The following is a 115,343-nucleotide window of genomic DNA, read 5'->3' on the forward strand; positions in this document are numbered from 1 at the left end:
CGATGAAGGCGAAGTCGTAGTCGTCGCCCGCGCGGGTGCCCAGGGAGAGGTAGCGGTCGTCGAGGTAGACGTGGCCCGGCTTGACGGGGAAGACCCCGAACGGCTTCGGGTTGCTGCCGTTGTTGTACTGCGGCACGAACACGAAGTTCTTGAAACGGTCCTCGTCGTTGAGGCAGTGCCCGGCGCTCAGGACGAGGCTCTTGCCGGGACTCTGCACGACCGACGCCGAGCAGAAGCCGTCGACACCCTGGCCGTCGGTCATCGCCAGGACACCGACGGAGGGATAGCCGCCGAAGGGGTGCGAGGCCGCACGCGGCTTGGGACGGCCGGCCGGCGGGACGGTTCTCTTCTTCCCGCCCAACGGCACGGCGTTGCGCAGACGTTCGGGTGTCCAGTAGGCGTCACCGCGTCGTGCGGTCCGGACAGCCGCCTGCCGGGACGCGGCTGCGGCGTGAGAGGGAGAGACGGAAGCGGAGGCAGGGGCCGAAGGACGGTTGTCGGGAACGGACCCGGGCGTCGCGGCAGCGGGTGTCGCCGCCAGCAGCCCCACCGCGAGGGCGGTGAGCACACCGCGCCTCAGGAGAGTGGGCAGGTTCATGGGGGGTGGCAGACCTTTCGTGTCACTGGCCCCAAAGAGGGCTTTCGGAAATCGAGTTGATCTTGCACACCAAAGCCAACGGAACACCAACAACGCCCTAACGCCCCCAACAGGGACATCCGTCCCCACCACGGCGGGGGCCGTGCGGGTTGAGGGGCGGACACGGGTGGCGGCGGTGCGCGGGCTCGTCGCGGATCTGCCGGTGAGCGGCTGCGAGATGATCAGCACATGAGCTTCCGCGTGTATGCCAGGCACGTCCGTGACCGTGATCTCCCTTTCGGCAGGCGCTACCGCGCTCTGACGCACGCAGTGAGCCGCTACCGCCCGCTCGGGTTCCAGGGGACGTGGTCGTATCTGAACACGGCAGGCGATCTCAGGAACGACGAGACGGCACTGCTTCACGCACTGGAGAAGCTGGAGGCCAGCCGCACGGTATGGCTCAGGGAGATCGAATCGTTCGCGGACCGACGCCGCACCGAGAAGGCCCTGCACCGGCGGACTCCGCGCCAGGCGGAGGTTCGCCACGTGCTCGGGCACAGATGGCCCGGGCCCGAAGGGAAGCAGGCGGTGCTCAACGAGGTCGGGCGGCTCTGGGCCGTCCACTGCCCGGCCCTCTTTCCCGACGTCCCGGCCGGCAGCAAGGGAGCCCTGGCCGAGCTGGACACACGGCTGGCCGGCTGCGTCTCCGCCTACCTCGCACATGACGGGCATCTCGACATCGGTCGGCAGGACGCCCTCGCCAAGTGCCTGCCGGAGCTACGTCGGCACGTCGCCGAACTGGGCCGTTCGTGGCCCCTCCCCCAGGCGTTCGCATACTTCCGCCTCCTGCTGAGGACGGCCGAGCTGATCCACAACGGCAAGGCCCAGGAGACCGGAGGGTGAGCCGGGCTCCTCATCAGGATCAGCCCGCATCGGCGTACACGGCCGGGTCCTTCGGTGGTGTCATCGGGCCGCCGGTGTCGGGCCGAAAGCGTCGGCGAGGCAGGTCAGGACGGAGCCGGACCAGTCGCTCTCCCCGAACACGCCGACCGGCAGGGCGAGCACGCCGTACTCGCGCCGGAGCGTCTCCGCCGGGATCTCGACCGGGAAGAAGTAGTTGCCGGGACAAGTCCGGCTCGCCGCGGGAATCGCCCCGAGCACGTCGCCCGGCAACCGCTCGAACAACCGCTCGGCCCGTGCGGCCAGTTCGTCGACCACCTGCCGGGGCGCGTCGCTGTGCTCGGTCAGCAGACGGTCGGCGAGCCTCAGCTGTGCCGGCGTCGGCGGATCCGCCCGGAACACCTCGGCCCATTCGGCTTGCGCCGGACCCAGCAGGACCACGCCGAACGTGCGTGGCCACAGCCATCCCTTGGTGACCGAGTGCAGCAGGACCGCACGACCGGTGTCCAGCAATCTCCGTGTGCCGGCGGCGAACGGGGCTCCCAGGTCGTAGACGCTGTCGATCAGCACGTGGCGGCGTGGGGACTCCCCCAGCCACGAGATCACCGCGGCGCACTCGGCGTCGGACAGGTACCGGCCGAGCGGCTTGCTGGGGTTGGCGAGCAGCAGGTACTCGGGCCGGTGGTCCGCCGGCGACCTCGGCAGGGCCGGCGCCGGCAGCGTCGGGTAGGACGCGGGCGCCAGGCCCGCGGCGCGGGCCAGCTCGAAGTAGACCGGGTACACGTCGCCGGGCAGCCACAGCCGCGCCTGCTCGGCGTGCAGCCGGTGGAACGCCGCACCGAGCCCGTGCCGGACCCCTCGGCAGACCATGGCGTGGCCGGACCACTCCTGCGGCAGCTCGAAGCGCCGCAGCCAGGCACGGGCGAGATCGCACCGGTGCACCGTGCGCATGTCGGTGGGCTGTTCCGGTCGCATCGGGGCAAGCGCGCGGTACACATTGGTCTCGGCGGCGTCCAGGAGCGACGAGGAGTCGCTGAGCTGCCGCTGCCGGAGTTCCTGGAACTCGTCGAACCTCATGCCGCTGCGTCTTCCGGCACGATCTCGCTGGCCCGGTCCTCGAGGGAGGCGTAGCAGCGTCCGTCGGCCATGACGTTCCAGCTGCGTGCGATGCCATGGGTGCGTTCCCAGAGCAGGCTGGGTTCGGTGTAGGCGGCGATCCGCATCGGCCGTCCGTCCCAGCTGCCGTCGTAGACCGGCGCGCCCCAGGGCAGGCGGCTCGCCGGTGCGAAGCCGTGCTGCTCGGCGAACCGGGTGACGACGGACAGCGAAACCTGGTGCTCTCGGCTCCAGACGTTGGCGAAGCGGTCGAAGTAGAGCGACTCGGTGCTGGTGGAGACGTAGAGCTCTTTGAAGCAGACCTCCTCGACACCGAGGGCCGCGGCCCACGAAAGGTAGTCGGCGACCCCGGCCGCGTCGGCGACGCCGCCGTGCTGGAGCACGCAGATCAGCCTCATCCGCAGCCCCGGCCAGCGCTCGCGTTCCTCGCGCCAGGTGTCGATCACGGAGCTCACCGGCGTACGCAGCATCATCAGCCGCTCGCTGACGGCGTCGTCCTGATGGTGCCGGGAGACCGCCAGCACACTCAGACCTGCGGCGCCCAGGGCCGCGAGGCGGTCGGCCCGGTCGGCGTGCCGGCCTTTCGCCAGGGTGTGCGCGTTGGTGATCAGGACGACCTTCGGGAAGGCCGCCGAGCAGGCGGACACCAGACGCAGCTGCTGTTCGAACGGTATGAGCGTGGGCTCCCCGCCACCGGTGATCACTGCACGCTCGGCACCCGCCGCACGGGCTCGCTCCAGCCAGTGGGTGACCGCGTCCCACGGGACCCGCGCCGGCGCCTGGTCGCTGGAGATCGAAGCCGAGGAGAAGCAGAACGAACACCGGGCCTGGCAGGCGGAGGCGACCGGCAGGAGCGAAACCGAGCGCGGTCGCGTGTCGGCGTAGCGACGCTGTGCCGATCCGTGCAGGTGCAGGGAGGCCGCCATCGCGTCCTCGACGGTTGTCGGGCGCAGGGTGAACTCGTCCTCTGCCCGGTCGAGCTCGTGGACCGCCGACAAGCGGATGCGGGCCTCGTGCAGTTCCATGCCGAGGCCGGTCGACACGTTGGGCACCAGCTTGTCGGGGTCCACCGTGGTTTCCAGCACCAGCAGCCGGTCGCCCTCGATGGCCAGGCGGTCCAGCAGGCGTCGCGCCTTGCGGATGCCGATCCCCAGCTCCGCACGGGTCAGCAGGTGGAAGCGGTCGGGATAGGTGCTCTCCGGAATTCCCGCCTTGCCGTAGGCGAAGGCGTACTTGTCGAAGCCCTTCGCGAAGTTCGACAGCACGATGACGTGGAAGCGCTGGTCGCTGTGGTTCATCCCGTCATCATGCTCGACTTCCTCCCCTGCCTGAAGACAGAGGATTCCAGCGGTCGTCCGCCGGGGTTCCTGTTTCCTCGACGACCCCGGCGTTCGGCGGGCCGGCCGTGAACAAGGTCACGCTTCGAACCCTGGAACCGTCTCGGACGTATTGACGTGCAGACATGGGGAGCCCATGGAATGCCGTGCCCCGTCGGGGCATGCCTGCACGAGCCGGCAAACGGATGTGAGTACGGACCACATGGATTCGATCCGCGACGACGCAGCGGAGTTCGCGGCACTGCTGACACGTCTGAAAGAACGCACCGACCGCAGCTACGCGGCACTGGCCCGCCGGCTGGACATGCACGCCTCCACCCTGCACCGCTACTGCTCCGGAGAAGCAGTCCCGCAGGACTTCGCCGGAATCGAGCGGTTCGCCGCACTCTGCGGCGCCTCCCCCGAAGAACGCATGGAGCTGCACCGCCGGTGGCTCGTGGCCGTCGCCGCGCGGCAACGGCCACGCCCCTCCGGCACCCGGCAGGCGCCGGCGCCCCGCACCGCCACGAACGCGGCGGCGCCGGTCTCCTCCGCGGGCGATGCCGCACCGGCCGTCCCCGCGAGCGGCGGCAGCCCGGCCGTGGAGGCGCCCGGGCCGGCCTCACCGGCCGGTCAGCGCCTTGAGCCGGTCTCACCGCCCCGGCCGCGGCTCCGCGGCGGACGCTCCCGGCGACAAACCGTGTGGTCGGCGGTGTCGGCGGTCTCGCTGGTCGCCGCGTTCCTCGGCCTCGCCGCCTCCGCCGACGGCCCCCCTTCCGCGTCGGCCACGCACAACGGCAACCCCGAGCCGAGCCGGGCGAGCGCCGGCACGGCCCCGCTCACCTGGACCGCCGACTCGCACACGTTCGGGCTCACCGGTTGCGGCGAAGCCTATGTCGTCGCCAAGCCACCGCGGCAGGTCCCGCCGCCCCCGCGCCCGGGGGACATCGTGGCGTGGGCCGCCTCGCAGCGGGCGGTGCACGGAGGCACCAGCGGTGTGGGGATCACGGTGCAGGGACGCGGCTCCGCCGCCGTCGTCCTGGAGGCCCTGCACGTGCGCGTGGTCAACCGCGCCACCCCCGCCGCCGGCCGGGGCAGCGTCTACTCCTTGGGCGACGGCTGCGGCGCCCGCATCGTCCCCCGCTTCTTCTCCGTGAACCTCGACGCGCGCCGGCCCCTGGCCCGTTCGATGCCCGGCGACGACGCGGCGGGCACAATGATCCCCGCGATCGGCTTCCCCTACCGGGTGTCCCTGCGGGAGCCCGAAGTCCTGGTGGTCTCCGCGCTCAACGAGTCCTGCACCTGCGACTGGTACCTCGACCTCGACTGGTCCTCGCAGGGCCGCACCGGCACGGTCCGCATCGACGACCACGGCCGCCCCTTCCGCAGCACCAGCACAAAAGGACTGCCCGGCTACCGGTACGACCGCATCTATCACCAGCCCGGCCGCTGGGTCCCCGTCCCCGCCGTCAACATGGCGGCAACCGGCGGCTGACGGAGCAACGGGCCACGCAGCCCGCCCGGCAGGGCCGGGCTTCTGCCGGCTGACCTGCGGCCGGACTTCCGGACGGCTGTCCCGACGGGGTTCCGGACCGACCGGAGGGCCGGCAGGAGCAGGGACGGGGCAACCCGACGACGGTGTTCGGGCCGGCGGGTGCGCCGCCTCGCCTCCGGCTCCGCTCCCGGACGGTCCGCAGGACGCCTGCAGCCGCCCGGGAGCGGAGCCCCCGAATCACAGGGTGCGTGCCAGCCTGTCGGTGACCAGCTTCACGAACCGGGCCGGTTCCTTCGGCCGGCCGCCCTCGGCGAGCACGGCGAGGGCATGCAGCAGCTCGGCGGTCTCGGCGAGTTCGCCGCGGTCCTCGCGTTCCGTGTATGCCTGGTTGAGGGCCTTCACCAGCTGGTGTTCCGGGTTGAGTTCGAGGATCCGCCTGGTGGCCGGCACCTCCTGGCCCATCGCGCGGTACATGTTCTCCAGCGCCGGGGTGAGGTCGTGGGCGTCGGAGACGATGCAGGCCGGTGAGACGGTGAGCCGGGAGGAGAGGCGGACCTCCTTGATGTCGTCGCCGAGTTGCCCGGTCATCCAGCCGAGCAGTCCGGCGTACTCCTCGCTGCTCCTGTCCTTCTCGGCCTCGTCGTCCGTGTCCTGGCCGGTGCCGAGGTCGACCTCGCCCTTGGCGACCGAGTGGAGCTTCTTGCCCTCGAACTCGCCGACGGCGTCCACCCACACCTCGTCGACATGGTCCGTGAGCAGCAGGACCTCGATGCCCTTGGCGTGGAACGCCTCCATCTGGGGAGAGTTCTCGATGTTCTGCCGGGAGTCGCCGGTCAGGTAGTAGATGTCGTTCTGACCGTCCTTCATCCGCTCCACGTACGCCGCGAGCGTGGTCGGTTCCTCCGCGTCGTGTGTGCTGGCGAAGGAGGAGACGGCGAGGACGGCATCGCGGTTGTCGGGGTCGGTGACCAGGCCCTCCTTGAGGACGGTGCCGAACTCGCGCCAGAACGTGCGGTACTTGTCCTGGTCGGAGGCCATCAGGTTCTTGACCGTGGAGAGCAGCTTCTTCGTCAGGCGGCGCTGCATCATGCGGATGTGGCGGTCCTGCTGCAGGATCTCGCGCGAGACGTTGAGGGAGAGGTCCTGCGCGTCGACGACGCCCTTGACGAAGCGGAGGTAGGGCGGAAGCAGTTCCTCGCAGTCGTCCATGATGAAGACGCGCTTGGCGTACAGCTGCAGACCCCGCTGGTGGCCCTGCGTGAACAGGTCGTGCGGGGCGTGGGACGGGACGAACAGCAGGGCCTGGTACTCGAAGGTGCCCTCGGCCTGGAGGCGGACCGTCTCCAGCGGTTCGCGCCAGTCGTGGCTGATGTGCTTGTACAGCTCGTGGTACTCGTCGTCGGAGACCTCGTCGCGGGAGCGGGCCCACAGTGCCTTCATCGAGTTCAGCGTCTCGGGCCCGGGCTGCGCGCCGTCGTCGTCCTTCTCGGGGGCGAGCCGGACGGGCCAGGTGATGAAGTCCGAGTACCGCTTGACGATCTCCCTGATCTTCCACGGGGAGGTGTAGTCGTGCAGCTGGTTCTCCGGGTCGGCGGGCTTGAGGTGCAGGGTGACGGCGGTGCCCTGCGGTGCCTCGTCCACGGTGTCGAGGGTGTAGGTGCCCTCGCCGCGGGACGTCCAGCGGGTGCCCTGCTCCTCGCCGGCGCGGCGGGTCACCAGGGTCACCTCGTCGGCGACCATGAAGCCGGAGTAGAAGCCGACGCCGAACTGGCCGATGAGCCCCTCGGCGCCCGCCGCGTCCTTGGCCTCGCGCAGCTCCTGGAGGAACTGGGCCGTGCCGGAGTTAGCGATCGTGCCGATGAGGCGGGTGACCTCGTCGTACGACATTCCGATGCCGTTGTCCCGGACGGTGAGGGTCCGGGCCTCCTTGTCGGCCTCGACCTCGATGTGCAGGTCGGACACATCGGCGTCGAGACCGTCGTCGCGCAGGGAGGCGAGACGCAGCTTGTCGAGGGCGTCGGAGGCGTTGGAGAGGAGCTCCCGCAGGAACACGTCCTTGTTCGAGTACACCGAGTGGATCATCAGCTGGAGCAGCTGACGGGCCTCGACCTGGAACTCAAACGTTTCGGTCGGCATGGTGGGCAAGTACCTCACTGGGTCAGGGCGCCTGAAATGGTTCACTCACTGTAGAACAGCCGGTCACGCCTTGCAGGGACATGCGGGGCCGCCCCATGCGCCGGGCGGGAGGATCCGCGGGCCTGGACGCTGTCGCGTCCGTCTCGGCAAACTTCCTGGAGGATAAGGAAGTTGACCTCTCTGAGGGGGCATCTGTTCTGGGGGCCGGCAACCGGAGCCCGTGCGTTGTCCAGGTGCGGAAGGTTCCGGTGCCGAGTCGGTGTCGAGGCGGCGGATGGTGGCGGTGAGGCCGTCCTGCAGTGAGGCCCGAGCCGGCAGCCGTAGCCGTGGGGGTCTCCCGAGCGCAGTGCCTCACGGTCCGCCCGCCGTCCCGGTGGTCCGGCTCCTCGGACAACGGGTGGCTCACGGACTCGTGGCCTCCCGGCCCCGAACCCGTGGGTCCCGCCTGCGGCGCAGGACGAACGCGTGCGGGTGCCCCGGCCGGAACCGATGCCCGGTCCGGCGCCGCTGATCACCATGGCGCCGGCCGGCGATCGCCCTCTCACCGGCCCCGTCCGGCGCAGGTCCTCGGCCCGGTTCCCCGGACCGACGTCGTCCGGGCGAGTGTGGCGGGTGTCCCTGGCCTGCTCGATCATCTGGACAGCGACACCCGAGACGTCCTGCCGGCCTTCGCCCGCATCCGGGCCACGCTCGCCACCGGCCGGATCAAGTCCGAAGATGCCGCCGCCGACCGGGCCCTCGACCGGCTGCGCACCTCTGCCCTGCGGAGGTGCGAGCCACCGCTCGACGTCGAGGCGCTCTTCCCGGAACGGGCCGGGGCATCGTTCCGTCAAGGAATGGCCGCCGGTTCCGCGGAAAGGTCGATGACGAACGCCACCCGGTCGAGTCCGGGGCCGTCGTAGTCCGGCTTCACGGCTGAGGCCGTGAAACCGAGTCGGGTGTGAAACGCCCGCGACGCGGTGTTCTCCGGGCTGGTGATGCAGTGCACGTGACGGCGCCCGTGCGACCGGGCGAGCGCGAAGAAGGCCCGGTAGAGGGCACGCCCGACACCCTGCCCGTGCAGCGCCGGATCGACGCCGACGAAGTGCACATAGGCGGTCTCGGGCTCGGCCTGTGACAGGAAACCGACCAGGAAGGCGGCAATTTCTCCGCTGTCGCGTTCGACGCTGTCGCGTTCGACCAGAAAACTGGTGGTGGTGAAGTGCTGGAAGTACAGCCGGGGCAGAAGCAGCGCACGTTCCGTCGCCCCCGCCTCCCCCTTCAGGCCACCCCACCACATGTCCAGTACGGCGAGCACGCGGAGATGGTCTTCGTCGGCAAGGTGTCGGGCCCTCAGGCCGGCAGGAAGATCGTCGATCATCTGTGCAGTCTGCCAGCCGCGCGAGGCGCGTCGCGGACCCGGCCGCTGCCGGGCGCAACGACTCAAGAGTGCGCACGACAAGCCGACAGCGGCCACGTTCAGTCACCTCGGTGACTGGCCGCACTCGGGGGGACCCTCGCTGGTCGCCGTCGTCCCGGTCCCGCGACATACTGCTTTCTTCGTCCCGCCGGTAGGGGCACGGCCGTGGGGAACGGACGACGCGCGGCGGTCGCGCAGGTGGAGGGTGTGGCCGTGGACCAGGAACTCGCCGGGCCCCGCGACCTCCGGGGCACGGCCCGTGGGCGTCGCCCGCAGGAAGGCACCCGTCACGACGTCCGGGCGGTGGAGCACGGCGACGCCGCGCTGCGGTGACCGTCCCGGCGGTGGACCGTCACGCGGTCTCCGGAGAGCGTCAGCGGGGCCGTGCGCCGCATGCGCGTCATACGGCGCCAGTCAGTGGGGCTCGGCCACCGTTCCGTCCCCGGTCTCGCGAGCGCGCCGGGCGGGCGCACACCTTTACTGCCGATGCAGCCTGTGAGCTGCCCGGGACGTCAAGGCCGAGCCGGTGGTGGTCGAGCCGGACCGTGTCCTTTCTCCCGCGCCCCCGAGGAACGGCGCAGCGACTCCCCGGGGAGCACCGGCGGCCTGGCCGGCACACCGGACGTCCCACCGTCTCGCGCAGACGCCCGGACGCCCGGCCCCGGGCCGCCTATTCGTCGATACGCACACCGAGGCGGACGGCGACGGCGGCCAGGGCCGTGCCGAGCGGGAGCCCGACGCGGGTCAGGGCGTGCCGATCGCCCCGGGTCGGGTCCTTGTTGACGATGAGCACCGGCGTGCCGGCCTCGGCTGCCTGCCGGACGAACCGGAGCCCGGACATCACGGTCAGCGAAGAGCCCAGCACCAGGAGCGACGTCGCTTCGCGGACCCGCTGACGGCACTGCTCCACCCGCGACGCGGGCACGGATTCGCCGAAGAACACCACGTCCGGCTTGAGGACGCCGTCGCAGACCACGCACGGCATCACACGGAAGTCCCCGACCTGCTCGTCGCTGAGGTCGGCGTCACCGTCGGGGTTGATCCCGGCGGCCACCGGCTCGAAGCCTGCGTTGCCCTCCTCCAGACGTGCTGCGAGTTCGTGGCGCGAGCTGACAGCGCCGCAGGACAGGCAGACCACCCGGGCCAGGCTTCCATGGAGCTCGACGACGTCCTCGCTGCCGGCCGACTGATGCAGGCCGTCGACGTTCTGGGTGATCACCCCCGAGAGCAGCCCCTCCCGCTCGAACGCGGCCACGGCCCGGTGCCCGGCGTTGGGGCGGGCACGGCCGAAGGTGCGCCAGCCGAGGTGGCTGCGTGCCCAGTACCGGCGCCTGGCCCGGTCACTCGCGGTGAAATCCTGGTACGTCATCGGAGTGTGCCGGCTGAGGCTCCCGCCCTCGCCCCGGTAGTCAGGGATGCCCGACTCCGTGGAGATCCCCGCGCCGCTGAGCACCAGCACACCGCCGGCGCTCAGGGCATCGGCGACCGGGGCCGGATCCGTGGTGCCCGGCGGCAGGTCCTCGGTGGGGGTCCAGCTCAGGGTGGGACGCATGCGCATGCGGCCAGGGTACGGAATCAGGGGGTGCCGCATCCCTCGGAAGATCGCGGGGAAGCGGCGGGCCTGGCAGACTGTGCGCCACCTCGGGGGGAGATCGTCGTGCCGGATGAGTTGACCGTCCGCCGGATACTCGGTGACCAGCCGTTCGCCGAGATCGGCCGTCCCGTGTGGGCGGTGGCCGACGCACGTCACGGCTGTGTCGTCGCGGCCGGTGACCTCGGACACGTCATGTGGCGCGGCACGGGCCACTGGCTCGGCCACCGGATCGGCGTGTACGAGGCCGGTACCCTGCGTCCGCGCCACGTCGTCGCCTCCCGCTTCCCCGTGTGCGCGATCGAGCCTCACCCCGAACTGCCTCTCGCCGCCATCGGTACCGGCCGCTACGACGGCTCGTGGGACTTTCAGGGACAGCTGCTCCTGCTGCACCTGGAGACCGGGCGCGTGACGAGCCTGCTGAGCAGGAGCCGCCAGGTGCGCCACCTGCGCTGGCTGGAGGACGGCAGGCTCGCGATACTGCTCTCCCCCGAGGACAAGGACGGCGGGTTCCGCAAGGGCTTCGAGCTGGCCGTCGCGGTGGACGACTGGCTGTCCGCACCGGCCGGTCTGGTCGACCCCGACGACGCACGCCATCCGATGGCCGAGAGCGGTCTCCTTCACGACCCGCAGGTGGAGGACAAGCTGGCGCGGCTGACCGGGGGCCGGTGGCGGAGGCGGGCGGAGGTGCGCGACCTGGCGGTGCTGGCCGACGGCCGGGTGCTCGCCACCGGGCGGCACACGGACCTCGAATGCTGGGATCCGTCGGGCGTGCCGAGGTGGGCTCTTCCCGCGGACGGGGAGGGGAGCGTCCGGGTCGAGGCGGCCCCGGACGACGAGTCGGCGTGGGTGACGTACCGGGGCCACCGGCGCGACGGGGTGACGGGCCGGCCGGTCGACCGTGCGACCGCTGTCCGGCGGATATCGACGGCGGACGGCGGTGCGGTGGACTGCGTGGACGTGCCGTCGGCCCCCGAACTGTACGCCACGGACGAGGGCTGGCTCGCCCTGCGCCCGCAAGGGCGCGACGCACACGCCGCGCTGCTGCTCGCCCCCACGCACCAGGAGGCGGCACGTCTCGCCCTCGGCACCGGCCGCTCCAACTCCCCGGCGCTGCGCGTCAGACACAGCGCCCGCCTGCTGTACGTGGACGGCCCCGGCCCGGACGGCGACGCGCCGTGGATCCACGCGATCGATCCTCCGGGTGCCCACGGCCCCGCCGCCCTGCGCGCCCTCTTCCCCTTGCGCTGGGATCCGGCGTCCGCGCTCCAGCCCTGGTACGGCCCCGCCCTCGGGCTGAAGCACACCCTCGTCCACGCGGGCCGGGCGTACGAGCGGGGCGCCACCCGCACGGACGCCCGCGAGGGCACGTACGTCGTGAGCCGCCGTCTGCCGGACGGAGAGGCACGCTGGGTGCACCGAACCGACAAGCCGCTCGCCGATCTCGACGGCGACGAACGGAGGGTGTACGTCGTCCATCTCACCGGTGAGGTGGAGACCCTGGACACGGCGACGGGCGAGGTGCGAGCCCGGCACACCCTGCACGCGCACGGCCACCCGGTCACGCCGGTGTCCGCCGCGTACCGGGCGGAGCAACAGCGGCTGGTCGTGGGGACGGTGGACGGGCGGATCCTGGACTGCTCGGTCCCGGACTGACCGGTCCGCCGGAGAGCGCCCACCACGACGACGTGCCGACCGGACACCTCGGCGCACGACCGGAACCAGGAGAAGACATTGAGCGACGGCATCACGTGGCTGACCGACGCCTGGCGCGGAGCCGCCTCCGCCCTGTTCGTCACCTTCGCACGCGGCATCAGCCCACCCGGCCTCGTCGTCCGGCTCGGCGCCCGGTCCGGAGAAGTGCTCGACCCGATCACCTTCGCCGAGGCCGAGCGCATGACGTTCGACGACCGCGCATCAGCCCGCGTGGCCCGCTTCGGCGAATGCGCGGGCTGGTCGTACGCGGTGGAGCAGGGCCGGCCCTCCAAGGCGTGGTGGGCCCACCCCGACGTCTCCGCAGGCGGGATCGAAGTCCTGCATCTGACCCCGAAGCCGGACGACCCGCCCAAGGAGTGCTGGTACTACCGCGACGGCGAGACGGTCGGCCGTCTCGACATCGGCGACACCCCGGACGAGGGCATGGCGTTCCTGCTGCCGACGTTCGAGGAAGCCGGACTCCTCGATGACGACGTGAGCGAGGAGTTCGACTCGTTGCGTGCGACCCTGACCGCCTTGCAGCAGTACTTCGGACTGTCCCTGCCGCGCCGGGAAATCCTGAACGGCCGGCTGCCCGCAGCGGTGACGGCGGCCGCGCCGCCGGAAAACCTGGGGGACTGAGGAGCCTTGATCCACCACCGCCGCCGCCCTGCCCGTCTCCCGGCAGGGCGGCGGCGGTGTCGATGCCGTGTCCTTGCGCGGGGCCCGGGCGCCGGTGGAGCGACGCACCACGACGGCGGGCGCGTCGGCCGCGGTGTCCTCGTACGCCCTCAGCCGCGCAAGGCTGCCTCAGGAGGCGTTGCGGCTCTCGGCCTCGGCCCGGGCTATGGCCTCGGCCTCGCTGTCGGCCAGCGCGAGTGCGACGCCGAACGCCTGGGCGATGTGGCCTGCGGCCGACATGACACGCGCCGTCCCCACGACGGGGGCTATCGCGACGAGAAGGTCCTGGAGCTGCTCGACCGTGAAGTCGGCCTTGATGGCGGGGTTGATGTGGGCCAGGTAGGAGATCGCCGGTGCGTCCATGGCCACGAGTGCGGCAACCCGGGTGAGGATGAGCGTCCGCTCGTCCATGTGACAGCGCTCGACGGAGTCGAGCGTCATAGCGGCGATCGTGTCGAGTACCGGAGTCTCAGATGCAGTAGCCATGATGGGCCGCCTTCTCGTGCTGTGGAAGTGGAAGTCGAACCGCCACCCGCTCGGCGCGGAAGTCCCCCTGCCTGCCCGACGGTTGCGACTCAAGCGTAGGCACCCTCAGGTGGCCGCGCGCGTCGAGCCGGGCAGCCGGGCCGGAAGCGGTGCTGCTGCACCGGCCGCAGCCATGCGTTCTGTGTCCTGCTCCTCGAACGTGCCGGTGCCCCAGGAGCGGAACCGCAGCGTCACGGTGACGTCCGGCGCGGCGGGTTCGCCGTCCGCGTGCCAGGTCAGCAGGCCCGCCTGGGCCAGAGACTGCAGGGCCGAACTCAGCTGAGCCGGCGCCACGCCCAGTGCGTGGGCCGCGAGGTTGAGCGGGAAGCAGACGCTGTTGGCCTGGTGCACCGGGCTCGTGGCGACCAGGAGGTCGACCAGAAACCCCGAGGCGAGGCGGCCCTCGGGCACGCCCTGAGCGCTCGTCGCCCACTGCAGCGCCCAGTGCTCGAACGGAGGGGACGTCTGCATACCGGTCCTCCTTCACGCCGGCCTTGCCGGGCAGCAGGGCGTTGCCCGGCACACGCAGGCCGCCAGGAAGCGCCTGCTTCGGCATGGGTCATTTTCTACCTCTATGGGGGTTTTCTGCGACTGGAGGGCTCCCGGGAGCCTGTCATGAGGTGCAGGGAGCGGCAGGTGACGCTCCCGCCGTCGAGCGGTCCAGGTGATCCACCCGCGGTGTCCTGCGGACAGCTGCCCTCCGTGTTTCCGGCGGCGGGCATCCGGCAGCCGGCCCCCGGGACCCGGCGGCGAAATCACCCGGGCGGTGTGAGGCCGTCGGCCCGTTCCGGGCGCAGCGTGGACCTGGAACACCATCCGGGCGAGGGTCCGGGCGGGCGACGAAGGGAACACGCGCATGCTTCTCGCGTACGACTACCCCCTGCTGGGCGTTTTCTGGACCATGCTGTGGCTCTTCCTCTGGATCATGTGGTTCTTCCTGCTCTTCAGGATCGTCTTCGATGTCTTCCGGGACGACTCGCTGAGCGGCTGGGGGAAGGCCGGCTGGCTGGTGTTCGTGGTCGTGCTGCCCTTCCTCGGCGTCTTCGTCTACCTCGTCGCACGAGGCAAGGACATGGGCCGCCGCGACATCGAACACGCTCGGGCCCAGCGCCGGATGCTCGACTCCTACGTCCGTGAGACGGCCGCCGGCAGTCGGCCCGGCAGCAGCACCGACGAACTCGCCAGGCTCGCCGAGCTGCGCAACCGCGGCGACATCACACAAGAGGAGTTCCAGCGGGCGAAGGCACTCGTTCTGTCCGGCACCCGCCCCGCGAACAGCACCACGTCGGCCACGACGACCGGCACCCGCTGAGCACCGGCGGGCCGAGCGAGGCCGAGAGGCCACCACGGCACACACCGCACCGGGTGCGCGCACGAACAGCGGCAGACCGGCGCCCTGATGCCCGAGAAGGCGCACGCATCAGCGCCGGAGTCACCGGGTCGGTGGTGCGGTTCGGCCCCGGATCCGGTGCCGGGCAGGGGTGTTGAGCCGGTCGGCCGCGAGGGCCGTGGCCCGGGCGGTGTCGTCGGGGTCGGCGATCGGCCGGCCCCGGCGAGGACGGCTTCGCGGAAGATGCGCCACCGGCCTTTCCTCAGGCGGGCGCACGCGCCCTCGGCGAACAGGATGCGGTGCACCTGCGAGCGGCCCGCTCCGATCCCTTCGGCCCGCGCCGCCACGGCCGGCGGATCCAGCGTCCACTCGGCCGGCCCGGACTCGTCGAAGGCCCTCGGTCCCCCGACGGGCTCCCACCGCGGCCGCCCCGGCGGCATGGTCCTGGCCAGGGACTCGATCGTCCGGGCCCGCACCGCCGCGTCCCGTGGTGCCTTCCGTGCCTGCGCCGGGCGAGGGACGACCGCCCGCTCGCCTTCGTCACGCTCCGGTCGTGTGCCGGGCGCGCGGCGTTCCTCACCTCCGCGTACGGCCGTTCCTCAGCTCCGCGTACGGCCGTTCCTCAGCTCCGCGTACGGCCGTTCCTCAGCTCCGCGTACGGCCGTTCCTCAGCTCCGCGCGGCGTTCCTCAGCTCCGCGCGGCGTTCCTCAGCTCCGCGCGGCGTGCATGAACGCCGCGTGCGGCGCCGCCGGTCCGCTCAGGCTTCTCCCCCGCCGGTGCTCGCGCTCGCGTCCACGATCGCCACCGCCTGCCCGCTCACCCGCACGCGCGGGTCCTCGGCGGATGCCTCGACCCGGAGCAGGCTGGGCCGGCCGAGGTCCTCCCCCTGGCGGATGGTGAAGGCGCCGGAGGGCGGGAGCGCGCCGAGGGTGCGCAGGTAGCCGCCGAAGGCGGCGGCCGCGGCGCCGGTGGCCGGATCCTCGACGACACCGCCGACCGGGAAGGGGTCACGGGCGTGGAAGAGCTCGGGGGTCTCACGCCGGACCAGCTGGAGCGTGGTCCAGCCGTGACGGTGCATCACCTCGGCCAGAGCGTCGAAGTCGTAGTCGAGATCCGCGAGACGCTCACGGGTGGCCGCCGCCAGGACCAGGTGCTCGTTCCCGCCGAAGGCGACGTGCGGCGGCAGTGCGGGGTCGAGGTCCTCCGGGGACCAGTGCAGGGCCGCGAGGGAGGCGCTCACCTCCGCGTCGCTCGCCGGCCGGGAGCGGGTGGGGACGCTGGTGAGCGTCGCCGTCATGGAGCCTTCGGGCTCTGCCGAGGTGTCCAGGGCGATCTCACCCGCCGGCGTGTCGAAGACGAGCGGGCCGGGGCCGATCCGCTCGGCCAGGGCCACCGCGGTGGCGACGGTCGCGTGACCGCAGAAGGCGACCTCGGCAAGCGGGCTGAAGTAGCGCAGCCGGAACCGGCGTGCCGCGTGGTCCGCGGCGATGACGAACGCGGTCTCCGAGTAGCCGACCTCGGCGGAGATCGCGAGCATGGCGGCATCGTCCAGTGCGGCCGCGTCGAGCACGACGCCGGCCGGGTTGCCGCCGGCGGGGTCGGTGGTGAAGGCGGTGTAGCGCAGGATCTCGGTGCGTGTCCTCAGGTTCATGCCCCTACCGTGGCATCGCACAGGCATCCGTACAAACGATGGATATCGATCGAACCCATCTCCATGTCCGATGGCACCGGCTATCGTCGGCTCCATGGACACCCGGCTGCTGCGCACCTTCACCACCGTCGCCCGGACCGAGAACCTGACCGCCGCCGCGGAGCGCCTGCACCTCGTCCAGTCCACCGTGACCGCCCAGGTGCAGGCGCTGGAGAAGGAACTCGGCCTGCGCCTGTTCGACCGGCTGCCGCGCGGGGTGGTGCTCACCTCCGCCGGACGCGAGGTGCTGGCGCAGGCCGAGGCGGTGCTGGAGGCCGAGTCCCGTCTGCGGGCGGTCGCCGCCTCGTCCGGCGGCGCGGGCGGCCGGGTGACCGGACGCGTGGTGCTCTCGGCCGGCGAGACGCTGGTGTCCGCGCGGCTTCCGGGAGTCATCGCCGCGCTGCGGCACGCCCACCCCGGGATCGAGGTGGATCTGCGCACGATGGGGACCGCACCCGCCGTCGCCGCACTCCGCACCGGCGAGCTGGACCTGGCCCTGCTGCTGGAGGACGAGGCGGCTTTCCGTGACATCGAGTGCTCGCCGCTGGCCCGCGAGCCGCTGGTGCTGGTCTGCTCCGCCGAGCATCCCGTCGCCGCCCGCAGCGCGACCGACTCGCCCTCCGGCTGGGCGGAGCTGGCCCGCGAGGACTACTTCCTGCACGAGCAGGGCTGCTCGTACAGCGACCGGTTCATCGAGCAGCTGCTCGCCGCCGCCGAGGGCACGCCGCCCCGGATCACGCGCTTCGGCAGTCTGGAGGCCGCCAGGTCGTGCGTGACCGCAGGTCTCGGCCTCAGCCTGCTGGCCCGCGCCAATGTCGCGGACGCGCTCGCGGCGGGCCGCCTGACGCAGGTGCCCGGCGCGCAGTTCCCCGACGTCACCGTCCAGCTGGCCCGCCACCGCCGGCGCTGGCTCTCCCCCGCGGCGGCCGCGCTCATCGCGGAGCTGCCGCACCACTTCCCGCACTGAGCGCTGTCGCGGCGACGGACAGCGGGCCGGGCCCGCCCGGTGTCGTCGTGCTCGGCCCGGTGCGCCGGGGCCGCCCTCGGGTCACCGTCGGCGAACCGCCCGGCGGGCATCGATGCCGTACAGCTCGGCCGGCGCGACCGCGTCGGCCGTCCTCGCCGGCAGCCCCCGTCACGCCGCCCGCGTCCGCTCCCCCGGAGCGCTGCGCCGCCCAGGTCGCAGCGGCACGGTTTGCGGCCTGTCCACGAGTACGGAGGCCCGCACCCCGGTGTCCGGGGTGCGGGCCTCAAGGGGCGCTGCGGGGCAGGTGACCGCTAGCTGCCCGACGGGCTGCCCGAGGTGCGGGACCCGGAGCCGCCCGGTTTCGGCGGGGCCCAGGTGGGCTTCTCCGTCGCCTCGGCCGGGTCCGGCTCGGCGAGGGTCAGTCCCCAGGCGTCGTCCTCCCCTCCCCTGCGGGCCTCGATCGCCTTGGTCTGGCCGGTCTTCGCGAAGTAGAGGACCACGACCTGACGCACGGAACCCTCGTCGTAGAAGTCCGCCGCCACGTCTCCCTTGGCGGCGGCGCCGAATGCCTCGACCCAGTTGCGGGCCGTGGCATCGGCGTCCGTGTCGTCGACGGCGAGCGCGGCCAGCCCGTCGGCGTCACCGTCGGCGAGCCGCCACACGGCCTTCTGCACCGTCTCCAGGCTTCCCGTGGAGGGGTAGCCGACGACCCGCAGCGGCCGGTGATTGCTGTAGTCCGTCTGGTACGTCAGGGACGGATCGCCCTCCGACACGCAGCCCGTCAGAAGTCCGCCCGCGACGGCGGCGGCCAGTGCCAGGCGGGTGAGCCCTGTCTTCCGTGCCATGGTCAGGACCTCGCCCTCGGGCGGAGGATGATGACCCGCTCGATGTAGTTGGGCTTGTTGCGGTAGCGCAGGATGGCGGCCGCGAGGCTGGTCCTGTTGGTGTTGCCGTGCTGGATCAGCTGGAGCCCGTGCCGATTGCGCTCGACGATGGCCACGTGGTTGTAGCCCCGCTCCTTCTTCCACTTGAAGAGCACGAGATCCCCCGGCTGGGCGGTGTGGGCGTGGATGTACTTGGCCCCACGGTAGTTGATCATGTGGCGGCGGAAGTTCTCGGCGCCGGCCCAGGTGTAGCTCTTGTTCTTGATCCTGCCGAAGAGGTAGTACTGCTGCCACCAGGCGCGGTCGTGCTTGCGCCCGCCCGAGCGGGTCTTCATCTTGCCGCCGTAGTACAGCGCCTTCGACACGAAGTTCGTGCAGTCCTGGCCGTACTCCCAGCGCGTGTTGGCGTTCCGGGAGGCCCACTTGACCGTGCCGGAGCCGGACACCTGCGCCGCGGAGCGCTTGACGCGCAGCGCGGGCCTGCGGACGGCCGGCGCGGGTTCCTCGACCGGCAGGCCGTCCGCGTCGAGCGCGATCGGCTCGTCGGGCACCTCGCTGATGGGGCCCAGTGAGTCGTCGGTGGTCTCCAGACCGTCGGCGGCCTCGGCCGACGCCGGGAGCACCGCTTCCGCCGCGGGGGCGTCCGCCTCGACGTGGAGGATCGGGGCACCGCTGTTGGTGCTGAAGGTGAAGCGCTGCTCCCGCCGTCCCTCCTCCGGCTCACCGGCCGGGTCAGCCGGATCGGTCGTGTTCCCGCCCGTCAGGACGGCCGAGTCCACGAGGACCGCGCGCAGGAACACCGTGCCGTTGTCGTCGACGCCGACCAGGACGTCGGACAGCTTCGTCGTCATCTCGGTGTAGCGCTGACCGCGCCGGTCCAGTACGTTCCTGACCTCCGCGAGGTCCGCGGCCTGGGCGCCGAGCAGGTCCTGGAACGCGGCTCCGCGCGAGCTCGCGGCGAGGGCCGCCGCCGTGGTCGGATGCTTGCCGGTGAGGATGGCGCTGCGGGCGTCGGCGTACTGCTGCACGATCTCCCGGTAGGTGGCCGCTCCGCCCGGGACGGCCACGGGGGTGAGCGCTTCCGACGCCGTGCCGGGACCGGTGCCGTACGGGGTACGGGCCGTCACGGTCACCCGGTGGGCGGTGCCGTTCCCCAGTCCGTCCACGACGATGTGCGTGTCGCGGGTGGTGGCCCTGGTGGCCTCGCTGCCGTCGGCCTTCGTGACGACGACGGTGTACTCCGCGCCGTCCGTCGCCGAACCCAGGTCCAGCGGCGGGTTCCAGGTCGCCAGGAGCCCGCCGTCACCGGCGGTCACATGCAGGTCCTGCGGGGCTCCGGGCGCGGTCGGTGCCACATAGGTGATGACGAGCTGCGGCCGCTTCGCCTGGTCCGTGCTGCGGCTCGAGTGGTAGGTGACGGTCTGCGCGGTGTCGGCGGCGGGCAGCCGCACCACGAACCCGTCGCTCGTCCGCTCGTCGATCCAGGACTGCACCAGCGGCGCGAGGTCCTGGGTGTCGGCGGGCGCGGCTTCGGCGAACGGGGCGTCGTCCAGCGCGTCCAGCAGGCCGGTTCCGGTGCGCGGGGTGGCCCAGGGTTCGCGCAGCTGGTACATCTCGACCGGCCGCTGCGCACAGGTGCCGGTGCCGCATTCGGCCGGAGTCAGCACGAGCCGGGCCCGGGTGACCCTGGCACCCGCCGGTACCTTGCCGAGGTCGGGCTTGAGCCAGGCGGTCCGCTCGGTGTCGGTGCCGCCGCCCAGCGTCAGCCGGCCGTCGGTGGCGGCGGGGCAGCCGCCGTCCTTGCAGACCTTGGTGCCGACCGGCACCGTGGCGTCCTCCAGGGAGGCACCCGTGAGGGTCACGGACGTGGTGGCGGGAGCGGTCGGGTCGGCCGCGTCGGTGGCGGTGAACTCCTGCTCGTAGGACCAGGCCGAGCAGCCCCGGTCGGTGCAGGCACGCATCGCCCAGAGGTACGTCGTGCCCGCGCGCAGTGCGCCTTCGGGGACGCGTGCCGCGGCGCGCTGGCCGCTGTCCACCCAGGTCTCCGGGACGCTCACCCCGGGAAGCTGCTTCCCGTCGGCGTCGCGCAGGACGAACTCGGCCCGCACGCGGCCCTGTTCGGGGCTGGACACCAGCCCGGACAGCAGCGGGGTGAGGGACTGCGTGGCCCCGGACTCCAGTGCCTGCGGCATGTCCGGCAGACCGCCGGGACGGCGTCCGGTGCCGACCGTGAAGGTGGCCCAGTCGGACCAGGCGAGGTTGTAGTGCGTGCCGTCGTAGGGGCTGGTGCGGAACCGGTAGGTCGCACCGTCCTTGAGAAGGCCGTCGGGGACGGTCACGGCCGCGGCGCGTCCGGAGTCGACCCGCGGCGAGACGAGGTAGTCGCCCACCCGCTTGCCGGTCGCCGCGTCGACGATCTCGAAGGTGCCGGTGACACGGTCACCGTCCTTGTCGGAGAACGTGTCCCGCAGGGTCGGTGTCGTGGTGTTGACCTGCCAGGTGCCCGAGGCGTCCCGGGTGAAGGGCGGGCCGGCCTGGCGGTTGTTGCCCGAGCGCGGACGGAAGTTGTAGGTGACCGTCAGCTTGGGCGGATTGCTGGTGGCGTTGGCGGAGTTGACCCGCTTCCACTGCCCGACGGCCGACTCGTCGGCGGCCTTCAGGCCCATGCCGGACTGCGGCGCCTTGGCAGAGGCCCACGTCTGCACGAGTGAGGTCACGTCGGCGTTGATCCAGCCGGCGGCGCCGCACTTCGCGTTGCCCTTGGTCTCGGTGGACGTCGCGTGCTGGGTGTACAGGTCGGGCTGGGACGTCCAGCGGCTCGAGACCGACGCCTTGTCGGCCGACCAGACCGTCCAGGGCTGGGGCTTGCAGTCGGTGTTGGCCGAGTGGAAGTTCCACAGGCTGAGCTGGGCGCTCGTCACCAGGGCGTCCGCGAGGGGAGCCGTTCCCCAGGTGATGAAGGAACGCGCGGTGCGCGGGGTGCCGTTGGCGTTCTTCGTGCCCGGGTTGCCGAGGTCCAGCTCGGTGTCGGTGGACCAGTCGCGGGTCTCGCCCTGCTGGACGTAGGTGTCGAAGACGTTGCTGAGGGCGGAGGTCGAGGGGTCGACGGTGACCGGGTACCGCGTCGCGGGGTCGGCCAGGAACGCGGCGTCCGGCGCGACCACGAGGTCGACCGAGGAGCCCCGCTGCTTCACCTGCATGGACACCGGCACGCGGCGGGTGTGCTCGCCGGACCGTTCGTCGACGGTCGCGTCCCACATCACCGGGGCAGGCATGACGGCCCGCTCCTGGCCGGTCCTGCGGTCCGTGAACAGCACGCTGCCGTCGGGCTGTTGCCGGGCACGCAGCCCCTTCGCGCGCAGCGGAAGGGTGTAGCTGTAGTCCTTCGTGGACGGGCGCCGCTTGATCTCGACGTACTGCTCGAATCCCGTACGGGTGGCTTCCACGACGACGTCGGCGCCCGGGACGGCCTCGGGGTAGGTGGCGCGGTTGCCGTCCAGTTCGGGCTGCGGCAGACCGCCCTTCCACTGGAGGGTGACCTGCTGCTCGCCCTCGCCGAGGGTGACGAGGTCGCGCGCGCCTGCCGTGCGGGCGGCGCCGAGAGAGGTGGCGGGCGTCCCGCCTTCGCCGGCGAGGGTGAGCGAGGCGGGGTGGGCCTTGGCCACCACCGTGCCGTCACGGCGTTCGGTGAGATCGGTGTCGACGGTGACCCAGCTGCCGTTGCGGTCGAACCGTACGGGACCGGCGGTGAGTTCGGTCGTCAGGGAGCCGTCCTGGTTGACCCAGGTGGTGGAGGTCTCGGTGCGCTCGGACAGTGCCTCCACCCGCTTGCCGGAACGCTTCGCCGCAGCGCGGGCGGACGGAACGTCGGGAGCGGAGAGCTTTGCGGCCGGCCCGTTCACGGCGGGTGCCGCCGCGACGGCCGACGGGGGCGTCGCCAGGACGGCCCCGCTCAGCAGGGTCAGCGAGAGGGCGAGCAGGGCAGTGGTGCGGGGCAGGCGTCCGGGCGCGCGCGAAGTGTCCCGTTCCCCCGGAACGGGCGGTGCTATGTGCATGGTGTGCATTCGACCCTTGGTCAGATGGTCAGAGAGCAATTGAAGAAGTCGTAAAGCTAGTGCCTGGCTGGTGTGCACACATCACCGAGAGGGCGTTTTGCTCCACAATGATCATGGATGGTGCGCGGTGGGCTTTGTCACGGAGAAGTGAGGGAACCTCAAGCCCCTTTTGTCGTTCGCCCCTTCGCACCTGACCGGGTCCGGTCCGGGTGATCGGCCGGCCGTGTGGGGCCGGGTCCGGTCCGGGTGATCGGCCGGCCGTGCGGGGGCCGGGTCGTCGCCGTCTTGCAGAGAACCCTTCGCCCCGAGGGGCCGCGTCCGCGAACGCCGGTCCGGCCGGACCGAGGGCGACCAGATACAGTGCGCGAGACGGCAGCCCGGCCAGGGAGGGGAAGCGTGACCGCCACCGACAACATCCGACCCGCCGACGGTGAGGCGCGAGCCCCGCGGCAGAGCCGACTGCACCGACTGATGCGCTACATCCCCCTGATCGCCCCCGTCCTGCTGTGGACCGTGCCCTGCTGGGTGCTCCTGCACAGCGGTCAGCACTGGCCGCTGCCCGTCACGTCGGCCGGCACCGCCCTGTTCGCCCTCGGCCTCGCCGGTATGCCGTTCGCGATGATGCGCGGCCACGGCCGGCGCCAGCAGGACCGGGCGGCGATCATCGGTGACACCCTGCTGGGCACCAGCTGGGTCCTGTTCACCTGGTCCGTCCTGCTCGGCGTCCTGCTGCGGCTCGCCCTGACCGTGGCCGGCGTCGGCGAGAGCCAGGACCGGGCCCGTATCGTCACGTGGGCCGTCCTCGGTGTGACCGCCGCGCTGCTCGCCTGGGGGTACGCCGAGGCCCGCCGCGTACCGCGCGTGCGCCGACTCGACGTGCAACTGCCCCGGCTGGGCGCGGGGTTGGACGGCCTCCGTGTCGCCCTCATCACCGACACCCACTACGGCCCGCTCGATCGCGTCCGCTGGTCGGAACGGGTGTGCGAGGCGGTGAACAGCCTGGAGGCCGACCTGGTCTGCCACACCGGCGACATCGCGGACGGCACGGCCGAACGCCGTCGCGCCCAGGCCGTCCCTCTCGGCACCGTGCGGGCCACCCGGGCCCGTGTGTACGTCACCGGCAACCACGAGTACTACAGCGAGGCCCAGGGCTGGGTCGACCTGATGGGCGAGCTGGGCTGGGAGCCGCTGCGCAACCGCCACCTGCTGCTCGAACGCGGAGGCGACACCCTCGTGGTCGCCGGCGTGGACGACGTCACCGCCGAGTCCTCCGGCCTGGAAGGCCACCGCGCCCACCTCGCCGGGGCCTTGGACGGCGCCGACCCCGGCCTGCCCGTCCTGCTGCTGGCGCACCAGCCCAAGTTCGTCGACCGGGCGGCGGCCGCCGGCATCGACCTCCAGCTCTCCGGCCACACCCACGGCGGCCAGATCTGGCCCTTCCACCACCTGGTCCGCATCGACCAGCCCGCCCTCGCCGGCCTCAGCCGGCACGGCACCCGCACCCTCCTCTACACCAGCCGGGGCACCGGCTTCTGGGGTCCGCCGTTCCGCGTCTTCGCACCCAGCGAGATCACCCTGCTCGTGCTCCGCTGCCCGCAGACGCCCACCTCGCCGTAGCACCGGGCCGTGCGCCGAGAACGGATCTCGGTCGACGGACGATCGCGGTTCACGGGGCGGGGAGGTCCCGCGGACGGGCAGGGGGTGGCGCCGGAGCCGTCGTCGCCGAAGGGGACGACGGCGGGAGGGCCGCCCGTCCTGCTCCGGCTGTTCCCCTTCCGGTGCGTGCGAGAGGATCAAGGGCGACCTGGTCCGTCAAGCGCCCGAGAGGTGACCGCCGATTCCCCGGCCGGGGACGCATGAGCGCGTTCACGCCCCGGCTTCCTCGATGATCATCAACGTGCCGTGGCTCCCCGGGCCGACAGCGTGCCGGGCGCCTGCCGGAACCCGGTACATCTCGCCTGTCCGCACGGCGACCTCGCTGCCCTCCACCAGCAGTTCCAGCCGCCCGTCGACCACCAGCAGCACCTCAGCGGCCCCGTGAACCTCTTCCTGGACCGGGCTGCCGTCCATCCGCAGGACCTTCACACAGGCCGCTCCCACCTTTCCCAAGGAGCGGGAGCTCCAGGCCGCCGGCAGCGCGGCCGCCGTCTCCACGACGTTGATCGAAGTCATCGCATGCCTCCTCCCGGGCCGCTTCCACCATGGCGCGAGCAGCCCGTCCCTCACGTTCAACGGATGCCTGAAAGCTATCCGAGCAGGGACGACCGCCGGTCGACCGTTCGGTAAAACCTCTCCCCGGCCGCAGCGACGGCACGCCCGTCCGCCGGCCCGGGTCCGGGCCGGACGTGTGCCAGGGGCCGTGTCCGGAGGGCCGTGTGCCGTCGCTGTCGCCTCAGGACCGGACGGGAGGAGAGCGGCGGCCGCGCCGACCGCGATCACGTAGCGAATTCGCCGTCTCACTGCGCGTCCGCGCCCGTGATCCTATGCTGACATCCAGAACGAAAACGGCCTGGGGGGGCATGCCTGATGAAGGCGGTAAACAGGAGTACGTCCGTATTGAAGTCGGGGGTCAAACGGCTCCTGGGACGTGCCGGATTCGACATCGTACGCAGCACCGACAACCGGGGTGGCGTCGACGACTTCCTTCCGTTCGAAGCGACGATGCGGGCCGCACGGGCGGCCGGTCTGTCGGTCGGTGACCACATCGACGAGGTCATGAACGGAACGCCGGGCGCCACCCAGTCCACCATCGACGAACTCGGCGCCCTGGGCGTCTTCGCCGCCGCCCCGGAGACGGTGCTGGAGATCGGCCCGGGGTCCGGACGGTACCTGGAGAAGACGCTGAAGGAGTGTTCACCGGGCCGTTACGAGATCTACGAGACGGCAGCGCCCTGGGCCGACTACCTGGTCGAAACGTTCGGGGTGGTCGCCCAGCCGACCTCAGGATGCAGTCTCTCCCCCACACCCGACAGCAGCATCGACCTCGTTCAGGCCCACAAGGTCTTCAACACCGTGACCTTCCTGCGCGCCTCCCGCTACTTCTTCGAGATGGCACGGGTCACGCGGCCTGGTGGCCGGATCGTCTTCGACGTGATGACGGAGACCTGCCTGGATCCCGCCGCGGTGCGCGCCTGGACGACGCAGGGCGGCGAGGGGCACGACTCCTACCCGGCTGCCATGCCTCGCCAGACCTGCGTGGACCTCTTCGCGACCCTCGGCTGCAGCCTGGAGGCGAGCTTCCTGGCGCCCATGGGCGTCGCCTCCACGGAGGTGCTCGTCTTCGGAAAGGCGGCTTGACCCTCCGGAGGCTTTTGCGGGATGTCACCGCCGAGCCCGGTCGCCCGGTGACGCGGACCGTGTCGCGGGCGGGCCCGAGTACGTCGACGAAGTGCTTCGGCGCGCTCCCCGGCCCGCTGCTCCGGCCGCGCCGCCGAATCGGGGTTCGGCGTGCAGAGCGACGGACGGTTCATCGTGCTGACGGGCGCCCCGCACACCCTCGCCGTCCCGCACGGCCGCACCCGGGCGACGGGCGTCCCTGACGCGCGCCGACCTGGCCCGTCCGCTGTTCATGGAACCGCCCGCCCGCTCCTCGCGTCCGTCGGTACGATCATCACAGACGAGCGGGGGCTCGTGAGCGAGGGGGCGGGGGATGGACGACGAGAACGCCGTTGTTCGCAGAGGGACTTGGCCGTGGCGGGTCGCCGCGTCGGTTGCCGCGGCGGCCGTGATGCTCGGCGGCTGCGGTTCCGGGGACGACGACAAGGCGGCCGGGCCGAGCCCTTCGGCCCCTTCGGGATCCGCCACCGCGCCCCCGTCCGGCTCTCCCGCCGCCACCCCGTCCGCGTCCTCCTCGGGTGGTGACGCGCCGTCGCTGACGCCGTTCCAGGCGGACCCCGCCAAGGTGCCCGGGACGAAGAGCCGGGCCGAGGCGCTGGCGGAAGCCGTCGCGCTGGAACCGCAGGAGTGGGGCGCGGGCTTCCGGGCGCAGCAGTCGGCCGTGAGCACCCCGGGCACGTTCGCCGTGCTGGACGAACAGTGCCGGTGGGAGCGGGGAGCGCTGCCCGAGGGCGTCCTCGCCTCCCTGACCCGCTACAGCGAGCTTCCTGCCACCGGCGGCAAGGGCGAGCTCAAGGTGAGCGCCGCGGTCACCGTGCACACCACCGTACGCGACGCCGACGAGCGGCTGGCCTCCACCCTGGAGGAGCCGTTGCGCTGCCGGCAGCAGCAGGTCCGTGCCGACGAGTGGATCGCCGAACTCCAGTCGACCGCCACTCCTTACGGCCAGGGCGGCAACGACTATGCCGACGACCAGGTCGTGGAGATAGGCAAGTACCTCACCGGGAACAGCCGGCAGTCCTACTTCTGGTTCGTCACCCGCCTGGGCACGGTGACCGTGACGGTGTCGGTGAAGGGCGCCAAGGGCTACTCGGACAAAGAGTTGAACGTGTACGCGTCGGGCGCCACCGCCACCATGCTCGAGAGCGCGAAGTTCGAACTCGGAGGAGACAACTGATGGAGCCGCTGCGTTCGTCGGACCCCGCGCGTATCGCGGACCACCGCCTGCTCGGGCGGCTCGGCGCCGGAGGCATGGGCGTGGTGTACCTGGCGCGCACGCCGGGCGGCGCGCTGGTGGCGCTGAAGGTGCTGCTCGCCGAGTACGCCGAGGAACCGGGCTTCAAGGAGCGGTTCCGCCGCGAGGTCGAGGTGGCCCGGCGGGTCGACAGCCCCTGGGTGGTGCCGCTGGTGGACGCCGATCCTGACGCCGAGGCGCCGTGGCTGGCGACGGCGTTCGTGCCCGGACCGTCGCTGGCCGAGGCCGTGGGCATGTACGGGCCGCTGCCCGAGCGCGGTGTGCGTCTGCTCGGCGCCCGGCTGGCCGAGGCGCTGGGCGAGGTGCACCGGGCGGGGCTGGTCCACCGGGACCTGAAGCCGGGCAATGTGCTGATCGGCCATGACGGGCCGCGGCTCATCGACTTCGGCATCGCTCGCGCGCCGGAGGACCGGTCCCTCACCGCGACCGGGATGGTGGTCGGCACACCCGGCTATCTGTCGCCCGAGCAGGCCGAGGGGCGGGGCGGGGACGGCATCGGCCCGGCGAGCGACGTGTTCTCGCTCGGCTGTGTCCTGGCGTTCGCGGCGACCGGCCGGGCGCCCTTCGGCAGCGGCGCGCTCGACGCCCTGCTGTACCGGGCCGTCCACGACCCTGCGGACCTGGAGGGTGTGCCGGCAGGGCTGCTCGACGTGCTGGGCCGCTGCCTGGAGAAGGATCCTGACCGGCGGCCGGACGCCGGTGAGCTGACGCGGGAGCTGACGGCCGACGCCGCCCGGGACGACGAGGCGTCCGATGCCGCTCCGCGGGACGAGGAGCCGTCCGAGTGGCTGCCCGAGCCGGTCTCCCGGCTGATCGCCGAACGTTCGGCCGCCGCGCTCGCGCTGCCGGACATCGAGCACACGCTGGCGCCGTCCGAGGCGCCGGCCGCCGCCGACCCGGCGGAGCCCGAAACGCGCGAGATGCCCGGGACGGGCGAGCCGCAGGACTCCCGCCCGGCCGGCCGGCGTCGTTTCCTGCTGCTCGCCGGCGGGGCCGTGGCGCTCGCGGCAGGCGGGGGCGGGGCCTGGTGGGCGGCCGCCCGTGACGGCGGCTCCGGAGGCGACGGCCCTGCCCCCACGGCGTCCTCGCGCGGGCCGGTGTACACGGTCGCGCTGCACGGCGACCTCAGCGGCCCGCAGCAGGCGACGGGCCGGGCCCAGGAGCGTGGACTGCGGCTCGCGGTCGAGGAGTTCAACGCGCGCGGCGACGCCCCGTTCACCGTGAAGGTCAAGGCCGTCGACGACGGGGGCGATCCGGCGGCGTCCGCCCGGCTCGCCAAGGAACTCACCGACGATCCCGCGGTCCTCGCCGTGGTCGGCCCGACCACCGACGACACCGGGCAGGCCGCCCTCGCGACGTACGACGCCGGGCTGCTGCCGGTCGTCGGCGTGTCCCCCGGCACGATGAACCTGTTCCTCCAGGGATTCCGCTCGTACCTGAGCACGCGGCTGCCCGACGCGGTGCTGCCCGTCTTCATGAGCAACTACCTGCTGGGCACCGCGCGATCGCGCAAGGTCGGCATCGTCGTCGACCGCCCGGCCGGCGTCTACGGGACGAATCTGGCCACTTCCCTCAGCAACGCGCTCGGCAACATCCCCCACCCGTCCGTGCCGGAAGTGGTCAGCGCGATGCGCCGTGACTTCGGCACCGCGGTGGACGGTGTGCTCTCGGCCGGCGCCGACTCCGTGTTCTTCGCCGGTCTGCCCGACCGAGCAGCGCTGATCGCGGCGACACTCCGGGAACGCGCCTTCCGGGGTGCGCGGGTCTCCGGTCCGGCGCTGCTGGACGCACAGTTCCTGACGCAGGCCCAGAAAGCTTCCGAGGGCTGGGTGATGGTGGCTCCGGTCATCGACGCGACCCGCAAACCCGAGGCACGGAAGTTCGCCGCCGCCTACCGCGAACGCTTCAAGGACGCGCCGCCCCGGTACGCGGCGGAGTCCTACGACGCGACCGGGATGCTGCTCAAGGGCCTGGCCGGGCTGCCGGCGAAGAGCCGCACCCGCCAGAACCTGCTCGCCGCCGTACGGAAGGGGAAGTACGAGGGCATCGTCAAGAATCTCGCCTTCGAGGAGAACGGCATGCTGGTCATCGACGGCAGCGGCGCCTACCTCTGGCGCGTGGACCAGGGTGACTTCGTGTACGACGGCCCCGCGCCGCTCACCGCCTGATGGAACCCCTGCGGGCCGGCGACCCGTCCCGGATCGGCCGCTACCGTCTGCTGCGGCGGCTGGGCGCCGGCGGCATGGGAGTGGTCTTCCTGGCCCGTGCGCCGGGCGGGGCGATCGCCGCGGTGAAGACGGTCAGGTCCTCGTACGCCGACGAGAGCGGATTCCGCGCCCGTTTCCGCCGTGAGGTCGAGACCGCCCGGCGGGTCGACAGCCGCTGGGTGGTCCCGCTGCTGGACGCCGACGCCGACGCGGAGACACCGTGGCTGGCGACCTCGTACGTGCCGGGGCCCTCGCTCGCCGAGGCGGTGGACACCTTCGGGCCGCTGCCGCTCGCATCCGTACGGGTGCTGGGTGCGCGGCTCGCCGAGGCGGTCGAGGCGGTGCACGGCGCCGGTCTGGTGCACCGCGACGTGAAGCCGGGAAACATCCTGCTGGCCCCTGACGGGCCACGGCTCATCGACTTCGGCATCGCCCGCGCTCCGGAGGGCACCGCGCTCACCTCCAGCGGCGTGATCGTCGGCTCGCCCGGCTTCCTGTCCCCCGAGCAGGCGCGGGCGCGGAGCGGCGAGATCGGCCCGCCCAGCGACGTGTTCTCGCTGGGATGCGTGCTGGCGTACGCCGCGACCGGGGTACGGCCGTTCGGCGGCGGCGCGGCGGCGGGGGTGCTGCTGCGCACGATCTACGAGGAGCCCGACCCGGCGTCGCTGCCGGACGGTCTGGCGCCCCTGATCGGTGCCTGCCTGCACAAGGACCCGGCCGACCGCCCGGGCCTCGCGGAGCTGCGTGCGGGGCTCGGGGAGACGGCGTCGGCCGAATCCGCCGACCCGTCCGGCTGGCTGCCCGCGCCGGTCACCCGGCTGATCAACGACAGATCCGCCGCCGTGCTCACCATCGGCTCGATCGAACCGACCGAGGTGTCCGCGTCCGCGACGTCGAGCACGGCGAGCGCGGTGTCGCCGGAGGCGGTGACGCTGACGGCCGTCACCGCCACCCGCCCCACCCCGCGTACCGTCGGCCGCCGCGGCTTCCTGCGCCTGGGCTCGACGGCGGGACTCCTCGCGGCGGGCGGGGGCGGGGCCTGGTGGTGGAGCAACCGGGCGAAAGCGGGACCGTCCACGCCGTCGGGGAGCGGCCGTACGCGCCCCGAACTGGTCGTGGCGTTCCACGGCGACCTGACCGGCGCCGCCAAGGAGAGCGGGAAGGCTCAGCTCGACGGCGCCCGGCTGGCCGTGGAGCAGCTCAACGCGCAGAGCGAGCGCCCTTTCCGGCTGAAGCTGCGGACGTACGACGACGGCGGCGACACGAAGCGGGCCCGGAACCTGGCCGTCAGGCTGGCGAAGGACTCCGAGGTGCTCGCCGTACTGGGCCCCACCACCGACGCCTGCTTCCGCGCCACCGGGAAGACGTACACCGAGGCGGTCATGCCCGTCGTGTCCGTCTCGGTGGGCGCCGACACACGAGGGTCGCCGCTCGACGACTCGCGCCTCTTCCACTGGCATGCGGCGCTGCGCGTCATCGACGGACTTCTCGCCGTGCCCTGCGTCCGCTACCTCAGCAATCACGTCGACTCCCGTCATGCGCTCCTCGTGGACGACCGGGCGCAGGGCGACTTCGCCTGGGCCGTGTGCGACCAGATCGAGCGGGCACTGAGACGGAACGGGCGGGACGTCACGGTGTCCCGTGTCGCCGCCGGGAGGATCGACCACACGTCGCTCGCCGCCGAGGTGAAGGCCGCGCGCGCGGACGCGGTCGTCTTCACCGGCGACGCGGCCCGGGCCGCCGGACTCGCGTCGGCGCTGACCGCCGCCCGGTTCACCGGCACCCGGATGGCGACGGAACGCGCCCTCGACCCGCGGTTCCTCGCGTCGGCCGGCGCCGCCGCCGAGGGCTGGGTCTTCGCCACCTCCTTCACCGACCCGACGGCCCGCGCCTCCGGACGCGCGTTCACGAGGGCTTATCGTGCCCGCTTCGGCGCCGATCCCGGCTGGTACGCGGCGGAGGCCCACGACGCCGTGATGTTCCTGGCCCAGGCGTGCGACAAGGACGGCACCATGCTGACAGAGCGGGGCGCGATCGCCCGCCGGATGCCCGAGATCACGTTTTCCGGCATCACCCGCACGGTCAAGTACGAGTCGGGGTTCGGCTACAACCACGACGCGATGTTCGAGTTCCAGGTCGTCGACGGCGCGTTCCGGTACCTGGGGCAGTACCTGGAAGCCGCGGTGTCGTGAAGCGGGGCGGTGCACCGGGCCGGGCGGACCGACCGGTCCCGGCCCGGAGGAGCACCCCTGCCCCGGCCTCGCGCGACGCGCCCGGCCCGGCCGGCACCGCCGAGGCGTCCCGCCGCCTCACCGGGAAGGAGGGCTTCAGCAGACGAAGTTGCGGTGGTCGGTGCTCGTGCTCAGCCTGCAGCTGCCGCCGAGGCGGTCGCCGTCGCGGTCACGGAAGACGAGGTTCCAGGTGGTGCCGTCGTGGCGGAGGTCGCCGTAGCCGAAGATGCCCGGACCTCCGGGGGTCAGCAGCTTGGTCACGGCCTGGTGGACCTGCTGCGGCGGTGTGCCGATGGACTGCAGCTCGACGTTGCCGTCGACCGGGCCGTTGTCCAGGGGGCCGCCGGAGTTTCCCAGAGTCAGCTGGGGCGGGCGGGTGCTGTCGAAGTCGAGCTTCTGGGCGAAGTGGAAGTGGCCCGAGAGCACCATGCGCACCTTGTCGTGCAGGTGATGCAGTGAGGTGTCGGCGACGGCGCCGTCGAGGACGTGCGTCGCCCAGGTGACCGCCCCTGGCGTCTGCCCGGCCGCCTTCACCGTCCACAGAGGCTTGTGCGTGACCACGAAGACGTCGCCGGGGGCCTGCGCCGCGGCCTGGTTCACGGTGTTGAACTGTGCGGTGTAGGCAGCCTGGTTCGCCCTGCTGCCGTCGTCGTCGCGGTCGGCGAGCGAGGAGTCCACGGAGGCGAGGGTCAGCGCGCCGGCCCGGATCACGGCGGGTTGGCTGAAGAGGCTGCACGTGCCGTTGGAGCGCAGCTCGTCGGCGAGGTAACGGAACCACGCGCCGCCCGCGCCGCCCTGCTGGCTGGCGTTGCAGTCCTCGTGGTTGCCCCGGGCGAGCACGACGGGAGCCTCGGCCAGCAGCCGTTCCGCGGGCCTGAAGAAGTCGGCGACCACGCAGGCCCAACCGGCCCTGTCGGCAAGGGTGGTGCAGCCCGGATTCACCGCCTTGTCGTTCGCCCGGGCGGGGTTCTCCCGGTACAGGTAGTCACCGACGTGGACCACCAGGTCGGGCTGTGTCCGGGCGGCGGCGTTGTCCGCGATCTGGCGGAACGGCCAGCCGTTCGCGCAGTTCTGCGCGGGCTCGTCGGCCGGCACGGGAAGTTCGCAGCCGGTGTCGCCGATCACACCGATCCTGGCGGGACGGGTGCCGGGCGTCCAGTTCGGCAGGGGCAGCCGGCCTGTCGACGGATGCAGCCGGGCCGCCTGTACCGTCGCGGGCACCAGCGTCGCGCCGGAGGCCGTCAGGCGCACCCCGGCCTCGCAGACGGTCGTCGGGAACTGCGACCCCATGGGTGTGCTGATCCGGCTCAGGGGGTCCGTGTGCTGGCTTCCCCCGTAGGTGTAACGCACGCTGGGGCACGTCTGGCTGGAGTCCGTGGACACGTATCGGATGCGGGTGCCGTCGCTGGTCAGCTGGGTCCAGGCCCATGCCTCCCCGTCCGGTGCCGAACCGGGCGGCGGGGTCGTCGTCCCCGGCGGCGGCGGTGTGTCGCCGTACCCGGGCGTGGGCTCCGGGGAAGCCGCGCCGGCCGGGACCGCCGCGGCCAGCACACCCGCCGCCGCGAGGGCGACGATGCGATGTCTCATGCTCACGTACCTCCGTCCGTGTGCCCCGGACACCGGCGGACGTCATCGCCTGACGGGCACATCTGGAATCGTCGGCACCGTTCCGGAACCGTGCACGACGACACCGGCGAACGGCTTACACGGCCGAACGGGGTCCGGCTGCACACGGCGATCTGCACCGGCCTCGGCCTGCCCACGGACCGGCGCGCTCCGCGGGGCATCGGAGTGGCGGGCGCGCGGCCCGGTGGCGTGGCTCCCGTGCCGGCGGGCGGCGCTTCCTAGGCTCGGCGGAGGCACGGCACCGGGCCGGCCCTCCGGAACACAGGCAGGTGAGTCGTGGAACAGTTGACGACCGAGTCGGCGACGATCGATCCGCCGGCCGCCGACGGCCACAGGCCCGCCCGCAGGTGGACCCGGCGGCCGGCTGTCGCGGCGGGTCTGCTGCTGCTCTGCGCGCTCTCCACGGGGGCGGCGGGCGCCCCGCAGCCCGGCGGTGTCCGGTCGCCCGTCGGCCCGCCCCCGTACGTGTCCGACTACGGCAACAACCGGGTGCTGACCCTGTCCGCGGACGACGGCGGACAGCTCACCGTCCCCCTCGACGGCCTGGTACGGCCGACCGGCATGGCCTGGGACGCCGCGGGCCGGCTTTACGTCTCCGACACCGGCAACAACCGGGTGGTCGTCCTGCCCCCGGACGGCGGACAGCAGTCCGTCGTACCGGCGAACGGCCTGTCACGCCCGCTGGGACTCGCCGTCGACCCGGCCGGGAACCTGTACATCGCCGACAGCTTCAACGACCGGATCGTGAAGGTGGCCGCCGACGGCGGGGGCCAGACCACTGTCCCCACGACGGGACTGCTGCACCCCTGGGGGCTGGCGTGGGCGCCCGACGGACACCTGTACGTCTCCGACTTCGTCAACGACCGGGTCGTCAAGGTGGCCGTGGACGGAAGCGGCTGGAGCACCGTGCCCACGGCGGGCCTCTCCCAGCCGACCGGACTGGCTCTGAGCACCACCGGTGACCTCTACGTCGCCGACAGCGGCAACAACCGTGTGGTGAAGGTGGCCTCGGGCAGTGGCACGCAGAGCGTCGTGCCCGTCACCGGACTGAACTCCCCGCTCGGGCTCGCGCTCGACGGCACCGGCAACCTCTATGTGGCCGACGGGTTCAACAACCGGGTGGTGCGCGTCCGCGAGACGGGCGGCGGACAGGTGACGCTCGCCTTCACCGGCCTCAGCACACCGACGGGTCTCGCCTTTCCGCCGGCCGCGGCCCGCCCGGGATACGGACAGGACTGACGGGAGCCATCGGCAGACGGGCCCCGGCCGGGGTCGGACGGGCGACGGTGTCTCCCACGGGCGCCGGTGGGGCATGTCGCCCGGGTCGCAACACCGTTCATGTCGCACGACAGTTCACAGGGGGCTTGTGGAGGCGTCGGGACTCGCAGCCACGGCAGCGGGTGTCCTCGCCGCCGGCGTGACGGGGGCCGCGAGCGCGGTCGGTACGGCCTCGGCGACGGCCGTCACGGAGCTGGTGCGGGCGCGGGAGGTGCTGCGGGGTGAGCGGATCGGCGCCGTGCGACGTCAGATCCAGGGCGTGGAGGCGCCGAGGGTGGCGGAGAGGCACCGGGGCCGGACATGAGCCGGGCATGGTTCACGGTCGCATGGGCCGGGTTCTCCGCTTCCCGGCGGGTGACCGGCGAGGAGACCAGGACGTCGGCGGTGAGGTGTTCCAGCAGCGCCGAGAGCCGGGCGGGCGCTGCGGCCGGGTCGTGGTTCCGGATCATGTCGTTGGTTCCGATGTGCAGCAGCATCGTGCGGGGGCGGGTGGCACGGACCCAGCCGGCGGCGTGGGGGCCCGGCCGCGGATGCCGCACCGGTACGCCGGTACGCCGTAGCGGCGAGGAGGGAGGGTGCGGTCCGTGCGATGCGGTGGAGCGGCCGTGCCGGAGCGGGGAGAGAAGGGGTCCGGCACGTCGGCGGCAGCCCGGGGACACCGTCTCTCGCCCCGTACGGCGCACAGCGGCTGAGGCAGATGAAGCGCGGAAGAAAACATGCCGCAACCAATTCGATCAACAACACCTATGGACAAACAGTTCCGCTCGCCCGTAGAGGGCGGTCCGCGCACAGGACACCGGGCCCTTCCAGCCGGTTCCGCTTCCTCGGCCTCCTGCCCCGCCGACGCGGGCCTCCTCCCCGAAAGGCGGCGGCCCGCGTCGGCGGGGCAGGAGGCCGTCGGCCGGGTTCGGGAGCAGCATGGAAGAGAGCACGCGGCCGACGTGCCCGAGCCGGCCGTGCGGAACAGGGAGCGCTGGGCCATGACCGCACACGAGCCGCTGCATCACGAGCGCGATCGGGCCGGGCCGTCACCGCCGGGCGGGCTGCTCGATCTGCTCAGGGTGGCCGCCATCGTGCTGGACACCCGCGGGCGCATCGTGTTCTGGAGTCCTCAGGCCGAGGAGGTCTTCGGCTTCACCGCCAAGGAGGCCCTGGGCCAGTACGCGGTCATGCTGGTCCGCGACGAACACAAAGACCTGGTGACCAGGCTGTTCGCCGAGGTGATGGACACCGGGGCCAGCTGGGCCGGCGCCTTCCCGATCCGGCACAAGGACGGCAGCACGCGTCTGGTGGAGTTCCGCAACATGCGGCTGCTGGACGACCTCGGCGACGTCTACGTCCTGGGCATCGCCGCCGACCAGACCACGCTGCAGCAGGTCGAGACCGACCTGGCGCTCTCCCAGCGGCTGGTCTCGCAGGCTCCCATCGGGATCGCCCTGCTGGACACGGACTTGCGTTACCTGCTGGTCAACCCGGCCCTGGAGCGCATCAACGGCGTCCCGGCCGCCGACCACATCGGCAGGCATCCCCGTGACATCCTGACCTTCCTCGACGTCGACACCATCGAGTCCGCGCTGCGCCAGGTACTGCTCACCGGCAAGCCCGTGATCGACCAGTACACCGTCGGCCGCACCCTGGCCGATCCCGACGGCGATCATGCCTGGTCGGTGTCGTACTTCCGCATCGAGGGCGCCAGCGGCCGGGTGATCGGCGTGGCGAACTCGGTGGTCGACGTCAGCGAACGCCACCAGGCCATCACCGAAGCGGACCGGGCCCGGCGCCGCCTGGCCGTGATCGCCGACGCCTCCGCCCGTGTCGGCACCACCCTGGAGGTCGAGCGCACCGCGAGGGAACTGGTCGACGTCGCCGTTCCCGACCTCGCCGACATCGCGGCGGTCGATGTCCTCGACGACGTCCTCGCCTTTCGCCCCACCACCCTCTCCCGCGACCCGGGACCGGAGATGTTCCGGGCGCTCGCGGTGGCCGCCGCCTACCCCACCCACGCCACCGCCGCCGCGCTGGCAGCCGGTGACCTCGCGGTGTACGGAGCAGACCGGCTGATCACCCGATGCGTCCACACCGGACAGCCCATCGTCGTCGCCCACGCCGACAACAGCGATCTGCAGCACATCGCCCGCGACGCCGAAGCCGCGGCTTCCTTCGCCCGGGCCGGCGTCCACTCCTACCTCGCGGTGCCGCTGATCGCCCGCAACGAGGTCCTCGGCGTCCTCGACCTGCTACGGGCCCGAAACCCCCTGCCCTTCGACGAGGACGACGTCCTCCTCGCCGGGGAGATCGGCGCCCGGGCCGCCGTCGCCATCGACAACGCCCGCTGGCACCAGAGCGTCCGCAACACCGCCGAGACCCTTCAGCGCAGCCTCCTGCCCAGCCACCCGCCCTCGCTCACCGGGCTGGAAGTGGCCTCCCTCTATCAGCCCGCCCTGGCGACCCACGAGGTCGGAGGCGACTGGTACGACGTCATCCCCCTCGCCGGCGGCAAGACCGCCCTGGTGGTCGGCGACGTCATGGGCAACGGCATCGACGCCGCCGCCACCATGGGCCGCCTGCGCACCGCCACCTGCGCCTTCGCGGACCTCGACCTCGCACCCGACGAAGTCCTCCGCCACCTCGACAAGATCACCCAAGGGCTCGAGCACTACATCGCCACCTGCGTCTACGCCGTCTACGACCCCCATGACCACCGGTGCCGGATCGCCAATGCCGGGCATCTCCCGCCCGTCCTCGACGCGGCCGACGGCAACCGCAGGCTGCTGGACCTCCCCACCGGCGCGCCGCTCGGCGTCGGCGGCGTCCCCTTCCACACCACGGCCTTCGAGCTACGGCCCGGTGACCGGCTCGTCCTGTACACCGACGGCCTCGTCGAAACCCGCCACCACCCCATCGACGACCGCCTGAACACGCTGCTGCGCACCCTAGACGAACCACGCCGGCCCCTGGACGACACCTGCCGGTGGCTCCTGCAGACCCTGCGCCACCCCGACGACCACGACGATGTCGCCCTTCTCGTCGCCGAAGCCGTGCCCGCACCGCCCGGCAGCGCGGCACGAAGGGAGCCGGCCGGTTCCTGAGGCTCGTCCGGCCGCGTGCCGCCCGCCACCGGCGATGCGCCCGACGGACGCACTCCGTGCGCTCGGCCGCACGCCGGCGCACGGAACACCACCTCACCGCCGAAGGCGGGCCACCCGGTGGCGGGCGAGGTTCCCGGGCGGGGCCGGGGCCGTTCTCATCGGCGCCGCCCCGCGCGGGCCGTGAGTTCCTCGTAGGCGGGCGCGTCGCCGCGCTGCACGCGCTCCCAGGCACGGGCGAACAGTTCGGGGACCGGGAGCACCGGAACGGTGCGCAGGCGGTCATGGACCGGATAGAGGCCCTCCTTCCAGGTCTCCACCGGCAGCGCGGCGCCCTTCAGGTCGCGCCAGCCACAGGGCAGGAAGAGCGTGCGCCCGGCCCGCGCGCGTTTGGCCTCCACGACGAGATCGGTCGCGGCCAGCTCGGCGCGGGCCTTCTTCAGGCGGGCGGGCTTCCAGCCGGTCCAGCGCGCACAGTTGCGGTCCGTGGGGTCGGGCAGGGCCAGCAGCTGGAGGTAGAGCGCCGCCGCGTCCTCGCCGAGGCCGTGGACCGAGGAGACCTCGGCGACCAGCGCCGGCGAGCCGACCACGGGGTCCTGGGCGTACCCGGCGGGCCCCTCGGGGTCGGTGCCTGCCGCGAGGGCCGTGGCGAGGTCGTCGTCCAGGATCGTGCGCAGCGCCCGCAGCCCGGCACCCCGCAGCGGACCGGCCAGTCCGTCCAGCAGGCCGAGGACGGCGTCGTCGGGACCGGTGAGCCCGGCCGGCCGGACCAGTGTGGTCTCGCTGTCGCGGTGCCACGGCCGCAGCACCAGTGCCTCACCGACGCGGGTGAGTCCGTGCACGTCGCCGCCCCCGGTGGCCGGGAGACCGTAGGTCCTGCGGATCTCGGCGGCGGTCGGGCTGCCCTGCTGCGTCCACTCGACGTCCACGTCGAGCAGCAGCTCCGGGTCGGCGAGGCGGCGGCGCAGCGCGGCGAGCGCCTCGGGCAGGGCGGCGCGCAGCGGGTGCCCGTACGGCAGGGCGTAGGCGAGCGAGGTCAGGGAGGCGACGGCCGTCACCAGGTCGCCTCTGCCGGGGAGGGCCCTGGGGTCCTCCGGAACGAGGTTGCCGTCCTGGTCCGGCCGCAGGACCGTCGTCCGGCTGATCCAGGGAGTGCGCCCCGGGTTGAGCACGGCCTCGGCGGCGGTGCAGGGCAGCCCGGCGAGGTCGGCCGAGACGTCCTCGGGCAGCCGCACGACGGTGCCCAGCCGTTCGGCCCACACCCGGCCCGCCGCGTCGGTGTCCGGCCCGGTCGTCCACAGCTCGGCGGGGTCGGCGGGCAGCAGGGCCCCGAGCAGCTCGGTGCGGTCCGTGGCGGACAGGGAGCCCAGCATGCCGTTGGCCCGGTCCGTCTGCCGTGGCTTCAGGCCCATGAGGGCGAGCGCGTCGCTGTTGCGGTCGTGCGGCCGAGCGGCGAGCAGCACGGTGGCCTGGAGCGGCCCCAGCCCGCCGCGCGTCGCCGCGGCGAACGCACCGACCGCTTCGGGCCGCCACGGTGCGGCTCCCTTGTCCCGGACCAGCCGGGCGACGGCGGCGAGCCCGTCGGCGGGGAACGCCGACGAATGCCGGGTCTCCTCCTCCAGGGTGAAACGCGCGATCGCGCCGAACGTCCCGGTGGGGTCGTGGTCCAGGGCGAGCCAGGTCACCCGGCCGCGGGCGTTGTCGATGCGCTGGCAGCCGAGGACGACGACGGTACGGCCGTCGCGGCGCAGCACCTGACCCACGCGCTGCTGCTTCTCCGCCGGCTCGGCCAGGACGATCACGCGCACCGTCTCTCCGGCCCCGGCGAGCGGTCCCTCGGCCAGGGCCTCGAACAGCAGGAGCAGCGCCTCACGTTCGTCGTCGGGCACGGCCGGCGAGGCCGCGCGGTAGGCGAGCGGCCGCAGTGCGCCCAGCAGCGACGTCCAGATCGTGCCGATGGCGGGGATGGTGAGCTCGTCGCTGGTCCAGCCGTCGCCGAGCGGGGCCGGGCGTCCCTGTGCGGTGGGCAGCGGCACGCCCTCCGCGGGGTGCCCGGACAGCACGTGGTTGACCGCCCGGACCTGGCGGAGCACGGTCCACCGATTCAGGTTGCCCCACCCTCCCCGAAGATGCGCGATGCCGGAGGTGGCCTGGTTCAGCGTCCGGTCGTCACCGTGTTCGGGGCTGTAGTCGGCGAACATGCCCTCGGTGCGGCGCTTGACCGGCGCGTGCTGCACGGGAGGCGCCGCGAAAGCGGCGGCGGCCTCGGTCAGCCGCAGTGCCGAGCGGACCAGACAGGAGATGCCGATGAGCAACCGCTCGTCGGTGACTTCGGGCAGCGTCGTGGCCACGGCCCGCCGGACGAACCCGTCGGCGTTCGGGAGGGCACCGCGGGTGGCCGCGTCGGCCGAGGCGAGCAGCGCACGGCACTCCTCCAGGGCAGCGGCTCCGGCGCGCAGCAGCTCGGCGGCCCGCTCGTCGCCGAGGGCGCGCAGCACCGCCGACGCCCGCTCGTCGCGGGGGCGCAGGGCGTGCCAGAAGGGGACCGGCGGTACGTAGCGGGTGCCGCCGGCGAAGTCGCTGCCCCGGTCGCCCAGTGTCACCTGGCCGAGCAGGCCGTCCTCGGAGGTGTCGTCGGCCGCGAAGAGGGCGACGTGCCCGCCGAGGAGCGCGGCGACGGGCTCGGCCCCTCCGGGCAGCCGCAGGTTCCCGAGCGGTATGGCGCGGGTCCCGCGCGTGGTGACGGTGCGGCCGTCCGGCGTGCCGGCTGTCTTCAGCGTCCCGTCGCCGTCGTCGCCGGTGCGCACCCAGCGTCCGAGGACGGTGCCGTCGGTGCCGAACGGGCTGTGTTCGAGGCCGGGTTGCAGCGGCAGGACCTCGCACACCGCGTGATGCAGCGACGCGTTCTCGCTGAGGCCCGATGCCAGGAGGGCGGGCAGCGAGGCACGCCCGTGCGTGTCGGTCGCGGGGTCGTACTCCAGCCACACCTGCTGCTGGCCCTGCCTGCCCTGGCGCCACAGGGTGGTGCCGTCGCCGATCACCGGGCGGCTCGGCGGCAGCGCGGTGTCCCCGGAGTGCAGGGTGCGGCCGCCGGTGGCCCGGCCGCCGCCGGGCAGCGGGATCGAGGGGAGGCCGACGTGCTGGCCATAGCCGAGCCGCTCGCCGCCGAGGGGGAACACCTCCGAGGGGCGGGCGGACCAGTATCCGAACTGCTTGCCGTCGTGCTGCCACATGACGAGCAGGTTCCCGTCGGTGTAGCGGAACTGCGGGCGGCTCCAGCGGTCCGGTTGCACGGGCAGGCGCAGGTCGTGTTCGAGCAGCACCTTCTCCGGGCCGACGACGAACGCCTTGTGGCCCCGCGACACGATCAGTGCCGGCCATGCCTCGGTGACCGACAACTGGTTGCGCTGGTCATCGAGCCGGGGCTCGTCGCCGAGCAGCCGCAGTGCCTCGTCGAGGGCGGGCCAGCCCAGCTCGTCCATGATGCCCGCGCGCAGGGTGCGGCCGAGCAGCGGTGCGATCTCGTGCGCGGCGACCCGGGCGACGGCGTCGGCGTCCACCCGGTCGGCGACCGCGCGGAAGGACCGCAGCCGCTCCAGGGCCGCGCGGGCCCCGGGCAGTCCCCTCGCGCGGGTGAACTGTCCGGCCGCGTCGGTGAGCCATTCCCGCAGGATCTCGCCCAGCACCGGGTGCGCGGCGAGCGTCGCCAGCACCTCGGGCGAGGTCCGGTTGCCGCCCAGGGCACCGATCGCCTCGTGGAGCAGGCGCCGCAGCCGCGGGTCGGCGGCGGCGGCCTTCAGATCGCGGCGGCCGGGCCGGCTCTCGCGCAGCCAGCGGTCGAGCCCCAGGTGGACGGGCGTCTGCGGGTCGGGGACCGACAGTGCGACGCCCTGTGCCGCGCACAGGTCCAGCAGGTCGAGGTCGGCACCCGCGTGCCAGCGGCCGGTGAAGAGGTCGACCGCCCGGCCGTCCTCGCGCAGGCGCGGCGCCATCCGCTCGACGAGCGCGAGGGTGGCCTGGGAGCAGGCGGAGAACGTGCCGCCGTGCTTGCGGTGCCTGGCCCAGCGGCCGAGCCAGTCCACGGCGTCGACCGACTCGGCCGCTTCGGCGTCCTCGCCGGTCAGCAGGCGGTCGGCACCGGTCTCCGCCAGCAGCGCGAGCCAGAACTCGTCGTCCTGGACCGTGCGGCCCAGACCGCTCGGCGTGATCTCCAGCAGCCGCGTCCGCGTGGCCGGCTGCTGCTCGGCGAGGACGGCGAGTGTGGCCCGGTAGGTGCTCCAGAAGGAGGCGGGAGCCCGCACCGCGGCCGGGGAGGCGATGAGGTCGGCGACCAGGGAGCACTCCTCGGTGGCCCGGGACAGTCCCGCCGCCTTGATCAGGCTCCGGGCGTCCTGCGGCAGCGAGGCGTACGGCGGCATGCCGGCCGCGCAGCGCTCCACCGTCAGCTGCCGGTACTGTGCCCATGCCTCGGCCGGGTCGAGCCGGCGGGCGAGGTCCCTCACGTGCTCCTTGAGGGCCTTGACCGTCAGCGCCCCCGCGAACGCGAACTCCAGGAACACCGCCCGCTGCCGGTCCTCGTCGACGGCGAGCGCGTGCACCCGCTCGGCCTCGCGCGCCTTGCCGAAGAAGGCCGAGGCGTACGTCGTGTTCTCGTGCTGGAGGAAGATCCGCGCCGCCTGCTCGTAGAAGGTCGGCAGGAAGTGCGGGACCGCGCGGCCCAGGCGCTCACCGAGGGCCTCGAAGCTCTCCTTGGCGGTGCCGGGGCGGGACTTGGCCTGGCGGGCGAGCCGTTCGACGTCCTTGACCAGGGCCAGCGCGTGATGGCCGTTGGCCGGGTCGTTGACCAGCGCCCAGGCGGGAAAGCCCAGGGTTTCCCGGCGCACCTGGCCCACCTCCGGGGCCTCCGGATCACGGGCGAGGCCGAGGAACTCCAGGGCGAGGTCCTCCGCCTCGCCGAGAGTGCCCGGCACGAGCCGCACGACACGCCGGTCGCCCAGGGCGGAGTGGGTGTAGGCGCGGACGGTGAGGGTGTCGGCGTCCTCGCGGGCGGTCGTGGCCGGCGGCAGGATCGCGCCCGCGTCCAGCAGCGCGGCCGCGGTGGTCTCGTCGTACGTGGTCACGCGGCCTTCTCCTCGTCCTCGATGTCGCGCCCGGCGTAGAGCGCGGCCGCCATGCGCATGCCCTCCGACCAGGCCACCGGCCCGACCTGACCGGGCCTCAGCGTCCGTCCCGAGCCGTCCGCGAAGGTCAGCGGGCCGGTCTCGGTCTCCGCGTAGCTCTCGTAGTCGCCGATCCAGACCCGGGCCTCGACCGCGCGGCCGTCCTCGCGCAGGGAGCAGACGGCGTCGCCGCCGCGGACGCGGTAGCCGAGCTGGGTGGCCCTGGCGTGCAGGAAGCGAAGTTCCTTGAACACCCCGCCCGCGTACTCCTCGACGGCGTGGGCCTCCGCGTCGAGACCGCCGGGCCGGTGCCACACCCCGCGCGTGAGCTGCTGGGCGCTCTGCTCCAGGCCGAGTTCGACGGCGAACTCCCGCAGCTCCTCCAGGTCGTCCAGGAGCACCGGGTGCGGGATGCGGACGAGATCGGGGCTGATGCGCACGGTGTCGCCGTCGAGGTCGATGAGCCCCAGCCCGCGGTCGAGATCGGCGTCGCGCAGGAATCCGGCGACCCCGCCGTCGGGTCCGGTGACCACGAGGTCGCGCAGTGCGCTCTGCCAGGCCGGATCGGGCCACACCCGGGCGATGACGGCGAGAGGCACCGGGAGCGAGTGCACCATCCACCGCTCCACGTCGGCCAGGCACTGCCGCTCGTGCCGCTCCAGCCATTCGGCGAGCTGGCGCAGTCCCACCACGGCGGGATCGTCGGCGAGCTTGGCCGGTACGGATTTCAGCCGCCGCCCCGCCGCATTGCGGCAGACCACTTTCCCGGCGTCCAGCGTGACCTCGTAGTCGCCGGCCGTCACCCACCCCACGCGTGCCTCCCCGCACTTCAGTGATCAAGTGACGGGAACTCTAGAGCAGGCCACTGACAACGCCCGCCGCGGCCTCATGCGCCCGGTCGGCGCGGAGCACCGGCCGGTGACGTCGGCCTCCTTCCCCGTCCACGGGCGGGGATCCCGGGGGATTCCAGGGGATCCCGGGGGATTCCAGCGGTCCGAGCCGTGCCGCGTCCCCGGAACCCGCCCCCGGAACCCGCCCGCGGGCCCCTTGCGCCTGCACGTCACGGACTCGTCAGGAGCTGGGGCGACAGGGTTTTGATCATGGTGTTGGTCCAGCGCATCTGCCGCAGTGTCTGCGGGTGGCACGCGGAGGCCAGGGCGAGGAGTTCCCCGTCCTTGGTGGCCTGCGCGGCCTGGGCGAGCATCTCCCAGTGAAGGGAGTTCTCGGTGGCCTCCAGGTGCAGGTCCCGCAGATCGTGCAGGAGCAGCAGACCGGGCTCGGGGCGGCCGCCGGCCGCTTCGGCGACCTTCTCCCGCAGCGCCGAGAGGGCCCCGGGGCCGGGGTTCCCGGGAGGGTCGTCGAGGTCGAGGCCGTGGGAGCGGGCGGCCTCGGCCAGGCGCCGGACGTGTTCGCGGGACCAGCCGGCGAGGTCGGTGGCGACGTGGTGGACCTCGTGGTCGGCGCGGTGGCGTTCGGCCACGGTCGTCAGCTGCCGGGCGAGGTGCTTCTCGCCGTGATGCAGAGCGCGAAGGGTGAGGGCGATGCCGTTCACTCGGTGGCCTCCTCACGGCCGGCGCCGCCCGCCTGTGCCGCGAGGGCGGACGTCCCTCCCCTGGTGGCCGGTACGGCGTCGGCGCGCGCGGGCGCGGACGCGGTGGTGGTCGGTGCGGGGGCGGGGCGGCCGTCTCCGCGTCGCACCAGGTGCAGGGCGGCCGCGGCGGTCTTGAACAGCGGCTGTTTGGAGGCGGGGTCCCAGTCGGTGACGGTCGTCTCGTTCGCGGCGCGCGGGGGCGTGTCGCCGCCGGGGCCGTGCCCGCCCTCGGTGTCCCAGTAGCCGTAGTGGAAGGGGACGAACAGCAGTCCCGGACGGATGCCGGTCACCCTCAGCCGGCCGCGCAGGGCGCCACGCGGGGTGCTGACCTGGACCAGGTCGCCTTCGTCCAGTCCGAGCGTGGCCGCGTCGGCCGAGGACGCCTCCACCCACACGTCGGGAGCCGCCGCGTTCAGCTGGGGCGCCCGCGCGGTCTTCGTCCGCGTGTGGAAGTGGTAGAGGGTGCGGCCCGTGGTCAGCTGGAACGGGTACTGCTCGCCGGGCGTCTCGTGCGGCGGCAGGTAGGCGGCTGCCTTGAGCACCGCCTTGCCGCCGGGGTTGAGGGACCGGTACTCGACCACGTCGTCGGTCGCGCCGGTCACCAGGTCCTTGCCGTAGCTCTCGCAGACGTCGGGATGCGCCCAGCTGATCCCGTCGGTGTAGAGGCGTTCCGTACCGTCCGGTGCCCGGTCGTTGCACGGCCACTGGATCCCGCTCGACCCTCGCAGCCTGTCGTAGGTGAGGCCGGTGTAGTCGCACGGCCGGCCGGCGCTGCACCGTTTCCACGCCTCGAACGCGGACTCCGGGTCGTGCCAGGTGATCAGCGGGCCGCCGTCCTTGTCGCGGAAGTCCATCCGGGCCGCGTAGTCGAGGAAGACGGCCAGGTCCGGCCTCGCCCCGCCGGGCGGTTCGACCGCCTTGTCGGACAGGTGCACGGTGCGGTCGGCGTTGGTGAACGTGCCGGTCTTCTCACCCCACGTCGCGGCGGGCAGCACCACATCGGCGAACTGCGCGGTCTCGGTGAGGAACACATCCTGTACGACCGTGAAGAGACGGTCCTGTCCGAGGATCGAGCGGATGCGGGACAGCTCCGGAAGAGACACCGCGGGGTTGGTGCCGCTGATCCACAGCATACGGATCGAGCCCTGCTCGGCGTAGCGGAACATCTGCATGGCGTGCGTGGGCGGAGTGTGGTGCGGGATGGTCTCCGGTTCGACGTTCCACACGTTCGCGAGGTCGGCGACATGGCTGTCGTTCTGCCAGTTGCGGAAGCCGGGAAGATCCCCGTCGGCGCCGCACTCGCGGGTGTTCTGGGCGGTGGGCTGACCGTTCATCTGCAGCACTCCGGCACCCGGCCGCCCCAGCATGCCGCGGACGAGGTGCAGATTGTTGACCTGCACGGCCGCCGCGGTGGCCTGGTGGGACTGATAGACGCCCTGCAGCACCGTGGACAGCAGCCTGCCGGCGGTGCCGACGAGTTCCGCCGCCTCACCGATCCGCGCGGCCGGCACGTCGCAGATCCGGGCCGCCCACTGCGGGGTGCACCCTGCCAGCCGGGACACCAGCTCCTCGAACCCGACCGTGTGCGCCGCGATGTAGTCGCGGTCGACACGGCCGGTACGGATGACCTCGTGCAGCAGCGCATTGAGCAGCGCCACGTTCGTCCCCGGGCGCGGAGCCAGGTGCACGGCCGCCTTGCGGGCCACCTGCGTGGGACGCGGGTCGACGCAGAGCAGACGGGGCGGGTCGCCGCCCTCCAGCCGGTCGAGGATCCGCATCCACTGCACGGGCTGCGTCTCGGCGATGTTGTGCCCGAACAGCGCGATCACGTCGGCGTGGTCGATGTCGTCGTAGCTGCCCGGCTGTCCGTCACAGCCGAAGGACTCCTTCAGCGCCTCGGCGGCCGTCGCCGTGCACAAGCGGGTGTTGCCGTCCAGGTGAGGGGTGCCAATCCCGGCCCGCGCCAGCACCGCGAGCGTGTAGTACTCCTCCAAGTAGAGCTGCCCGCTGGTGTAGAACCCGATCGAGCCCGGGCCGCGCTCCTCCAGCAGTTCCCGCGAGCGGGCGACGACGCGCTCCATCGCCGTGTCCCAGTCGCACTCCACCAGACGCCCGCCCTCGCGGACCAGCGGCCCGGTCAGCCGGTCCGGTGAGGCATTGGCCTGCCAGCCGAAAAGGTCCTTCGGCCCCAGCCGGCCGCGGTTGACGCGGTCGTCCGCCCGCCCGCGCACCCCGGCCATGCGCCCGTCGACGACCGCGATGTCCATGGCGTCACCGTCGGAATGCAGAAGCGACGCGGCCTGCACCCACCGCTGCACCTGGCCGGGCTCGACGTCCTCCCTGAGATACGTGTCGACGCGCTCGGGCCACGGCTCGTCCCGGCCGTACGGGGTACGGCCGCCCCATGGCTGCGCGATCCGGTCCACCGAAGGGTCCATGTCAGCCTCCCGACGGCCACGGGCGGCTCTGCGCGCGGTCCGTCATCGGTGCCCCCTCGCGCAGCGGCTCCGCAGGGCCATGACGCCTGGGTGCTGCCCGGTCCGTGACAGCTGCGTGGCCATTTCGCCCGCTCCCTCCGGTCGGCGGATTCGACTCCTGCTCCGTGTGTTCCTGATCCGCCGGAACGAATCCTTGCACAGGGTAAAAATCACGCATCGGCGAAGCCGGCGGGCGAAGAGCGGCGACCCGTACGTGCTCAAGGCCGGCAGGGGCGCTCCCTTCCTGCCGCAGCCGGTGCGTCCTGCGCGTGCCGTCCCCCTTCCCCGGCCGGACGGCTCAAGTGTTGCTCTGAACCTGCGAGGAACGGGGTTGCGTTCCCTTCCGTCCGGTGACACTTCCGGCAGGCAAGACTTGGAGGGGACTCGGTATGCGCAGGGGGTTTTCACGGTCGGTCGCGGCGGTGGAGGAGCCACACGCCCTGGACGCCTACGACATCGCCTTCCTGGCAGGCGGGGCGCAGCGGGTGGCGGACAGTGCGGTGATCGCGCTGTCCGGGCGCGGGCTGCTCACCCTCAGCGGCCCACGGGTGCGTGCCGTGGGAGAGACGTTGCCGGAGCACCCGGTCGAACGCGCTCTGGCCGCCTCGTGCCGGCGCAACAGGAGCACCGCCTCCGTGCACGCCGCCCTGCGGCGCTCCCCCGAGGTCGAGGAGATCGGCCGCCGGCTGATCGCACAGGGTCTGGTGACGAGGTCCCGGCGCCGGTCGACCCGGCTGGGCAGGCGGCTGCTGCGCGCGGCCGAGGAGGGCGCAGGATTGCCGGCCTACTTCTTCGGCGGTCCCGCCGTCCTCGCGGACAGCCCGGTCCGACGCGGCGTCGTCGGAGCCCGGCCGGTCCCGTCGGGTCTCGGCCGGGCCCTGATCCGCATGGGCAGGGCCCTGGACCACGACTCCGCCTCGGACTCGGCCGGCCACTCGGGCAGCGCCTTCGGCTGCGGCGGTGGAGGCGGCAGCGACTAGATCTCCGTGGGAGTGGGAGCGGCGTGCGGCGCGGAAGGTCGTGCGGCGGAGTCACCCGGCCCTTCGCGCCGTGCGGCCGGGGGTACCTTTCACGCCCTTGAGGCAGTGGGGGAATGCGTGCCGGGCGTCGCGACGCCGCGGAGATCTGTCAGAAGGGCCCTGGCTCCACGAGTGGAGAGCATCGCCCGGGCAGAGACCTCAGCACCTGGCCGAAGGCTCAGTGGCTCGGGCGGGACGAACTGCCGCCTGCCGCCGGGTTTCCCGGCAGCGAGTCGTCGGTCTGCGCGCCGCCTCCGGCATCAGCCGTGGGTCCGTGTCCGTGCGGAGCGGGGGCAGGACACGCGGCGGGTCCTCGCGCGCGGGAACCCACCGGGTGTGTTCGGCCTGTCAGCGCCGGAAGGCGTCCTTGATCTTCTCCTTGGCCTGACGGACGTCGCCCTTCGACTTCGTGGCCTGTCCCTCCGCCGCAAGACCTTCGTCGTCCGTCGCGCGGCCGACGGCTCCCTTCAGTTTGCCCTTGACCTGCTCCATCTTGGCCTTCGCCTTCTGCTCTCGACCCACCGCTGATCACTCCCAGCCATGTTCGACGTCGGGGCCACTGCGTCGAGTGGCCCTTTGTGCGGGGACGCAAACAGCGAAGTGTCCGGCGCGAGCCCGACCGGTCGCCCGGTGCGTGCGGTGCGCGCCTTCGGTCCCCGGCCGCGCGGGACCCGGCGCCGGCGCCGGCGCCGGGAGCGTCTCGCCCCTCGAACGGCTGCGGGGCGCTCGTGGGCCGCCGGGGTCTCTGCTCCACTGAGGAGATGGAGCGGGAGCGGACCGCCGAGGCCGGGACGGGCCGAGCGGTGCCCGGAGCCGGCACCTGGGCCCGGGGGCGGTCCGGGACCGTGCGAGCCGCCGGCAGCCCCTGGTGAGCGACAGGAGGGCGGCGGCCCGGTGGATGTTCCCCGAGGGCCACCGCTTCGCGCAGGGCGCTCCTCTGCTGCTCGTTCTGACGTTCGCCGGCGGACTGGTCGATGCGGCGAGCTTCCTCGGACTCGGCCGCGTCTTCGTGGCCAACATGACCGGCAACGTGGTCTTCCTCGGTTTTGCCCTGTCCGGCTCCGACCAGTTGTCGGCTCCGGCCTCCGCGACGGCGCTGGCGGGCTTTGTCGCCGGGGCGGCCGCGGGTGGGGCATGGCGCCGGGACACGGAGCCGGGACGGCTGTTCGCACCGCTGGTCGCCACCCAGGGATTCCTGGTCGCGCTCGCCCTTGCCGCCCAGGGGGCCGGTCTGGACCGCTACGCGGTCCTGGTCCCCCTGGCCTGCGGCATGGGCCTGCAGAACGCCGTCGTTCACCGCCTGGGGGTGCCCGATCTGACCACCACCGTCGTGACCCGGACCCTGACAGGGCTGGCGGCGGACCGCCCGGGGCCCGCGACCGTGCGGCGCGGGGCGTCCGTGGCGGCGCTCGCCGCGGGAGCCCTCGCGGGTGGTCTGCTGCACGCCCGCACCGGCGTGGAAGGGGTTCTCCTCGCGGTCCTGGCCCTGTTGGTCGCCGTCGTCCTCGCCGCCCGCCGGTGGCGCCGGGTTCTGTCCGACGGCGGCGGTGACGGGTGAGGGGGGCCGGCCAGGGCGAGCGGCCCGGCCGGGCGCTCCCGTGCCCGGCCGGCCCACGTCCCGATCTCGCGCCGGCAGGACGGCGCACCAGGGCGCGTGTCCCCGGGAGGCCGCTCCTCGAACCTCTCTCTAGTGCCAGTTGCTGATCTGCACGTCGTGCGGGGAGGGCTCGCCCTTGCCGGTCTCGACCAGCTTCTTGAGGCTCATCAGGTAGATCGCCCACTTGGTGCTGCAGTGGTGCATGAACTCCACCGGCTCCTTCCAGCCCTCGTGCCGGAACAGCACGATCGTGAAGCCGTCCTCCCGCTTGAGCTCGAAGGTGACGTGGGTGCCGATCCATTCCTCGGGACCTTCGACCACCTCCCAGAGCACACGCTCGGCGGGCCGGGCCTCCAGGACCTTCATGTCGAACCCGCCGGGCACGAAGCGGAACCGGATGACTCCGCCGGGCTCGGCGTCGCCGTCCGTGTCCTGGGTCCACCAGCCCGACAGACCCTCGATCGTGGTCAGGGCCGCGTAGACGTCGTCGGGGGACGACGTGACGCCGATCCTGTGCAGGATGTCCACCATCTCGCTGCCTCTCTCGTGTGAGCGCCCGGATGCGGGGCGCGTGCGGGCTCAGTCCTTCCGAGTCCGCTGGATCGCCTCGGCGATCCGCTTGATGCGCTGGAGACGGGCGTCCCAGGCGGCCCCGACCGACGTCAACTGCTCCACCGCGCGTGCCAGTCGGGCCTCGTCGACCCGGTAGAGGCGTTCGCGTCCGGAGGGCGTGACATGGACGAGTCCGACGCGGTCCAGCACGCCGAGGTGCTTGGCGACCGCCTGGCGTGTGACCGGCAGGTGCTCGCTCAGCGTGGTCGCCGTGCCGCCGCCCCCGGCCAGCAGCAGGTCGAGCATGCGCCGGCGGGTGGGGTCGCCCACGGCCGACCAGAGTTCGTCGTCGACGGTGACACTCACGGCGCCGACACCAGCCGGGTGACGTACTCGACCAGGCGGGGCAGGAAGTGGTCCCAGCCGCTGACGTGCTCGCGGTAACTCTCCTCGAGGACGGCCGCCTCCCAGCCCCTCTCCCGGAATCCGGCCTCGGTGAAGCGCAGCAGTGTGCCCGCACCCCGGGGAACGAGGGCGAAGGTCACCAGGAGCGAGTTGCCGGGGGCGGCGATCTCGCCCTCGTCGTACACCCAGCGGAAGGAGAACCGCCGGGGCGGGTCCGCCTCCACCACCGTGAGGGGCGCGATCTTCGCGTCCGGTGCGCTCGTGCCGCCGAACGAGATGACCCCGGTGGCGCCGGGCACCGGCTCCAGGTCCGCCTCGTCCGGCCACCACTCCCGCAGGTGTTCGGGCGTGCTGATCACCTCGTAGACCACTTCGGGTGCGGCCTCGATGTAGATCTCCCGCTCGATGCTGCCGTACTCCATTCCACCGGCCTCCTTTCGCAACCTTTGGTTGCGTATCACCGTAGAGGACTTCCCGATGACACGCAACCTTTGGTTGCTCGAAAAGGGGACGCGGGAGGCAGGGCGGCGGCGGGCGTCAACCACGCGAGGCGGGTGCACCTGATCGGGTACCGGCGATGGTGGCCATGCGTAGCCGATCGCCTACGATCGGTGCGCGTCGGCGGCCGTTCGCGCAAATGGGAGCGTTGCGCCCATCCGGACGGTTCCGCCCGTACCGGTTCCTCAGGCCAGGCCGCCCGTGCACTGGAGGTTGTCCGTTGGCTGATTCGATGCTGTCCGCGTCGGTTGTCGGCATCAGCCCGTTCGGTCCGTCGGCACGCGTGGTCGCCGCATTCTGCGCGGCGGGCGGGCTCGGCGTGCTCGATCTGGGTGCCGGGGACCGCCATGCCCGCGAGCAGCTGCGGCTGACCCGGACGTGGACCACCGCCCCGTTCGGTGTGCGGCTGACCGCCCGGGGCGGGATCACGCCCGCCGAGCTGCCCGGGGGCGTGGACACGGTCCTGCTGGACGCCGGGCTGGCGGACCTCGTGCCCGAGGCGGCGGCAGAGGGCCGGCGGGTCCTGGTCGAGGTGACCGACGAGGCGCAGGCGCTGGCGGCGATCGCGGCCGGGGCGCACGGGGTGATCGGCCGGGGTGCCGAGGCCGGCGGCCGGGTGAGCGAGCTGTCCGCGTTCGTACTGCTGCAACAGCTGGTCGCGCTGGGCGTGCCGGTGTGGGCCTGCGGCGGGATCGGCCCTCACACGGCCGCCGCGGCGATGGCGGCCGGAGCAGCCGGTGTCGTGCTCGAAAGCCAGCTGGGGCTGCTCGACGAGACCGACCAGCCGCCGGGGATCGCGGCGGCCTTGCGGATCATGGACGGCTCGGAGTGCGAGCTGCGCGACGGGCGGCAGGTGCTGCGCGCGCGGTCCGGCGGGAGCGAGGTGCCGGTCGGCCAGGACGGTTTCCTCGCCGCCGAGTTCGCCTCCCGCTGCACCGATGTCGCCGGGGCGGTGCGCGCGGTGCGGGCCGCGGTCGACGCCGCGGGCACCACCGGCGGATTCGGCCCCCACTCCGTGCTGGCCCGCCGGCTGGGCGTGCGGCTGCCGGTGGCGCAGGGCCCGATGACCAGGGTGAGCGACCGTCCCGCCCTGGCCGGCGCGGTGGCCGAGGCCGGCGGTCTGCCGTTCGTCGCGCTGGCCCTGGCCGGGGCGGACGCGAGCCGGGAGGTGCTCGAGTCCACAGCGGCGGAACTGGACGGAAGGCCCTGGGGCGCGGGCATTCTGGGCTTCGCGCCGGAGGAGACCAGGGCCGCTCAGCTGGCCGCCGTCCGGGCGGTCCGCCCGGCTGCCGTGATCATCGCGGGTGGCCGGCCTTCGCAGGCCGGTGAGCTGGAGGCGAACGGAATCGCGACGTTCCTGCATGTGCCCTCGCCGCGGCTGCTGACCCAGTTCCTGGACGCGGGCGCGCGGCGGTTCGTGTTCGAGGGCTCCGAGTGCGGCGGCCACATCGGTCCCCGGACCAGCTTCTGCCTGTGGCAGGCGCAGGTGTACGCGCTGCTGGACTTCCTCGACGCCCGTCCGGGCACCGAGGTCGACGTCCTGTTCGCCGGCGGCGTGCACGACGCCAGGTCGGCGGCGGCGGTGGCCGCGCTGGCAGCCCCGCTGACCGCGCGCGGCGCGGGGGTCGGGGTGCTGATGGGCACCGCCTACCTGTTCACCGCGGAGGCCGTCGGCAGCGGCGCGATCGGCGGCGCCTTCCAGCGGCAGGTGCTCGCGGCGCGGTCGACCTCGGTGCTCAGGACCGCGCCCGGGCACCTGACCCGCTGTGTGGCGAGCCCCTTCACCGCGGAGTTCGGCCGGATCGGCGCGCGACTGCGCGGGCGGGGCCTGCCGGAGCGGGAGGTCTGGCAGCGGCTGGAGGAACTGAACGTCGGCCGGTTGCGGGTCGCGGCGAAGGGAGTCCGCCGCGACGGTGCCGGACTGTCCGCGGTGGACGAGGAGACGCAGCTGGCGGAGGGCCTGTTCATGGCGGGCCAGGTGGCGGTGCTGCGCGACGAGGTCGGATCGGTGGCCCGGCTGCACGCCGAGGTCACCGAGGGCGCGTCGGCGGTGCTGGCCGGGATGGCGGCGCGGCCGCGTCGCCCGGCGCGCACCGGGCCGGCCGCACCGCCGCCGCTGGACATCGCGATCGTCGGCATGGCCGGGGTGTTCCCCGGCGCCCCGGACCTGGCCTCGTTCTGGGCGAATGTCCTGGGCAATGCGGACGCGGTGACCGAGGTGCCCGCCGAGCGCTGGGACCCCGCCGTGCACCACGGCGACACACCGGACCGAGTCCCCTCCCGCTGGGGCGGTTTCCTGCCGCGCATCCCGTTCGACCCGCTGGCCTACGGGATTCCGCCGGCCTCGCTGGCCGCGATCGAGACGGTCCAGCTGCTCGCGCTGGAGGTGGCGGCCCGGGCGCTGGCCGACGCGGGCTGCCCGGCCGGGGGGCCGGACCGGGAACGCGCGGCCGTGGTGTTCGGCGCCGAATCGGGCGGCGAGCTGGCCAATGCCATGACGATGCGCGCGACGCTGCCGTCCTATCTCGGCGAACTGCCCGCAGGGTTCGGCCAGTTGCCGGAGTTCACCGAGGACACCTTCCCCGGTGTGCTGGCCAACGTGATCGCCGGACGGATCGCCAGCCGGCTGGACCTGCGCGGCCCGAACTTCACCGTCGACGCGGCGTGCGCCTCCTCGCTGGCCGCGCTGGACGTCGCCTGCCGGGAACTGGTCTGCGGCAACGCCGATCTGGTGCTGTGCGGCGGCGCGGACACCCACAACGGGATCTACGACTACCGGTTGTTCGCCTCGGTCGGCGCGCTGTCCCCGACCGGCCGGTCCCTGGCGTTCGACGGCTCCGCGGACGGGATCGTGCTCAGCGAGGGCGTCGGCTGCGTGGTGCTCAAGCGGCTCGACGAGGCGGTGGCCGCCGGGGACCGGGTGTACGCGGTGATCCGGGGCATCGGCAGTTCCAGCGACGGCCGTTCGCTCGGCCTGAGCGCGCCACGGCCGGACGGGCAGCGGCTGGCGCTGCACCGCGCCTACGCCAACGCCCGCCGCTCGCCGGCCGAGGTCGGGCTGATCGAGGCGCACGGCACCGGCACCGCGGTCGGCGACCGCACCGAACTGGCCACACTGGAGGCGGTGTTCGGCGAGGCGGGCAGCGAACCCGGCAGCGTCGTGCTGGGGTCGGTGAAGTCGCAGATCGGGCACAGCAAGTGCGCGGCCGGGCTGGCGGGGCTGATCAAGGCGGCACTGGCCGTGCACACCGGGACCAGGCCGCCGACCAGGCTGCTCACCGAGCCGAACGCGCAGTGGAGCCCGGCGAGTCCGTTCGCGTTCCACACCGCCCCGCAGCCGTGGGCGAGACCTCGTGCGGAACGGCTGGCCGGGATCAGCGGGTTCGGGTTCGGCGGGACCAACTTCCACGCCGTGCTGTCCGGGCACACCGGGCCGGATCCGCGGCACGGCGCACAGCAATGGCCGGCCGAGCTGTTCGTGTTCGCCGACGCGGCGGACGCCGCCTGGCTGCGTGAGGTGCTCGACCGGCATCCGGCGGCCCGGTTGCGGGACCTCGCCCGGACGGCCGCCGCCCGGTTCGACCGCGCCGGCCGTACCGCCGAGTTCGGGTTCGTGGCACGGGACCTGCCGCAGCTGCGCCGAGCGCTGGAGGCCGGCGAGCGGGCCGAGGGCGCGGTCCGCGGGGACGGGCACGGGCCGGGCAGGCTGGCGCTGCTGTTCCCCGGGCAGGGCAGCCAGCGGGTCGGCATGCTGGCGCCGCTGTTCGTGATGTTCCCGGAGCTGCAGGAGCTGCTGCGGCTGGGCGAGCGCTGGGCGGGCACGGTGTTCCCCGGGGCCGCGTTCGACGAGGACACGGCCGCCGCGCAGCAGGACCGGCTGCGCGACACCCGGGTCGCCCAGCCCGCGCTCGGCATCGCCGGGCTGGCCGTGCACCGGTTCCTGTCCGGGCTCGGTGTCGCGGCGGACATGGCCGGCGGGCACAGCTACGGCGAACTGGTCGCGCTCTGCGCCGCAGGAGCGCTCGACCCGGACGAGCTGCTGTCGCTGAGCCGGGCGCGGGCGGCGGCGATCCTGGCCGCGGCCGGCGAGGAACCGGGCACGATGGCCGCGGTGAGCGGCGACGCCGAGACGGTCACGCGGCTGCTCGCCGGCCTCCCGGACGTGGTGGCGGCCAACCTCAACTCACCGGCCCAGGTGGTGGTGTCCGGCCCGGCCGCCGCGGTCGGCGCGGCGCTGGAGGTGCTGCGGGACAACGGGTTGTCCGCCAGGAGGATCCCGGTGGCGTGCGCGTTCCACAGCCCGGTCGTCGCCGGGGCGGGCGCGGCGTTCGGCACCGCGCTGGCCACGGCGGCGCTCCGTGCCCCGGAACTGCCGGTGTACGCGAACCGGACCGCGGCCCCGTATCCGGCGGACCCGGCGGCGGTCGCCGCGGAGCTGAGCGCGCAGATCGAGGCGCCGGTGCGGTTCCGCGAGATGATCGAGGCGATGTACGCGGCGGGCGCGCGGACCTTCGTGGAGAGCGGGCCGGGCTCGGTGCTCAGCGGACTGGTCGCCGCGACCCTCGGCGACCGTCCCCACCGCACGGTCGACCTCGAACGGGCGGGCGGCGGCCTGCCCGGCGCGCTGACGGCGGTGGCGGAGCTGGCCGTCACGGGGGTGCCGCTGCGGTTCGGCCGGCTGTTCGCCGGGCGGGACGCGGTGGATCTGGCCCGTGCGGCCCCGGCCGCCGCGCCGCGCTGGACCGTGGACGGGCACGCCGTGCGCACCGCGGACGGCGCGTACCTGCCCGGCGGTGTGGTTCCGGCACGCCCGGTGTCCCTGCCCTCGAGTCCGCCCACGCACGCGGCCCGGACGGACCCCGACGAGCTGATCACCGACTACCTGCGCACCAGCCGGGAGATCGTCGCCGCGCAGCGGGACGTGCTGCTGGCCCACTTCGGCGCGAAGGCCACGCCCTCCCCGGTCGTGCCGGGCATCCCGGAACCGCGCCCCGTACCCGAGGCGCCCATGGCCGAGGTGCAAGCGGTCGAGGCGCCGGCGGCCGGGCCCTCTCGCCGGCGCACGAGCACGCTGGACGAGATCAGGTCGATCATCAGCGAGCGGACCGGCTACCCGGCCGATGTGATCGAGCCTCAGCTCGATCTGGAAGCCGACCTGTCCATCGACTCGATCAAACGCACCGAGCTCGTCGGCGAGCTCGCGGCCCGGTACGCCGCACAGGGCGTGCGGCTGGGCGACGCCGAGATCGAGGAACTGGCACGGGTCAAGACCGCCGCCGGGCTCGCGGACTGGCTGCAGGAACGGCTCGGGGCGCCCGCCGGGTCCCCCGTGGACGTCCCGGTGCCGGCCGCGGTGCCCACCGGGGTCGTGCCCGGCCGCTACCTCCTCGTCCCGGTCCCGGCCGAGGCCGCACCGGTGACCGCGCTGACCGGGCACACCTTCGCCGTCGTGGACGGCGGCACCGAACTGACCGCCGCACTCGCCGCGGAACTGGCCGCGCACGGCGCGTCCGTCGTCCCCGGACCGGCGGACGGAGTGATCCATCTCGGCGCGTTGTCCGCCCGGGCGGCGCTGCCCGCCGCGGTGCCCGCGCTGCGCGCCGCCGCCGGGGCACGCTGGCAGTTCGTGGTCGCCCCGGACGCGGATCCGGCCGCGGACGGCCTGCGCGGCTTCGTGCGGGCGCTGGCCAGGGAGCGGCCGGACGCCGTCGTCCGGCTGGTCGAGACCGAGCCGGGCCTGCCCGCCGCCGCGGTGGCCGCCAGGGTCGTCGCCGAGCTGTGCAAGGGGCCGGACCACCCCGTCGTACTGAGCGGCACGCCACGCCGCGCGCTGGCGCTGACCGAGACCGGCCTCGGTGCGGTCGGCACGGCGGGCGGCGGGCCCGACCTGCAGGGCGGCGCCGAGGCCGAGGCGCTCGGCCTGCGCCGGGACCGGGTGCTGCTGCTGATCGGCGGCGCGCGCGGGATCACCGCACGATGCGCGGCGACCGTCGCCACCGCCGCCGCCTGCCGGATCGTCCTGGCCGGGCGGACTCCCCCGCAGCGCGAGCCGGAGCCGCCGGAGGTCGCCGCCGCGACCGGTCTGCCCGAGGTGCGCGCCGCACTGGCCGCGCGGGGTCTGCGCGATCCGGCCGCACTGGACCGGACGGCCCGGGACACGCTCGCCCGGCGCGAGGTCGAGGCCACGCTCGCCCGGCTGCGCGGGCTGGGCGCCGAGGTCTCCTACGCCTGCCTCGACGTGACCGACGACGAGGCCGTCCACCAGCTGGTCAAGCAGACGTACACCGAGCACGGCCGACTGGACGGGGTGGTGTTCGCCGCCGGAGTGATCGAGGACCGGCTGCTGGACGAGAAGGACGACGCCTCGTTCCGCCGGGTGTTCACCACCAAGGTCGACGGCGCGGCCGCGCTGCTGGAGGCGCTGGCGGAACTGCCGGACGGACCGGAGTTCGTGGTGCTGTTCGGCAGCATCGCGGCGGTGCTCGGCAACCGGGGCCAAACCGACTACGCGGCGGCCAACGACGCGCTGGAGCGGCTGGGCGAACGCTGGGCGGCCGCGACCGGCCGCCGCGCGCTGACCGTCCACTGGGGACCGTGGGCCCCTGATCCGGTGCACGGCGGCATGGTCACGCCCGAGCTGGCCGCCGCCTACGAACGGCGCGGGATCGGGCTGATCGACCCCGAGGAAGGCGCGCTGGCCCTGCTGCGCGAACTGGCCTGGGGCGATCCGGAACTGCGGTCCGTCGTCTACACGGCGCCGGGATGGTGAGCGCGGACGAGCGGGCGCCGGTCGCGGTCGTCGGCATGGCCGCGCTGTTCCCCGGCGCCGCGGACCTGGACGCCTACTGGCGCAATCTGGTCGAGGGCGTGGACGCGATCACCGACCTGCCCGCGGACTACGGCCTGCCGGCCGCCCGGTTCGCCGGCGGACGCGGCGGGTTCCTCGGCGAGCTGGCGACCGTGGACGTGCTCGAACTCGGCGTGATGCCCAGCGCGGTGCCATGGACCGAGCCGGACCAGCTGATCGCCCTGCATGTCGCGGCAGGCGCGGTCGCCGACGCGGGCGGCCCCAGGGTGCTCGGCGACCGGGACCGTACCGCGGTGATCCTCGGCCGCGGCGGGTACCTGACCGCCGGACTGGCCAGGATCGACCTGCGGGCCAGGGTCGGGCACCAGCTCGTGCACACCCTCGCGGAGCTGCTGCCCGAACTGGACCAGGACCGGCTGGACCGGGTGCTGGCGGCGTTCACCGACGCGCTCGGCCCCGCCGATCCGGGCGCGCAGATCGGCCTGGTGCCCAACCTGGCGGCCTCCCGGGTGGCCAACCGGCTCGGCCTGGGCGGCCCCGCCTACACCGTCGACGCGGCCTGCGCGTCCTCGCTGATCGCCGTGGACCACGCAGTCACCGAACTGCGCGCCGGTCGCTGCGACGCGGTGCTGGCCGGCGGCGTGCACCACGGTCACGACGCCACCCTGTGGAGCGTGTTCGCCGAGCTCGGCGCGCTCAGCCGCACCGGCGGCATCCGGCCGTTCGCCGCCGACGCCGACGGACTGCTGATCGGCGAGGGCACCGGGGTGGTCGTGCTCAAGCGCCTGGCCGACGCGCGCCGCGACGGGGACCGGGTCTACGCCGTGGTGCGCGGCACCGGAGTGGCCAGCGACGGCGGCGGGGTGAGCCTGATGCACCCGGCGGTCAAGGGCCAGGTGCTCGCGGTCCGCCGGGCGTGGGCGGCGGCCGGCCTCGACCCTGCCGAACCCGCCTCCCTCGGACTGCTCGAAGCACACGGCACGGCCACCCCGGCCGGGGACGCGGCCGAACTGGCCACACTGCGCGAGGTGTTCGGCGGACCGCAGGACTCGGCACCCGCGGTGATCGGCTCGGTGAAGTCGATGATCGGCCACACGATGCCGGCCGCCGGGATCGCCGGGCTGATCAAGGCCGCGCTCGCGGTCCACCACGGCACCCTGCCTCCGACACTGCACTGCGCCGAGCCCAGTCCGGCGTTGGCCGCGACCCGGTTCCGGCCGCTGGACACGGCGCGCGAGTGGACCGGCGAGGGCCCTCGGCGAGCCGCGGTGAACGCGTTCGGCTTCGGCGGGATCAGCGCGCACGTGATCCTGGAGCAGGACCACGCGCCGCGGGTGACCGTGCACGAACCGGTCAAGGTGCTGCGGCTGTCCGCGAAGGACCCCGGGCGGCTGGCCGAGCTGCTGGACTCCGGCACCGAGCCGCTCCCCGCGTCGTCCGCCGCGGACGTGTGCCGGCTGGCCGTGGTGGAACCGACGCCGCGCAAGCTGGCCACGGTCCGCCGGGTGCTCGCGGCCGGGCGGCCCTGGCGCGGCCGCGGCGACATCTGGTTCAGCCCGCGGCCGTTGCTGCGCGACCCGGCGGCGAAACTGGCCTTCGTCCATCCCGGCCTCGAAGCCGACTTCGCCCCGGCGATCGCCGACGTGGCGCAGCGGTTCGGCCTGCCGCTGCCGCAGCTGAAGGCGGGCGACGTCGGCCGGCACGGCACGGCGGTGGTCGCCGTCGGACGCCTGCTGGACACCGCGCTGCGCCGGCTCTCCGTCACCCCGGACCTGGTCGCCGGGCATTCGGTGGGCGAATGGACCGCGATGGCCACCGCGGGCATGTACGACGAGGCCGAGCTGGAACAGGTGCTCAGCACCTTCGACCCGGACGGCTTCCAGGTGCCGGACCTGGTGTTCGCCGCGCTCGGCCGGGGTGCCGCGCACATCCTGCCGGAGCTGGCCGCCTACCCGGAGATCACGCTCTCCCACGACAACTCCCCCCACCAGTGCGTCGTCTGCGGGCCGGCCGAGCAGGTGGACGAGCTGCTCGCCGCGCTGCTGGAGGAGCGGGTGATGGGCCGGCGGCTGCCGTTCCGCTCCGGGTTCCACACCCCACGGCTCGCGCCGTACCTGGCGCAGATCGAGAAGGACTCCGACCGGCTGGCCCTGCGCCCGCCGGCCGTCCCGGTCTGGTCGGCCACGACCGCGGCACCGTACCCGGACGACCCGGACGAGGTGCGCGCGCTGTTCCACCGGCACCTGCTGGAGACCGTCCGCTTCCGCCCCATGATCGAGCGGATGTACACCGCCGGCACCCGGGTGTTCGTCCAGGTCGGCCCGGGGCAGCTCGGCACGGTCATCAGCGATGTGCTGCAGGGCAGGGAACACCTGGCCGTCGCGGCGAACTCCGCGAGGCAGACCGGGCTCGGCCAGCTGGCCAGGGTCACCGCCGCACTGTGGACGGAGGGCGGCACCCCCTCCGACGAGCTGATCACACCCCGCCCGTCGGCGCCGGGCCGGCCGGTCCGGCTGGTCCGCCTCGCGCTCGGCGGTCCCGTGGTCACCCTGGGCGCGGCGGCCACCGGGCTGATCGGCAGAACCGCCGTGCCCACCACGGCCTCTCCCGCCGTGCCCACCACGGCCCCCGCCGTGCCCACCACGGCCTCTCCCGCCGTGCCCACCACGGCCTCTCCCGCCGTGCCCACCGCGGCCCCCGCCGTGCCCACCGCGGCCCCCGCCGTGCCCACCGCGGCCTCCGCCGTGTTCGCCGTGTCCGCCGCGGACGGACCGGTGCCGCGGGAACTGGCCGCGCTGCTCGCCGAGACCGAGGAGGCGGCACGGGCCGTGCTGGCCGCGGCGACCCGGCGGGAGCGCGGCACGGACGACACACGCGAGTTCTCCCTCACCGCCCAACCGCACCTGCGGGACCACTCGTTCTTCCAGGTGCCCGCCGGCTGGCCGGACGAGCACGACCGGTTCCCGGTCGTCCCCGCGACCGAACTGGTCCGGCAGATGACGGCCGCCGCCGAGAACGCCTGCCCCGGGCAGATCGCGGTAGCCGTGCACGACGCCAGGTTCGAGCGCTGGCTGGCCGTCGAACCGCCGGTCCGGGTCAGGTTCACGGTCGTCCCGCTGCGCCCCGGCCGGGTCCGCGTCGTGGTCCAGGGGCACGCCCACGCCGAGGTCGAACTGGCCGCCCGCAGGGACACCCCGCCGAGAGCGGCTCCGCCGCCCGCCAGGACGGAACGGAAACCCCTGCTCACCGCCGAGGAGCTGTACTCCAGGCGATGGATGTTCCACGGCCCCGCCTACCAGGGCGTCAGCGACATCACCGCGATCGGCGAGCGGCACGTCCGCGGCGTGATCACCGCACCGGCCGCGCCGGGCGGCCTGCTCGACAACGCCGGACATCTCGTCGGCTACTGGATCCTGGAGCAGTTCGAGCGCAACAGCCGGGTGTTCCCGGTCCGCTTCGGACGGATCCGTCAGTTCCAGCGCACACCGCGGCCGGGCGAACGGCTGGACTGCCTGGTCGAGATCACCTCGGTCACCGAGGACGCGGTCACCGCCGACATCCAGCTGATCCGGCCCGACGGCACGCTCTGGGTGCACGTCCACGGCTGGCAGGTGCACCGGTTCGCGAGCGACGAGAAACTGCGGGCGCTGGAGCGGGACTGCGCACAGGTGCTGCTCGCCGACCGGCACGGCGAATGGTTCGCGGTCCACGAGACCTGGCCGGACCTGGCCAGCCGGGAGATCATGGCCCGGCACTTCCTCGGCGCGCAGGAGTGGGCGCAGTACGAGCGGCAGTCACCGCGCACCCGCCGCCAGTGGCTGCTGGGCCGGATGGCGCTCAAGGACGCCGTCCGGGCCCGCCTGCTCGGCCCAGGCCGGGGGGTGTTCCCGGTCGAGGTGGCCGTCGGCAACGACGCCGGCGGACGGCCCTTCGTCCGCGGCCGGCACGGAAGGGTGCTCCCCGAGCTGGACGTGTCCCTCTCCCACCGGTTCGAGGTCGGCGTGGCCATCGCACGCCCGGCAGCCGGCGGGGTCGGCATCGACGTCCTCGACGTCACCGACCACGCGCGGTCCACCATGGACGTCGCGTGCGGACGGCCCGAACGAGAGCTGCTCGCCGGATCGGCGGCCACGACCGGAGAGCCGGAATCTCTGTGGTTCACCCGGTTCTTCGCCGCCAAGGAGGCTGCCGCCAAAGCCGACGGCACCGGGCTGCGCGGGCGGCCCGACCGCTTCGAGGTCACCGCGGTGGACCACGACCGGCTGTGGGTGCGCACTCCCGAGCGCACCCACCGGCTGGCCGTCGCGCCGCTGCGCCACGGCACCCGCGACTACGTGGTGGCCTGGACGCTGCCGAGAAAGGACGAGACATGACCGGCCGGACGGTGCTGGACGAGATCGCCGCACTGATCGAGAAAGTGCTGGACGGATACGATCCGACCGGCGCCGAGATCACCATGGGCACTTCGTTCCAGCAGGATCTGGGATTCGAGAGCGTCGACGTGGTCGTGCTCGGCGGGCACCTCGCCGACCTCTACGGCGACGCGATCAACTTCCCGAAGTACCTGAACGAACTCGACCTCGACCAGATCATCGCGCTGACCGTCGGCGACCTGGTCGAGTACGTCGAGTCCTGCCTGGTCACCCGGGGCTGATCGGATGTTCGTCCACGCCAACGGGGTGAAGCTGCACGTCCGCCGGCTGCCCGACCCTCCTCGGCCTCAGGAGGACCGGCCGGCCGTGGTGTTCGTGCACGGACTGTCCGATTCGCTGGCCAGCTTCTACTTCACCCTGGTCAGCCCGGTCGTCGACGCCGGGTTCGACGTGATCACCTACGATCTGCGCGGGCACGGCCGCAGCGGGCGCCCGCCGACCGGCTACGGCATCGACGACGGGATCGCCGATCTCGCCGCGCTCCTCACCGGACTCGGCGTGACCCGGCCGGTGCATCTGGTCGGCTACTCGCTCGGCGGCACCATCGGCTACGGCTTCGCCCGGCGGTTCCCCGAGCGGGTGGCCACGCTCGTCGCGCTGGAGGCCGAACCGGCGACCGAGCACTGGGCGCGGCGAACCGCGGCCGGATTCGACGAGGTGGCGGAACACCTCGCGCGGGAGGGCGGGCTCGTGGCGGAGCATCCGCTGATCGAACGCGCCGCGGCCGTGGCCCGGCGCCTGTCCGAGGAGACCACGGCACGCACCGATCTGCTCGCACCGGCGTCGTGGCTGACCGGCGATCAGATCGCCGGGATCACCATGCCCGTGCTGCTGGTCGTCGGCGGGATCTCCGGCCTGAGTGCCCGGCTGGACGAGTTCACCGGCCTGCTGCCGGATCTGACGGTCCGCGTCATCGCCGGCCAGGAGCACATGCTGCTGGTGCACAGCCCGCGTGAGGTCGCCGAAACGGTGGTGCCCTGGCTGGAGAAACACGGGCGATGAGTGAGCACCGGCCCCTTGAGGGCCTGCGGTGAGCCGGTTCCTGTTCGTGGTCCCGCCGTTCGTGGGTCATCTGAACCCGCTGCTCGCGGTCGCCGCCGAGCTGACCGCGCGCGGGCACCAGGTGGCCTGGGCGGGCAACGAACCGTGGCTGCGGTCCAGGATCCGCAGCGGCGCCCGGGTGTACGACGTGATCACCGCGGACTTCGTGCGCCGCGCGGACGACCGGCCCGCCGAACTGCGCGGCGCGGCGGCACTCAAGTACCTGTGGCAGGACTACCTGGTGCCACTGGCCGAGGCCACGACCGGTGCCGTCGGTCGGGCGGTCGCCGAGTTCCGCCCGGATGTGCTGGTCGCCGACCAGCAGGCGTTCGCGGGGGCGCTCGTCGCCGAGCGGACCGGGATCCCGCTGGCCACCACGGCCTCCACCTCGGCCGAGATCGTCAGCCCGCTGGCGCCCAAGGTCGCCGAGTGGGTACGCGGCCTGCTGCACGGTCTGCGCGCCCGGTTCGGGGATCCGGCTGCCACGACGGATCTTCGGTTCGCCGGCGATCCTGTGCTGGTGTTCACCACAAGGGCGTTGACCGGCCCGGTCGACACCACAGGCCGCCCGATCCATTTCGTCGGCCCGGCGATCGGAGGCCGGCCGGCGGCCGAGTGGTCCTGGCCGTGGGGCACGTCCGACGCGGCGGTCCTGGTCACGCTGGGCACCGCCAACATCGATGTCGGCGAACCGTTTCTGGCGAGGGCGGCCGAGTTCTTCGCCGGCCGCCCCGATCTGCCGGCGATCATCGTCGACCCGGCCGGTGATCTCGGCCCCCAGCCGGACACGATCGCCGTCGTCCCGAACGTGCCGGTGCTGTCCGTGCTGCCACGCTGCGCCGCGGTCGTCTGTCATGCCGGCCAGAACACCGTCTGCGAGGCGCTCTGGCACGGTGTACCGCTCGTCGTCGCCCCCATCCGCGACGACCAGCAGCTGATCGCCGGACAGGTGGTCGCGGCGGGCGCCGGTGTCCGCATCCGCTTCGGCCGCTCCGACGCGACGCGGATCGGCCAGGCCGTGGACACCGTGCTCGGCGATCAGGGTTTCCGTACGGCCGCGACCGCCGTCGGCGACTCGTTCCGCGCCGCGGGCGGCGTGACCGCAGCCGCCGAACGGCTGCACCGGCTCGCCCTCGGTACAGGTGGTCACCGCATCGAGGAGTCCGCGCGCCCGGCGGGGTAGCGGAGGTGGACTGCCCGGACGGGCCTGCGCCGGTCTTCGCCCCGCCGCCCGCGCCGCCCCGGCTGCCGTACGAGGAGCTCCGCGCGGCGCTTGCCCGGGTACCGGAGGACGGCAGGGTGGACGAGGCCGAGGTGCGGCGTACGCTCGCCGCCCTGGACCTGCGTCCGGCGATCCGTACCGAGGCGGAGGCGGACGGCGGCCGGGTCGGCGTTCTGCTGTCGGTACAGGGCAACGGCTTCGACGCGCAGGACTGTCTTCTTGCCCGCGTGGGTCCCGGCGCCACGGAGGTGTGGGTGCCGCCCCGGATCCAGCGGATGCCCGGAGAGGGCGGCTGCACCGTCGGCAACGCCCTGGGCCCGAGACCGGCACCGCACTGAGGACCCCGGTGGGCGGGGCCCGGCCCGGTCCGCGCGTACCGCGTGTCCGTGGTCTCGACGCGACCGTCTAGCGGTCGACGGACCTCATCCCCGCTTCGTCGTACCGCTCACCCGCTGCCGCGGGCAGCTCCGAGTCGATGCGGGCCATGTCGTCCGCGGTCAGCTCGATGTCGACCGCGGCGGCGTTCTGCTCCAGGTACGTGCGGCGCTTGGTGCCCGGGATCGGGACCAGGTTCTCCCCCCTGGCCAGCACCCAGGCGATGGCCAGCTGGGCCGGCGTCACGTCCTTCTCGGAGGCGATCTCCTTCACCTTCGCCGCCAGCCGCTGGTTCGCCTCCAGGTTGGCTTCCTGGAAGCGCGGGTTCTGGCGGCGCCAGTCCTTCGCGTCCAGCTCGTCCGGCGAGGTGAACCGCCCGGCGAGGAATCCGCGGCCGAGCGGCGAGTACGGCACGAACCCGATGCCGAGTTCGTGGCAGGCGGGCAGCACCTTGGCCTCCACGTCCCTCGACCACAGTGAGTACTCGCTCTGCACCGCGGTGATCGGGTGCACGGCGTGGGCGCGGCGGATGGTCTCCGCGCTCGCCTCGCTCAGCCCGATGTACCGCACCTTGCCCTCGGACACCAGCTCCCCCAGCGCACCGACCGTCTCCTCCACGGGCACGTTCGGGTCGACCCGGTGCTGGTAGTACAGGTCGATATGGTCGGTGCCCAGACGCTGCAGAGAGCCGTGGACCGAGCTGCGGACGTGTTCCGCCGAGCCGTCCTGCCGTCCCACCGTGCTCATGTCGCCGGGTACCGCGTCGTCCATCCGGTAGTTGAACTTCGTGGCGATCACGTACTCCTCACGGCGCCCCCGGATCGCCTCGCCGACGAGGGACTCGTTGGTGAGCGGGCCGTACAGCTGTGCGGTGTCGAGGAAGTTCACGCCGAGGTCGAGGGCCCGCCGGACGGTCGCGATCCCCTCCTCGCGGTCGGTGGATCCGTAGAAGGCGGAGATGCCCATGCACCCGAGGCCGATGGCGGATACCTGGAGGTCTCCCAGACTGCGCTTCTGCATGCCGTGTCCCTTCGCTCGTGCCCGTTCTGCGGACGAGCGGCACGAAGCCCTCGTCCTTGTGGCGACAGGTTCGACCGTCCCCGTGTCGCGCGGTGCACGCCAGGACGACGGAACCCCGCGGTGTCTTCGACGCTACGGCCTGGAGCGCACTCCAACGCAAACCGGCCCACGCCCGTTCGCCTACGGTCCCCGGCCGCTCGGGGGCGGGCCGGATCCGGCCGGCGCCGCGCGGCTCGGCAGGGCGGCACGCCGTTCCGGGGCCCTGACAGCGTGGGGTGGCCCGGACGCGGTCGACCGGGCCGGAGAGCGTGAGCCGGCTCGTCCTCCTCACAGGCCGTGTTCGGGGGCGCCGCTCAGGGGCTGATGCTGTCGCGGCACGAGCGTGCCTCGATCTCGGTGGCGCTCGGCTTGTGGCTGCTGATCCAGGCCGGGTCCGCATCGGTGAGAGCGGGCAGGGACGTCTCCACGTCCCTGATCCAGGTGCTGGTGCCGACGTGCTTCTTGAGCCAGTTCTCCAGCTTTCGGCAGTCCTGACGGTGCCCCTTCGACATGCCTATCCCGTAGTACTGCGGTGCCCCGATCGTCATGTCCGGCACGACCCGCAGGCCGTCTTTCTCGTACTGCCGGGCGAAGCCGTAGAGGATCGCCTGGTCGGTCGAGATCGCCTGTACCTGGCCGTCCAGAAGTTGGTCGAGGCAGTCGGAGGCGTCCGTGAGGACGACCGGGTCCGCGTCGACGGCGTTCTTGATGCCGTCCAGTGCCTCCCGCGAGGTGGTGCCCTGCCATGTGCAGATCCTCGTACCGCGCAGGTCGGAGAGCCGTTGCACGCCGGTGCTCTGCGGGCCGACGAGAAAGCCCTGCCGAGTCTTGAGATAGGGCCCCACGAAGTCGATCAGGTCCATCCGCTCTGCCGTTATGGAGAACGAGGCGATCGTCATGTCGGCTTTGTGTTCCAGGAGTTGGGTGACCCTGTCGCCGGACGAGACGTCCACGGGATCACTGAACGGGACGTCGAGTTCCTCCTCGACGTGCTGGAAGACCAGGAAGTCCAGCCCGGAGCGGTCGTAGTTCCGGGAGTAGGACACTCCTGGCAGGTCGTTGTGCATGGCGACGGTGACGCGCTTCACCCCGAGGAACTCCGGTTCGTCCTCCTCGGAGGAGCAGGAGGTGAGGTTCACCGACAGGGCGACGGCGACAGCTGTCCCGAGGATCCGGCCGGGCAGCCGGGCGGAAGAGCGCCGGTTCGGGAGAATTGCGGGCACGAGGTCCTCTCAGTCGTGAAGTACGGCGTCCGCGACGAACACGTTCATCTGGCACCCCTCGTCGGTCAGCAGAGTGATCCGCACATCGATCAGCCCCTCGAGTCCGCCCAGCGGGAAGTCGATCGTCCGGCCACTTCCCACGTCCTCGACCCGGGTGCTCGCCTGGTTGTGCAGCTGGGCGGAGTAGCGGGTCTCCGGTGCGCAGAACTGCGAGGACCGTGCCGCGTCGCGGATCGTGAGCGTCAGCCGCAGCCGTGCACGGTCGGTGGGGCCGTCGACGACGAGACGCAGCTCGGAGCCGTTCGTGACCGCGCCGGTCGTGAGGCGGCTACGGCCGGTGACGTCTATCTCTCCGTGATCGGCGAGATGGTCCATGCCGACGGTCCCGGCGACCGCGAACATCACGGACGCGGCCGACATGAGCACGCGCCAGTGTCGGGCTCGGTTCTCGCTCCCGGGGTGGACCAGTCGCGCGAGGGCCAGGCCGACCGAGCCGGCGATGGCGAGGTACACCCAGACGAACTGGCGCAGCGGACCGTCGGGGGCACTGATCAGGGCGTAGCTGCCGAGCGGGACGACCAGCAGGAACGGCGGCCAGTTCCAGCCGCCCCAGCGCTTCGCCTTGTCGGCGAACTCGACGACGTCACCGACGAGGACGCTGAGGAAGAGCTTGCCGACGAAGCCGATCGCCGGCGAGTTGTCCCCGTGGGTCCTGGCGCTGTGCCGTCTCGGCGGCTCGGCGCTCAACTGCCGTCGCCGCCCGTGTCCGGGCGGGCGTTGAAGTAGAAGTTCGCGCTGTCCAGTCTGCCGATGGCCGGTGAGCCGTCCCCGTGCGACGACACGTGGAACCGGTCGCCTGCGGAGCGTGCTGCGACGATCCGGTGCTCCAGGGAGCGAGCACTCAGCTCACCGCCGTCGCTCAGCCATCGGCCGATCGCGCTCTCCAGGACTTCCCGGTCGGCCGGGGAGAGTGCCTCGATCGCCCGGACCGCCTCGCTGTCCTCCCCGGTGGGCGGCGGGTCGTCGTCGCCCCGGTGCAGCGCCTTGTCCAGAAGCTGCCGCCCCCGCTCGACGGCACTGTCCGCCAGCCTGGTCCGTGCGGAATCGACCAGGGCGCCGGCCAGCGAGGCCGCGGCACTGCTGACGAACGGTGCGATCACAGCCGCGGCCGCGAGTAGGTCGGACATGCGGTCCCCCGTTCTCTCCGCTGACACCACTCCGGATCCTACTCAACTCTCTGTTTCACAGCGGTGACTTCGTGTCACTTTCACGGCGTCAGCCTTCAGGGCGGCGCTCGCCTCTCACCGCTCACTCGTGAAGGTCCGCGAGGCAGGGGCGGACGGGCGACGCCTGAGGACCGGGCACCGGGCACCGGGCACCGGGCACCGGGCACCGGGCACCGGGCACCGGGCACCGGGCACCGGGCACCGGGCACCGGGCAGCATCTGACGCCGGTCACCTCGGCGGCCGTCGGAGCCGGGGGCTTCTCCGACAGCCGGGGGCTCCTTCGACGGCTACCAGGTGGGGGTCACGTCGGACCCGAAACCGCCACGGGCCGGGCGCTTCTCGAAGTGGAGATGGGGACCGGTGGAGTTCCCGGTCGAGCCGACTTTCCCGATCTTCTGGCCGGAGGTGACCGAACCTCCTTTGACGGTCTGTTCGGAGAGATGGCAGTACCAGTAGTCGAAATTGCGGGCACGCAGCACGAGGAAGTTCCCGAAACTGTCGTCGAATCCGCTGCGGACTATGGAACCGCTGAGCACCGCGACGCAGGAGGTGCCCTTCGGTGCCGCGTAGTCCGCGCCGGTGTGATAGCCCAGACTCCAGTGGGGTCCCTTCACCCGGTGGGCGGTCGTGATGCCATGGTGCGGTACGGGAGACGCGACGCGGCCACCACCGGGAACGGACGACGGAGCCGGGACGCGGAGCCGGTCCCAGGAGGTCTTGCCCGGCGTGCCGTTGGCGTCGGTCCCCTTGAAACCGATCTTGCGCTGCCAGGCTGCGTACGAGTCCTGGTCCGCTTCGGTCCATTCGGGTCCGGGACCCGACCGGTACTTTCCGCACCCCTCCGCCACCAGGCGTTTGCCCATCGAGGCGATCAGCTGGCTGTGTTGTCCCTTGTGGAAGAAGGTCGATCCTGGGAATGGCGCCAGGGCAGGCATGTCCTTTTCCCTTCGGTGAGAAACCGGATCACGGTCATGCCGGCGAACGAGTCCGCCGACGGTCGGGCCGGCAGCACCCCGGAACTCCGGCCACGTCGCTCGGAGATCCTCAGACGTCGGGGACCTCGAGCCTGTCCCAGCTGAACCGGCCGGGGACGCCGTCGGCGGCGTCTCCCGCGAGGCCCAGCTTCTGCTGCCAGGCGGCGTACGACCTCACATCGCCCGTTCCCCACACGTCGACGGCGGTGCCGGACGTGTAGCGGTCGCAGTCCTCGGCGACGAGCCGGCCGTGCATCGCCCCGATGACGGGCGACTTGCGTCCCTTCTGGAAGAACGACGCACCGGGGAACGGCTCGAACCGGGGCCCGGCAGGGGACGGCCCGGTCGGCTGGGACACGAACTCCGGCCAGGAACCGGGGTCGACGTGGTCGTTCTCCGGGACATGCGCGTGGGCGTACCACCCTCCTTGCGTCCTCCACTTGTCGGCCGGACACGTGTTACGGGACAGGGAGGTCGGGCGGCCCATGGGCCAGACGTCCGGTACGTCCCACGAACTGATCCATGCGTGAAGATCGTCCCAGCCCTTGCAGGGGGTGTCGACCAGCCTCGCGAACACCTTGCCGTTCACACGGCAGTGCGGGAAGAACAGGGACTCGACCTGGATGACGACCTTGCCGGCCCGGTTGGTACGCGTACCGCCGGTCGCGTCGAACACGGCTTTGCTGCGGGACGTGGCGGGGAAGAACTGGGCGAACGCTCCGGTGAAAGGATCCCAGAGGATGTGCGGCGCCTTGCCGCTGCCGCTGCCGGTGAAGAAGCCCTGGAGATTGGCGAACGGAAGCAGATCCAGAGGAGCTTCGGCGGTGGCCTTCCTGTCCGCCGTGATGTGCGCTATCGCCTTTGCCGGGAACTCGGAGTCGCACGAGGCGTGGTCACCGACGTCCGCCTTGAGGGCTTGGGGCATCCATGGATCAGCCATGATCGAATCCTTTCCGCCCGTGGATCGGCGGCGATCCGGGACATCAGCTCGCAGGCGGAGCCGGCAGCGGGGTCGTGACCTGCGCGGCCGGAGCGTGAGCGTGCTCGAGTGCGCACACCGCCCCGGCGTGCCCTCCCGCGTCAGGTGCCCACCGGTCCGCCACCGGCTTCGGGCCGGGCCCGATCTCGACAGACGACGGGTCCGGCCCTACGGCCGCCCTCCGCACGCCGTCGTCGGCGCCGCCGAGGATCCCGTCGTCGGAGGCGTGCCCGATGAAGTACCGCGGCCGGAACCACCGCCGTCCGGGTGTGCCGCTCATGGGAACTCTCCGTCCCACGCCTGGTCCGAAGATACGAAAGCGGCGTCACTGCGGCGTCATCCCGTCGTCACCGGCAGACTCGGCGCGACGAACGGGCGCAGGCAGCGGACCCGCGGGCCGGATCCGGGGAGGACCGGTCATGCACGACCGGCTGTGTTGTTCGCGTGAGCACGACCGGTTCGCGTGAGCACGACCGGTTCGCGTGAGCACGACCGGATCGCCGCCGAGCGGGAACCGGGGTCCGAGGCAAGCGCCTCGATCCGGGCGCCGGGCGAGGAGGGCGGCCGCTCGTACGGCGGAGTGCACCGGCTGTCGGCCGACGGCGAGCGGTGGCCTTCCGCCCGCGCGTCGGCGGCCTGGGAGCAGGTCAGCCGGCCAGGGTGAGGACGACCTCGTCGATCTCCTCACCCCGTGCGTTCGCGAATCCGCGCTCATGGCCTGTCACCACGAACCCGCATTTCTCCAGCACCCGGATCGAGCCGCCGTTGTCCGCGGCCGCACGGGCACGGAGCGGACGCTCCGGGACGGCTCCGAGTAGCTGCCGCAGCGCGGCGGTGGCCGCTCCACGGCCCCAGTGCTCCCGTCCGATCCAGTAGGTGACCTCGCGATCTCCGGGCGGGCCGAACAGGGCCACGTGCCCGACCGTCTCGCCGTGCTCCCCCACGACAGTGCGTACGACGACCGCCGGATCCTGGCGTATCCGCGCCCAGTGGGCGTCGAAACGAGCACGGTCCGACGGGTCGTCGGCGGTGAACGCCGCCATCCTGACCCCGTGCGGATCGTTCGAGTGGGCGTAGAAGGTGACCAGGTCACCGTCCTGCACCTCGCGCAGCGATACGTTCATCACGGTCTCCTCGGCCTTCGGGGTGCGAGCTGTCGCCCGACTCTCCCATCCGGGTCCGACAGTGAGGATCGGGCGGCATCGCCGGGAGGTCCGACCGGCGCCTCACGGCAGGGATCCGGGGTGGTCAGGGGCGTCGGCGGCCGGTGCCGTCGTCCGGGGTGTCCCAGGAGTCCCCGCGGCCCGCGGCCGCCGGGGGCTGGGCGATCGGCCCGGCGGGGCCGGGCGACTTGCGTCGGGCGGCACGGCGCGATCCCCACCAGAACGCGCCGAGGATCAGCACGACGAGCACGACGCCGACGACGATCAGGAACAGCGACGGGGATCCGGACGCGGCCAGGGGCAGGAGTTCGTTCATGCCGAGCGCGTTCCCCGTCCCGGCGGACTCACCCCTGGTACGGCTCGTCCGGCCGGTCCGGGCCGAGCGGTCGGGCCCGCAGGAGGCAGGTCCGAGGCCGTGCGCCGGCGGGCGGTCGGCAGACGAGGGTGTCCGCAGTCGCCTGCCGGCTCGAGCGGCCCCGCACTCACCAGCGGGACGAACGGCCACTGGTCCCGGTCCTCCGGGCTCCTGACGTCCCACACACCCACGCCGTCCCGCCCCGCTCTTCCCTGCCCACGCCGGTGCGCCCGGCCGCCGGGGCCGTCGCGTGGCCCCGCCCGTGATCATCACACGGCCCGGCCCCGCGCGGTGCGGCAGCGGCCGCAGGGCCGTGTCCCGGGTGCGGGTGCCGCCCGGGAGGGCTGCCGGTGGCCGGGCCGACCGTGGTGCGGCCCGGTTGCCCGTGCCCGGCTGTGTCACCGCTTGCGTGCCGCTCCCCGGGCAGGGGCGAGCGCCGCGGCACGGGCGGACGCGGCTCATGACGCCGGGCGACGGCACCCGCCCCCTCGTCGAGGCGCCGATCGTCCGGTCCGGGGCCGGCCCGGCACCCTCGACGGCTTCACAGCGGGCGCCCACCGGCCGGCCCTCGGCGCCCCGGCATCGCCGTGGCCGGCCGAGGTCAGTGGTGCCGGTGCCCTCCGCCGGGCCCGGCCCCCGGCTCGTTCGCCGCCTCGCCGCCCTTCGGTTTTGCCGCGCCGTGCGTCCCGTGCGGTTCGTACCCCGGGATCGTGCCGTCGGCCTTCCGCACCAGGAACAGTCCTGCCATTCCCATGTCGGAGTGGCTCTGGACATGGCAGTGGTACATCCACGCGCCGGCCCCGACCCCCTCCCCCGCGATCACCTGGAAGCCGAACGAGTCGGCAGGTCCGACGATCTTGTTGTCGATGACCTGGCTGGGGTCGTCGGGGCCGGTCAGCAGGCCGGTGCGGTTGTCCGCCCAGCGGTGACCGTGCAGATGGAAGGTGTGGTAGTACTCGCCGTGCGTGATCATCACGAACTCGACCCGGTCGCCCACCGTGGCCTCGAAGTCGGGGCTCTCGTGACCGGGCCTGTTGTTGATCGTCAGGTCGTTGAAGACGATCGTGTACGTCGTGTCCGGCAGGACGTCACCCTTGCGGCGCACGATCACCGGGCCGTAGAGGCCCTTGCGGATGCCGCCCGTCCCGTGCTCCGTGCCGACGACATGGTCGTGGTAGTGCCAGTAGCCCGCGCTGCCCGCCCGCCAGGTGCCGTCCGCGCGGCGGCCCGGGGCGTGCGTGCGCCAGGTGTAGGTGCGGGTGCCGCCGGGCTCCACCTCGGAGCGGCTCTGCCTGGTCCCGTCGCTGGAGATCTCGTAGTCGAGACCGTGGACGTGCAGACTCGCCGCCACGTCCGCCGTGTTCTCGACCTCGATGTGCAGCGTGTCGCCCTCGACGAGTTCGATCAGCGGCCCCGGGACCGACGCCTCGCCCTTCTGCAGCCCGTAGCCCATCCGGCCGTCGGCGAGCTTCTCGACGTACAGCTTCAGGTGTCTCACCGAGCCGCCCGCGGAGGCGGTGCGCACGGGATCGGCGACGGCCTGTACGGCTTCCTGCGCGGCCACCGGTGACAACGATGTCGCGACCGTGGCGACCGCCGCGCCGCCCATCAGCATCCGCCGGCTGAGCCCGCGCCGGTCCGCGTCGTCCGTGGTGCCCATGCCGAACTCTCCCAACCTGGAAGGGAATTGACGGAGTCGAGTGACAGAGACGAACCCGCAAGACGGTAGTGGCATGGCTCGTGTTTATCCACACCCAGGACAAAGTTCGCACCATTGCAGTCATAGGTATTGGCGAGTTGCGCGAAAAGGTCTAACTTCCTTGGCGCTGTTGCTGTGACCGAAGAGGGATGGGTGACCACATGCGGCACACACCGCATCAACAACCCTTGTCCGTACGAGGGTTGAGCAGAGCGCGTCGCAGTCCGAGACCCGGCGGATGGGCGGCCGCTCTGGCCGCGGGAGCCGTCGTCGCGGGGGTGCTGTCGAGCCCGTCCGCGAACGCTCAGCCGGCGCCCGACCCGGCGCTGACAACGATGTCTGTCAAGTCGCCGCCCGGCGGCGCCGAGGTACGTGTGCTGATCTTCCACGGCTCCGCGGCGAGCGGCGAGGAGTCGCCCGTCGTCGACGCCGGCATCGAGGCCGTCGAGCGGATCGGGCTGTCCGGACCGGCCGATCAGCGGTTCGAGGTCGAGGCCACGGCCGACGCCTCGGTCTTCACCGACGGGACCCGGCTCGGCCGTTACCACAGCGTCGTCTTCCTGACGGGCGGCGGTGACGTCCTCGAACCCGAGCAGGAAGCCGGCCTGGAGGCGTACATGGAGGCGGGCGGCGGCTTCCTCGGCCTCCACGACGCCGCCCGGGCCGAACCCTACTCGGACTGGTTCACCGGCCTGATCGGCGCCCGGCCGGCCGCGTCGAGCCCGGCCGCCGTGCAACGGGCGACCGTCGAGGTCGGTGACCGGCGGCATCCGGCGACGAAGGACCTGCCGCTCCAGTGGAAGCGCCCCGACCAGTGGCCGAACTGGGTCAAGAACCCCTCGGGCGACGTGCACACGGTGGCGCGGGTGCGGGAGTCGACGTACCAGCCGGGCACCGGCGCCCACGGCGCGGACCACCCGGTGTCCTGGTGCCGCGACTACGACGGCGGCCGGTCCTTCTACACCGCCATGGGCGGCACGGCCTCCGCGTACGACGAGACGGACTTCCGCGCGCACCTGCGCGGTGCCCTGCTCTGGACGACACGGCTCGTACAGGCCGACTGCAAGGCCACGATCAACGCCAACTACCAGGCGGAGCGGCTCACCCGGCCCAACCAGCCGGGCCAGAACGACCAGATCGGCGAGCCGCACGGACTGGTCACCGCGCCCGACGGCCGGGTCCTGTACATCGGCCGGGGCGGCGCGGACTCCTCGCAGCCCGTCGTGACCGACTGGAACAACCCGGACATCGGCAAGGGCAAGGGCGAGGTCCACGTCTACGATCCCGTGACCAGGAAGGTCACCCTGGCCGGAACGCTCACCGTCTTCGGCAACAAGGGCGGCGGCGACGAGCTGATCAAGGTCGAGGAGGGCCTGCTCGGCATCGAACTCGACCCGCGGTTCCAGCAGAACGGCTGGGTGTACCTGCACTACACCCCCCACGCGGGAATCAACCGTGACACGCACATGGCCGAGCGGCGCGTCTCCCGCTTCACCCTCGATCCCGCCACGAACAGGCTGGACCTGGCGAGCGAGAAGGTCCTGCTGAAATGGCCGGTCCAGATCCACAGCTGCTGCCACGCGGGCGGCGGCATGGCGTGGGACTCCAGGGGCAACCTGTACATCGCGACCGGTGACAACAACTCCAGCGGCTTCAGCGGCGGTTACTCGGGCAACAACCCGCAGCCGAACTACAAGGGCGTCTCCTTCGCGGACGCGCGCCGCACGGCCGGGAACACCAACAACCTCAACGGCAAGATCCTGCGCATCCACCCGGAGCCCGACGGGACGTACACCCTGCCCGAGGGAAACCTCTTCACCGGCCGGGAGAGCGACGAGGGCGGCGGCAGGACACGCGGTGAGATCTATGTGATGGGGGTCAGGAACCCGGCCCGCATCTCCGTCGACCGGCGGACCGACATCCTGTACGCGGGCTGGGTGGGCCCGGACGCCTCGGCGCCCTCGACGACCTGGGGCCCGGCGAAGTACGACACGTTCGCCGCGATCACGAAGGCGGGCAACCACGGCTGGCCGTACTGCATGGGCAACAAGCAGCCCTACCGGGACCGCAACCTGCCCGATCCGTCGCAACCGCTGGGCTGGTACGACTGCGACCGCCCGAAGAACGAGTCGCCGAACAACGACGGCCTCGTCAACCTCCCGCCGGTCACGTCCAACACCATCTGGTACTCGCCCCAGGGCGGCGGCCCGGACTTCCCGCGCAACGCGAGCGGTGTCCCGTCGTACCGGACCCAGGAGCAGAGATTCCTTCTGCCGTGGCTCAAGGGCGGCGGCCAGGCGGCCATGAACGGCCCTGTGTACCGCTACGACGAGACCTCCGCGAGCGAGGTGAAGTGGCCCGCGTACTGGGACGGCAAGTGGTTCGTCGGCGACTTCTACGACGGCGACCAGCCGCGGCACGCGGTCCTGCTCGACCCGAGGACGGCCGGCCAGGGCGGCGTCCCGGTGCACGCCGAGTCGCTGAAGAAGATCGTCCCTGTCGGCAACGACGGCATCAGGAACCTCATGGACTGGAAGTTCGCGCCCGACGGCACGCTGTACGTCCTCGACTACGGACGCGGCTTCTTCACCTCGGACGCCAGGTCGGCGCTGTGGCGCGTGACGTACAAGGGCGGCGGGCCGACCCCGGCCGCCGGTCAACTGGTCAGGAGGGCGAAGTGATGCGCGTACGAAGGCGGAGAACGGTCCGTCTGTGGACGGCGCTGCTCGCGTCGCTGCTGATGACGCTGGGGCTCACCGCCATGTCCTCCTCCGGGTCCGCCGCCGGGGGGAACGAGGGCGGGCGGACGGGCGCGGCGGCCGCGCAGACGCTCACCTGGACCGCGGGCGACGACATCACCAAGTACGCCTCGGCGCCCGCCACGGCGGTCGCGGGCCCGACGACGATCGTCTTCGAGAACAGCGCGGCGACCGGCAACACCCTGGGCATGCCGCACACGCTGACGTTCGACGTGTCCGACCCCGAGTACAACAACGACGTCCCGCTCAACATCCTGGCCGGTCCGAACGACGACCGGGGCGGCCGGCACACGGCCGAGGTGACACTGGCCCCCGGCCGCTACCGGTACTTCTGCACCATCCCGGGCCACGGCCAGATGCAGGGCATCCTCGTGGTCACCGAGGGCACCGGCGACGACACCACGGCCCCCACGACGTCCGCGGACGTGGCGGGCACACGCAACGGCGACGGCGCGTACGTCGGATCGGCGACCGTGACGCTGAGCGCGGCGGACGCGGGCTCCGGTGTGGAGCGGATCGAGTACGCGCTCGGTGACGCGGGCGCCTGGCAGCCGTACACGACGCCCGTGGTGGTCGATCAGGTCGGTGCCCACAAGGTCCGCTACCGCGCGCTCGACAAGGCCGGGAACATGGCGGCCGAGAAGACGGCGGAGTTCACCGTGGCGGCTCCGCCCACGAACGACACGACACCTCCGCAGACGTCGGCGGCCGTGAGCGGTGAGCAGAACGCGCAGGGCGAGTACGTGTCGATGGCGACCGTCACGGTGACGGCCTCCGACACCGGCTCCGGCGTCAACACCATCGAGTACGCGCTCGGCGACGCGGGTGCCTGGCAGCCGTACACGGCGCCGGTCATGGTCCATGAGACGGGTGCCCGCAAGGTGCGGTTCAGAGCCACGGACAAGGCGGGCAACGCCGCGGCGGAGAAGTCGGTGACGTTCACCGTCGTCGCGCCGCCCGCCGAGGACACGGCTCCGCCGGTGACCGGGGTGGGCGTCGAGGGGACGAGGAACTCCTCCGGCGCGTACATCGACCGCGCCACGGTCACGGTGACGGCCACCGACGCCCACGGCGGTTCGGGCGTGGACGTGATCGAGTACTCGCTCGACGCGGGCCCGTACCTGGCCTACACCGCCCCCGTGGTCGTGGACCGGGCGGGCGCGCACACGCTCGCCTACCGGGCCCGCGACAAGGCGGGCAACACCTCGGCGGCCCGGACCGTGAGCTTCACGGTCGCCCCGGGCGGCGGCGTACCGGCACCCGCCTGCGCCGAGTACGACGAGAGGCTGACGGTCGTCGTCGGCACGGTCGACTCGGGCGTGCCGAACCGGGTCACCGACAGCCGGTGCCGCATCAACGAGCTGATCGAGGACGAGAGGGAGTGGACGTCCCACGCGCTGTTCCTCAAGCATGTGCGGGCGGTCCTCGGCGCACTGCTCGACGAGGGTGTGATCGTCCAGCGCGAGTACGACCTGATCGACAGGGCGGCCCGGCAGTCGGGCATCGGCCGGCCGGGACAGACCGAGGGGTACCGGACGATCCTCGACGGCTCACCGGCGTCGTTCGCCAAGTGGCAGCAGGTGGGCGGCGGTTCGTTCGGGCTCAACGCGGACGGGTCCATCACCTCGGGCACGTCGAAGGCCGGCCTGGGCATGCTGTGGTTCCCGGAGCGCAAGTACGGCGACTTCTCGCTGAAGCTCCAGTGGCGTGACGACGCGCCGGGCACGGGCAACGCCAACTCCGGTGTGTTCGTGCGGTTCCCGGGGGTCGTCGGCCATCCCGAGGAGCCGCGTCCCGAGTGGGTCGCCATCAAGTACGGGCACGAGGTGCAGGTCCTCGACCGTCCCGACGGCGACATGTACAAGACGGGGTCGGTGTACGGCTTCGACCGGGTGGGTCTGGCCGGGGCGGGGGTCACCCAGAAGGGCACCTGGAACGACTACGAGGTCCGGGTGGTCGACCAGCACTACTCGGTGTACCGCAACGGTGTGCTGATCAACGAGTTCGACAACACCGGCGGCCAGGAGTTCACCCCGCCCCGCTCGGACGACCCGGGCACGGACGGGCGCCGCTTCGCCTCCGGACACATCGGCCTCCAGGTGCACGGCACGACGGACGTGGTGTCGTTCCGCGACATCCGGATCAAGGAGCTCTGATGTCCTCCCGGGCCTGAGGGCCCGGGATTCCCGTCCGCTTCCCGCGCACGCCGCGTGGATCGCTCCGGGAGGGTTCCCGCTCCGCCGCGCGGTGCCGGTGCGGGAACCCGTCCTGCCCGCGGTCCACAGGCCGACGCCTGCCTGCGCTCCACCGCGCCGGCACCGCAGGCCCGGCGGCCTCGGCGACTCCGGCGGGCGCGTTCACCTCCCGGTCGAGGACGGTCCCGCACGCCCCGCACGCCCGCACGCGGACGTGCGACGGCCCGGGACCGTCCTTTCCGCCGTCGGATTCCCGGCCGCGTCACGAGGCCCCTCAGGTCCTTCTCGTCGCGCTGCGACGCCGGTTGGCCGAAAGATGCCGCTGCGCGGTGCGGCCGGGCAGGAGAGCACTGTGATCGTTGCCGGCCGGTGTGTCCCGGTCACACCTTCGGCGCAGCGCGGCGAAACCGGTGGTCTCCGACGGGGCACGGGACCCGGCACGAACAACTTCCCGCCACTTCCTCCTCCTTCAGGACAAAGCATGGACGATGCCGGAAGAAGTCCCTACTGTGTCCGTCGCGACGGTGCGGACCCGCTCGGGAACCCGCCCGCAGCGCCTCCGTGACCGGGTCGACGGCGCGCTCCGGCAGCGGTGGATTCCCCACTTGCCCGATCGAGCCCCCCTCTCCCCGGGGGCCGTCAGGAGGTCACGTGCATCCACGGCTGTATCCCCGCAGAGCGGGCAGACGCCTGGCCGCGACACTCGTCACCGCGTTACTGGCCGTCGGCCTGGGGGCGGCGCCCGCTCCGGCGGACCCACGGGTGCCGTCCGCCGAACTCCCCCCGCAGGACCCCGGTGTCACGCTCCGCGTCTTCGACATCCAGGGACCGCTGAGCGGCCTGTGCACACTCAAGCCGGGCCAGACCCCCAACACCGACAAGCGCATGCCGGTGATCGACTGGTCCACGGCCGCGGACTTCGGTCTGGAGAGCAACTTCGTCACCCATGTCATCGGCAACCTCGCCACCCCGCAGGCGGGCAGCTACACCTTCCGCCTCACCAGCGACGACGGCTCCCGGCTCTGGATCGACGACCGGGTCGTCATCAGCCACGACGGCCTGCACGGCCCGGATCCCAAGGACGGCGCGGTCGAGCTGTCGGCGGGCCACCACTCCCTGCGCATCGAGCACTTCGAACGGGACGGCGGCCAGCAGGTCACGCTGGCCTGGAAACCGCCCGGCGCCTCCGCCTTCGCCGTCGTCCCGACGACGGCGCTGAGCACCGATGCCGGCGTCGTACGGGTCACCGCCCCGGGCCGCAAGGAGTGCGAGTCCGGAACCGACTCCCCCGGTGACGGCCTGCCGCTGACCGGCGTGCACCCCGGCTACACCCTCACCGACCTCCGGCCCGCCGGTTTCGAGCCCCAGGTCTCCGCGATGGACTGGCTCCCGGACGGCCGGCTGGCCGTGGCCACCTGGGGCGGCAGCAACAACACCCTGGGCGAGGTCTACCTGCTGGGCAACGTCACGGGCAGCACCGCGCCCGGCCGCGTCACCGTGAAGAAGGTCGCCTCGGGCCTGAAGGAGCCCATGGGGATCAAGCACGTCGACGGCAGGCTCTACGTCTCCCAGAAGCACGAGCTGACCGAACTCGTCGACAGCAACGGCGACGAGGTCACCGACCAGTACCGAAGGGTCGCCGCCTGGCCCTTCGGCGGCAACTTCCACGAGTTCGCCTTCGGCCTGCTGTACAAGGACGGCTTCTTCTACCTGAACCTGTCCGTCGCCATCAACTACGGCGGTGCGACCACGGACCCGCAGCCGGCGGCCGGCCGCGGCACCACCGTCAAGGTGAACAGGCAGACCGGTGAGGTCTCCCACGTGGCCGGAGGACTGCGCACTCCGAACGGCATCGGGTGGGGTCCCGAGGGCGGCATCTTCGTCACCGACAACCAGGGCGGCTGGCTGCCCTCGTCGAAACTGGTGCACATCAAGCAGGGCCGGTTCTTCCAGCACCGCACCAACCCCGCCGGGCCCTTCGACGCCCAGCCGGCGACCAGGCCGGTGCTCTGGCTGCCCCAGAACGAGATCGCCAACTCCCCCAGCACTCCCCTCCAGTTGACCGAGGGTCCCTTCGCCGGCCAGATGCTCTTCGGTGACGTGACCTACGGCGGCATCCAGCGCGGCTTCCTGGAGAAGATCGGCGGTGAGTACCAGGGCGCCGTCTTCCGGCTCACCCAGGGACTGGAGGCCGGCGTCAACCGGATCAGCATCGGCCCGGACGGCGCGCTGTACGCCGGCGGACTGGGCGCGGGCGGCAACTGGGGCCAGGAGGGCAAACTCTCCTACGGTCTGCAGAAACTGACGCCGAACGGCACTGACGCGTTCGACATACGCACCATGCGCGCCGTGCCGGGCGGCTTCGCCCTGGAGTACACCCAGCCGCTGTCCGCGCAGACCGCGGCGGATCTGGCCGAGCGCTACCGGATCAAGCAGTGGCGCTACGTGCCGACCGCCGACTACGGGGGCCCCAAGACCGACGAGGAGACGCTCACCGCCCAGTCGGCCACCCTCTCGGCGGACGGCAGGACCGTCACCCTCGCCATCGCCGGCCTCAAGGCGGACCGGGTGGTCCACGTCCGCTCGCCCCGCCCGTTCAGCTCGGCCGGCGGCGAACCCCTGTGGAGCACCGAGGCGTGGTACACGCTCAACCGGCTGCCCGGCGGCGGGGCGGGAACGGGCGAGGTGAAGGGCGTCAACGGCAAGTGCCTCGACGTCGACAACTCCCAGACCTCCGACGGTACGAAGATCCAGGTCTGGACGTGCAACGGCACCGGCGCTCAGCGGTGGACCGTCTCCGCCGAAGGCACGCTGACCGCCTTGGGCAAGTGCCTGGACGTCTCCGGCGGCGGCAGCGCGGACGGCACCAAGGTGCAGCTGTGGACGTGCAACGGGTCGGGGGCGCAGACATGGGCGCCGCACGCCGACGGCACGGTCCGCAATCCGCAGTCGGGCAAGTGCCTGGATGCCTCGGGCGGCACCTGGAACGACGGCACGGCGGTCCATCTGTGGACCTGCCACACCGGCCCCAACCAGAAGTGGGCCCTGCCCTGACGTGACCCGTACGGGTCGGCCGGTCGTCCGGCCGGCCCGTACAGTGGTGCCGTGTTCCTGTCCCCCGGCCGGCGGGTGACAGGGCGGACGGAAGGTTCAGTGCTCCAGGTCCGCGCGCATCGCGACGAAGAGTTCCCCTGCCTCGGCGAGGGTGCTGTTCTCGAAGAGTGCGACAGCTGCCGTGCCCTCGTCGGCCCAGCCGCAGATGACATTGCCGTCCTCGCTGAGCGAGGCGAGCAGACACTCCACCGAGCCGCCGAGCGGTCCCGGCTCCACCGGCTCGGCCTGCGGGTTTCCCAGCTCCGGATCCCACTGGATGTACTCGAGCATGCCACGGAACAGGTGCTCACGGCGCTTGTTGGTGTCCTCGGGCACATGATCGACGCCCTCGAACAGCACCGGGGCGCTCTGCCCGTCGGCGTCCCCGTAATTGCCGGTGACCAGCGTCATGCCGTCCCGCATCTCGCCCGGGTCGACAGGCACGTCCGTCAGGGCTTCGCTGCCCGTCAGCTTGTCCAGACCGCCCGCTGCGGGCGCGTCCACCAAGGTGCGCGGGCCGCCGCGTTCCGCGGTGGGCGCCGGCGACGCGGGGCCGGAGGCACGTCCGCTCGGGGAAGCGGCAGAAGGAGCCGGCGACGCGGGTCCGGAGGCACGTCCGCTCGGGGAAGCGGCAGGAAGAGCGGTGTCCTCCGTCCGGCAGCCACCGACCGTCAGGATCGCCAGCGCCACAACGGCTGTCAGGCCCGCTCTTGTCGCGGATGCACGCTTCATGGAATTCCCTGCTGTTCGACTCACGGTGTTCATCACCGCTCCGAGCGGCAACCATGACCAGGGACGAGCTGTTCCGGCCACATGGTTCCCGCCTCCCCGGACCGTCCGTGCGAAGCGCCGCCACCGACTGCGTGTCCGTGCGGACCGTCGGCATGCACCTGCGGATCCGTTCGGGGGAGGTCCGGTCCGGCACGTGTCCCGAGCGCGGTGTCCCGGCCGAGCGGGCCGGGACCTCCGCTGCTCGACGAAACGTCAGCGGACCAGGTCGAGCAGGTCGGCGACGTCCGCGAACACCCTCTCCCCTGCCGTCGCGGCGGCAGGGGAGAGGGTGTCGAGGGTGAGGAATCCATGGATCATTCCAGCCTCGCAACGGTGTCTGAGCGGAACCTCCGCGGCCAACAGCCGGGCGGCATAGGCGTCACCCTCGTCCCGAAGCGGATCGTGCTCCGCAGTGATCACGACGGTGGGCGGGAGTCCGCCGAGATCGGCGGCGTACACCGGGCTGACCCCGGGGTCGACGAGCCGGGACGGGTCCGGGACCCATTGCTCGACACCCCACGCCACGTCGTCGGCCGCCAGACCCCAGCCCGTGCCCTTCGACCGTACGCTGGGACAGGAGAGGGTCAGATCGGTGTTGGGGCACACCAGGATCTGGGCGGCCGGCAGCGGTCCGCCGTCATCGCGCAGCCGCAGACAGGCGAGCGCGGCCAGGTTCCCTCCGGAACTGTCGCCCATGACCACCGTCGGACCTGCGATCCCGGTGCGGGAATCCCCGCCGGCGACCGCCCACCGGATGACGTCCGTACAGTCGTCGACGGCAGCCGGCCATGGATGTTCCGGAGCCCGGCGGAAGTCGACACTCAGTACCGCCGCGCCGGTCCTGAGCGCCAGCCTTCGGCACACCCGATCGTGCGACTCCAGATCGCCGATCGTCCACATCCCCCCGTGCAGGAACACCACCAGTGGCCCGATCGCCGCCGAAGGCCGGTAGAGGCGGACCCCCACAGCAGCCGAACCGACCGTCAGATCCTCGACATGGGCGACCTCGGGGCCCCGGGGCCGGGCATCGACGCGGAGCCGCTGCGCGCGCCTCAACTCCGCCGCGCCCACGGTACGGGCCGGAGGTCCGGGGTCCTGCCGGAGAGCCTCGACGAAGGCAGCCAGTTCGGCATCGGCGAGCGAAGGGTCGATCGGTTCGGCCATGCGGGCCAGGATGTCATCCTGATCCGGACGCCCCGGCCGAGGACAGCCTCACGGTCGAGGTGGCGTGTCACTTCGACATGATGAAATCCAGGGCGTAACCGGGAGCGGTCGTCCAGTAGGTGACACGCTGACCGTCGTTGGCGTACAGCGTGTCGACGGGCATGGGGACATCGATCGGCCCGCCCGCGTTGCTGCCGGGCTTGCGGCCCTGGAGGCTGAGGGTGATGCTCTTCGCCTCGTACTCGTCCATGGGGCCGTTGACGAGCAGGGCGGCGTACGCCTCCTCACCCGGAGCGAGGGTGACGGGCACTCCCGGGTTCGGGTCGCTCTCCTTGATCACGGGGGCCGTGGTCCGGCCGGCACCGAGCCGCACGAGAGGGTAGCGGTAGAGGTTGCACTTCTTGTCGCCGGCGTTCTGGACGGTGAGGAGGAGGTGCCTGGCGTCCTCGCTGTCCGCGGGCTCCTTCACGGCGGACACGCCGAGGACCTCCTGGGAGCAGGCGGCGACGGTGCCCTTGCCGCCCGAACGGTGCTTCACCGCGACGTCGGCCTTCCCGTTGCCCGTCCGCGGCCCGGTGGCGGAGGCGGCCTGCGCCGACACACCGCACCCGAGAGCCAGGACGAGACCCGCGGCCACGGCCGCACGACGGCTCACGAGGGACTTCATGTTCATATGCGTGTTCCTTCTCTGCATCTGATTCTGCTCGGTATGAGGTCGCACGCCTCCGCGCCCGGCGTCCCGGGCGCCCGAGGAGACGGGTCTTCCGGTGGACGGACGGGGCGGGGTGTCGTGGCGCTGCCGGGCGGCCGGCCGCTTCAGCCGGTGCGACAGCCACAGCATCGGACGCCTCGTGCTCCTGGGACAACAGCCGCCGCCCGGCCTGCGACGGTGGAACGATCCCACCCCCGACGACCTGCGGGAACAAGGAAGCCTGGGATGCCCGCCCGGGACGGAGAGCCCTGAGGCCGACGGCCGGCACCCGGTGGATCCGGCCGCAGGGGCCTCCCGCTCCGGAGAGGGAGGAGCCGATCGACTACATCCCGGCCCGCTCCTCGGTGTCGCGTTTCGTCAATGTCTACAACGAGAACGCCTCCAACCACTGGGAATGCCCGTGAGCCTGCGGCCGCGGGGACGAGCGATCGTCCCCGCGGCCGCGGCCGTGCTGACCCTGCTGACGGCCTGCGGCGGTCCCGGTGACGACGCCCCGCGCACAAAGGCGCCCCGGCGCACCGCCCCCGTCACCGGAGTCGAGCTGGCCGAGCCGCTGCTCGACCGCCCCGTCGACCGGGCCCGGCTGCTGCCCTCGGAGCTGGCCGCGGTCGGCCGCGCGGAGCTGATCACCCGCGCCGCCTGCATGCGGCGCTACGGTTTCGACTAGCGCGTGGAATTCACCCGCAGCCTGCGTTCCACCGTCCCCGACCGGTCGTACGGCGTGATGAGCGACGAGCAGGCGCGCCGCTACGGCTACCACATGGCCCCGGATCTCGACCCGCGCGTGCCGGCCAACTCCCGCAAGGACACCGACCTCGTCGCCTCCGAGGAGCCGGGGACGGCCGAGGACCGCCAGGTCCGCAACCTGCTGCTGTACGGCATCGGTTCGGACCGGGTCACCGAGGACGACGTCCGGCGCGGCGAGGGCACGCAGCCGCCGCGTGAGGCCGAGGTGATCGGCGAGTACCGCGACCGCCCGGTCCGGGAGGGCGGATGCTACGAGGAGGCCCGCTCCACCGTCATCGGCGACGGCGGCAGCGAGCGCAACCCGGTCGCCATGGACATCTACATCTCCGCCTTCCGCGAGGCCGAACGGGATCCCGAAGTGCGCGAGGTGGTCCGGAAGTGGTCGGCCTGCATGGCTCGCGAGGGCCACGCGTACGACTCCCCGCTCGAGGCGGGCACCGATCTGCCCACGGCTCAGGCTCCCGCCGCCGACGGCCGGGAGAAGGAGGTCGCGCGGACGGACATGGCCTGCAAGCACGACACCGGCCTGATCCGCGTCTGGTCGGCCGCCGAGGCACGCCACGAGCGGACGGCGATGGCCCGGCACAAGGACGACATCGCGGCCGAGACCGCCCGCAAGAAGCGGATGGTCGCCAACGCCCTGAGGATCATCGGCGCCACCGAGGGCGCCGGCCGCTGACCCGTCCGACGGCCGCGGCCCGCTCCGCATCCGCGCGGGCCGGACCGCGGGCGCGGCGCCCGTCAGCGCCGAGCGCACGGGGGGCGTTCACCAGGGGCGCCTCACCGAGAAACAGGTGCCGGCCCGGCGTACGAGCCCACCGGCGGGCCGAGGCCGGACCGTCGGGACGCCGTGCGCCCTGTGCGCCCCGTGCTGCCCTTTCACACCCCGGGGCACCAGGAACCACAGGCGTCCTGCGCGCCTCGTACAGGCATGGTCCTCAAGCAGCGCACTCCGCTGGCCGTCGTGCTGAAGGCGAACCTGCGGCGGCAGGCCGGTCCGCTGGTGGCGCTCACGGTGGCCGCCGGGGTGGCGTGGTTCTTCCTGGACCCGATGGTGAGGTCGGGGGCGGGCTGGATCGTCGCCGGCGAAGAGGGCGGGACCGCCGCGAGGGCGATCGGCGGTGCGGCCGCCGGGTTCCTGGCCGGGTGGCAGGGAGGAGCGGAGGAGCGCCATGACGCCCGGTGGATGCGGCAGACGTCCGTGCGGGCGCCGGTGTCCCCCGTGCTGCTGGGCCTGGCCTCCGGGGTGGTGTGGCCGCTGGCCGGATATCTGCTGGCCGTGACCGCGGTGCTGGCGTGGCCCGGGTCCTGGGACACGGCGACACGACCGCCGCTGGACGCCATGGCCGTCGACGCGGCGCTGATCGTGGCCGTCTCGTGCGTCGCCCATCTGCTGGGCCGGACGATTCCGCTGCGCGTGACACCGCTCGTCGTCGGCGCGGCGGCGCTCTTGCTGGGGCCGGTGTGGCAGTTGTTGTTCCCTCTGGAGCACACCTACACCGGCACAGGTGCCCCGGTCCCCCAGGAAGCAGCGCGGTGGGTGCTCCGGACTCCCCCCGCGTGGGTGCCGTGGTGCAGGGCCGTTCTGATCGCCGCGGTGGCGGCTGCCGCCGTACTGCTGTGCGCGTACCGCTGGAGACCCGCGGTGGCGCTGCTCCTGGCGACGGCGGCACTGGGGCTGGGCGTGACCTGGGCGGGCGGCACCGCGGCCTCGGCGTTCAACCCGACGGGGATCCGCTGCACCGGCCGTGCGCCCGCCGTGTGCGTCTCGGCGGAGCACGAGGCGCAGCGGCAGCGGCTGGAACGCGAGGTGACAGGGTTGTCCCGGCTGCTGGAAGGCGTCCGCGAGGCGCCCACCCACTACGTGTGGACGCAGAAGACCGAGGTTCTGGGCGGATGCGGCGGCAGCGGCGGCGTCGGTTCTCCGTGGGTCGTCGCCGTTCCGTGGTGGAGTCCCGCCTTCGACGACCTCGCCCGCAGCGTCGCGGAGGACCGTTGCGGCGAACTCCGTTCGCCGCAGGCGCGCGCGCTGTACGCGTGGCTCACCGGCTGGGACGAACTCGGCGCACAGGAGCGTCTGCTGCTCCGTCGGCTCGACGGCCTTCCCGCACGGGAGCGCGCGGCCTGGATCGACCGGTATCTGACCGCCGTGAAACGCGGCCGCCCCCTGCCCTCTGTCCCTGAACCGAACGGAAGGTGACGACGATGCTCACTCCGCCCCGCCTGCCCCCGTGGCTGCGGGCCGTCCCCGGCCTGCGGTGGCCCTGGCTGCTGGCGGTCACCGGCGTGTGTGCGGCGGGCGCGGGAGTCGGCGCGCTGGCCGGTGAGGAGGAGACGCTGCCGTTCTTGCTGCTGCTCGCTCCGCTGCTGCCGCTGGTGTGGGTGGCGGCCAGCTACGGCGGCAAGGCGGACCCCTTCGCGCCGGTGATCCGCAGCATGCCGGCCGGGGGGCTGCGGCTGCTGCTCCTGCGTACCGGTGTCGTGCTCGTCATCTGCCTGCCGCTGCTCGGCGCCGCGGCGCTGGTGGGCGTGGGCGTCTCGGCGTGGGCCGCGGCCTGGCTGGTGCCCTGCCTGACGCTGACGCTCGCCACCCTGGTCCTGGGCTCCTGCATCGGCTGTCCGCTCGCCGCCTGTGCGACCGGCACCTCCTGGCTGGTGACGGTCTCCGCCGTGGCGCAGCTGTCGATGCGCCCCGACGGCAAGGTCCGCTCCCTGGACACCGTCCTGCTCAACGTGCTGAAGAACCTGCTGGACGGCGGCGCCCAGTTCGTCTGGGGCGCGGCTGCCGGTGTGCTGAGCGCCCTGCTGGTGCTGCGCCGCCACTCCTTCAACGACCTGAGGTCCCGATGATCAGCGCAACCCGACTGACCGTGCGTCACCGCCGTACCACCGCCGTCGACAGCCTCGACCTGCACCTCGGACACGGCGTCCACGCGCTGCTCGGGCCCAACGGCGCGGGCAAGAGCTCCCTGCTGCGGGTCCTGGCCACGGCGGGCACAGCCGTGGAAGGTGAGCTGAAGCTGCTGGGGCGGGACCCGCACCGCCCCGCCGAACAGCTGGAGATCCGCCGTCGGCTCGGCTACCTGCCGCAGACGTTCGGCATGTTCGGCGGTTTCACCGTACGAGAGTGCGTCAGTTACGCCGCCTGGCTGAAGGACATGCCCGGCCACAGCGCGCCCGACGCGGTGGCGGACGCCGTGGACCGGGTCGGCCTGACCGCGCGCATCGACAGCAGGTACCGCACGCTCTCCGGCGGGATGAAGCGCCGGGTCGGGATCGCGCAGGCTCTGGTCAACCGCCCTGAGCTGCTTGTGCTCGACGAGCCCACCACCGGGCTGGACCCCGCCGAGAGGGAACGCCTCCACACCACTCTCCGGCGGCTGGGCGGCACCGGGACCGTGGTCCTGGCCACCCACCTCATGGAGGACGTGCACGCCTGCTGCGACACCGTGGTCGTCCTCCGCTCGTCCCGCAAGATCTTCCAGGGGACCCCGGAGGAACTGAGAGAGGCAGGCGGCTACACCGGGGTGATCGCGGCAAACGCTCCCTGACCGGCCGTCACGGGCGGCTCCCTCCGGAAAACACTCGCAGTGCCTGCTCGGAGTGCGGGCATGCCCCTTTCGCTGCGCCTGCAGCTAAACGCGGGTGGCGTCGAGGGACCAGTCACCGAGCACCGGGACGCATCGCTCGGCGAAGTACTCGTAGTCGGCGGCGGTGTTGTACACATGGGTGGACAGCCGGACGTACCCGACGCCGTCGAAGCTGGTGAACGCCGCCGCCACGCCCAGTTCGCGCGCGACCCTGTCGCGCAGCGCGTCGGCCTCGAGACGGGTGGTCGCCAGACCGTCCGGAAGCCTGACGAGACGGAGCGCGTCGACCGGCATGCCGACGTCGACGGGCCGGTCGTCACCGGTCAGTCCGGCGAACGCGGCGCCGACGACGTGCTCGGCGTAGTCGCCGAGCTCACGCATGTACGTGCGTACGGCCGGCCAGCCCCAGGTGTCCTCGATGAACCGGAGGGCGGCCGGGGCCGCGAGGCAGCCGGTGGCGTCCAGGGTTCCCTGGCTGTCGAAACGGTCGGGGAAGGGATCCTCGGCTCCCCACGAGTCGATGAGCGGGTACAGCCCGTCGCGCAGCGCGGAACGCGCCACGAGCACGGCCGCGCCGCGCGGCGCGCAGCCGAACTTGTGGAGGTTGCCGACCCAGAAGTCGCACTCCAGGTCCCGCAGCGGATTCTCCAGCAGGCCCGGGACATGCGCTCCGTCCACCAGGAGCGGGATGCCGCGGCGGCGTGCCTCTCTGCCGATCCGTTCCACGGGCAGGCGGCGCGCGGTGGGTGAGGTGATGTGGTCGACGACGACGAGCCCGGTGCGGTCACCGACGACGGACATCACGGCGGCGAACGCCTCGTCCTCGTCGGCGTCGAGGGGCACGTGTGCCGTCCGCACCGTGCCGCCCCGGCGGCGGGCGAGCCGCAGGGCGCCCATGGTGACGGCACCGTAACCGTGATCGGTGACCACGATCTCGCCTCCCGCGGGGAAGGGCACGTTGTGGTAGACGACGCTCGCGCCGCCGCTGGCGTTCGGCACGAGGGCGAGGTCACCAACCGGGACGTCCAGGAACCGGGCCACGTCCGTACGCACCCGGCTCATCCGGGCGGGGAGCCCGGGGAACCACACCACGGGGTTGCGCTCCATCTCCTCGCGCAGTTCCTCCTGCACCGCCTGGGCCGCCACCGGGACGGCTCCGAAGGAACCGTGGTTCAGGTGTCTGACGTCCGGGTCCAGCGACCAGCCTTCCGCAGCCGGACGGCCGTCGGCCAGCAGCAGGGGACGGGGAGCGGTGGTGAGGTCGGTCTCGGTCACGTCTCTCCATGGCGGGGATCTTCGGACACCCACCGGAAGATGCCTGGTGAGTCGATGGATTGTGGCACCCGCGGAGCCGTTCGACCAGGATCCGCCGCCCCGGGCGGCCGGTGGTCGTGGGGTCGGACGACCGGAGACTCGTCGGTCATGGAGCAGGCCGTAGGATCTCGTCCATGGTGCATGCGACTGTCCGTGAGTGGAACGACGAGGAAGGGTGGGGTGTCCTCGACTCCCCCGAGACCCCGGGCGGCTGCTTCGGCCACTACGCCGACATCCAGGCGCCCGGCTTCCGCACGCTGTCACCCGGACAGCGGGTCGAACTCACCTGGGAAGCCCCCGGCTTCAAGCAGGACGGGTACGACTACCGCGCGGTGAGCATCGTGCCTCGGCCTGCCTGACGTCCACGCCCTGTCGCACATCACGCCGAGGCCGTGGAGCGCGGCCTCACGGGTGCTGCGGTTGCTCACTGCCTCAGCCCGTCGCCGGATCCCGCCACCAGGGCGCTGTGCCCACCGCGCCGGCTCAGGACGGCTCTTCCCCGTCGGACCGGTAGGCCGCCGGCAGGAGCTGCCGACAGGTGAACTCGCTGGCCTTGCTCCTTCTGCGGAGAAGCAGGGATTCCCGGTCGGCTCCCGTGCCGATGCCGAACATGACGGGCCCGTCGGCCTCGCCGTCCGCAGCGCGTGGCGCCACCCCGGCCAAACGATGGCAACCGTCACAGCAAACTCCCTATAGGCGACGGGAGTTGGTCTCACCTAAGATCAAAAAACCGTGTTCGCCGGGGTTCACCGGGAGGCATGAGAACCCCGGCGAACACGGCTCAGCGGGAGCAAACAGGTACAGAGCGAGCGTGACGACCACCCGACCGGGGCAGGGCCGACGTCCCTGAGCAGTGCACCAAAACATCAGGTCAAGGGCGGGTTCACACCAAGATGCCCCAAACCGACACCCGTGGCGGGGTGGACCGCGCCCCCGGCCTCACCAGCCGCCCGGCCCACCGCTCTTTCCCGCCCGAGGAGTTGTCACGCCACCCCGCGCCCTGCGATCTGCTCGACCGCACCTTTCCGCCTGCCGCTTTGCGGCCGGGACCGTGACCCTGCCGGTCCGGCGAACGGAGGGAACCGACCGCCGCGGAGACGGCGTCCCTCGACACACAAGATCACAAGTGGGTACGGAGGAGTTCGAGATGACCGGCACGGCCACCCGTTACCTCTATCTCGTTCGGCACGGCGAGGCGACGCCTGACGAGAGCGGGCTGACGGAGGCGGGCCGACGGCAGGCGACACTGCTCGGCCGGCGTCTCCGGGACATCCCCTTCGCGGCTGTTCGTCACGGTCCGCTGCCGCGGGCCGAGCAGACCGCCCGCCTGATCGGCGAGCAACTGAAGAACGTCCCCCTGCACGCCTGTGAAGCCGCCGGTGACTATGTGCCCCACGTACCCGAAGCGGACGAACTTCCCGCCGAATCGGCGGACTTCTACCTCCGCTTCCTCGCCGGCGCCTCCGACGAGGAACGCAGGGACGGGCCTGCGCTGGCCCGCCGGGCCCTGGATCTGTTCACCGGGCCGGTGGACGGCGAAGAGGACCGGCACGAACTGGTCGTCACCCACAACTTCCTCGTCGCCTGGCTCGTCCGGGACGCTCTGCACGCACCGAAGTGGCGCTGGCTCGGCCTCAACCACTGCAACGCGGCGCTCACCGTCATCCGCTACCCACCCGGCCGAGCCGCCTCCGTCCTCGTCTCCAACGACATGCGGCATCTGCCCGCCGAGCTGCGCTGGACGGGCTTTCCCCCCGAACTGCACGTCTGAGGGAGCCTGCCGTCCGCTGCCGGGGCCGTGGCACGCAGCGAGGACACGGGGACCCGTCGAGACCCGCACTGCGGTGTTCGAACGGGTAATGTCGCCGCCGCGCAGCGCACAGGGACACATGGGGAGAGCGGGGCAGCGATGCACGTCCTGGAGCCGGGGGATCCACGGCGGATCGGGGACTTCACACTGATCGGCAGGCTGGGCGCCGGCGGTATGGGCAAGGTCTTCCTGGGACGTTCCGCGGGCGGGCGGGCCGCGGCGGTGAAGGTGGTCAAGGCGGAGCTGGCCGAGGAGCCCGAGTTCCGGGCCCGGTTCCATCAGGAGGTCGCCGCGCTGCACCGGGTGGGGGGCGAGTGGACGGCGCCGGTGCTCGGCGCCGACACCGGGGCCGCCGCGCCCTGGGTGGCCACGGAGTACGTGCCCGGTCCCTCTCTGCAGCAGGTCGTCGACTCGGACTACGGGCCGCTTCCCGAGGCGACGCTGCATTCCCTGGCCGGGCGTCTCGCCAGGGCGTTGCGCGCCATCCACGGCGCGGGCCTGGTGCACCGTGACCTCAAGCCGTCGAACATCCTGCTGACCGTCGACGGCCCGCGCATCATCGACTTCGGTGTCGCGCGGGCGCTCGACACCGTGGCGGACGGTCTGCGCACCTCCACCGGGGTGGTGATCGGTTCCCCCGCCTTCATGTCGCCGGAGCAGGTGCGCGGGCAGCGGGTGACACCGGCCTCGGACGTGTTCGGTCTCGGGTCGGTGCTGGTGTACGCGGCGACGGGGCGGCTGCCGTTCGGCTCCGCCGAAGTGGGCCTGCACGCGCTGATGTTCCGTATCGCCGAGGAGGAACCGGACCTCACCGGGGTGCCGCACACGCTGACCGGTCTGGTCGCCGCCTGCCTGTCCAAGGACCCGCAGCGGCGGCCCACCGCCGAGCAGATCGCCGCCCGTACCCGCACCGACATGGCCGGTCCGTGGCTGCCCGCGGAACTGCTGGCCGATCTCGGCAGGCTCGCCGCCAGGCTGCTCACCGCGGAGACGCCGCCGCAGGGCTCACCGGCACAGCCGCAGGGCCCACAGGCGCCGGCACGGTCCGGGCGACGGTGGAAGCCGCTGCTCGCCGGAGTGCTGGCACTCGCCGCGACAGCCATGGGCACGGCGCTGGCGGTGCATTCCAACGGCGGCACGGATCCCGGGACGGACGGGAGATCCTCCGCGCCCCGCTCGGTCTCCCCGGATTCCGAAGCGGCGGCGCCTGGTACCGGGCCGAGCGTCCCGAAGGACTTCGTCGGCGCCTGGGAAGGCGTGCTCAAGGGTGATGTCGATTATCCGAGACGGGTGCTGCGTCTGGACATCTCGACGGGCCGGCCGGGCGACAAGGTCGCCGCGTACATCGACACCGACGGCTACGCGCAGTGCACCGGGCGCGGTGAGCTGCTCTCCGCCGATGCCGACTCGCTGGTCGTCGGCAAGGGCCAGGTGACCGCGGAGGTGCCTCGGGGACGCTGCGAGCCGCTGTCGCAGCAGACCCTCACGGTACGGTCGCGGGACGTACTGGTGTGGAGGTCCGGCGACATGACGGCCGAGCTCCACCGGTCGGCCGGGGGACGGAAGGCGGTGCCGGACGAGTACGCCGGCGTCTGGGTGCCCGCAAACGAGGCGTACCGGGAGAAGGCGATGCTCCGGGTCACCCAGGGCCCGGCCGGCGGCCGTCTGGTGCAGATCTGGGACGCCGGTGCCGCGGAGGACGGCTCGCAGGACGGTGCGCAGAACTGCGACAACTCCTTCGTCGTCGGCGCCGTGTCCCCGGTGCTGGTGCTGAGCCCGGCGATGTACGCCGCGGACGCGGGCAAGGACTGCCGTCAGCCCGACTCGCTCTTCCTGATGGCCGACCGCAACGGCCATCTGCTGCAGTTCAGCATGGCCGTGGACGCCGAACCCGGAGAGTGGGTGAGGAAGTGAGGAAGCAGCGGCGGCCGTCTGCGGCAGCGTTCTGCCCGAAGGCCCCCGAGCCGGGGCCGCCACAGCCTGGGGAAGGATAGGGGGATGGCATCCACATCTCCCGCGTCACGACTGATCGGTACGGCCGCCGGGGCGCAGCTCCGTCCGTTGGGCCTGCGCCGGCAGGGCCGGTCCCGCCTCTGGCTGGACGATCAGGGCTGGTGGCTCGGTGTGGTCGAGTTCTCGCCCCCGAAGTGGGGTCAGGGCAGTGGCCTGCAGGTCGGCGTCATGTGGCTGTGGCAGGACACCGAGTACTTCTCCTTCAACGTCAGCGCGCAGGAGATCGGCAGGCAGGACTTCCGCCACGAGGACCAGTTCGCCCCGGTGGCGGAGGATCTGGCGCGGCGGGCGGCGGGCAAGGTGGAGGCGTTCCGGCGCCGGTTCCCGGACCTGGCGGCGGTGGCGGACGATCTGACGGCCCGGCGGACCGACCGCGGATGGTCCTGGGAGGCATGGAACGCAGGCGTCGCCGCGGCACTCGTCGGCGACACCTCCACGGCCCGGGAACGCTTCACCACGGTGCTCGACGACGATCCCGTCGCGCCGTGGATGCGCGAAGCGCAGCAGACCACGCGGGAGTTGCTGGACCTGGTCGACGACAGGGACGCCGTCCGCTCCTGGGCGGTCGACAGGATCACATCGTGCAGAGCGCGGCTGGGCCTCGGCCCGGCGGCCGGGCTCGACGCGGCCCTCGGTCCCGGGACACCGGCGGACACAGAGCTCTGACCGGACCGCCCGGTGCCTGCGGCGGCGGACGTCGGCCGCGTACGCGGCGGCCCGCACGCCCCGGGGCACACCCTGTTGCGGATCCCTCGCCCGGCAGCGCCTCGCCGCGCTCGGTCGCGTGGGTCATGGCCTGCCAGGGACACCCCACGGGTCCAGGGGCCCCGGCCACGGCCGCCGGGTGGCGCCGGCGGGCTCGGTCGGTCGTCCGTGCCGAGTCGTCCGTGCCGAGTCGTCGGAGTCCGTCCGCACCGGGGTCACCGTGGAAGAAGGCGGTCGGTCCTTCGTACGGGCAGCCGTCCCGGACACTCCGGCCCGGCGGCCTCGCCTCCTGCGTGCTTCCGCCCCGTCGTCAGTCATGCGCGCTTCGATCACTCCTTCCGGTGATCACCGGGCCGGTCGGCTCCGTGGCGGCCGGCCGCGCCGTGACACTCGCCGGGTGGCGGACACGACATCACACGTTCCAGGCGGACCCGGCCCTCTTCCGGACGAGGGAGCCGTCTTCGCGGGCAGGGCCTCGGCCGGTACCGGTCGCGTGCGGTTCCCCCTCGTGCGCTGGGTGCTCGCCCCCCGGACGACGTGGCAGGCACGCCGTCTGGCGACCGGGTCCGGTCCTGGCACGGACGCCCGCACCGCCTGGGTGACGGCACGGCTGGCGCGGTGTCCGCAGGAGCACCCGTACGCGATGCGCCACCTCGACGACGAGAAGGACGACGAGGAGGACGAGGAGGACACCGGCTGACCGGGGCCGCCTCCCCTACGGCCTCACCCGTCCTCGCACGAGGTTCGGCCGGCAGCCGCCCACGCCGGCGCGGCAGGACGGGCAAAGACACCCGGCGCGGGCCGGGCATCGGCGTTCGCGCAGGAGAGCAGGAAGTCGAGGAAGTACTCGTCGAACGGCTCCCCCAGCAGCGGCTGGAGGAAGAGGAACTGCCCCTGCGGGTTGACCTCCAGCCAGACGGGCTCGCCGTCCGGGGTCAGTTTGATGTCGATGGCGCCCATGCGCAGCCCGAGGCGCCGCAGCACCTCCGCCACCCGGTGGCCCACGCCGGGCGGCACCTCCCACCTGGAGACGGGCACGTTCAGGTCGGGGCGCCAGTCGAGCCGGTCGGACTCGATGAGGGCCGCGTACATGCGCTCGCCGAAGCAGTTCAGCCGGATGTGCCGCCGGCCGGGGATGTACTCCTGGTAGACGGCCGGGCAGACGCTGAAGGACTCCTCGGGGATGGCCCGCGGATCGTCGACGTACTGGGTGAACATGAGCGGGCCGGTCGCGCCCACCACCGGTTTGACGATCACGCGTTCCACGGTGCGGGCGAACTCCTCGACCTCGTCACGGGACTGGGAGACGAGCGTGCGCGGCACCCGGAAGCCCGCCTCCCGCGCCACGGAGAGCTGGTACAGCTTGTCCGCGGCGCGGTCGGTCGCTTCGGGGGAAGAGACCCATTGCCCGCGGAAGGACGCCGCGAGGATGCCGTCGAGGGCGCCGCGGCTGTCGTTGTCGACCAGGCGCCGCTGATGGTCGGTCGACGCGCGGGCGGACGCCTGCTGGTTCGCCCGCATCCGCCGCCACCACAGCACCGACACCGCGTCGAGGGGGACGGTGCGCCCCTCCGAGGTCAGGACGGTGCTGGGCGTGTCCCCGTGCGAACTCCACGTCAGGCCGGGGCGTCCGCTGATGCGGTCGCACTCCAGGACGTGGAAGTCGCGGAAGCCGCGGCGGACGGCGGCGTCCCGGATGACGTGGGTGTGGAAGTCGTCCTCGACGGACACCGTGAGAATCATTGCAGGACGGGGCAGTCCACGCAGCAGTCGTCGGAACAGCCGCACGAGCACGACTCCGACGCCGAGCCTCCCATGCGGGTGGCGTCGATGCGCATCCCGGTGGTGGCGCGGACCGCCTCCTCCCAGTCCCTCAGCTCCTCCGGCGTGTTCAGGCGGACGAACGAGTCGGGCTGCGCCCTGAGGATGACGGGAGGAGCCAGTTCGGTCGAGATCCTGGACCGGGCCTGCGTGTCCTCGGCCACGGGTTCTCCGAGCTTGAACGATGCCATGGTGAGTCACCTCCACGGAGGGGTTGGCGAGGTGCGGCCTCTCCACGAGCACAGCGCTTCGGAGCTGTTCGCCGACGTCGTCATGGCGGTACAGCCCTCATGTCGTGACGCGTGGCTCCGGCCCGGGCTGCCGGAGCCGGCCTGCGCCGGCCCGACAGCCACGCTCCGACGGTACGAGGGCCGGTGTCAGCGCGGCGTCATTCCGTCGTCATCGGTGCGAGCGCCCCGTGAACCGAAGCCGCCGGTTGCCTGCGGGGCCGCTCCCCGGACGTCCTGCCGCTGCCTGCGGGCCGTCACCGGTCCTCACCGCCCCGTCGCCGCCGTTCGGCCCGCCGCTGTCCCCGGGCCCGCGAGCGGCCCGGTCCCGAGCAGCCGCGCCATCCGTTCGGCGGCCCGCACCGCGGCGTCACCACAGCAGTTGTTGAACAGCACATGCACCTGCTCGACCCGCCCGGCGAGTTCACGCAACCGCGGGAGCCATTCGGCGAGTTCGTCGTCGCCGTACACATGCCGATAGCGCTCCTCCTTGTTCCCGTGCTGCCACTCGGCACTGCGTCCGTGGAACCGTACGACGGACAGCCGGGGTGTGGTGACGGGGGTGACCGGTGGTACGGAGACCGCGAGCCCCTGGGGCATGTCGACGGCGACGGCGGCCATCCCGTACCGCGCGAGCAGCGCGCACGTGGCCTCGGCCCGCTCTTCCTGCCACCACGAGGAGTGCCTGAACTCGACGGCGAGGGGCCAGCCCGCGCACCGCCGGGCGGTTTCCGCCAGAACCGTCTCGGCGCGGGCTCCCGGCCGGAACCGTGGCGGGAACTGGAGCAGCACGCTCCCCAGCCGCCGGGCGCTCCGCAAGGGCGCGATCGCCGTGGCGAACCGTGCCCAGACCTCGTCCAGCACTCCCGGGTCCCGGGCGTCGGCGGGCAGCCCGTCCGGCATCACCGCGCTTCGCGTCGGATGCCCTGTGAGCAGCGAGAACGCCTTCACGTCGAAGACGAACCCGTCCGGTGTCCGCTCCGCCCACAACCGGCTGTTCCGCTCGCTGGGCAGCGCGTAGTAGGAGGAATCGACCTCGACGACCGGGAACCGCTCGCCGTAGTGGCGCAACCGTCCTTCGGCGTCCCGCCTCCCGGTGGGGTACCAGCCGCTGCGCACCAGCGCCGGGTCGGTCCACGAACACGTTCCCACAAGGATGTCGCCCATCGGCTTCGAGTACCCGCTCGCGTGCGCCGGACGCGACCGGTGACGTGTTTCCCCGAGCGCGGCACGCTCGCGGTACGGGCACGCGTGTCCGTCCTGTCCGCGCTCCGCAGGCCGGCACCGCCGCTCCGGCGGCCTCGGCGACGTCGACCGCCGCGTCCGCCTCCCGGTCCAGGACGGTCCCGTGCACCCCGCGGTGCGAGCGGACGCGCAACGGTTCCGGCCCTGCGCACGGCCGGGTCGGCGCCCGGTGCACGGAGGCCGCGGAGCCGGTCCGAGAACTTGCCCGGTGACGCCACGTGACCGTTCGAAATCTGATAGTCCTTTCCCCGGGGTACGGGCGCAGGCCCGTAGCGGCGCCTTGCGAGGGCCGCAGGGAGGACGCACATGGGCACCACACGCGACGAGGTCATCGCCACCGAGCAGAAGGCCGTGGACCACGCGTACGACTGCTATGCCGCCCGGCTGGCCGAGATGAGCGGAGCTTCGGCGGCCACGGCCTCGGCGAGCGGCAAGGACGGCATCGCCAACCGGATCAACGCGGAGGAGCAGGCCGCGGCATACGGCGGGCTCGGCAACGAGGCGCTGGTCTTCGCCCGCGTCGACGCGTCCGAGGATGCCGGAGAGGAACCCCGTCCCTGGTACATCGGCCGACGCGGGGTACGCGACTCCGCGAACGAGCCGGTCGTCCTGCTGTGGACCAGCCGACTGGCCAGGACCTGGTCCGAGGCGCGGCCCGAGGCGCCGGGCGAGGTGGTCCTGCGGCGGCAGCTGCGGTGCGTGCAGCGTGTCGTGGAGGACTACTTCGACGAGATCGCCCCGGCGGCCGGCGCCCCGGCCCTCCCGGCTCTCCCGAAGCCGCGGCAGGCCGCGGACGACGTGAGCGGGAGCGCCACGCCGGCGGCGCCCGCGGCCGGGACTCCCGCCGGGACCCGGCCACGGCCCCGGAGCGAGGAGCGCCGGCCGTCGCCCACGCCCGGCGACGTCGCCCGTGTCCAGCGCCGCAAGCCGCTCCAGCCGGACGACTTCCTGCTGCGCGAGCTCCAGCGCTCGCGCAGCGGCCGCATGCGGGACATCGTGGAGACCATCCGCCGTGACCAGATGGACCTGGTCACCGGCTCACCGTCCGACGTCCTCGTCGTCCAGGGCGGCCCGGGCACCGGTAAGTCGGCGGTCGGTCTCCACCGTGTGACCTGGCTCGTCAACAACGAGCACTTCAGGGCCCAGGACATCCTCGTGATCGGCCCGCACCAGCGGTTCCTCGACTACGTCGGACAGGTTCTGCCCACCCTCGGCACACGGGACGTCAACTCCGTCCAGCTGAACCGGCTCTGGGACGGCGAGATCCTCGGCACCGACACCCCGCGGGCACGGCTGGTGAAGTCCGACGAACGCATGGCGGCCGTCCTGCGGCGCAGGGTCGAGAGCGCCTGCCGCCCGGAGACGGTCGACGAGCTCACCCTCCCGCCTTCCTTCCAGGGTGAGGAGCCCTCGGTCGTCGTCGGCGCCGGAAGCGCGACCCTGCGCGTCCCGCGGTCCGAGGTCCTCGCCCTCCTCGGCGAGGCCCGTGACGGCGACGGCTCCTACCGGCAGCGCCGGGAACGCTTCCGGAGCCTGTTCGTCGACCGTCTCCTGCAGGAACTCGCCGCCGTCGCACCACGCCGCGGGCAGGGCGGCACCGTCCGGCGAGATCTGGAACGCAACCGCCGTGTCGAGAGGATCGTGGAACGCATCTGGCCGTCGCCCGGTGCCAGAGAAGCCCTGCGCGGTCTCTACGACTCGCCCGATCTCCTGCGCACCTGCGCCGACGGCCTCCTCGACGAGGACGAGCAGGCCGCACTCCACCGGCCCCGCGCCGCCTCCGCCGACGCCGACCCCTGGACCCTCGACGACCGGGTCTGTCTGGAGGAACTCGCCTTCCTCATCACCGGGGAGATCCCCCCGCGCTACGGACACATCGTCGTCGACGAGGCCCAGGACCTCACCCCGATGCAGGCCCGTGCGCTGCGCCGCCGCTGTGCCGTCGGCGGCTCCATGACGGTCCTCGGCGACCTCACCCAGGCCACCGGCCCCCACGCCTACACCGGTTGGGACCGTCTCGGCGCCCTCCTGTCCGACCACGGAGACTGGCGGGTCGCCGAACTGAACACCAGTTACAGGGTTCCGGCAGAGATCATGGAGTTCGTCGCACCGCTCGCCCGGGCGGTCGCCCCGGGCCTGCCGTACCCGCGTGCCGTGCGTGAGGCGGGAGACGACGCCGTGAGGACCTTGGCGACGGAACCCTGGAAACTGCTGGACGACACCGTCACCGAGGTGACCCGGCTGGCCGGCACCAGCGACGGGCACACTCCGCGCTCCATCGCCGTCGTCGTCCCCGACGACTCGGAGTGGCTCGACAGGATCAGCCATCACCTCGACGAGACAGCCGGCGTCACCGGCGGGGGCCGGCAGCCGGTGCACGTCCTGGCCGCCGCCCAGGCCAAGGGCATGGAGTACGACCACGTCCTGGTGGTCGAGCCCGCCACCATCGCCGACCGCGGCCCATCCGGTCCCCGGCAGCTCTACATCGCCCTCACCCGCAGCACGCAGAGCCTGACCCTGCTGCACACCTCGCAGCTCCCGCAGATCCTGACGGACACCGACGGCCCTGCGGGAACACCGGCCGCCACGGCGGAACCCGTCGCCCCGCGGGGCGACGTCCCGGAGATCGGCACCGACATCCGGGTGCGGGTGCTCGGACCCGGCCCGGGTGGCCGCTACAAGGTCAGGGCCGTGTCCCCCGGCATCGACCGCCCGCTGGTCCTGACCGTCCGGCACGGCTCCGCACCGCCGCGGCCGGGCGACGAACTGGACTGCTGGGTCTTCGAGAACGAGACCACCCACAGCGTGCTCACCGCCGACCAGCGCGGACGCCGCCCGATCTCGCCCAGGATGGCGCAACGCTATGTGGCGGCACTCGGCGTGCTCGACGAGCTGGTGACCGGTGAGGGCAGCGTTCCCCCGGACGCCCGCAGCCGTCTTTCCGAGCTGCAGGGCATGGCCAACCGCGTCCTCCGCCGCGACCAGGCGGACTGGGTGGACGTGCGACGCGTGCTCGGTTCCCCGGACCGGCACAGGCTGGGAGTGCTCCGCGACCTTGCGGCAAGCACCCATCGGGCGCTCAAGGACGAGGTGCTGGACATCGGCAGCCTTCGGACCGAGGTCGCCGACTCCGGCTGGGCCGGGGCTCTCGCCGAGGCCGAGGAGGCACTCCGTGCCCGCCTGCCCGATGCCGCGGCACCTGACATGGAGACCGCGCCCGCCACCGCCGAGCACCAGCCCGAACCCGAGCCCGAGGAAATCGAATCGGTGACCACCGTCGAAGGAACTCCCGCCCCCACCGCCGCGGCCAGGAGGGAGGGATTCCTCCGCTCGCTCGAAACCTCGGCGGCCGCCGACCGCACGTGCAACAAGCACGAGGCGGTACGCCACGCCCTGAAGGCGGACCTGCTGTGGGCGGACCTCCAGCCGGCCGACTCGCCGATCGTCGACGTCAGCTGCGTCACCGACCGCGGCCTCTTCCTCTACGAGGTCCTGGGCGCCGGCCGGTCCGCCTACCAGGACCTCCGCTCGGGAGCGGCCCGCCTCCTGGAGATCAACCACACCCTGCCCGCCCGTGCCGACAGCCTCTATCTGGTCCTGTGCGAGCCTCCCGCCGAGGACTGGTCGGCGGACACGGTCCGCGAGGTCTTCGGCGTCCACGTCCTCTGGCGCAGACCCGACGGATGGGCCGGCCAGGACAAGGACACGGCGCTGGGCTCCTTCGGGGCGTGAACAGACCGTCGCGGCCACCGGCACCGGCCCGCGCGACGGCCGCGCAGGGGCCGGAGGAGCCGGCCGGACAGCGCGGTCGCTCCGGCCTCCACGGGCGTCTCCGGCCGGAAGAGACGCTCGACACCGATCGGGGTCGGCCCGGTGCGGGGCCCGCCCGCTGACGCGGAGGTGCGTCGCGCCGGTGCCGCCGCCCACATGGTGATCGGGCGCGAGGCCGTCTCGACCCGCCCGGTGGCCGTCAGGCACCGGATCGCGCCCCTCGGCAGGGCCCTGCGGCCTCCCGTCGACGTGCTGCCGGCACGGGTGTCCGGGAACACGCCCGCCGTCCCGCATGCCCGTGAAGCCTTCGGCACACGGGAAGAAGCGAGCCGTCGAGTCCTTTCCCCCGCCCGGCAGGCGAACCGGCCCTGCCGCCGCCTCACACACACGGTCGTCTCGTCGGACGTCCAGGGCTCATGAGCCTGAAACCGTGTCAGCACGCCACGCGGCGTCCGGCGGCCGGTCCGGCGGTTCCCGCGGCAGCCGGTGGTACATGGCCCGTTCCCGGTCCGGCCCGGCTCCGTAGGCTTCGAACAGCGGCTCCTCCCGTCCCGGGCCGGCCTGCGGGACGCCGGTGAGCGCGCCGGGCACGCGCCCGACGGTGCCGCAGCGCTGAAGGTCTTGATGCCGGTCCGCCGCCCGGCGCAGGCGTGCCGCCTCGTCCGCGAGGCCGACGCCGCGGACGCCGCCGCCGACGGCGGCCGGTGTCCGTTTCACGGACCGCCGCTCATCGCCCGGGCCGACCTGGAACATCAGTCCGTCGAGTTCGGAGCCCGACGGCACGGCGTGCGGGCGGGCCGGAAAACACTTTCGCCACAGGCGAGTTGGCATTCAGCGCATGCCTCTGATCCATGGCGGTCACTCGGCGTCACCCCCGGCGGCAGACCCGTTCCGCCCGTCCGGCGGGCTCCGTCCTCCCCGGCGAGGGACGCGTCACCGGGAGCGGACGCCGGGTGGATGCCTGCGCAGCCGACGGACGCCGGGGCCCGGTCTTCTGCCGGGAGGCGGTGGCCGTTGCGGACGAAGCGCCGAACGTCCTGGCAGTCGGCGTCGTCCACGGTGGACCCGGGGGTGCCCGTGGTGCCGTGGACGCACGACGCCGCTCCCGCATTCGCCATTGGTCCAGTCCACAGTGGGGCGCCGGCCCGTCGGCGGACGCCGTGCCGGCGGCGGCCGGGGGCGCGGCGCCGCCCGGTCCCGGCGGAGCGGCCGAACCGGAGCCCCTCAATCCCCCTGCACGGAGAGTAGTCGATGATGTTCAGCCAGTTTCAAATCTTGGGCACAAATTGCACACACACCTCTCTTCATACCGGCTTCGATGGTCTAGATTGACCATGCTTCAGCTGTTCGAGCATGAAGCGACCAATAAATGATCTATGGATCCGGCTGCGCGGAAAGCCTGCGGCCGCATCCCCGGCGCCAGACGTGGGGTGATCGTTTTCTTGGATCCCGTCAGGGGGACTCGGGCGCGGGGAGCGCCTGAGATGTCGACGGGTTTCCGTGCACCTCGAGGGTCCGGCAGGACATGCGTGTCCGGCCGCCAGGGCGGGTTGGTCAAGTAGCCCTGGAACAGCCGGAGTTGCAGTGCGGGAGGCGGGGGCCTCCCGAGGGGAGGAGCAGTGCGGCGGGGGCGGGGGCCCCCGAGGGGGAGCAACAGTGTTAGGCGAATGCGTCGAACCACTGGGAACCTTGGGGGGTTCTGTGCGGCAAGGGGGACTTGTCAGTGCGTTTCCATCGGCGCGCGGGCGTCTGGCGAACGGAGCGCTCAGCCAGCCCGCGAGCGACTGGGAACAGCGGTACCGACGTACCGTGATCATCAGCGACACCGTGGCCACCGCCGTCGTGGTGGCGGCGATCGGCAACTTCTTCGGGGCCCGGGACGCGGCCAACTGGCACGAGAAATGGGGAATTCTCGCCTTCGGCACCGAGCTGCTGGTGCTGGGGACGCTCGCGGTGAGCAGGGCGTGGGCTCCGGCCGTCCTCGGCCAGGGCGCCGAGGAGTTCCGCCGGCTCGGGCGCTCGCTGTTCGCGGCGACCGTCGTCCTGGCGCTCGGCGGCATCGCGCTCACCTCGCGCAACATCAAACTCTGGATCTTCGTCGCGATCCCCGCGATCGCACTCGTCACCATGGTCGCGCGGTATCTGCTGCGCCTCTGGCTGCACAGACAGCGCAAGGAGGGGCGGTGCCTGAGACCGGTGCTCGCCGCCGGGAGCCCGGCCACCGTGCACGACCTGATCACCCGGACCCGTAAGTTCCCGCACCTCGGCTGGCGGGTGGACGCGGTGTGCACGACGGACGGTCCGGAGCTCGGCCTCGACGAACTGGACGGAGTGCCGGTCGTCGGCCGGCTGACGGACGTCGCCCATCATGTCCGCCGCGACGGCTACCGCGTCGTCGCGGTCACACCGGACCCGCACTGGTCGCCGAACCGGCTGCAGCGGCTGGCCTGGAACCTCGAGGGCAGCGACGCCGAGATGGTCGTGGCCCCCGTGCTGATGGAGGTGGCCGGTCCGCGGCTGCACGTCGACGCGGTGCTCGGGATCCCGCTGCTGCGGGTGAGCATGCCGACGTTCAGCGGAGGCCGCCGGGTGGTCAAGGAGGTCGTCGACCGGGTAGGCGCAACGTTCCTGCTCCTGCTGTTCGCGCCGCTGATGATGTTCGTCGCGCTGCTCGTGCTGGTGGACAGCCGGGGTGGGGCCTTCTACCGCCAGCGCAGGGTCGGCAAGGACGGCCGCGAGTTCACCATGTACAAGTTCCGCACCATGGTCGCCGGTGCCGACCGGGCGCGGGCCGGGCTGGCCGACCGCAACGAGGGCGCCGGCCTGCTGTTCAAGCTCCGCCGGGATCCGCGGGTGACCCGGGTGGGAACCGTGCTGCGCCGGTACTCGGTCGACGAGCTCCCGCAGCTTTTCAATGTGCTCACCGGATCGATGTCGCTCGTCGGTCCGCGGCCTCCGCTGCCGGAGGAGTCCGCCGCGTACGGCCCGGACATACGGCGGCGGCTGCTGGTCAAGCCCGGACTGACCGGCCTGTGGCAGATCAGCGGACGCAGCGACCTCTCGTGGGAGGAGGCGGTCCGGCTGGACCTGCGGTACGTGGAGGACTGGTCGCTCGCCCTGGACACGGTGATCTTGTGGAAGACGCTGCGTGCGGTGCTCTACGGGCAGGGGGCCTACTGATGCGCGGGAGTCGTCGTCCGGCCGGCGCGCGAACCGCAGGCCGACAGGGCCTGCCTGGGGGGAGGAACAGGACATGAAGGTCAGTGTTTTCGGGCTCGGCTACGTGGGCTGCGTGTCGGCCGCGTGCCTGGCCAGCATGGGCCACGAGGTCATCGGCGTGGACGTGAACCAGGTGAAGGTCGACCTGGTCAACGACGGCAGGGCCCCGGTGGTCGAGGAGCGCATCGGCGAGCTCGTCGCCGACGTCGTACGGACGGGAGCGCTGCGCGCCACCGACGACGTCCGCGAGGCGATCATGGACAGCGAGGTGTCCCTGATCTGCGTGGGCACGCCCTCGGAGCCCAACGGCAGCCTGTGCACCACCTACTTGGAGCGGGTCACGGAGCAGATCGGCCAGGCGCTGGCCGAGCGGGGCGGGCGGCACACCGTCGTGTTCCGCAGCACCATGCTCCCGGGCACCTGCCTGAACCTGCTGGTGCCGATCCTGGAGAAGTACGTCGGCGGCACGGCCGGGGTGGACGTCGGGGTCGCGGTCAACCCGGAGTTCCTGCGTGAGGGCACGAGCGTGCAGGACTTCTTCGACCCGCCCAAGACCGTCATCGGCGAGCTCGACCCGGCGAGCGGCGACGTGGTGGCGGCGCTGTACGACGGCCTGCCCGGCGAGGTGTTCCGGGTGCCGGTCCCGACGGCCGAGGCGATCAAGTACGCGGACAACGCGTTCCACGGCCTCAAGATCGGCTTCGCGAACGAGCTGGGCGCGGTGTGCAAGGCGCTCGGGGTGGACCCGCACCAGGTGATGGACGTGTTCCTGGCCGACCGCAAGCTGAACATCAGCCCCGCCTATCTGCGGCCCGGCTTCGCCTTCGGCGGGTCCTGCCTGCCCAAGGACCTGCGCAGCCTGGTCCACGCGGCGCAGCGGGCCGACGTCTCGGTGCCCATCCTCTCCCATGTGCTGCCCTCCAACGCCGACCATCTGCAGCGCGCGGTGGAGCTGGTCGAGCGCACCGGCAAGCGCCGGGTGGGCCTGTTCGGGCTGTCCTTCAAACCCGGCACCGACGACCTGCGCGAGAGCCCGCTGGTCGAGATGGCGGAGCGGCTCTTCGGCAAGGGGTACGACCTGAAGATCTACGACGCCAATGTGAGCCTCTCCCGGCTGCTCGGCGCGAACCGCGAGTACATCGAGACCCGGCTGCCGCACCTCGCGCAGCTGCTCGCGGACTCCGTCGACGAGGTGCTGGAGCACGCCGAGGTGTGCCTGGTCGGGACCAGGGATCCGGCCGTGCTGTCGGCGCTGCCCCACGGTGACGGCCCGATGATCGTCGACCTCGTCCGCCTTCCCGACGCCGAGACGCGCCGGGCCGAACCGGGATACATGGGCCTTGCTTGGTGACACGACCAGCGGCGACCGGCCGGACCGGCGCGCGCTGATCCTGGTGGAGAACCTGTCGGTGCCGTTCGACCGGCGGGTGTGGCAGGAGTGCACGACGCTGCGCGACGCGGGCTGGACGGTGCACGTCATCTGTCCGCAGGGAAGCAAGCGGGACACGGAGCCGGAGGCCGTGATCGACGGGGTGCGGATCCACCGCTACCCGTTGCGCGCGGCCACCGGAGGGCCGGCCGGCTACCTGCGCGAGTACGGATCGGCGCTGTGGCACACGGTCCGGCTGGCCCGGAAGGTGGGCCCGGTCGACGTGGTCCACGCCTGCAACCCGCCCGACCTGCTGTTCCTGCCGGCGCTGTGGCTGAAGCGGCGCGGAGCGCGGTTCGTCTTCGACCAGCACGACCTGGTCCCCGAGCTGTACCTCTCCCGGTTCGGCCGTGGCAAGGACCTGCTCTACCGCGCCGTGTGCGCGCTGGAACGGCGGACCTACCGGGCCGCGGACGTCGTGCTCGCCACGAACGAGAGCTACCGCGACGTCGCGGTGCGCCGTGGCGGCCGGCAGGCGGAGGACGTCTTCGTAGTGCGCAGCGCACCCGACACCGACCGGTTCCGGCCCGTGCCGCCCGAGCCGGACCTCAAGCGCGGCAAGCCCCATCTGCTGTGCTACCTCGGCGTCATGGGCCCGCAGGACGGCGTCGACTACGCCTTGCGGGCCCTGGCGAAGCTGCGCGACGAGGTCGGGCGCAGCGACTGGCACGCGGTGTTCGTCGGCGCCGGCGACACCTTCGACGCGATGGTGGAGCTGTCCCGGCGGCTCGGGCTCTCGGACCAGGTGCAGTTCACCGGGCGCATCCCGGACGCCGATCTGGTGCGCTACCTGTCCACCGCGGACGTGTGCCTCTCCCCCGACCCGCACAATCCGCTCAACGACGTGTCGACCATGAACAAGGTCCTGGAATACATGGTGATGGGCCGGCCGGTCGTCTCCTTCGACCTGCGCGAGGCGCGGGTCTCCGCCGGTGACGCCGCCGTCTACGCCCCCGCCGACGACGAGGCCGAGTTCGCCAGGCTCATCGCGCTGCTGCTGGACGACCCGGAGCAGCGGGCCCGGATGGGCAAGATCGGCCAGGAGCGGATCAACGGGCCGCTCTCCTGGCGGAACTCGCAGGCGTCTCTGCTCGCCGCCTACGCCGCCGCCTGCCGTGACCGCGCTCCGGCGCGGACGGCCCACACGGACCGGGGAAGGAGGAGACCGCACCGTTGAGCGATGACACCATACGCCTGGTCACGATCGGGCGGATCGTCCGTCGGCGCTGGCGACTGCTCGCCGTCCTCACCGTGATGGGGGCGCTCGTCGGCTACGGCACCTCCTTGCTGTTCCCTCCGCGCTACACGACGTCGGCATCGGTACTGCTGCCGGGGGCATGGGAGGAGCGCGAGCTGCTGACCCAGACGGAGATCGCGACCAGTTCGGTAGTGGTCGACCGCGCGGCCGCCGCGCTCGACTGGCCCGGGGTCGGCGGCACCGAGCTGCGGGACCGGGTGAGCGCCGAGGCCACCGACGGGAACATCATCAAGATCTCGGGCACGGCCGACACCCCGCGGCGCGCACAGCAGCTCTCCGACCAGGTGGCCCAGCAGTTCGTCACCTTCGTCGCGCGGATCGCGGGCGACAACGCCGATCCCGAGGCGGCGGCACGGCCCGAGGAACTGCGGCAGATGGTGGTGAAGGCCAGCCGCCGCATCACCGAACTGGCCGACACGGCCGGTACGGGGCAGACCGTGGAGAGCGTGCAGACCCGCACCGAGCTCGCGAAGCTGCGCACCGCCCTGCAGGAGGCCGTCAACAAGCTGGAGCAGGCCGACCCGGCGGCCGGCCGGGCCAACATGGTCCTCATGGGGCCGGCGACCCGGCCGACCGGTGAGGCACCGCCGACGAGGATGCAGCTCGTCGTCGCCGGGGCACTGCTGTTCTTCCTGCTCGCGGTCGTCGGTCATCTCACCGCCGCGCGGATGAGCCGCCGGCTGCGCACCGAACCGGAGATCGCCGCGGCGCTGGGCACGGCGCTGCTGGGCACCGTCGACGTGCCCGCCGAACGGCCCGCGCACCGGCAGCAGGACCGTGGCCCGCGGGCCCGCGCCCGCCGGCTGCTGGGCCTCGACGTCCGGTGGGACCTCCCGGCGCCGCGGGCGTCCGGCGACGAGGCCGACCGGCAGGTCCGCTACCGGCGTGTGTGCGCCCGCCTCCGGGACCGGCTGCCGGTCCCCCAGCGGCTGCTGGTCGTCGTCCCGGACGGTGACGAGGCCGCCCACCGGGCCGCCGCGCAGCTCGTCGCCGAGGCCGAGGGCGATCCGCTGCTGCGCGTGGTGAAGGTCCCGGTGTCCCAGCCCCTGGTGCCGGACCGCGACAACGAGTCCGGTGCCCTGGTCGTGCTCAGCGCGGGCAGCTGGACGGCGGCGGAGCTCACCGGCGTCGCCGAGGCATGTGCGGACGCCAGGCACGAGGTCGTCGGTGTCGTTCTCGCCGGAACGGTCTGGGGCTCTCCCCCGCGGTCCGGCAGCCGTCCGCGCGACGGCGCCGCTGTGGCGCTCGCGGCCGGCGACCCCGCGACGGGAGGTCCCGCATGACGACGAGTACAACCGCGCAGCCGTCGGCCGCCGCTCCGCTGCTGGACCTGCAGGCGCTGGTGGTGGCGGTGCGCAGGCGGCGCCGGCTGTGGTGCTCCGCGGCGCTGCTGGGGCTGCTCCTCGGCGCGGCGGTCGCCGTCCTGCTGCCGCCGCCGCCGACCGCGGTGACCAAGGTGCTGGTCGCGCACCAGGCGGACCAGCCCAACGACCCCGGAACGCTGATCCGTACCGACGCAGCACTGCTGCACACGACGCGGATCGCCGACAAGGCCCTGCGGTCCCTGAGGTCCCCGGAGAAGCCGGAGGACTTCATGCAGGACTACGAGGGTCTCGGCCTGACCAACAACCTGCTGCAGATCACGGTGACCGGTGACAGCGACGCGGCGGCGGTGGCACGTGCCGGGGCGCTGGCCGACGCGTTCGTCGCGGACCATGTCCGGCGGATACAGGAAGCCGCGGACGCCGAGGCCAAGAGCCTGCTCGCCCAGCGTGACCGTATGCGGGACGAACTCGCCGAGGTCAACAGGGCGATCGGGGACGCGTCTCCGGAGAGCGAGCCGGAGGCGTCGGCGGACATGGAGTCGCTCTTCGCCCGCCGGGCCGAACTCACCTCGCGGATCACCGATTTCGGCCAGCGCGCCGCGGAGGCGCGCATCGGCACCCCCCAGCTCGTCGCGGGCACACAGATCGTGGACGCCCCGCGCGCGGTACGGCACTCCCTGCCCAGGACCGCCGCCACCGACGCCGCGATCGGGCTGGTCCTCGGGCTGGTCCTCGGGCTCGCGGTGGCCGCGGTCGGCGTGGTGGTGGCGGACCGCCCCGTGCTGCGCCGGGAGATCGCGGCGAACCTCGGCGCCTCGGTCGTCGCCGAACTGCCCCGCCGGGCGCCCCTGCTGTGGCGGCGCCGGCGGATCCGGGCGGCCCGCGAGCGGCTCACCACGTCCCTGGCCCGCACCGTGCGCGGCTCCGCGGAACCGGTGTCGCTGCTGGAACTGGGCTGTGCGCGCAGCACGTGCGGGATCGCCCTGGACCTCGCCAGGGCGCTGGCGGCGGAGGAGCCGGTGGTCGTCGTCGACGCCCTGCCCGGTCTTCAGCTCGCCGGGCGCCGCCCGGACCCGGCGGACCCGACCGTGGTCAGCGGCGAGCGCGCCGCGGCCGTGTCGCCCCAGGAACGCCGGCTCGGCGTCGGCTCGGTGGCGCCCGGCACGGCGTGGACCGACCTGCGGTACCTCGGCACCCGGACCGTGCTCGTGGTGCGCGCCGGGCACGGCAACGCCGCATGGCTGCACACCGTGGCACGCCAGCTCGCGGACCAGCGCATCACGGTGATCGGTGTGGTGCTGATCGACCCCGATCCGCGTGACCGGACCGACGGCACGCTGTGGGACGGGCTGCACACCGCGCCACGGGGCCGGAACGAACGGCCGGCCCGCCAGAACGGCGGGGTCACCTCCCACACCGTTCAGGCAGTGGGAGAGGGCCGGCGGGGGACGGAGAGGCTGCCGATGCCGGCGGCACGGGTCCCGGACAGCGACCAGGAGGCGCGGTAGTACATGTGTGGCATCGCAGGCACTTACCGGTGGCCGGACGGGAAGGCCGTGACCGACCGGCTCACCGAGACCCTCGCCCACCGCGGTCCGGACGGGGCGGGCCGCTACAGCCACTCCGCCGGCGACGGCGAGGTGCATCTCGGGCACCGTCGGCTGGCCATCATCGACCTGTCCGAGACCGGCGCCCAGCCGATGGTCTCGGACGGCCTCGTCCTGACCTACAACGGCGAGCTGTACAACGCGCCCGAGCTGCGTGCCGAGCTGTCGGCCGCCGGGGTGCGCTTCCGCGGCACCTCCGACACCGAGGTGCTGCTGGAGGCATGGCGGCGGTGGGGCACCGACTGCCTGCCCCGGCTGCGCGGCATGTTCGCGTTCGGGGTCTTCGACGAGCGGACCGGTGACCTGGTGCTCGCCCGTGACCAGCTCGGCATCAAGCCGCTGTTCCTGCTGCGGCGCGGCGAGGGGCTGGTGTTCGCCTCCGAGCTGAAGGCACTCGCCGCCGTGACCGGCGGATCGCTGGAGGTGGACCACGCGGCCATGGTGGCGTCGCTGCTGTACTACTGGGTGCCGGACTCGCGGTGCGCGTTCCGCGAGGCGGAGAAGCTCCCGCCGGGCAGCTGGCTCAGGTGCCGGCCCGACGGCCGGGTGGAGCGCGGCCGGTACTGGAATCTGCGGGACGTCGCCGCCGAGGGCCAGGAGCGGGCCCGGGCGGGTGAGCGGCCGGACATCGCCGCCGTCGTCGAGGAGTCGACCCGGCGCCATCTGCTGTCCGACGTCCCCGTGGCGACCTTCCTCTCCGGCGGGCTGGACTCCAGCTACCTGACCGCGCTGGCGGCCCGCGACCGGCCCGGGATCTCCGCCTACACGATCGGGTTCCGCGCCGAGGACGCCCGGTTCGAGGCGATGCCGGACGATCTGCGCTATGCCCGGAAGGTGGCCGAGCAGTTCGGTGTCGACCTGCACGAGATCGAGATCGCTCCGAACGTGCTCGACCTGCTGCCGCGGATGACGTACCACCTGGACGAGCCGATCGGTGACCCCGCCGCGATCAACACGTTCCTGATCTGCTCGGCCGCCCGGGAGGCCGGGGTCAAGGTGATGCTCTCGGGGATGGGTGCCGACGAGCTGTTCGCCGGGTACCGCAAGCACCTGGCCAACCTGATCGCGCTGCGCTACCAGCGTGTCCCGCGGCCCCTGCGGCGCGGGGTGTCCGCGGCCGTGGACCGGCTGCCGGTCGCCACGGCCCGCCGGGGATACCGGTCGGTGCGCTTCGCCAAGCGGTTCCTCTCCTTCGCCGACCTGCCGGAGGAGACCGCGTTCCGGCGCAGCTACACCATGTACGACCGGGGCGAGCTGCTCGCCCTGGTCGACCCGGATCTGGCCGGGACGGTCGAGGACGTGCTGACCGAGCATGCGGACGTCTACCGGGACAACGCCCTCGACGACTTCGTCAACCGCATGTGCCTGGGCGACGCCCGGATGTTCCTGCCGGGCCTGAACCTCGCCTACACGGACCGGTCGAGCATGGCCGCGTCGACCGAGGTGCGGGTGCCGTACGTGGACGTCGAGGTGGTGAAGGCGGCGTTCACCGTGCCCGGTGACCGCAAGATCGTCGGACGGCAGGGCAAGGCCGTCCTCAAGGAGGCGGCCACCTCGGTCCTGCCCCGGGAGATCGTGTACCGGCCCAAGGGCCTGTTCAGCGCCCCGCTGCGGGCCTGGATGAGCAGGGACCTGGCGCCGCTGGTGCGCGAGGTGATCCACGACGGCGAGCTCGTCAGGTCCGGGCTTCTGCGCCGGGACGCGCTGGAGCGCATGGTCGCCGAGGACGCCGCCGGGCAGCGGGACTTCTCCAAGCATCTGTGGCATGTGCTGACCCTCGAGTACTGGTACCGCGGCGCGACCTCCGGGTCCGGCCGGAACTCTCCCTCGACTGTGTAGAGACAAGAGGACTTTCGGGTGAAACAGGTAGTGCAGAACTACAAGAGCGGCGAGCTGGCGGTGCTCGACGTGCCGGTGCCGGGCTGCAAGCCGGGCGGGGTGCTGGTCCGCAGCGCCTTCTCGCTGATCTCCACCGGGACCGAGCTGATGAAGGTGTCCGAGGCCGGCATGTCGATGCTGGGCAAGGCGCGTTCCCGGCCGGACCAGGTGGCCAAGGTCATGCAGAGCGTGGCCGTCAACGGGGTGCCCGCCACCTACCGCAAGGTGATGGGCAAGCTGGACTCCTACACGCCGCTGGGTTACTCGCTGTGCGGGGTGGTCGAGCAGGTCGGCACCGGGATCGACGATGTGAAGGTCGGCGACCTCGTGGCCTGCGCGGGCAACGAGCACGCGCTGCACGCCGAGCTGAACTGGGTGCCGAAGAACCTCTACGCCCGGGTGCCGGACGGGCTCGCGCCGCAGCACGCGGCCTTCGGCACGGTCGGGTCGATCGCGTTGCAGGGTGTCCGCCAGGGCGAGCCGCAGCTCGGCGAAGTGGCGCTGGTCATCGGCCTCGGTCTGATCGGGCAGCTGGTGGTGCAGCTGCTGACCGCCTCGGGCGTCCGTGTCGTCGGGGTCGACCCCGACCCGGCGCGCTGCGAGCTCGCCGAGCGTCTCGGCGCCGCGGCCTGCGGCGACCCCGCGTCCGCGGCCGTGGAGACCGCCGTCGCCGAACTCACCGACGGTCACGGTGTGGACCAGGTGTACCTGGCCGCCGGCGGCGGCAGCAACCAGCCCGTCGAGCTGGCCGCCCGGATGAGCCGGGACCGCGGCCGGGTCGTCGACATCGGCAAGTGCCGTCTGGACCTGCCGTGGAACGCGTACTACGAGAAGGAGCTCGACGTCCGGTTCTCCCGCAGCTACGGCCCCGGGCGCTACGACCCGGAGTACGAGCTGGAGGGGCGGGACTACCCGATCGGCTATGTGCGCTGGACCGAGCGCCGCAACCTGGCGTGCTTCCTCGACCTCGTCGCCCGCGGCCGCGTCGACGTGGACCCCCTGGTCTCCCACATTGCCGACTTCGACGACGCCGTCGAGACCTACCGGCGTCTGAAGGACGGCGATCTGAAGGCCGTGGCCGTGCTGTTCCGCTACCCCGGGCAGGCGGCCGAGGCGCCGCAGGCCCCGGCGGTGGCCGTGCCCGCGGTGAAGCCGGGCAACGCCCCCGTGTCCGCCTCGGGCCGGGGCGCGAAGTCGCCGGTGCGGCTGGCGTTCGTCGGCGCGGGGAACTACGCGACGTCGATGCTGCTGCCGCATCTGGCGCAGCGCGACGGCGTCGAGCTGTCGACCGTCGTCACCACGACGGCGCTGTCCGCGGCCAACGCGCAGCGCAAGTTCGGCTTCGCCGAGGCGACCACCGACCTCGACGCCGTGCTCGGCGACAAGGCGATCGACGCGGTGTTCGTGGTCACCCGGCACAGCTCGCACGCCGAACTGACCCGCAAGGCGCTGCTGGCCGGCAAGGCGGTGTTCGTGGAGAAGCCGCTGGCGCTCGGCGAGGACGAGCTGGCCGGTGTGCTGGAGGCGGTGGAGGAGTCCGGCAACGACCGGCTCCAGGTGGGCTTCAACCGCCGGTTCTCCCCGCTGCTCCAGGAGGCCCGCAGGCAGTTCGGTGCCCGGACCGGACCGGCGAACCTGCGCTACCTTGTCAACGCGGGCCGGCTCGCGCACGGCAGCTGGTACCTCCAGCAGGGCACCGAGGGGTCCCGGTTCGCCGGTGAGGGCGGGCACTTCATCGACACGGCGAGCTGGCTGCTCGACGCCGACCCGGTCTCGGTGTACGCGGTCGCCCCGTCCGGCAACGAGGATCTGCAGGTCGTCCTGCGCTACCCGGACGGGTCCACCGCCACCATCAGCTACGTCACCACCGGTGCGCCCGGTTTCCCCAAGGAGACGCTGGACCTCGTCGCGGACGGCAGGGTGCTGCGGCTCGACGACTTCGTCCGCGCCTCGGTCTACGGCCGTAAGAAGTGGGTCAGTTCACGGCTGCCCAAGGCCCGGGACAAGGGCCAGAACGCCGAACTGGCCGCGTTCGTCAAGGCCGTGCGCACGGGCGGGCCGATGCCGGTGCCGCTGGAGTCGCTGGTCGCCACCACGGCGGCCACCCTCGCCGTGCAGGCCGGTCTGGCCGCCGGCGCGCCGGTGACGTTGGCGAGGGCTCGATGACCATGAGCGCGGGCTGGTACCTGCGGCGGCTGTCCCGGATGGGCCCGCGGGAGGTCGCCGGCCGGGTGGGCGACACGGTGCGCAGACGGCGGTGGCGGTCGGCGCGGCCGGACAGCCCGAGCGTGACCGGCACCCGGTTCACCGCGGTCCTGCCCGCGGGCACGGTCGCGGCGGTGCCGCCGGACGCCGTCAAGCGGCTCGTCGCCGAGGCGGACCGGCTGATGGCCGGGCACGCCGAGTACTTCGGGGTGGACCGCGACGACCTGGCCGACCCGGACTGGTCGTACGACCCGAAGACCGGGCGCCGGGCTCCGCTGGTGTACGCCTTCGACGTGCCGTACCGCGACGAGGACGCGGTCGGGGACATCAAGCAGATCTGGGAGCTGTCCCGGCACCAGTACCTCACCCGGCTCGCCGCCGCCTACGCGGTCACCGGGGACGAGCGGTACGCCGAGCGGGTGGCCGAGCACCTGCGGTCGTGGTGGGCGGCCAACGCGCCGCTGCGCGGGGTGCACTGGACCAGCGGCATCGAGCTGGGGATCCGGCTGCTGTCCTGGGTGTGGATCCGCCGGCTGCTGGACGGCTGGCCGGGCGCGGCCGCGCTGTTCGAGGACAACCCGGTCGCACGCGACCAGATCTGGCACCACCAGCGCTGGCTGGCCGCCTTCCCCAGCCGGGGGTCCTCGGCGAACAACCACGTCATCGCCGAGGCCGCCGGGCAGTTCGCCGCGGCCTGCGCGTTCGGCTGGTTCCCCTCCTCGGCGCGCTGGCGGGCCGACGCGCTGCGGTCGCTGGAGCGGCATCTGCGGGCGAACACCTTCGGCTCCGGCCTCAACCGCGAACTGGCCACCGAGTATCACGGGCTGGTGCTGGAGCTCGGTCTGGCCGCGGTCGCCGAGGCGGATGCCGCCGGTGTGCCGGTCCCCGCGACGGTCCGGCTGGTGCTGCTGCGGATGACCGACGCGCTCGCGGCCGTCGTGGACAACCGGCTGCGGCCGCCGCGCCAGGGGGACGCCGACGACGGACACGGTCTGGTCGTGGACGGAACGGGCACCGACCGCTGGGGCTCGCTGCTGGCCACCGGGGACGCCGTGTTCGGCCGGCTCCCCTGGTGGCCGGAGGTGACCGGCACCGATGTGCGCACCCCTCTGCTGGCCGCGCTCATCCGGCCGTACGCCCGAGAGGGAAGCGCGCCCGCCGTGTCCCGCCCGGCGAGCCGGCCGGCCCACTTCGCCGACGCGGGCATGACCGTCCTGCGGGGCCCGGAGGAGATCTGGGTCCGCTGCGACGG

The 115,343-nt window shown here is 72.7% G+C and carries 85 protein-coding genes and 1 pseudogene (2 of these 86 only partly in view); 47 read left to right on the plus strand and 39 right to left on the minus strand.

Annotation, left to right across the window (positions count from 1 at the left end; genetic code table 11):
• Positions 1–598, minus strand: the 5' portion of a protein-coding gene (locus ACIQGV_RS19165; RefSeq protein WP_402496207.1) for a trypsin-like serine peptidase. 1,202 nt of this gene lie to the left of the window's left edge; only the first 598 of its 1,800 coding nucleotides appear in the window; its start codon is at positions 596–598; the stop codon falls past the left edge of the window.
• A 228-nt stretch (positions 599–826) separates the two neighbouring features.
• Between ACIQGV_RS19165 and ACIQGV_RS19170 the strand changes: the two genes are divergently transcribed.
• Positions 827–1,480, plus strand: a complete 654-nt coding sequence (locus ACIQGV_RS19170) for a hypothetical protein (RefSeq protein ID WP_402496208.1) — start codon at positions 827–829, stop codon at positions 1,478–1,480.
• Positions 1,481–1,540: 60 nt separating this feature from the next.
• Here the strand turns inward: ACIQGV_RS19170 and ACIQGV_RS19175 are convergent, their stop codons facing one another.
• Positions 1,541–2,554, minus strand: a complete 1,014-nt coding sequence (locus ACIQGV_RS19175) for an aminotransferase class I/II-fold pyridoxal phosphate-dependent enzyme (RefSeq protein ID WP_402496209.1) — start codon at positions 2,552–2,554, stop codon at positions 1,541–1,543.
• Positions 2,551–3,891, minus strand: coding sequence for a radical SAM protein (locus tag ACIQGV_RS19180; RefSeq protein ID WP_402496210.1), 1,341 nt, complete (start codon positions 3,889–3,891; stop codon positions 2,551–2,553). The genes ACIQGV_RS19175 and ACIQGV_RS19180 overlap by 4 nt, the downstream gene beginning before the upstream one ends.
• A gap of 241 nt (positions 3,892–4,132) precedes the next feature.
• Between ACIQGV_RS19180 and ACIQGV_RS19185 the strand changes: the two genes are divergently transcribed.
• Positions 4,133–5,404, plus strand: a complete 1,272-nt coding sequence (locus ACIQGV_RS19185) for a helix-turn-helix domain-containing protein (protein ID WP_402496211.1) — start codon at positions 4,133–4,135, stop codon at positions 5,402–5,404.
• A 237-nt stretch (positions 5,405–5,641) separates the two neighbouring features.
• Here ACIQGV_RS19185 and htpG read toward each other — a convergent pair whose 3' ends face one another.
• Positions 5,642–7,540 carry a molecular chaperone HtpG gene (gene htpG / locus ACIQGV_RS19190; protein WP_402496212.1) on the minus strand — a complete coding sequence of 633 codons (1,899 nt, stop codon included), beginning with the start codon at positions 7,538–7,540 and terminating at the stop codon, positions 5,642–5,644.
• 605 nt (positions 7,541–8,145) lie between these two features.
• Between htpG and ACIQGV_RS19195 the strand changes: the two genes are divergently transcribed.
• Entirely contained in the window at positions 8,146–8,442 is a 297-nt protein-coding gene (locus tag ACIQGV_RS19195) for an aminoglycoside adenylyltransferase domain-containing protein (protein ID WP_402496213.1), read from the plus strand.
• Here ACIQGV_RS19195 and ACIQGV_RS19200 read toward each other — a convergent pair.
• The gene (locus ACIQGV_RS19200) at positions 8,370–8,900 is read right to left on the minus strand and encodes a GNAT family N-acetyltransferase (protein WP_402496214.1); all 531 of its coding nucleotides are present in this window, start codon (positions 8,898–8,900) and stop codon (positions 8,370–8,372) included. The two genes, ACIQGV_RS19195 and ACIQGV_RS19200, sit on opposite strands and share 73 nt — an antisense overlap.
• A gap of 204 nt (positions 8,901–9,104) precedes the next feature.
• Here ACIQGV_RS19200 and ACIQGV_RS19205 point away from each other — a divergent pair, with 204 nt between their 5' ends.
• The gene (locus ACIQGV_RS19205) at positions 9,105–9,272 is read left to right on the plus strand and encodes a hypothetical protein (RefSeq protein WP_402496215.1); all 168 of its coding nucleotides are present in this window, start codon (positions 9,105–9,107) and stop codon (positions 9,270–9,272) included.
• A 337-nt stretch (positions 9,273–9,609) separates the two neighbouring features.
• On the opposite strand, the gene ACIQGV_RS19210 is transcribed toward ACIQGV_RS19205, so the two are convergent.
• Positions 9,610–10,497 (minus strand): NAD-dependent protein deacetylase, encoded by an 888-nt coding sequence (locus ACIQGV_RS19210; protein ID WP_402496216.1) that lies wholly within the window; start codon positions 10,495–10,497, stop codon positions 9,610–9,612.
• Between the two features lie 99 nt (positions 10,498–10,596).
• Between ACIQGV_RS19210 and ACIQGV_RS19215 the strand changes: the two genes are divergently transcribed.
• Positions 10,597–12,186, plus strand: a complete 1,590-nt coding sequence (locus tag ACIQGV_RS19215; RefSeq protein ID WP_402496217.1) for a hypothetical protein — start codon at positions 10,597–10,599, stop codon at positions 12,184–12,186.
• Positions 12,187–12,264: 78 nt separating this feature from the next.
• Positions 12,265–12,867, plus strand: a complete 603-nt coding sequence (locus ACIQGV_RS19220; RefSeq protein ID WP_402496218.1) for a hypothetical protein — start codon at positions 12,265–12,267, stop codon at positions 12,865–12,867.
• A 168-nt stretch (positions 12,868–13,035) separates the two neighbouring features.
• Here the strand turns inward: ACIQGV_RS19220 and ACIQGV_RS19225 are convergent, their stop codons facing one another.
• Positions 13,036–13,392, minus strand: a complete 357-nt coding sequence (locus ACIQGV_RS19225; RefSeq protein WP_402496219.1) for a carboxymuconolactone decarboxylase — start codon at positions 13,390–13,392, stop codon at positions 13,036–13,038.
• A gap of 105 nt (positions 13,393–13,497) precedes the next feature.
• Positions 13,498–13,902 carry a hypothetical protein gene (locus tag ACIQGV_RS19230; protein WP_402496220.1) on the minus strand — a complete coding sequence of 135 codons (405 nt, stop codon included), beginning with the start codon at positions 13,900–13,902 and terminating at the stop codon, positions 13,498–13,500.
• A 385-nt stretch (positions 13,903–14,287) separates the two neighbouring features.
• Between ACIQGV_RS19230 and ACIQGV_RS19235 the strand changes: the two genes are divergently transcribed.
• Entirely contained in the window at positions 14,288–14,743 is a 456-nt protein-coding gene (locus ACIQGV_RS19235) for an SHOCT domain-containing protein (protein WP_402496221.1), read from the plus strand.
• 776 nt (positions 14,744–15,519) lie between these two features.
• On the opposite strand, the gene ACIQGV_RS19240 is transcribed toward ACIQGV_RS19235, so the two are convergent.
• Positions 15,520–16,413 carry a PhzF family phenazine biosynthesis isomerase gene (locus ACIQGV_RS19240; RefSeq protein WP_402496222.1) on the minus strand — a complete coding sequence of 298 codons (894 nt, stop codon included), beginning with the start codon at positions 16,411–16,413 and terminating at the stop codon, positions 15,520–15,522.
• A gap of 94 nt (positions 16,414–16,507) precedes the next feature.
• Between ACIQGV_RS19240 and ACIQGV_RS19245 the strand changes: the two genes are divergently transcribed.
• The gene (locus ACIQGV_RS19245) at positions 16,508–17,419 is read left to right on the plus strand and encodes a LysR family transcriptional regulator (protein ID WP_402496223.1); all 912 of its coding nucleotides are present in this window, start codon (positions 16,508–16,510) and stop codon (positions 17,417–17,419) included.
• 311 nt (positions 17,420–17,730) lie between these two features.
• On the opposite strand, the gene ACIQGV_RS19250 is transcribed toward ACIQGV_RS19245, so the two are convergent.
• Both ACIQGV_RS19250 and ACIQGV_RS19255 read right to left on the minus strand, forming a co-directional pair.
• Complete coding sequence (locus ACIQGV_RS19250; RefSeq protein ID WP_402496224.1) at positions 17,731–18,264, minus strand: hypothetical protein; 534 nt, start codon at positions 18,262–18,264, stop codon at positions 17,731–17,733.
• 2 nt (positions 18,265–18,266) lie between these two features.
• On the minus strand, positions 18,267–22,358 hold the full coding sequence (locus tag ACIQGV_RS19255; RefSeq protein WP_402496225.1) for a DNRLRE domain-containing protein: 4,092 nt from the start codon (positions 22,356–22,358) through the stop codon (positions 18,267–18,269).
• Positions 22,359–22,754: 396 nt separating this feature from the next.
• On the opposite strand from ACIQGV_RS19255, the gene ACIQGV_RS19260 reads away from it, so the two are divergent.
• Positions 22,755–23,975 carry a metallophosphoesterase gene (locus ACIQGV_RS19260; protein ID WP_402496226.1) on the plus strand — a complete coding sequence of 407 codons (1,221 nt, stop codon included), beginning with the start codon at positions 22,755–22,757 and terminating at the stop codon, positions 23,973–23,975.
• 249 nt (positions 23,976–24,224) lie between these two features.
• On the opposite strand, the gene ACIQGV_RS19265 is transcribed toward ACIQGV_RS19260, so the two are convergent.
• Complete coding sequence (locus ACIQGV_RS19265) at positions 24,225–24,530, minus strand: cupin domain-containing protein (RefSeq protein ID WP_402496227.1); 306 nt, start codon at positions 24,528–24,530, stop codon at positions 24,225–24,227.
• A gap of 354 nt (positions 24,531–24,884) precedes the next feature.
• Between ACIQGV_RS19265 and ACIQGV_RS19270 the strand changes: the two genes are divergently transcribed.
• From ACIQGV_RS19270 to ACIQGV_RS19285, 4 genes are all read left to right on the plus strand, one after another.
• Complete coding sequence (locus ACIQGV_RS19270) at positions 24,885–25,655, plus strand: methyltransferase domain-containing protein (protein WP_402496228.1); 771 nt, start codon at positions 24,885–24,887, stop codon at positions 25,653–25,655.
• A 352-nt stretch (positions 25,656–26,007) separates the two neighbouring features.
• The gene (locus ACIQGV_RS19275) at positions 26,008–26,871 is read left to right on the plus strand and encodes a hypothetical protein (protein WP_402496229.1); all 864 of its coding nucleotides are present in this window, start codon (positions 26,008–26,010) and stop codon (positions 26,869–26,871) included.
• Positions 26,871–29,117 (plus strand): bifunctional serine/threonine-protein kinase/ABC transporter substrate-binding protein, encoded by a 2,247-nt coding sequence (locus ACIQGV_RS19280; RefSeq protein ID WP_402496230.1) that lies wholly within the window; start codon positions 26,871–26,873, stop codon positions 29,115–29,117. The genes ACIQGV_RS19275 and ACIQGV_RS19280 overlap by 1 nt, the downstream gene beginning before the upstream one ends.
• Positions 29,117–31,348 (plus strand): bifunctional serine/threonine-protein kinase/ABC transporter substrate-binding protein, encoded by a 2,232-nt coding sequence (locus ACIQGV_RS19285; protein ID WP_402496231.1) that lies wholly within the window; start codon positions 29,117–29,119, stop codon positions 31,346–31,348. The genes ACIQGV_RS19280 and ACIQGV_RS19285 overlap by 1 nt, the downstream gene beginning before the upstream one ends.
• Before the next feature lie 135 nt (positions 31,349–31,483).
• On the opposite strand, the gene ACIQGV_RS19290 is transcribed toward ACIQGV_RS19285, so the two are convergent.
• The gene (locus ACIQGV_RS19290) at positions 31,484–32,974 is read right to left on the minus strand and encodes a metallophosphoesterase family protein (protein ID WP_402496232.1); all 1,491 of its coding nucleotides are present in this window, start codon (positions 32,972–32,974) and stop codon (positions 31,484–31,486) included.
• A 315-nt stretch (positions 32,975–33,289) separates the two neighbouring features.
• On the opposite strand from ACIQGV_RS19290, the gene ACIQGV_RS19295 reads away from it, so the two are divergent.
• From ACIQGV_RS19295 to ACIQGV_RS19305, 3 genes are all read left to right on the plus strand, one after another.
• Entirely contained in the window at positions 33,290–34,252 is a 963-nt protein-coding gene (locus ACIQGV_RS19295; protein ID WP_402496233.1) for a hypothetical protein, read from the plus strand.
• Positions 34,253–34,379: 127 nt separating this feature from the next.
• Positions 34,380–34,595 carry a hypothetical protein gene (locus ACIQGV_RS19300; RefSeq protein ID WP_402496234.1) on the plus strand — a complete coding sequence of 72 codons (216 nt, stop codon included), beginning with the start codon at positions 34,380–34,382 and terminating at the stop codon, positions 34,593–34,595.
• 676 nt (positions 34,596–35,271) lie between these two features.
• The gene (locus ACIQGV_RS19305) at positions 35,272–37,380 is read left to right on the plus strand and encodes a SpoIIE family protein phosphatase (RefSeq protein ID WP_402496235.1); all 2,109 of its coding nucleotides are present in this window, start codon (positions 35,272–35,274) and stop codon (positions 37,378–37,380) included.
• 155 nt (positions 37,381–37,535) lie between these two features.
• Here ACIQGV_RS19305 and ACIQGV_RS19310 read toward each other — a convergent pair whose 3' ends face one another.
• The 4 genes from ACIQGV_RS19310 to ACIQGV_RS19325 all read right to left on the minus strand — a co-directional run bounded on the left by ACIQGV_RS19310 (position 37,536) and on the right by ACIQGV_RS19325 (position 46,565).
• On the minus strand, positions 37,536–42,497 hold the full coding sequence (locus tag ACIQGV_RS19310) for a hypothetical protein (RefSeq protein ID WP_402496236.1): 4,962 nt from the start codon (positions 42,495–42,497) through the stop codon (positions 37,536–37,538).
• Positions 42,494–43,348, minus strand: coding sequence for a DUF4132 domain-containing protein (locus ACIQGV_RS19315; RefSeq protein WP_402496237.1), 855 nt, complete (start codon positions 43,346–43,348; stop codon positions 42,494–42,496). The genes ACIQGV_RS19310 and ACIQGV_RS19315 overlap by 4 nt, the downstream gene beginning before the upstream one ends.
• Positions 43,349–43,596: 248 nt before the next feature.
• Positions 43,597–44,088 carry a hypothetical protein gene (locus ACIQGV_RS19320; protein ID WP_402496238.1) on the minus strand — a complete coding sequence of 164 codons (492 nt, stop codon included), beginning with the start codon at positions 44,086–44,088 and terminating at the stop codon, positions 43,597–43,599.
• Positions 44,085–46,565 (minus strand): molybdopterin oxidoreductase family protein, encoded by a 2,481-nt coding sequence (locus ACIQGV_RS19325; protein WP_402496239.1) that lies wholly within the window; start codon positions 46,563–46,565, stop codon positions 44,085–44,087. Before ACIQGV_RS19325 ends, ACIQGV_RS19320 begins: the two co-directional genes overlap by 4 nt.
• 461 nt (positions 46,566–47,026) lie before the next feature.
• Here ACIQGV_RS19325 and ACIQGV_RS19330 point away from each other — a divergent pair, with 461 nt between their 5' ends.
• Entirely contained in the window at positions 47,027–47,584 is a 558-nt protein-coding gene (locus ACIQGV_RS19330; protein ID WP_402496240.1) for a TIGR04222 domain-containing membrane protein, read from the plus strand.
• 387 nt (positions 47,585–47,971) lie between these two features.
• Here ACIQGV_RS19330 and ACIQGV_RS19335 read toward each other — a convergent pair whose 3' ends face one another.
• Positions 47,972–48,145, minus strand: coding sequence for a CsbD family protein (locus tag ACIQGV_RS19335; RefSeq protein WP_402496241.1), 174 nt, complete (start codon positions 48,143–48,145; stop codon positions 47,972–47,974).
• Between the two features lie 346 nt (positions 48,146–48,491).
• Between ACIQGV_RS19335 and ACIQGV_RS19340 the strand changes: the two genes are divergently transcribed.
• Positions 48,492–49,181: a YoaK family protein gene (locus ACIQGV_RS19340; RefSeq protein ID WP_402496242.1), complete on the plus strand. Its 690-nt coding sequence runs from the start codon at positions 48,492–48,494 to the stop codon at positions 49,179–49,181.
• 129 nt (positions 49,182–49,310) lie between these two features.
• Here the strand turns inward: ACIQGV_RS19340 and ACIQGV_RS19345 are convergent, their stop codons facing one another.
• Genes ACIQGV_RS19345 through ACIQGV_RS19355 form a run of 3 tightly spaced genes read right to left on the minus strand, consistent with a single transcriptional unit; the run spans position 49,311 to position 50,599 of the window.
• Positions 49,311–49,751, minus strand: coding sequence for an SRPBCC domain-containing protein (locus ACIQGV_RS19345; RefSeq protein ID WP_402496243.1), 441 nt, complete (start codon positions 49,749–49,751; stop codon positions 49,311–49,313).
• Positions 49,752–49,799: 48 nt separating this feature from the next.
• Complete coding sequence (locus ACIQGV_RS19350) at positions 49,800–50,138, minus strand: ArsR/SmtB family transcription factor (protein WP_402496244.1); 339 nt, start codon at positions 50,136–50,138, stop codon at positions 49,800–49,802.
• On the minus strand, positions 50,135–50,599 hold the full coding sequence (locus tag ACIQGV_RS19355) for an SRPBCC domain-containing protein (RefSeq protein ID WP_402496245.1): 465 nt from the start codon (positions 50,597–50,599) through the stop codon (positions 50,135–50,137). The genes ACIQGV_RS19350 and ACIQGV_RS19355 overlap by 4 nt, the downstream gene beginning before the upstream one ends.
• 296 nt (positions 50,600–50,895) lie before the next feature.
• Here ACIQGV_RS19355 and ACIQGV_RS19360 point away from each other — a divergent pair, with 296 nt between their 5' ends.
• The 6 genes from ACIQGV_RS19360 to ACIQGV_RS19385 are packed head-to-tail and all read left to right on the plus strand — an operon-like array spanning position 50,896 to position 64,517.
• Entirely contained in the window at positions 50,896–57,444 is a 6,549-nt protein-coding gene (locus tag ACIQGV_RS19360) for an SDR family oxidoreductase (protein ID WP_402496246.1), read from the plus strand.
• Positions 57,438–61,856: a beta-ketoacyl synthase N-terminal-like domain-containing protein gene (locus tag ACIQGV_RS19365; protein WP_402496247.1), complete on the plus strand. Its 4,419-nt coding sequence runs from the start codon at positions 57,438–57,440 to the stop codon at positions 61,854–61,856. Before ACIQGV_RS19360 ends, ACIQGV_RS19365 begins: the two co-directional genes overlap by 7 nt.
• A complete protein-coding gene (locus tag ACIQGV_RS19370) occupies positions 61,853–62,137 on the plus strand; it encodes an acyl carrier protein (protein WP_402496248.1) in 285 nt (94 codons plus the stop codon). Before ACIQGV_RS19365 ends, ACIQGV_RS19370 begins: the two co-directional genes overlap by 4 nt.
• A gap of 4 nt (positions 62,138–62,141) precedes the next feature.
• Positions 62,142–62,918 carry an alpha/beta fold hydrolase gene (locus ACIQGV_RS19375; RefSeq protein WP_402496249.1) on the plus strand — a complete coding sequence of 259 codons (777 nt, stop codon included), beginning with the start codon at positions 62,142–62,144 and terminating at the stop codon, positions 62,916–62,918.
• 28 nt (positions 62,919–62,946) lie between these two features.
• On the plus strand, positions 62,947–64,140 hold the full coding sequence (locus ACIQGV_RS19380) for a glycosyltransferase (RefSeq protein ID WP_402496250.1): 1,194 nt from the start codon (positions 62,947–62,949) through the stop codon (positions 64,138–64,140).
• Between the two features lie 5 nt (positions 64,141–64,145).
• On the plus strand, positions 64,146–64,517 hold the full coding sequence (locus ACIQGV_RS19385; protein WP_402496251.1) for a hypothetical protein: 372 nt from the start codon (positions 64,146–64,148) through the stop codon (positions 64,515–64,517).
• Positions 64,518–64,584: 67 nt separating this feature from the next.
• Here ACIQGV_RS19385 and ACIQGV_RS19390 read toward each other — a convergent pair whose 3' ends face one another.
• The 7 genes and pseudogenes from ACIQGV_RS19390 to ACIQGV_RS19420 form a co-directional block, all read right to left on the minus strand.
• The gene (locus ACIQGV_RS19390) at positions 64,585–65,574 is read right to left on the minus strand and encodes an aldo/keto reductase (protein ID WP_402496252.1); all 990 of its coding nucleotides are present in this window, start codon (positions 65,572–65,574) and stop codon (positions 64,585–64,587) included.
• Positions 65,575–65,927: 353 nt separating this feature from the next.
• Positions 65,928–66,836, minus strand: coding sequence for a transporter substrate-binding domain-containing protein (locus ACIQGV_RS19395; protein ID WP_402496253.1), 909 nt, complete (start codon positions 66,834–66,836; stop codon positions 65,928–65,930).
• Between the two features lie 9 nt (positions 66,837–66,845).
• Positions 66,846–67,583 carry a hypothetical protein gene (locus tag ACIQGV_RS19400; RefSeq protein WP_402496254.1) on the minus strand — a complete coding sequence of 246 codons (738 nt, stop codon included), beginning with the start codon at positions 67,581–67,583 and terminating at the stop codon, positions 66,846–66,848.
• A complete protein-coding gene (locus tag ACIQGV_RS19405; RefSeq protein ID WP_402496255.1) occupies positions 67,580–68,023 on the minus strand; it encodes a hypothetical protein in 444 nt (147 codons plus the stop codon). The genes ACIQGV_RS19400 and ACIQGV_RS19405 overlap by 4 nt, the downstream gene beginning before the upstream one ends.
• 327 nt (positions 68,024–68,350) lie before the next feature.
• On the minus strand, positions 68,351–68,677 hold the full coding sequence (locus ACIQGV_RS19410; RefSeq protein WP_402496391.1) for a M23 family metallopeptidase: 327 nt from the start codon (positions 68,675–68,677) through the stop codon (positions 68,351–68,353).
• Positions 68,678–68,752: 75 nt separating this feature from the next.
• Positions 68,753–68,989: pseudogene (locus ACIQGV_RS19415) on the minus strand (peptidoglycan-binding protein); the annotation flags it as partial.
• A 118-nt stretch (positions 68,990–69,107) separates the two neighbouring features.
• Positions 69,108–69,977: a peptidoglycan-binding protein gene (locus ACIQGV_RS19420; RefSeq protein ID WP_402496256.1), complete on the minus strand. Its 870-nt coding sequence runs from the start codon at positions 69,975–69,977 to the stop codon at positions 69,108–69,110.
• 502 nt (positions 69,978–70,479) lie between these two features.
• On the opposite strand from ACIQGV_RS19420, the gene ACIQGV_RS19425 reads away from it, so the two are divergent.
• On the plus strand, positions 70,480–70,680 hold the full coding sequence (locus tag ACIQGV_RS19425) for a hypothetical protein (RefSeq protein ID WP_402496257.1): 201 nt from the start codon (positions 70,480–70,482) through the stop codon (positions 70,678–70,680).
• Here the strand turns inward: ACIQGV_RS19425 and ACIQGV_RS19430 are convergent.
• The 3 genes from ACIQGV_RS19430 to ACIQGV_RS19440 form a co-directional block, all read right to left on the minus strand.
• Positions 70,664–71,140, minus strand: a complete 477-nt coding sequence (locus tag ACIQGV_RS19430) for a GNAT family N-acetyltransferase (protein WP_402496258.1) — start codon at positions 71,138–71,140, stop codon at positions 70,664–70,666. The genes ACIQGV_RS19425 and ACIQGV_RS19430 overlap by 17 nt on opposite strands.
• A gap of 124 nt (positions 71,141–71,264) precedes the next feature.
• Positions 71,265–71,495, minus strand: coding sequence for a DUF6479 family protein (locus ACIQGV_RS19435; RefSeq protein ID WP_402496259.1), 231 nt, complete (start codon positions 71,493–71,495; stop codon positions 71,265–71,267).
• Positions 71,496–72,135: 640 nt separating this feature from the next.
• The gene (locus ACIQGV_RS19440; RefSeq protein WP_402496260.1) at positions 72,136–73,194 is read right to left on the minus strand and encodes a multicopper oxidase domain-containing protein; all 1,059 of its coding nucleotides are present in this window, start codon (positions 73,192–73,194) and stop codon (positions 72,136–72,138) included.
• Between the two features lie 200 nt (positions 73,195–73,394).
• Here ACIQGV_RS19440 and ACIQGV_RS19445 point away from each other — a divergent pair, with 200 nt between their 5' ends.
• The 3 genes from ACIQGV_RS19445 to ACIQGV_RS19455 all read left to right on the plus strand — a co-directional run bounded on the left by ACIQGV_RS19445 (position 73,395) and on the right by ACIQGV_RS19455 (position 81,241).
• The gene (locus tag ACIQGV_RS19445; RefSeq protein ID WP_402496261.1) at positions 73,395–75,914 is read left to right on the plus strand and encodes a ThuA domain-containing protein; all 2,520 of its coding nucleotides are present in this window, start codon (positions 73,395–73,397) and stop codon (positions 75,912–75,914) included.
• Positions 75,914–78,148 (plus strand): OmpL47-type beta-barrel domain-containing protein, encoded by a 2,235-nt coding sequence (locus ACIQGV_RS19450; protein ID WP_402496262.1) that lies wholly within the window; start codon positions 75,914–75,916, stop codon positions 78,146–78,148. Before ACIQGV_RS19445 ends, ACIQGV_RS19450 begins: the two co-directional genes overlap by 1 nt.
• Before the next feature lie 690 nt (positions 78,149–78,838).
• On the plus strand, positions 78,839–81,241 hold the full coding sequence (locus tag ACIQGV_RS19455; protein WP_402496263.1) for a ricin-type beta-trefoil lectin domain protein: 2,403 nt from the start codon (positions 78,839–78,841) through the stop codon (positions 81,239–81,241).
• A gap of 96 nt (positions 81,242–81,337) precedes the next feature.
• Here ACIQGV_RS19455 and ACIQGV_RS19460 read toward each other — a convergent pair whose 3' ends face one another.
• The 3 genes from ACIQGV_RS19460 to ACIQGV_RS19470 all read right to left on the minus strand — a co-directional run bounded on the left by ACIQGV_RS19460 (position 81,338) and on the right by ACIQGV_RS19470 (position 83,888).
• On the minus strand, positions 81,338–81,784 hold the full coding sequence (locus ACIQGV_RS19460) for a hypothetical protein (RefSeq protein WP_402496264.1): 447 nt from the start codon (positions 81,782–81,784) through the stop codon (positions 81,338–81,340).
• A gap of 480 nt (positions 81,785–82,264) precedes the next feature.
• On the minus strand, positions 82,265–83,215 hold the full coding sequence (locus ACIQGV_RS19465) for an alpha/beta hydrolase (RefSeq protein WP_402496265.1): 951 nt from the start codon (positions 83,213–83,215) through the stop codon (positions 82,265–82,267).
• Positions 83,216–83,282: 67 nt separating this feature from the next.
• Positions 83,283–83,888 carry a DUF4232 domain-containing protein gene (locus ACIQGV_RS19470; protein WP_402496266.1) on the minus strand — a complete coding sequence of 202 codons (606 nt, stop codon included), beginning with the start codon at positions 83,886–83,888 and terminating at the stop codon, positions 83,283–83,285.
• A gap of 439 nt (positions 83,889–84,327) precedes the next feature.
• On the opposite strand from ACIQGV_RS19470, the gene ACIQGV_RS19475 reads away from it, so the two are divergent.
• The 5 genes from ACIQGV_RS19475 (at position 84,328) to ACIQGV_RS19495 (ending at position 88,225) form a co-directional block, all read left to right on the plus strand.
• Positions 84,328–84,594 (plus strand): hypothetical protein, encoded by a 267-nt coding sequence (locus ACIQGV_RS19475; RefSeq protein ID WP_402496267.1) that lies wholly within the window; start codon positions 84,328–84,330, stop codon positions 84,592–84,594.
• Positions 84,595–84,597: 3 nt separating this feature from the next.
• Positions 84,598–85,353, plus strand: a complete 756-nt coding sequence (locus ACIQGV_RS19480; RefSeq protein WP_402496268.1) for a hypothetical protein — start codon at positions 84,598–84,600, stop codon at positions 85,351–85,353.
• A 252-nt stretch (positions 85,354–85,605) separates the two neighbouring features.
• Positions 85,606–86,874, plus strand: a complete 1,269-nt coding sequence (locus tag ACIQGV_RS19485; protein ID WP_402496269.1) for a hypothetical protein — start codon at positions 85,606–85,608, stop codon at positions 86,872–86,874.
• A gap of 5 nt (positions 86,875–86,879) precedes the next feature.
• A complete protein-coding gene (locus ACIQGV_RS19490; protein ID WP_402496270.1) occupies positions 86,880–87,524 on the plus strand; it encodes a hypothetical protein in 645 nt (214 codons plus the stop codon).
• The gene (locus tag ACIQGV_RS19495; RefSeq protein ID WP_402496271.1) at positions 87,521–88,225 is read left to right on the plus strand and encodes an ABC transporter ATP-binding protein; all 705 of its coding nucleotides are present in this window, start codon (positions 87,521–87,523) and stop codon (positions 88,223–88,225) included. The genes ACIQGV_RS19490 and ACIQGV_RS19495 overlap by 4 nt, the downstream gene beginning before the upstream one ends.
• An 84-nt stretch (positions 88,226–88,309) precedes the next feature.
• On the opposite strand, the gene ACIQGV_RS19500 is transcribed toward ACIQGV_RS19495, so the two are convergent.
• On the minus strand, positions 88,310–89,539 hold the full coding sequence (locus ACIQGV_RS19500; protein ID WP_402496272.1) for an aminotransferase class V-fold PLP-dependent enzyme: 1,230 nt from the start codon (positions 89,537–89,539) through the stop codon (positions 88,310–88,312).
• 173 nt (positions 89,540–89,712) lie between these two features.
• On the opposite strand from ACIQGV_RS19500, the gene ACIQGV_RS19505 reads away from it, so the two are divergent.
• The 5 genes from ACIQGV_RS19505 (at position 89,713) to ACIQGV_RS19525 (ending at position 94,806) form a co-directional block, all read left to right on the plus strand.
• The gene (locus ACIQGV_RS19505; protein ID WP_402496273.1) at positions 89,713–89,937 is read left to right on the plus strand and encodes a cold-shock protein; all 225 of its coding nucleotides are present in this window, start codon (positions 89,713–89,715) and stop codon (positions 89,935–89,937) included.
• A 788-nt stretch (positions 89,938–90,725) separates the two neighbouring features.
• The gene (locus ACIQGV_RS19510) at positions 90,726–91,349 is read left to right on the plus strand and encodes a histidine phosphatase family protein (RefSeq protein WP_402496274.1); all 624 of its coding nucleotides are present in this window, start codon (positions 90,726–90,728) and stop codon (positions 91,347–91,349) included.
• 138 nt (positions 91,350–91,487) lie between these two features.
• Positions 91,488–93,302: a serine/threonine protein kinase gene (locus ACIQGV_RS19515; RefSeq protein WP_402496275.1), complete on the plus strand. Its 1,815-nt coding sequence runs from the start codon at positions 91,488–91,490 to the stop codon at positions 93,300–93,302.
• Between the two features lie 84 nt (positions 93,303–93,386).
• Entirely contained in the window at positions 93,387–94,067 is a 681-nt protein-coding gene (locus ACIQGV_RS19520) for a hypothetical protein (RefSeq protein WP_402496276.1), read from the plus strand.
• 532 nt (positions 94,068–94,599) lie between these two features.
• A complete protein-coding gene (locus ACIQGV_RS19525) occupies positions 94,600–94,806 on the plus strand; it encodes a hypothetical protein (protein ID WP_402496277.1) in 207 nt (68 codons plus the stop codon).
• A 23-nt stretch (positions 94,807–94,829) separates the two neighbouring features.
• On the opposite strand, the gene ACIQGV_RS19530 is transcribed toward ACIQGV_RS19525, so the two are convergent.
• From ACIQGV_RS19530 to ACIQGV_RS19540, 3 genes are all read right to left on the minus strand, one after another.
• Entirely contained in the window at positions 94,830–95,837 is a 1,008-nt protein-coding gene (locus ACIQGV_RS19530) for a RimK family alpha-L-glutamate ligase (protein ID WP_402496278.1), read from the minus strand.
• A gap of 8 nt (positions 95,838–95,845) precedes the next feature.
• The gene (locus tag ACIQGV_RS19535) at positions 95,846–96,118 is read right to left on the minus strand and encodes a hypothetical protein (RefSeq protein ID WP_402496279.1); all 273 of its coding nucleotides are present in this window, start codon (positions 96,116–96,118) and stop codon (positions 95,846–95,848) included.
• Positions 96,119–96,421: 303 nt separating this feature from the next.
• Entirely contained in the window at positions 96,422–97,321 is a 900-nt protein-coding gene (locus tag ACIQGV_RS19540; protein ID WP_402496280.1) for a DUF72 domain-containing protein, read from the minus strand.
• Positions 97,322–97,705: 384 nt separating this feature from the next.
• On the opposite strand from ACIQGV_RS19540, the gene ACIQGV_RS19545 reads away from it, so the two are divergent.
• Entirely contained in the window at positions 97,706–101,131 is a 3,426-nt protein-coding gene (locus tag ACIQGV_RS19545) for an ATP-dependent DNA helicase (RefSeq protein WP_402496281.1), read from the plus strand.
• A gap of 453 nt (positions 101,132–101,584) precedes the next feature.
• Here the strand turns inward: ACIQGV_RS19545 and ACIQGV_RS19550 are convergent, their stop codons facing one another.
• A complete protein-coding gene (locus ACIQGV_RS19550; protein WP_402496282.1) occupies positions 101,585–101,887 on the minus strand; it encodes a hypothetical protein in 303 nt (100 codons plus the stop codon).
• 984 nt (positions 101,888–102,871) lie between these two features.
• On the opposite strand from ACIQGV_RS19550, the gene ACIQGV_RS19555 reads away from it, so the two are divergent.
• The 8 genes from ACIQGV_RS19555 to ACIQGV_RS19590 all read left to right on the plus strand — a co-directional run.
• Positions 102,872–104,350 (plus strand): sugar transferase, encoded by a 1,479-nt coding sequence (locus tag ACIQGV_RS19555; protein ID WP_402496392.1) that lies wholly within the window; start codon positions 102,872–102,874, stop codon positions 104,348–104,350.
• 73 nt (positions 104,351–104,423) lie between these two features.
• The gene (locus ACIQGV_RS19560; RefSeq protein ID WP_402496283.1) at positions 104,424–105,740 is read left to right on the plus strand and encodes a nucleotide sugar dehydrogenase; all 1,317 of its coding nucleotides are present in this window, start codon (positions 104,424–104,426) and stop codon (positions 105,738–105,740) included.
• Complete coding sequence (locus ACIQGV_RS19565; RefSeq protein WP_402496284.1) at positions 105,730–106,995, plus strand: glycosyltransferase family 4 protein; 1,266 nt, start codon at positions 105,730–105,732, stop codon at positions 106,993–106,995. Before ACIQGV_RS19560 ends, ACIQGV_RS19565 begins: the two co-directional genes overlap by 11 nt.
• Positions 106,992–108,359: a Wzz/FepE/Etk N-terminal domain-containing protein gene (locus tag ACIQGV_RS19570; RefSeq protein WP_402496285.1), complete on the plus strand. Its 1,368-nt coding sequence runs from the start codon at positions 106,992–106,994 to the stop codon at positions 108,357–108,359. Before ACIQGV_RS19565 ends, ACIQGV_RS19570 begins: the two co-directional genes overlap by 4 nt.
• The gene (locus ACIQGV_RS19575) at positions 108,356–109,909 is read left to right on the plus strand and encodes a Wzz/FepE/Etk N-terminal domain-containing protein (RefSeq protein WP_402496286.1); all 1,554 of its coding nucleotides are present in this window, start codon (positions 108,356–108,358) and stop codon (positions 109,907–109,909) included. The genes ACIQGV_RS19570 and ACIQGV_RS19575 overlap by 4 nt, the downstream gene beginning before the upstream one ends.
• Positions 109,910–109,912: 3 nt before the next feature.
• Positions 109,913–111,847, plus strand: coding sequence for an asparagine synthase (glutamine-hydrolyzing) (gene asnB / locus ACIQGV_RS19580; RefSeq protein ID WP_402496287.1), 1,935 nt, complete (start codon positions 109,913–109,915; stop codon positions 111,845–111,847).
• 18 nt (positions 111,848–111,865) lie between these two features.
• Positions 111,866–114,052 (plus strand): bi-domain-containing oxidoreductase, encoded by a 2,187-nt coding sequence (locus ACIQGV_RS19585; RefSeq protein WP_402496288.1) that lies wholly within the window; start codon positions 111,866–111,868, stop codon positions 114,050–114,052.
• Positions 114,049–115,343, plus strand: partial view of an alginate lyase family protein gene (locus ACIQGV_RS19590; protein WP_402496289.1) — the 5' portion only. Its footprint extends 673 nt past the window's final position; the window shows 1,295 of its 1,968 coding nt (coding positions 1–1,295); its start codon is at positions 114,049–114,051; its stop codon lies beyond the right edge, outside the window. The genes ACIQGV_RS19585 and ACIQGV_RS19590 overlap by 4 nt, the downstream gene beginning before the upstream one ends.

This window comes from Streptomyces sp. NPDC093094, assembly GCF_044754345.1.
In the GTDB taxonomy this organism is placed as follows: Bacteria; Actinomycetota; Actinomycetes; order Streptomycetales; family Streptomycetaceae; genus Streptomyces.

Excerpts from the sequence above, each read along its gene's own strand:
- ACIQGV_RS19420 (WP_402496256.1), bottom strand. The coding sequence starts at position 69,977 with ATGGCTGATCCATGGATGCCCCAAGCCCTCAAGGCGGACGTCGGTGAC.
- ACIQGV_RS19170 (WP_402496208.1), top strand. The coding sequence starts at position 827 with ATGAGCTTCCGCGTGTATGCCAGGCACGTCCGTGACCGTGATCTCCCT.
- ACIQGV_RS19365 (WP_402496247.1), top strand. The coding sequence starts at position 57,438 with ATGGTGAGCGCGGACGAGCGGGCGCCGGTCGCGGTCGTCGGCATGGCC.
- ACIQGV_RS19510 (WP_402496274.1), top strand. The coding sequence starts at position 90,726 with ATGACCGGCACGGCCACCCGTTACCTCTATCTCGTTCGGCACGGCGAG.
- ACIQGV_RS19540 (WP_402496280.1), bottom strand. The coding sequence starts at position 97,321 with ATGGGCGACATCCTTGTGGGAACGTGTTCGTGGACCGACCCGGCGCTG.
- ACIQGV_RS19290 (WP_402496232.1), bottom strand. The coding sequence starts at position 32,974 with ATGAGACATCGCATCGTCGCCCTCGCGGCGGCGGGTGTGCTGGCCGCG.
- ACIQGV_RS19430 (WP_402496258.1), bottom strand. The coding sequence starts at position 71,140 with ATGAACGTATCGCTGCGCGAGGTGCAGGACGGTGACCTGGTCACCTTC.
- ACIQGV_RS19575 (WP_402496286.1), top strand. The coding sequence starts at position 108,356 with ATGACGACGAGTACAACCGCGCAGCCGTCGGCCGCCGCTCCGCTGCTG.
- ACIQGV_RS19185 (WP_402496211.1), top strand. The coding sequence starts at position 4,133 with ATGGATTCGATCCGCGACGACGCAGCGGAGTTCGCGGCACTGCTGACA.
- ACIQGV_RS19560 (WP_402496283.1), top strand. The coding sequence starts at position 104,424 with ATGAAGGTCAGTGTTTTCGGGCTCGGCTACGTGGGCTGCGTGTCGGCC.
- ACIQGV_RS19280 (WP_402496230.1), top strand. The coding sequence starts at position 26,871 with ATGGAGCCGCTGCGTTCGTCGGACCCCGCGCGTATCGCGGACCACCGC.
- ACIQGV_RS19485 (WP_402496269.1), top strand. The coding sequence starts at position 85,606 with ATGGTCCTCAAGCAGCGCACTCCGCTGGCCGTCGTGCTGAAGGCGAAC.
- ACIQGV_RS19435 (WP_402496259.1), bottom strand. The coding sequence starts at position 71,495 with ATGAACGAACTCCTGCCCCTGGCCGCGTCCGGATCCCCGTCGCTGTTC.
- ACIQGV_RS19200 (WP_402496214.1), bottom strand. The coding sequence starts at position 8,900 with ATGATCGACGATCTTCCTGCCGGCCTGAGGGCCCGACACCTTGCCGAC.
- ACIQGV_RS19265 (WP_402496227.1), bottom strand. The coding sequence starts at position 24,530 with ATGACTTCGATCAACGTCGTGGAGACGGCGGCCGCGCTGCCGGCGGCC.
- ACIQGV_RS19175 (WP_402496209.1), bottom strand. The coding sequence starts at position 2,554 with ATGAGGTTCGACGAGTTCCAGGAACTCCGGCAGCGGCAGCTCAGCGAC.
- ACIQGV_RS19345 (WP_402496243.1), bottom strand. The coding sequence starts at position 49,751 with ATGGTGGACATCCTGCACAGGATCGGCGTCACGTCGTCCCCCGACGAC.
- ACIQGV_RS19355 (WP_402496245.1), bottom strand. The coding sequence starts at position 50,599 with ATGGAGTACGGCAGCATCGAGCGGGAGATCTACATCGAGGCCGCACCC.
- ACIQGV_RS19325 (WP_402496239.1), bottom strand. The coding sequence starts at position 46,565 with ATGGACCCTTCGGTGGACCGGATCGCGCAGCCATGGGGCGGCCGTACC.
- ACIQGV_RS19245 (WP_402496223.1), top strand. The coding sequence starts at position 16,508 with ATGGACACCCGGCTGCTGCGCACCTTCACCACCGTCGCCCGGACCGAG.
- ACIQGV_RS19375 (WP_402496249.1), top strand. The coding sequence starts at position 62,142 with ATGTTCGTCCACGCCAACGGGGTGAAGCTGCACGTCCGCCGGCTGCCC.
- ACIQGV_RS19275 (WP_402496229.1), top strand. The coding sequence starts at position 26,008 with ATGGACGACGAGAACGCCGTTGTTCGCAGAGGGACTTGGCCGTGGCGG.
- ACIQGV_RS19270 (WP_402496228.1), top strand. The coding sequence starts at position 24,885 with ATGAAGGCGGTAAACAGGAGTACGTCCGTATTGAAGTCGGGGGTCAAA.
- ACIQGV_RS19450 (WP_402496262.1), top strand. The coding sequence starts at position 75,914 with ATGCGCGTACGAAGGCGGAGAACGGTCCGTCTGTGGACGGCGCTGCTC.
- ACIQGV_RS19535 (WP_402496279.1), bottom strand. The coding sequence starts at position 96,118 with ATGGCATCGTTCAAGCTCGGAGAACCCGTGGCCGAGGACACGCAGGCC.
- ACIQGV_RS19505 (WP_402496273.1), top strand. The coding sequence starts at position 89,713 with ATGGTGCATGCGACTGTCCGTGAGTGGAACGACGAGGAAGGGTGGGGT.
- ACIQGV_RS19515 (WP_402496275.1), top strand. The coding sequence starts at position 91,488 with ATGCACGTCCTGGAGCCGGGGGATCCACGGCGGATCGGGGACTTCACA.
- ACIQGV_RS19210 (WP_402496216.1), bottom strand. The coding sequence starts at position 10,497 with ATGCGCATGCGTCCCACCCTGAGCTGGACCCCCACCGAGGACCTGCCG.
- ACIQGV_RS19305 (WP_402496235.1), top strand. The coding sequence starts at position 35,272 with ATGACCGCACACGAGCCGCTGCATCACGAGCGCGATCGGGCCGGGCCG.
- ACIQGV_RS19390 (WP_402496252.1), bottom strand. The coding sequence starts at position 65,574 with ATGCAGAAGCGCAGTCTGGGAGACCTCCAGGTATCCGCCATCGGCCTC.
- ACIQGV_RS19490 (WP_402496270.1), top strand. The coding sequence starts at position 86,880 with ATGCTCACTCCGCCCCGCCTGCCCCCGTGGCTGCGGGCCGTCCCCGGC.
- ACIQGV_RS19520 (WP_402496276.1), top strand. The coding sequence starts at position 93,387 with ATGGCATCCACATCTCCCGCGTCACGACTGATCGGTACGGCCGCCGGG.
- ACIQGV_RS19465 (WP_402496265.1), bottom strand. The coding sequence starts at position 83,215 with ATGGCCGAACCGATCGACCCTTCGCTCGCCGATGCCGAACTGGCTGCC.
- ACIQGV_RS19545 (WP_402496281.1), top strand. The coding sequence starts at position 97,706 with ATGGGCACCACACGCGACGAGGTCATCGCCACCGAGCAGAAGGCCGTG.
- ACIQGV_RS19225 (WP_402496219.1), bottom strand. The coding sequence starts at position 13,392 with ATGGCTACTGCATCTGAGACTCCGGTACTCGACACGATCGCCGCTATG.
- ACIQGV_RS19445 (WP_402496261.1), top strand. The coding sequence starts at position 73,395 with ATGCGGCACACACCGCATCAACAACCCTTGTCCGTACGAGGGTTGAGC.
- ACIQGV_RS19255 (WP_402496225.1), bottom strand. The coding sequence starts at position 22,358 with ATGCACATAGCACCGCCCGTTCCGGGGGAACGGGACACTTCGCGCGCG.
- ACIQGV_RS19285 (WP_402496231.1), top strand. The coding sequence starts at position 29,117 with ATGGAACCCCTGCGGGCCGGCGACCCGTCCCGGATCGGCCGCTACCGT.
- ACIQGV_RS19240 (WP_402496222.1), bottom strand. The coding sequence starts at position 16,413 with ATGAACCTGAGGACACGCACCGAGATCCTGCGCTACACCGCCTTCACC.
- ACIQGV_RS19495 (WP_402496271.1), top strand. The coding sequence starts at position 87,521 with ATGATCAGCGCAACCCGACTGACCGTGCGTCACCGCCGTACCACCGCC.
- ACIQGV_RS19405 (WP_402496255.1), bottom strand. The coding sequence starts at position 68,023 with ATGTCCGACCTACTCGCGGCCGCGGCTGTGATCGCACCGTTCGTCAGC.
- ACIQGV_RS19440 (WP_402496260.1), bottom strand. The coding sequence starts at position 73,194 with ATGGGCACCACGGACGACGCGGACCGGCGCGGGCTCAGCCGGCGGATG.
- ACIQGV_RS19250 (WP_402496224.1), bottom strand. The coding sequence starts at position 18,264 with ATGGCACGGAAGACAGGGCTCACCCGCCTGGCACTGGCCGCCGCCGTC.
- ACIQGV_RS19470 (WP_402496266.1), bottom strand. The coding sequence starts at position 83,888 with ATGAACATGAAGTCCCTCGTGAGCCGTCGTGCGGCCGTGGCCGCGGGT.
- ACIQGV_RS19180 (WP_402496210.1), bottom strand. The coding sequence starts at position 3,891 with ATGAACCACAGCGACCAGCGCTTCCACGTCATCGTGCTGTCGAACTTC.
- ACIQGV_RS19230 (WP_402496220.1), bottom strand. The coding sequence starts at position 13,902 with ATGCAGACGTCCCCTCCGTTCGAGCACTGGGCGCTGCAGTGGGCGACG.
- asnB (WP_402496287.1), top strand. The coding sequence starts at position 109,913 with ATGTGTGGCATCGCAGGCACTTACCGGTGGCCGGACGGGAAGGCCGTG.
- ACIQGV_RS19370 (WP_402496248.1), top strand. The coding sequence starts at position 61,853 with ATGACCGGCCGGACGGTGCTGGACGAGATCGCCGCACTGATCGAGAAA.
- htpG (WP_402496212.1), bottom strand. The coding sequence starts at position 7,540 with ATGCCGACCGAAACGTTTGAGTTCCAGGTCGAGGCCCGTCAGCTGCTC.
- ACIQGV_RS19235 (WP_402496221.1), top strand. The coding sequence starts at position 14,288 with ATGCTTCTCGCGTACGACTACCCCCTGCTGGGCGTTTTCTGGACCATG.